A 97,899-nucleotide genomic window follows, 5' to 3' on the forward strand; every position below is an offset into this window, starting at 1 on the left:
CCGCGAATTGACCGACAGCAGCGTGGAACTGGCCGGCAAGGCTGGCATCTCCCTGGGCAACATCACCCAGGCGGTTTCTGGCATTCAGGCCATGAATCAGCAGATTGCCGCTGCTGCGGTGCAACAAAGCTCGGTGGCCGAGGACATCAGCCGCAGTATCCTGAGCGTGCGCGATGTATCCGAACAGACCGCCTCGGCCAGCGAAGAAACCGCAGCGTCCAGCATCGAGCTGGCGCGCCTGGGTAACCAGTTGCAGCAGTTGGTCAGTCACTTCAAAGTGTAAAAAAACGGCGAAAAAAAGCCCCGAACCAGTCGGGGCTTCAGATCATCGGCTTTGCGGTTAGTTTTTATCCGGTCCGCAAGGGCCGCTTGCTCGAGGCAAGCGTGTGAATCAGTGGAACTGTTCTTCTTCGGTGGAGCCGGTCAGCGCGGTCACCGACGAAGTGCCACCCTGGATCACGGTGGTCATGTCGTCGAAGTAGCCGGTGCCCACTTCCTGCTGGTGAGCCACGAAGGTGTAGCCCTTGGCGGCATCGGCGAACTCCTGCTCTTGCAGTTTCACGTAGGCGGTCATGTCGTTGCGGGCGTAGTCATGCGCCAGGTTGAACATGCTGTGCCACATGTTGTGAATGCCGGCCAGGGTGATGAACTGGTGCTTGTAGCCCATGGCGGACAGTTCGCGCTGGAACTTGGCGATGGTCGCGTCGTCCAGGTTTTTCTTCCAGTTGAAGGAAGGCGAGCAGTTGTACGACAGCAGTTGGTCCGGGTATTCCTTCTTGATCGCTTCGGCGAAACGACGGGCTTCGTCCAGGTCCGGCTTGGCGGTTTCGCACCAGATCAGGTCGGCGTACGGCGCGTAGGCCAGGCCACGGGCGATGGCCTGGTCGAGACCGGCGCGCACCTTGTAGAAGCCTTCCTGGGTGCGGGTACCGGTCACGAACGGCTGGTCGTACGGGTCGCAGTCGGAGGTCAGCAGGTCAGCGGCGTTGGCGTCGGTACGGGCCAGGATGATGGTCGGTACACCGGCAACGTCGGCGGCCAGGCGGGCAGCAGTCAGCTTCTGCACGGCTTCCTGGGTTGGAACCAGAACCTTGCCGCCCATGTGGCCGCATTTCTTCACCGAGGCCAGTTGGTCTTCGAAGTGAACGCCGGCGGCGCCTGCTTCGATCATGCTCTTCATCAGTTCGTAGGCGTTCAGGACGCCGCCGAAACCGGCTTCGGCGTCAGCCACGATCGGTGCGAAGTAGTCGATGTAGCCTTCGTCGCCCGGGTTCTTGCCGGCTTTCCACTGGATCTGGTCGGCGCGACGGAACGAGTTGTTGATGCGCTTGACCACGGTTGGAACCGAATCCACCGGGTACAGCGACTGGTCGGGGTACATCGACTCGGCGGAGTTGTTGTCCGCAGCCACTTGCCAGCCCGACAGGTAGATTGCCTGGATGCCCGCCTTGACTTGCTGCACAGCCTGGCCGCCGGTCAGGGCGCCCATGCAGTTGACGAAATCTTTCTCGGGACGGAAGGCTGGCTTGGCGCCCTGGGTGACCAGGTTCCACAGCTTCTCGGCGCCCATTTTCGCAAAGGTGTGCTCAGGTTGAACCGAGCCACGCAGACGGACGACGTCAGCAGCGGAATAATTGCGCTTCACGCCTTTCCAGCGCGGGTTTTCAGCCCAGTCTTTTTCAAGGGCTGCAATTTGCTGTTCGCGTGTCAGTGCCATGGAGATAAACCTCGTCGCATAGGTCTTGGTGGAAAATTCCTGCTCCTGCCGACCGGGGGGTTGGCGTACAGGTCGGTTCAGGCGAGGCGGCGACGGGATGAACGAGGGGCTCGAGGGGAAAGTGAGCAGGTAGGGGCGAACTGCGGGCGCATTCGGGCGTCGTGGGCCTTCAATACGAACTCAGAGTGATGCCGGGTTACCTAGTTACGCTTCCGTCCCTCGGGACAACTTCGTTCCAGTCGCAACCTCGTCAAACACACCTTGTGGGCGGTACAGACACGAATCGGCTCGCAGGGTAGTTGCAAGCGTCGACCCGAAGGCCCTTGCCAGGGCCCCTGATTAGCGGGAGCGAGGCCATCATGCCTTCGGTTTTTTGGCCCGTCAAACGTTTTGTAGTGCTTTTTTTATAGCACTACATCTTTGGTCTAATACGACTCATCAGTCAGTTTTTGGTGCTTCAGTTCAGGGTGTCGACCTTGACCCGCAAAATCATGTCGTCGCGGCCTTGTGTCGAGTAGCTGCGGGTCAGGCCCTGTTTGTCGGCCTGAGTCTGGCGATTCACGCCGGCCAGGGTGATCCATTCGCCGAGGCGTCCGCTGACAGTTGTGTCGGTACTCTGAACGTTCACTACATCGGGACGTTCCTGGCTCATGCGGTCACGGTTGGTACTGATGTTCAGGTGGACGGTGTCGCCGGTGACGCTGGCGGTCACGTAGAAACCCTGGGTGACGTTGCGGTATTCGGTCTGGCTTTGCATCCGGCCATAGTTGTCGGTCTGGCTGCTGGTGAACGGCACGCTCTGGCCCACCTGGATCAGCGCCGGCTGGCCTTCGCTGGCCTGCACCTGCTGTACGCCGCCGTCGCGGCTGGCGGTGCTGCGGTTGATGATGCGGGTCTGGCTGGGGGCGGCACCGTTGATCGAGTAACCCTGATCGCCCTGTAGGTTGTTTTCGTTGGTGTCGACCGTGATCAGCAGGCGCTTGGGCGCGGTGTCCAATAGGGCCAGGAATTGCCGGAGTTCTTCGATCTTGCCGGGCTCGGCGTTGACGATCAGTTGGTTGCCGTAGGCACTGACCTGGCCGTCCTTGCCGATGAAATTCTGCGCCACCGGCAACAGGTCGGCGCTGGTGCGGTAGTTCAGCGGCACGATTTGCGTATCGGCCATGACCGACAGGCTGCAACCGAGCAGCAGGGTGACCAGGAGGGTGCGTAGAGGCATGTCCATTTCTCCGCGAGACAAAGGCTTGATATTGCCAGTTTGTCGGCCCGGGGTGGGGCAAGTTGAATGGTAGACGGCAAAACGCCCCGGCATCGGGGGATGCCAGGGCGTTTTTTGGTAAGGCTTGAGGGCCTCATCGCGAGCAAGCTCGCTCCCACATGGGAGGCAGGCGTACATGAATCATAGGTTCACCGCCGGCCTCCTGTGGGAGCGAGCTTGCTCGCGATGGCCGCGCTGCGGTTTCAGGCCGAATGCCGCACCATGTCCACATGGGGAATCCCGGCTTCCAGGAACTCCTCACTGACCACTGCAAACCCCAACCGCTCGTAGAACGGCGTGGCATGCACCTGGGCGCTGAGCATTTGTTGCTTGAGCCCGCGTTTCTCGGCTTGCGCGATCACCGCGTGCATCAACGCATCGCCCACTTTCAGGCCGCGCCAGTCCTTGAGGACCGAGACACGGCCGATGTGGCCGTCGGTCAGCAGGCGCGCGGTGCCGATGGGGAAATCGCCTTCAAACGCCAGGAAATGCACCGCGCCCTGGTCGTCGGCATCCCATTCCAGCTCGGGCGGGACGGACTGCTCGGCGATGAACACGGTCTCACGAATGCGCCGGATCTCGGCGTTATCCTTTTGCCAGTCTGCGACACGAACGTGAATTTTATTCATCGGCGAACCCCAGGCTGCCTTGCTTGACCAGCTCGCAGACCAGGCTGCGACCGTCTTCGTCGGCCAGCCATGGGCCGAGGTTTTCGCTGTGCAGGGCGTCGGCGGCGCAGATCATCTTCAGCAGTTCGCGCAGCTTGCCCGGCAGGTAACGGCTCTGGCCGCTGGCGAACAGCAGCAGGTCGTCGTCGACTTCCGACCAGGCCAAGCGCGCGCTTGGGTTGCGGATGATCACCGCGCCTTGCTCCAGGCCGGCCAACAGCTCGTCATCTTCCATTTCCGGACCCACCACCAGTTCCGGGTAGCGCGGCTCGGTCATGAACTGGCCGAACCAGGTCAGCAGCAGGCGCTCGTCGCTCATGTGCTCGGCCAGCAGGCCCTTGAGGCGGTCCAGGGCGTCTTGCTGGATCTGGTGCGGGTCGGTCACCGGGCGCGCGTCGGCGTCGGTGTAGCGTTCTTCGTCCGGCAGGAACTGGCTCAGGAAGTCGGTGAAGTGGGTCAGTACTTCAGCGGCGCTTGGCGCACGGAAACCCACCGAGTAGGTCATGCAGTCGTCCACGGCCACGCCGCAGTGCGCCAGGCGCGGCGGCAGGTAGAGCATGTCGCCCGGTTCCAGGATCCACTCGTCGGTGGCTTCGAAGTCGGCGAGGATGCGCAGGTCGGCGTGCTGCAGCAGCGGGCTTTCGGAGTCGCACATCTGGCCGATCTTCCAGTTGCGCTGGCCATGGCCTTGCAGCAGGAACACGTCATAGTTGTCGAAATGCGGACCCACGCTGCCACCGGGGGCGGCGAAGCTGATCATCACATCGTCGATGCGCCAGCTCGGCAGGAAGCGGAAGTTTTCCAGCAGTTCGCTGACTTCCGGTACGAACTGATCGACCGCCTGCACCAGCAGGGTCCACTCGCGCTCCGGCAACTTGCTGAATTCGTCTTCGGCGAACGGGCCGCGACGCATTTCCCAAGGGGTCTGGCCGTGTTCGATCACCAGGCGCGATTCGACTTCTTCTTCCAGGGCCAGGCCGGCCAGTTCGTCGGCGTCGATCGGGCTTTGGAAGTCAGGAATCGCCTGACGGATCAGCAGGGGTTTTTTCTGCCAGTAGTCGCGCAGGAATTCCCGTGCCGTGATGCCGCCCAGGAGTTGCAGAGGAATATCAGGATTCATGTGTAACCTATTGAAAAAATATACTTTTCAGACGCGAATAAAAACGCCCGGCGCGGCCGGGCGTCTCAAAGGTAAAGCCGTGGATCAGATGCGCTTGGCTTGCGCCGCCGCGTTGCCGATGTAGCTGGCCGGCGTGAGCTTCTTCAGCTCTGCCTTGGCCTCGGCAGGCATGTCCAGGCCATCGATGAAAGTCTGCAGCGCTTCAGGGCTGATGCCCTTGCCACGGGTCAGCTCTTTCAGCTTTTCATACGGGTTTTCGATGTTGTAGCGACGCATCACGGTCTGGATCGGCTCGGCCAGGACTTCCCAGCAAGCGTCGAGGTCGGCGGCGATCTTCTGCTCGTTCAGTTCCAGCTTGCTGATGCCCTTGAGGCTGGCTTCGTAGGCAATGACGCTGTGGGCAAAGCCCACGCCCAGGTTGCGCAGCACGGTGGAGTCGGTCAGGTCGCGCTGCCAGCGGGAGATCGGCAGTTTGCTCGCCAGGTGCTGGAACAGCGCGTTGGCGATGCCCAGGTTGCCTTCGGAGTTTTCGAAATCGATCGGGTTGACCTTGTGCGGCATGGTCGAAGAACCGATTTCGCCGGCAATGGTGCGCTGCTTGAAGTAGCCCAGGGAGATGTAGCCCCAGATGTCACGGTCGAAGTCGATCAGGATGGTATTGAAGCGCGCGATCGCATCGAACAGCTCGGCGATGTAGTCGTGCGGTTCGATCTGGGTGGTGTACGGGTTGAAGCTCAGGCCCAGCTCGTCTTCGATGAAGGCGCGGGCATTGGCTTCCCAGTCGATGTCCGGGTAGGCCGACAAGTGGGCGTTGTAGTTGCCCACGGCGCCGTTGATCTTGCCCAGCAGCGGCACGGCGGCCACTTGGGCGATCTGGCGCTCCAGGCGGTAGACCACGTTTGCCAGCTCCTTGCCCAAGGTGGTCGGCGAAGCCGGTTGACCGTGGGTACGCGACAGCATTGGCACGTCGGCGAAGCGGATCGCCAGTTCGCGGATGGCCTGGGCGGTCTGGCGCATCAGGGGCAGCATCACCTCATCGCGGCCTTCGCGCAGCATCAGGGCGTGGGACAGGTTGTTGATGTCCTCGCTGGTGCAGGCAAAGTGGATGAACTCGCTGACATTGGCCAGCTCCGGCAGCTTGGCCGCCTGCTCCTTGAGCAGGTATTCGATGGCCTTGACGTCGTGGTTGGTGGTGCGCTCGATTTCTTTGACGCGCTCGGCGTGCTCCAGCACAAAGTTTTCTGCCAGTGCGTTCAACACTGCGTTGGCTTCGGCGGAAAACGCCGGCACTTCGCCGATGGCAGGGTGGGCGGCCAGGCGCTGGAGCCAGCGCACTTCAACCAGGACGCGGGCACGGATCAGGCCGTACTCGCTGAAAATCGGGCGCAGGGCCTGGGTTTTGCCGGCGTAGCGGCCGTCAACAGGGGAAACCGCAGTGAGCGAAGAAAGCTGCATGGGGTGTTCTCGGACAGTCGGGCAACGAAATGGGGCGCGTATCATACATGAAAACAGGTGCCGGTCCGTCGCCAACTGACCGGCGTACTACGCGTAACAAGCTAAAACTGTTTATTACCTGTGGCGAGGGAGCAAGCGCCTTCGCCACAAAAAGGCAGGTCGAGGCGACTTATTCGTTGCGCATCAACGGGTAAAGCTCTTTCAGCAATTTGCGGCGGCTAATCACCAGTTGCCAGCGATGGCCACCCAACTGCCGCCAAAGTCGTGCCGAGCGAATCCCGGCCAGCAGCAGGGCGCGGATCTTCGAGGCATTGCTTGGCTGTTGCAGGTTGCGCATGTCGCCATGCACCTGGATGCGCTGGCGCAAGGTGCTCAAGGTGTCCTGGTACAGCGAACCGCAGGCCGCGACGACGTTTTCGTGAGCCGGGCCGAAGTGCTCGACCTGGGACTGGATCTGCGGCAGGCGTTTGCCGATGGTCTCCAGCAGGTCGTCGCGCTTGGCTAACTGGCGCTCGAGGCCCAGCATCGACAGGGCATAACGCAGCGGCTCGCGTTGCAAGGCGCTGGGGTCGCGCTCCAGGGCGCCGATCAGCGCACGATAGCCTTCGCGCAGGTTCAGGTCGTCGCCGCCATAGACTTCCAGGGTGTCCTTGGGGTCGCGAACCAGCAGGCTGCCGAGCATGCAGGCCACGCCCGCCTCGGTGGCCTGGCCGGTCTTGGCGATCCTGTCCACCAGCACGGCGGCGAGAAACACGCCACCCAATGCCGTCAGTTGTTCCTGGATTGGGTTCATGCCTGGCTGCTCCAGGGCTCTGCGACTTCGATCACGCCGCCGCCCAGGCAGATGTCGCCGTCGTAGAACACCACGGATTGGCCGGGTGTGACCGCTCGCTGCGGGTCATCGAAGGTGGCGCGATAGCCTGTGGCGGTTTTTTCCAGGGTGCAGGGCTGGTCGCTCTGGCGGTAGCGAACCTTGGCCGTCAGGCGGCGTGGTTCGCCGAGGTCGATCGGGTTGACCCAATAGATCTCGGAGGCGAGCAGGGCGCGGGAAAACAGCCAGGGATGGTCGTTGCCCTGGCCGACGATCAACTCGTTGTGCTCCAGGTCCTTGACCAGCACGTACCACGGCTCTTCCCCGGCATCTTTCAGCCCACCGATGCCCAGGCCCTGGCGCTGGCCGATGGTGTGGTACATCAGGCCATGGTGGCGGCCGATGACTTCGCCTTCGGTCGTCTTGATCTCGCCCGGCTGGGCTGGCAGGTATTGCTTGAGGAAGTCGCTGAAGCGGCGCTCGCCAATGAAGCAGATCCCGGTGGAGTCCTTCTTCTTGGCGGTGGCGAGCTGGTGTTTTTCAGCAATCGCGCGCACTTCGGGCTTTTCCAGTTCGCCTACCGGGAACAGGGTCTTGGCGATCTGCTCGCCGCCGACGGCATGCAGGAAGTAGCTCTGGTCCTTGTTCGGGTCCAGGCCCTTGAGCAGTTCGGTGCGGCCGTCGATGTCGCGGCGGCGCACGTAGTGGCCGGTGGCGATCAGGTCGGCGCCCAGCATCATGGCGTAGTCGAGGAACGCCTTGAACTTGATTTCGCGGTTGCAGAGGATGTCCGGGTTCGGCGTGCGACCGGCCTTGTATTCGGCCAGGAAGTGCTCGAACACGTTGTCCCAGTACTCGGCGGCGAAGTTGGCGGTGTGCAGCTTGATGCCGATCTTGTCGCACACGGCCTGGGCGTCCGCCAAGTCATCCATGGCGGTGCAATATTCGGTTCCGTCGTCTTCTTCCCAGTTCTTCATGAACAGGCCTTCCACCTCGTAACCCTGCTCGATCAGCAGAAGGGCGGAAACGGAAGAGTCCACGCCGCCGGACATGCCGACAATGACGCGCTTCTTGGGTGTGTCGGAAGGGGCTGGATCACGCATAGGGATTCAATGAGTGTCTTGAAAAAGGACGCGATTCTATCAGGCCCGGGCGCGCAAGGCTAAAGAGAAGGACGGATCAGCGTCAGACTGTGGCAATGGCCGGCCAGATAATCGTCGATGCAACGGATGATCAACTCGCTGCGCCAGTGCTCGCGCCGCTCGAGCAATTCGTCGCGGGTCAGCCATTTGGCGCCGAGGATGCCGTCGTCCAATTGATAATCGGGGTGGTGTTGCAAGGCCTTGGCGGCGAAACAGACGCGTTGGTAGGTCACACCGTTGCTGGGGGCGGTGTACAGGTAAATGCCTACCACGCTGGTGGGCTCGACGTCCCAGCCGGTTTCTTCCAGGGTTTCGCGCACGGCGGCCTCGATCAGCGTTTCATCGGGGTCCAGGTGACCGGCGGGCTGGTTGAGCACCGCGCGTCCGCCCTTGGATTCTTCCACCATCAGGAAGCGGCCGTTGTCCTCGACGATGGTGGCGACGGTGATGTGGGGTTGCCAGTCCATGGAGCTTTCCTCAATGTCAAATTTTGAACACGGACCCTGTGGGAGCGAGCTTGCTCGCGAAAGCGCTGGGTCAGTCAATAGAGATGTTGAATGATAAACCGCATTCGCGGGCAAGCCCGCTCCCACATTGGGTTCGTGTTTACATTGGAATTATTTGTCGGAAACACAAACCCCGGCACAAGGCCGGGGTTCGTGATGTTCCCTTACAACCTTACACCAGCGCAGCAATCGCCGCGTTGAAGGTGGCGCTCGGGCGCATGGCCTTGCTGGTCAGCTCGGGGTTGGCGAAGTAGTAACCGCCGATGTCCACGGGCTTGCCTTGCACGGCATTGAGTTCGGCAACGATCTTTTCTTCGTTGTCGGTCAATGTCTTGGCCAGGGAAGCGAACTGGGCCTTGAGGGCCGCGTCGTCATTCTGAGCGGCCAGTGCCTGGGCCCAGAACAGGGTCAGGTAGAAGTGGCTGCCGCGGTTGTCGATGCCGCCGACCTTGCGCGAAGGCGATTTGTTGCGGTCCAGGAACTCACCGGTGGCCTGGTCGAGGGTCTTGGCCAGCACCAGGGCTTTCGGGTTGTTGTAGGTCACGCCCAGGTGTTCGAGGGACGCGGCCAGGGCCAGGAACTCGCCCAGGGAATCCCAGCGCAGGAAGTTCTCTTCGAGCAACTGCTGAACGTGCTTGGGTGCCGAGCCGCCGGCGCCGGTTTCGAACAGGCCACCGCCGTTCATCAGCGGCACGATCGACAGCATCTTGGCGCTGGTGCCCAGTTCCATGATCGGAAACAGGTCGGTCAGGTAGTCACGCAGCACGTTGCCGGTCACCGAGATGGTGTCCTTGCCTTCGCGGGTGCGGCCCAGGGTGAACTTCATCGCGTCGACAGGCGACATGATGCGAATGTCCAGGCCGCTGGTGTCGTGGTCCTTCAGGTAGGTCTGGACTTTCTCGATGACGACGCCGTCGTGGGCGCGCATCGGGTCCAGCCAGAAGATCGCCGGGGTGCTGCTGGCGCGGGAACGGTTGACGGCCAGTTTGACCCAATCCTGGATCGGCGCGTCCTTGGTCTGGCACATGCGGAAGATGTCGCCAGCCTCGACGTTCTGCTCCAGCAAGGTACGACCGGTGCTGTCCGAAACGCGGACCACGCCGTTGGCCTTGATCTGGAAGGTCTTGTCGTGGGAGCCGTACTCTTCGGCTTTCTTGGCCATCAGGCCGACGTTCGGCACGCTGCCCATGGTGGTGGGGTCGAAGGCGCCGTGTTGCTTGCAGTCTTCGATCACCGCCTGGTAGATGGTGGCGTAGCAGCGATCCGGGATCACCGCCTTGGTGTCGTGCAGTTGGCCATCGGTGCCCCACATCTTGCCGGAGTCACGGATCATGGCCGGCATCGAGGCGTCGACGATCACGTCGCTCGGCACGTGCAGGTTGGTGATGCCTTTGTCGGAGTTGACCATCGCCAGGGATGGGCGCGCCGCGTAGACCGCCTGGATGTCGGCTTCGATCTGCGCCTGCTGCTCGGCCGGCAGGGCCTTGATGCGGGCGTACAGGTCGCCGATGCCGTTGTTCAGGTTGAAGCCGATCTGCTCCAGCACTTGTGCGTGCTTGGCCAGGGCGTCTTTATAGAACTCGGCAACGATCTGGCCGAACATGATCGGGTCGGAGACCTTCATCATGGTGGCCTTGAGGTGAACCGACAGCAGCACGCCTTTTTGCTTGGCGTCTTCGATTTCAGCGGCGATGAAGTCGCGCAGGGCGTTTTTGCTCATCACGGCGCAGTCGAGGATCTCACCGGCTTGTACGGTGGTTTTTTCCTTCAGGACAGTGGCAGTGCCGTCCTGGGCGATCAGCTCGATTTTCACACTGCCGGCGGCGTCGATCAGGGCGGCTTTTTCGCTGCCGTAGAAATCGCCGGTGCTCATGTGGGCTACGTGGGACTTGGAGTCCGCGGCCCAGGCGCCCATTTTGTGCGGGTGCTTGCGCGCGTAGTTCTTGACCGACAGCGGTGCGCGGCGGTCGGAGTTGCCTTCGCGCAGGACCGGGTTCACGGCGCTGCCCTTGACCTTGTCGTAACGGGCGCGAGCGTCTTTCTCGGCGTCGGTGGTCACGGTTTCCGGGTAGTCCGGCAGTGCGTACCCCTGGGCTTGCAATTCCTTGATCGCGGCCTGCAGTTGCGGCACCGAGGCGCTGATGTTCGGCAGCTTGATGATGTTGGCTTCAGGCGTAACGGCCAGGTCGCCCAGTTCGGCGAGGTGGTCGGCTACGGCTTTGTCACCCAGTTGCTCGGGGAAGCTGGCCAGGATGCGCCCTGCGAGGGAAATATCGCGGGTTTCCACGGCGATATCGGCCGAAGCGGTAAAGGCTTCGACGATCGGCAGCAGCGAATAGGTGGCGAGGGCAGGCGCTTCGTCGGTGAAGGTATAGATGATCTTCGAGCGGGTGGGCATATTCGGATTAACTCTCTTCTTTGCTAAAGCATGCGCAGAAACTCGAGGGGCGCCGGGTAAGCGCGTTCGTTCAAAGTCATCCGTGAACCGAATGTCGAGGTTTCTTCGCGGTGATGTTGGGTGCATCAGTCGAGCGTCAAGCGGTTGGGCCGCGGTAACGGTCCGGCTTTTAAATTGGCGGAAAGTCCTGTGATAGAGCCGTCAGCCGTCGTGACCCTATGGTCAGCGGCGGCATTATACATAGGTAGCTGGCGATCTGCCGATGGTTCATAGACTTCCGTACACGTCCATTGGTCTAAACGTCGCAGTACCCCTGGGGCGGACTATGCTCATGTTTGGCGCTTTTCCCTTGGTTTTCAGGGTTGTACGCGGCGAAGTGCAACGCTTTGCCGCCGATGGGCCTAACGTAGGGTTTGCGCGCCGATTCAACTGGGGTACGCTCGAACGCAGCCAGATGTTCAATCCAAGCAATGGAGTTCAGCATGGGGTATCAAAAGATTCAGGTTCCAGCCGTCGGTGACAAAATCACCGTCAATGCAGACCATTCTCTTAATGTTCCCGACAACCCGATCATCCCCTTCATCGAAGGCGACGGCATTGGCGTCGATATCAGTCCGGTCATGATCAAGGTTGTGGACGCTGCGGTTCAGAAGGCCTATGGCGGCAAGCGCAAGATTTCCTGGATGGAAGTCTATGCCGGTGAGAAAGCGACACAGGTCTATGACCAGGACACCTGGCTGCCCCAGGAAACCCTGGATGCGGTCAAGGACTACGTGGTTTCCATCAAGGGCCCGCTGACCACGCCGGTCGGTGGCGGTATCCGTTCGTTGAACGTAGCGCTGCGCCAGCAGCTCGACCTGTATGTCTGCCTGCGTCCGGTGCGCTGGTTCGAAGGTGTGCCAAGCCCGGTCAAGAAGCCTGGCGACGTGGACATGACGATCTTCCGCGAGAACTCCGAGGACATCTACGCGGGCATCGAGTGGAAAGCCGGCTCGCCCGAAGCCACCAAGGTCATCAAGTTCCTGAAAGAAGAAATGGGCGTGACCAAGATCCGTTTCGACGAGGATTGCGGCATCGGCGTCAAGCCGGTTTCCAAGCAGGGCACCAAGCGCCTGGCTCGCAAGGCCCTGCAATATGTGGTCGACAACGACCGCGATTCGCTGACCATCGTGCATAAAGGCAACATCATGAAGTTCACCGAAGGTGCCTTCAAGGAATGGGCCTACGAAGTGGCGGCCGAAGAGTTCGGCGCGACCCTGCTCGACGGCGGGCCGTGGATGCAGTTCAAGAACCCGCGGACCGGCAAGAACGTCATCGTCAAGGACGCCATCGCCGATGCGATGTTGCAGCAGATCCTGTTGCGTCCGGCCGAGTATGACGTGATCGCCACCCTGAACCTGAACGGTGACTACCTGTCCGACGCCCTGGCGGCGGAAGTGGGCGGTATCGGTATCGCGCCGGGCGCCAACCTGTCCGACACCGTGGCGATGTTCGAAGCCACCCACGGTACCGCGCCCAAGTATGCCGGCAAGGACCAGGTCAACCCGGGCTCGCTGATTCTGTCGGCGGAAATGATGCTGCGCCACATGGGTTGGACCGAAGCGGCCGACCTGATCATCAAGGGCACGAACGGCGCGATTTCGGCCAAGACCGTGACCTATGACTTCGAACGCCTGATGGAGGGCGCCAAGCTGGTATCGTCCTCGGGCTTCGGTGATGCCCTGATCTCGCACATGTAAGCGAATCGGCGCTCAGCGCGAATGCCCGGTTCGAGTGATCGAACCGGGCATTTTCATTCAGTCGGGGTGGCGACTGCCGGTCAATGGAGCTCGGTGACCCTGACAGTGACATTGACAGGGGCGGGCGCGTCTTCGGCGAGGACAACCTTGATGTTGATCGCGTGCAGGCCCTTGGGTCCCTGGATGACGTTGAATGTCACAGGCTGCCCGGCCTTCAGGGTCTTGTAGCCGTCCATCTCGATCGCCGAAAAATGGGCAAACAGGTCTCCAATATCCTTGCCGTCCGCAAGAATGAAACCGTAACCCTTGGCATTATTGAACCATTTCACCTTACCCTTCATCTTGACGACCGACATAACCCATTTCCCTCTGCAACGCACTCCATCACTGGAGTATCATCCAGTCCATCCGCAGGCTAATCTTGTTAACAGGATAGATTCCACGGACCTTTTTAACCCATGATGGGCTCTATTGGTTGTAACACCGTTTTCCCGATAGTCAAGGTGGCTCCGGTGGTCGTGGTTGAAATCGCCCACAAGCGCCCCCATCACTGTATTCGCCAACTAAACGAACCTTTCTTTCCATGCATGCAGTCAGCCAGATTCGACTAACATTCAATCAGGATCGCCCGGATCTACACGACGACGATTCCGCAGGCATTGCTGTTCAGGAAGCAAAGCCCGCATTACAGGCGCCACCGATGTACAAGGTGGTTTTGTTCAACGATGACTACACACCGATGGATTTCGTCGTCGAAGTGCTCGAGGTGTTTTTTAACCTGAATCGGGAGCTGGCGACCAAGGTCATGCTGGCCGTCCATACAGAGGGGCGGGCAGTATGTGGAGTGTTTACCCGCGACATCGCCGAGACGAAGGCCATGCAGGTCAACCAGTACGCCCGGGAAAGCCAGCATCCGCTACTCTGTGAAATCGAGAAGGACGGTTAACGCCGACCACTTGGGTATGAGGTGAAGCTATGTTAAACCGCGAGCTCGAAGTCACCCTCAATCTTGCCTTCAAGGAGGCTCGTTCGAAGCGTCATGAATTCATGACCGTCGAGCACCTGCTGCTGGCCCTATTGGATAACGAGGCTGCCGCCACCGTTTTGCGTGCCTGCGGCGCGAACCTCGATAAACTCAAGCATGATCTGCAGGAGTTCATCGACTCCACCACGCCATTGATCCCCGTGCATGACGAGGATCGTGAAACCCAGCCAACCCTGGGCTTCCAGCGTGTCCTGCAGCGTGCTGTCTTCCACGTACAGAGCTCGGGCAAGCGTGAAGTCACCGGCGCCAACGTGCTGGTTGCCATCTTCAGCGAGCAGGAAAGCCAGGCGGTGTTCCTGCTCAAGCAGCAGAGCGTTGCGCGTATCGATGTCGTCAACTACATCGCCCATGGCATCTCCAAGGTGCCGGGGCATGGCGATCATTCCGAGGGTGAGCAGGATATGCAGGACGACGAGGGCGGTGAGTCTTCTTCTTCAGGCAACCCATTGGATGCCTATGCCAGCAACCTGAACGAACTGGCGCGCCAGGGCCGGATCGATCCGCTGGTCGGGCGCGAGGCGGAAGTCGAGCGCGTGGCCCAGATCCTGGCCCGGCGGCGCAAGAACAACCCATTGCTGGTGGGCGAGGCAGGCGTGGGCAAGACCGCGATTGCCGAAGGCCTGGCCAAGCGCATCGTCGATAACCAGGTGCCGGACCTGCTGGCCAACAGCGTGGTGTACTCCCTCGACCTGGGTGCCTTGCTGGCCGGCACCAAATACCGCGGCGATTTCGAGAAGCGCTTCAAGGCGTTGCTCGGCGAACTGAAAAAACGTCCGCAGGCAATTCTGTTCATCGACGAAATCCACACCATTATCGGTGCCGGGGCGGCGTCGGGCGGGGTCATGGATGCGTCGAACCTGCTCAAGCCGCTGCTGTCGTCGGGCGATATCCGTTGCATCGGCTCGACCACGTTCCAGGAATTTCGCGGGATCTTCGAAAAAGACCGTGCCCTGGCCCGGCGTTTCCAGAAGGTCGATGTGTCGGAGCCTTCGGTGGAAGACACCATTGGCATCCTGCGCGGCCTGAAGGGTCGTTTCGAGCTGCACCACAACATCGAATACAGCGATGAAGCCTTGCGCGCGGCGGCTGAACTGGCCTCGCGCTACATCAACGACCGGCACATGCCGGACAAGGCCATCGACGTCATCGATGAAGCGGGTGCCTACCAGCGCCTGCAGCCCGTGGAGAAGCGCGTCAAGCGCATCGAAGTGCCTCAGGTCGAGGACATCGTGGCGAAAATCGCGCGTATTCCGCCCAAGCACGTCACCAGTTCCGACAAGGAACTGCTGCGTAACCTGGAGCGTGACCTGAAGCTGACGGTGTTCGGCCAGGATGCGGCCATCGACTCGCTGTCGACCGCCATCAAACTGTCCCGCGCCGGTCTCAAGTCACCGGACAAGCCGGTGGGCTCGTTCCTGTTCGCCGGTCCTACCGGGGTCGGCAAGACCGAGGCGGCGCGGCAGTTGGCCAAGGCGATGGGCATCGAGCTGGTGCGCTTCGACATGTCCGAGTACATGGAGCGCCATACCGTATCGCGTCTGATCGGTGCGCCTCCGGGCTATGTCGGTTTCGACCAGGGCGGCCTGTTGACCGAAGCCATCACCAAGCAACCGCACTGCGTATTGCTGCTCGACGAAATCGAGAAAGCGCATCCGGAAGTCTTCAACCTGCTCCTGCAGGTGATGGACCACGGTACGCTGACCGATAACAACGGGCGCAAGGCGGACTTCCGCAACGTGATCCTCATCATGACCACGAACGCCGGTGCCGAAACCGCAGCTCGCGCTTCGATCGGTTTCACCCATCAGGACCACTCGTCCGATGCGATGGAAGTGATAAAGAAGAGCTTCACGCCTGAATTCCGCAACCGCCTGGACACCATTATCCAGTTCGGTCGCCTCAGTCATGAAGTCATCAAGAGCGTGGTGGACAAGTTCCTTACCGAACTTCAGGCGCAGCTCGAAGACAAGCGTGTGTTGCTGGAGGTTACCGATGCGGCCCGCAGTTGGCTGGCCGAAGGTGGTTACGATGTGACGATGGGCGCGCGGCCGATGGCTCGCTTGATCCAGGACAAGATCAAGCGTCCGCTGGCGGAGGAGATCCTCTTTGGCGAGCTGGCCGAGCATGGCGGTGTGGTTCACATCGACATCAAGGATGGCGAACTGACCTTCGACTTCGAAACCACGGCCGAAATGGCCTGATCGTTGTGACTGCAACAAAGCAAAAGGCGCCGAAAGGCGCCTTTTTGCTGTTACTGGCTGTTGTGGGCATGGCACAAGATTGTGTTTCACCGCTAATCCCTTGTGGGAGCGAGCTTGCTCGCGATAGCGGCGGATCAGCTTGCATCAATGCCGAATGTACCGCCACCATCGCGAGCAAGCTCGCTCCCACAGGGGTGGCTGTGTGTTTCTGAAGATTGGGCAAGTCGCAGGCAAACAAAAACGCCCGGCATCTAGCCGGGCGTCTTGTATTGACTTGTTAGCGAGCGCGGTAAGTGATGCGCCCTTTGCTCAAGTCATAGGGCGTCAGCTCGACGCGCACTTTGTCACCGGTAAGAATACGAATGTAGTTCTTGCGCATCTTGCCGGAGATATGCGCGGTTACGACGTGCCCATTTTCCAACTCCACACGAAACATGGTGTTGGGCAGGGTGTCGACGACAGTGCCTTCCATTTCGAAGCTGTCTTCTTTCGACATGCAGTAAAGCCCTCGGTGTCCAGTGAATGGCCCGGTGCAACTGCGCCAGGCAAAAGCGGCGTGCATTGTGCCCGAAAAAGGGGGTTCAAGCCAAGGGGTTCTAGCTTTTAAGCCAAAGGCTTCTAACTCAGGACGACCCACCGCTGGTTAATCAGCAATTCGATAGGCCGATATTGGGTCTTGTAGTTCATTTTCTTGCAGTTCTTGATCCAGTAGCCCAAGTACACCGCTTCCAGCCCCAGGCGCCGGGCTTCGTTGATTTGCCAGAGAATGGCGAAGCGCCCCAGGCTGCGCCGTTCTTCTTGCGGCTCATAGAAGGTGTAGACCGCTGAAAGGCCGTTGGGCAGCAGGTCCGTGACAGCGATGGCGACCAGTCGCCCCTCCAGCCGGAACTCATAGAAGCGGGAAAACGGCAGGTCACGCACCAGGAAGGTCGAGAACTGATCCCGGCTGGGCGGGTACATGTCGCCATCGGCATGGCGTTGTTCGATGTAGCGTTGGTACAGGTCGAAGTATTCCTCGGTGAACTGCGGCTTGGCCGGGCGGACCTGAAGGTCGGCGTTGCGCTTGAAAATGCGTTTCTGCTGGCGATTGGGTAAAAATTGCGCCACGGGAATGCGCGCCGGGACGCAAGCGTTGCAATGCTGGCAATGGGGCCGATAGAGGTGATCGCCACTACGACGGAAGCCCATTTCCGACAGGTCTGCGTAGACATGCACATCCATGGGCTGGCTAGGGTCGAGGAACAGCGTCGTGGCCTGCTCCTCCGGCAGGTAACTGCAAGAGTGGGGCTGAGTGGCATAGAACTTCAAGCGCGCCAACTCGGTCATGATCGGCCCTCGGAATAAGCTTTGGATTTAATTGTAAGCCAGGAGCGCGAATGTCGCTCAGCAAACCCATGTTGCCTGGTTGGGCAGGTCCAGATGTGCGTTTAGATAGCCCGCAAATTCGCTGCGTGGAATCGACCGAGCGCCCAGGCTGTGCAGGTGTTCGGTGGGCATCTGACAGTCGATCAGCACGAAACCGGCGGCCTTGAGGTGTTGGACCAGGGTGGCGAAGCCGAATTTCGACGCATTGTCGGCCCGGCTGAACATGGACTCGCCAAAAAACAACTGGCCCATGGCCAAGCCATACAGGCCGCCCACCAGCCTCCCCTGATCCCAGACTTCGACCGAATGAGCGAAACCGCGTCGGTGCAGTTCCCGATAAGCGGTTTGCATGGCGTCGGTGATCCAGGTGCCCTCGGCATAGTCTCGCGGCGCCGCGCAGGCCTGGATGACCGCGGCAAAATCCCGATCGAACGTCACTTCATAGCGCTGCTTGCGCAACAGTTTGCCCAAGCTGCGGGATATGTGCAGTTCGTCGGGGAACAACACCGTGCGTGGATCCGGCGACCACCACAGGATCGGTTGCCCCTCGGAAAACCATGGGAAGCAGCCGTGGCGGTAGGCCTGGATCAACCGGTCGGCGGATAGATCGCCACCGGCGGCCAATAATCCGTTGGGATCGCGCATGGCTTTTGCCAGTGGCGGAAATTCGAGGCTGTTGCGTTGTAACCAGGTCAGCATGGGTGTCCGGCTTTGTAGAAGGGGAGGGCGGCAGATGCGGGGCTCGCCCGTCAGCGAGCACCCGCCTGGAAGGTTAACCGTCAAACGGCAGGGATGTCATCGAGATACTTCTCCGCGTCGAGTGCGGCCATGCAGCCGGCGCCGGCGGAGGTAATCGCCTGGCGATAGACATGGTCGGCCACGTCGCCTGCGGCGAATACGCCTTCGATATCGGTCGCGGTGGCGTTGCCTTCGCTGCCGCCGCGCACGAGCAGGTAGCCGTCGCGCATCGTCAACTGGCCCTGGAACAGATCGGTATTGGGTTTATGGCCGATGGCGATGAATACCCCGGCGAGGGACAAGGTGCTGGTTTCGCCGGTCTCGCTGTGCCGCAGGCGCGCGCCGGTCACGCCGCTGGCGTCGCCCAGGACTTCATCCAGGTTCTGGTTCCAGTGCAGCTTGATATTGCCGCTGGTAGCCTTTTCGAAGAGTTTGTCCTGGAGGATTTTCTCGGCGCGCAGCTTGTCACGACGGTGGATCAGGTGCACTTCCCTGGCGATGTTCGACAGGTACAGGGCTTCCTCGACCGCGGTATTGCCGCCGCCGACGACCGCTACCACCTGGTTGCGATAGAAAAAGCCATCGCACGTCGCGCACGCCGAAACCCCTTTGCCGGCGAAGCTTTCTTCCGAGGGCAGCCCCAGGTACTGGGCCGAAGCGCCGGTGGCAATGATCAGCGCATCACAGGTGTAGATGCCGCTGTCGCCGATCAATTCGAAGGGGCGCTGCTGCAACTTGGCGGTGTGGATATGGTCGTAGACGATCTGCGTGTCGAAACGCTCGGCGTGCCGTTGCATGCGCTCCATCAGTACCGGGCCGGTCAGGCCTTCGACATCGCCGGGCCAGTTATCGACTTCCACGGTGGTGGTGAGCTGGCCACCGGCCTGCAGGCCAGTAATGACAACGGGTTTGAGGTTGGCGCGGGCGGCATAGACAGCCGCGCTGTACCCCGCAGGGCCGGAACCCAGAATGATCAGGCGTGAATGCTTCGCTTCGCTCATAAAAACACCTCATAAGCCTTTGTCACAAAAGAGAATGCATGGTCCAATTGGCGCAGACAAACCCGTACAATGCCTGGGTTTTGAACGCGGGGCGGGCTAAAGATCAAAATTTTCGGCCACGCCTGCAGTTTTCTGGATGCACCTCACAGTGGTAAAAGTAGTACCGGTTGTGCACATTCACTTTTTTACCTGCTCGTCATGGGCAGTTTTTTATAGTCATTCATCAGATGGACGCGCCATTGGCGCAGGAAAAGAAGCGTTTTGAAGAAATCCACCGCAGCACCCAAACCAGTCGTTCCGCTCTGGCGCCAGCAACTGCACTACCGGCTCAAGGAAGGTGCATTGATCGCCATCGGCGCCCTGTGCCTGTTCCTGATGATGGCCCTGCTGACCTACGGCAAGGACGATCCGGGCTGGAGCCATAACAGCAAGATCGAGGACGTGCAGAATTTCGGCGGTCCGGCCGGTTCCTACAGCGCCGACATCCTGTTCATGGTGCTGGGCTATTTCGCCTACATTTTCCCGTTGCTGCTGGCGATCAAGGCCTACCAGATCTTCCGCCAGCGCCACGAGCCGTGGCAGTGGAGCGGCTGGCTGTTCTCCTGGCGCCTGATCGGCCTGGTGTTCCTGGTGTTGTCGGGGGCCGCGCTGGCCCATATCCATTTCCATACGCCCACCGGTTTGCCGGCCGGGGCGGGTGGCGCGCTGGGGGAAAGCCTCGGCGACCTGGCCAGGAACGCCCTGAACATCCAGGGCAGTACATTGTTGTTCATCGCCCTGTTCCTGTTTGGCCTGACGGTATTCACCGACCTGTCCTGGTTCAAGGTCATGGACGTCACCGGCAAGATCACCCTCGACCTGATCGAACTGATCCAGGGCGCCGTCAACCGCTGGTGGGCGGCGCGCACCGAGCGCAAGCAGCTGGTGGCGCAATTGCGTGAAGTCGACGACCGCGTCCACGACGTGGTGGCCCCGACGACGCCGGACAAGCGTGAGCAGGCCAAGGTCAAGGAACGCCTGATCGAGCGTGAACAGGCCTTGAGCAAGCACATGTCCGAGCGCGAAAAACAGGTGCCGCCGGTCATCACCATGGCCCCGGCCAAGCCGCCGGAGCAGAGCAAGCGGGTGCAGAAAGAGAAACAGGCGCCGCTGTTCGTCGACAGTGCGGTGGAAGGTACCTTGCCGCCGATCTCGATCCTGGACCCAGCGGAAAAGAAACAGCTCAATTATTCCCCCGAATCCCTGGCGGCCGTCGGCCACCTGCTGGAGATCAAGCTCAAGGAGTTCGGGGTCGAGGTGTCGGTGGATTCGATCCATCCGGGCCCGGTGATTACCCGCTACGAAATCCAGCCGGCCGCCGGCGTGAAGGTCAGCCGCATCGCCAACCTGGCGAAGGATCTGGCGCGTTCCCTGGCCGTGACCAGCGTGCGGGTGGTGGAAGTGATTCCCGGCAAGACCACCGTGGGCATCGAGATTCCCAACGAAGACCGGCAGATCGTGCGTTTCTCCGAGGTGCTGTCGACGCCTGAGTATGACAACCACAAGTCGCCGGTCACCCTGGCCCTGGGCCACGACATCGGCGGCAAGCCGGTCATCACCGACCTGGCGAAGATGCCCCACCTGCTGGTGGCCGGTACCACCGGTTCCGGTAAGTCGGTGGGCGTGAACGCGATGATCCTGTCGATTCTGTTCAAGTCCGGCCCGGAAGACGCCAAGCTGATCATGATCGACCCGAAAATGCTCGAACTGTCGATCTACGAGGGCATTCCGCACTTGCTGTGCCCGGTGGTCACCGACATGAAGGACGCCGCCAACGCCCTGCGCTGGAGCGTCGCCGAGATGGAGCGCCGCTACAAGCTGATGGCGAAGATGGGCGTGCGCAACCTCTCGGGCTTCAACGCCAAGGTCAAGGAGGCCGAAGAGGCCGGGACGCCATTGAGCGACCCGTTGTATCACCGCGAGAGCATCCACGACGAAGCGCCGCTGCTGCACAAGCTGCCGACCATCGTGGTGGTGGTGGACGAATTCGCCGACATGATGATGATCGTCGGCAAGAAGGTCGAAGAACTGATCGCCCGTATCGCCCAGAAGGCCCGTGCGGCCGGTATCCACCTGATCCTCGCCACGCAGCGGCCGTCGGTGGACGTGATCACCGGCCTGATCAAGGCCAACATCCCGACCCGCATGGCGTTCCAGGTATCGAGCAAGATCGACTCGCGGACCATCATCGACCAGGGTGGCGCCGAGCAGTTGCTGGGGCATGGTGACATGCTCTACATGCCGCCGGGCACCAGCCTGCCGATTCGTGTGCACGGTGCGTTCGTTTCCGATGACGAAGTGCACCGCGTGGTGGAAGCCTGGAAGTTGCGTGGCGCCCCTGAATACAACGACGACATCCTCAACGGTGTCGAAGAAGCCGGCAGCGGTTTCGAGGGCAGCAGTGGCGGCGGTGACGACGACGCTGAAACCGATGCGCTCTATGACGAAGCGGTGCAGTTCGTCCTGGAGAGCCGCCGGGCCTCCATTTCCGCCGTCCAGCGCAAGCTGAAGATTGGCTACAACCGCGCCGCCCGCATGATCGAAGCCATGGAAATGGCCGGGGTGGTGACGGCCATGAACACCAACGGTTCGCGCGAAGTGCTGGCGCCGGGCCCGATGCGCGACTAATGACCCGGGCGGCCTGCCAAAGCGCCGCTCGAACCCCCACGACTTCATGAGGACTCCCATGCGCCTGATTCGCATGTTGCTGTTGCCCGTACTGGCCTTGTCTACCTTGTCGGCCCACGCCGGCGAAAAGGACGTGGCTCGCCTGACCCAATTGTTGGAAACATCCAAGACGCTGACCGCGCGCTTTTCCCAACTGACCCTGGATGGCAGCGGCACCCAACTGCAGGAAACCGCCGGTGACATGGCCCTGCAGCGTCCGGGCCTGTTCTACTGGCACACCGATGCGCCGGCCGAGCAACTGATGGTGTCCGATGGCAAGAAAGTCTCGCTGTGGGACCCGGACCTGGAACAGGTGACCATCAAGACCCTCGACCAGCGCCTGACCCAGACGCCGGCCTTGCTGCTGTCGGGTGACATTTCCAAGATCAGCCAGAGCTTCGACATCACCTCCAAGGAAGCCGGTGGGGTGATCGACTTCACCCTCAAGCCCAAGACCAAGGACAGCCTGTTCGATAGCCTGCGCCTGTCGTTCCGTAACGGCCTGGTCAACGACATGCAACTGATCGACAGTGTTGGCCAGCGCACCAATATCCTGTTCACCGGGGTCAAGGCCAACGAGTCGATCGCCGCGTCCAAGTTCAAATTCGACATCCCCAAGGGTGCCGATGTGATCCAGGAATAAGACGCCTACCCTGTGGGAGCGGGCTTGCTCGCGAATGCGGTATCGCATTCAGCATCAGTGTTGACTGACACACCGCATTCGCGAGCAAGCCCGCTCCCACCAGGTGATCTGCATCAGCCCCCAGCGGAGGTTTTGTAAGTAATCATGGACCTGTTTCGAAGCGCCCCGATTGCCCAGCCACTGGCGGCTCGCCTGCGCGCGACCAACCTGGATGAGTACGTCGGCCAGGAACATGTGCTCGCCCGCGGCAAGCCTCTGCGCGAGGCCCTGGAGCAGGGCGCGCTGCACTCGATGATCTTCTGGGGGCCGCCGGGCGTGGGCAAGACCACCCTGGCGCGGCTGCTGGCGGAAGTCTCGGACGCTCACTTTGAAACGGTGTCGGCAGTGCTGGCCGGGGTCAAGGAAATCCGCCAGGCGGTGGAAGTGGCCAAGCAGCAGGCTGGGCAGTACGGCAAGCGCACGATCCTGTTCGTCGACGAAGTGCACCGGTTCAACAAGTCCCAGCAGGACGCATTCCTGCCCTACGTGGAAGACGGCACGCTGATTTTTATCGGTGCCACCACCGAAAACCCTTCGTTCGAACTCAACAACGCGTTGCTCTCGCGGGCACGGGTCTATGTGCTTAAGAGCCTCGACGAGACGGCGATGCGCAAGCTGGTGCATCGGGCGCTGACCGAGGAGCGCGGCCTGGGCAAGCGGCATTTGAGCCTCAGCGATGAAGGCTTCCAGATCCTGTTTTCAGCCGCCGATGGCGATGGCCGGCGCTTGCTCAACCTGCTGGAAAACGCCTCGGACCTGGCCGAAGACGACAGCGAGATTGGCGTCGAGCTGCTGCAAAGCCTGCTGGGCGATACCCGGCGGCGCTTCGATAAGGGCGGCGAAGCGTTCTACGACCAGATTTCGGCGCTGCACAAATCCATTCGCGGTTCCAACCCCGACGCGGCCCTGTACTGGTTTGCGCGCATGATCGACGGCGGTTGCGATCCGCTGTACCTGGCGCGGCGCGTCGTGCGCATGGCCAGCGAAGACATCGGCAATGCCGATCCCCGGGCCCTGAGCCTGTGCCTGGCGGCATGGGACGTGCAGGAGCGCCTCGGCAGCCCAGAAGGTGAACTCGCCGTGGCCCAGGCCATCACGTACCTGGCCTGTGCGCCGAAGAGCAACGCCGTGTACATGGGCTTCAAGGCGGCGATGCGCAGCGCCACCGAGCACGGCTCCCTCGAAGTGCCGCTGCACCTGCGCAACGCGCCGACCAAGCTCATGAAGCAACTGGGCTATGGCGAAGAATACCGTTATGCCCATGACGAGCCGGACGCCTATGCCGCCGGCGAAGATTATTTTCCCGATGAACTCGAACCCCAGCGCTTCTACCAGCCAGTACCGCGGGGCCTTGAACTGAAGATCGGCGAGAAGCTCAACCACCTGGCACAACTGGATCGCCTGAGTCCACGACAGCGGAGAAAATCTTGATCCCCCTGATACTTGCCGTTTCCGCTGGCGGCATCGCCGGCACGTTGTTGCGTTTCGCCACGGGCAACTGGATCAACGCAAATTGGCCCCGGCACTTCTATACCGCGACGCTGGCCGTTAATATCGTGGGCTGTCTGCTGATCGGCGTTCTATACGGTCTGTTTTTGATTCGCCCGGAAGTGCCCATCGAGGTGCGGGCCGGGCTGATGGTTGGCTTTCTCGGCGGCCTGACGACTTTTTCATCCTTTTCACTGGATACGGTGCGCCTGCTGGAAAGCGGGCAGGTGCCGCTGGCCCTGGGCTATGCGGCCATCAGCGTATTCGGCGGGCTGCTCGCCACCTGGGCCGGCCTGTCCTTGACCAAACTTTGATAACGAGAGACCGACATGCTCGATTCCAAACTGTTACGTAGCAACCTCCAGGACGTAGCGGACCGCCTGGCTTCCCGTGGCTTTGCCCTGGACGTCGCGCGCATCGAAGCGCTGGAAGAACAGCGCAAGACCGTCCAGACCCGCACCGAGGCCCTGCAGGCTGAACGTAACGCGCGCTCCAAGTCCATCGGCCAGGCCAAGCAGCGTGGCGAAGACATCGCGCCGCTGATGGCCGATGTCGAGCGCATGGCGGGTGAATTGAGCGCGGGCAAGGTCGAGTTGGACGCGATCCAGACCGAGTTGGATTCGATCCTGCTGGGCATCCCGAACCTGCCGCACGAATCGGTGCCGGTCGGTGAAGACGAAGACGGCAACGTCGAAGTGCGCCGTTGGGGCACGCCGACATCCTTCGATTTCCCAGTGCAGGACCACGTGGCCCTGGGCGAGAAATTCGGCTGGCTGGACTTCGAAACCGCCGCCAAGCTGTCGGGCGCCCGTTTCGCCTTGCTGCGCGGGCCGATCGCGCGTCTGCATCGGGCCCTGGCGCAGTTCATGATCAACCTGCACGTCACCGAACACGGCTACGAAGAAGCCTACACCCCGTACCTGGTCCAGGCCCCGGCGCTGCAGGGCACCGGTCAGTTGCCGAAGTTCGAGGAAGACCTGTTCAAGATCAGCCGCGATGGCGAGGCCGACTTGTACCTGATCCCGACCGCCGAAGTGTCGCTGACCAACATCGTGGCCGGCGAGATCGTCGACGCCAAGCAACTGCCGATCAAATTCGTCGCCCACACGCCGTGCTTCCGCAGTGAAGCCGGGGCGTCGGGCCGTGATACCCGCGGCATGATCCGCCAGCACCAGTTCGACAAGGTCGAGATGGTCCAGATTGTCGAGCCGTCGAAATCCATGGAAGCGCTGGAGAGCCTGACCGCCAACGCCGAGAAGGTCCTGCAACTGCTGGAACTGCCGTATCGCACCCTGGCGCTGTGCACCGGCGATATGGGCTTCAGCGCGGTCAAGACCTACGACCTGGAAGTCTGGATTCCGAGCCAGGACAAATACCGCGAGATTTCGTCGTGCTCCAACTGCGGCGACTTCCAGGCCCGCCGCATGCAAGCGCGTTTCCGCAACCCGGAAACCGGCAAGCCGGAACTGGTCCATACCCTCAATGGCTCCGGTCTGGCGGTGGGGCGTACCCTGGTGGCGGTGCTGGAGAATTACCAGCAGGCCGACGGTTCGATCCGTGTGCCCGAGGTATTGAAACCTTACATGGGCGGCATCGAGGTCATCGGCTAAATGGACTATTTGCCACTGTTCCACAACCTGCGCGGCAGCCGCGTGCTGGTGGTCGGCGGCGGGGAGATTGCCTTGCGCAAGTCCCGCCTGCTGGCCGATGCCGGCGCGTTGCTGCGGGTGGTCGCACCCGACATCGAACCACAGTTGCGGGATCTGGTCAGTGGCAGCGGCGGCGAGTGTGTCCAGCGCGGTTACCTTGAGTCGGATCTGGACGGTTGCGGGCTGATCATTGCCGCCACCGACGACGAACCGCTCAATGCCCAGGTCTCGGCCGACGCCCATAAGCGTTGCGTGCCGGTCAACGTGGTGGACGCGCCGGCCCTGTGCAGCGTGATCTTCCCGGCGATCGTCGACCGCTCGCCCTTGGTGATCGCGGTGTCCAGTGGCGGCGACGCGCCGGTGTTGGCGCGACTGATCCGGGCCAAGCTGGAAACCTGGATTCCCTCGACCTATGGGCAGTTGGCCGGGCTGGCGGCGCGTTTTCGCAATCCGGTCAAGCAACTGTTTCCCGATGTCCAGCAGCGCCGGGCGTTCTGGGAAGAAGTGTTCCAAGGCCCTATCGCCGACCGCCAACTGGCCGGGCAGGGGGGTGAAGCCGAGCGCTTGCTGCGGGAAAAGATCGACGGCCAGGCGCCGAACGCGCCGGGCGAAGTCTATCTGGTGGGGGCCGGGCCGGGTGATCCGGACCTGTTGACCTTCCGCGCCTTGCGTTTGATGCAGCAGGCGGATGTGGTGCTGTACGACCGCCTGGTGGCGCCGGCGATCCTCGAACTGTGCCGGCGCGACGCCGAGCGCATCTACGTTGGCAAGCGCCGCGCCGAACACGCCGTGCCCCAGGACCAGATCAACCAGCAATTGGTCGACCTGGCCCGCCAGGGCAAGCGCGTGGTGCGGTTGAAGGGCGGTGATCCATTCATCTTCGGCCGTGGTGGCGAGGAGATCGAAGAGCTGGCGGCCCATGGCATCCCGTTCCAGGTCGTCCCGGGCATCACCGCCGCCAGTGGTTGTGCGGCCTACGCCGGGATCCCGCTGACCCACCGCGACTACGCCCAATCGGTGCGTTTCATCACCGGCCATCTCAAGGACGGCACCAGCGACTTGCCATGGGCCGACCTGGTGTCGCCGGCGCAGACGCTGGTGTTCTACATGGGCTTGGTCGGCCTGCCGATGATCTGCGACGAGTTGATCAAGCACGGTCGCGCGGCGGATACGCCGGCGGCGTTGATCCAGCAGGGCACCACGTCGAACCAGCGGGTCTTTACCGGTACTTTGGCGGACTTGCCACGGCTGGTGGCCGAGCATGAGGTGCATGCGCCGACGCTGGTGATCGTTGGGGAAGTGGTGCAGTTGCGCGAGAAACTGGCCTGGTTTGAAGGGGCTCAGGGGCAGGTCTAGAGACCGCGTCGCCCCGATCGCGAGCAAGCTCGCTCCCACAGGGATATTTGGCACATCGAAGATCCAGTGTGGGAGCGAGCTTGCTCGCGATGAGGCCCTCGAATACAGCGAAAGTCCAGAATCAGTCCCCAGCTCCGCGCCAAATCCCTTTCCCCCTCAACCTTTCCCGGTCATGGGCAACCGTGAAGTCCTGCTTCGGCCCCTTGGGCACGATCCCGTTGGGGTTGATGGTCTTGTGGCTGCCGTAGTAATGGCCCTGGATATGGGTGAAGTCCACGGTTTCGGCAATGCCCGGCCACTGGTACAGCTCTCGCAGCCAGTTCGACAGGTTTGGATAATCGGCGATGCGCCGCAGATTGCATTTGAAGTGACCGAAATACACCGCGTCGAAACGGATGATCGTGGTGAACAGGCGGATATCCGCCTCGGTCAGGTATTCGCCAGCCAAGTAGCGTTTGGTCGCAAGCAGGGTCTCCAGCCGGTCCAGCTCGGCGAATAAACCGTCGAACGCTTCTTCGTAGGCCGCTTGGGTGGTGGCGAATCCGGCGCGATACACGCCGTTGTTGACCGCCGGGTAGATCCGCTCGTTCAAGGCATCGATATCGCGGCGCAGGTGCTCGGGATACAGGTCCAGGTCGTTGCCCGTCAAACCATCGAAGGCACTGTTGAACATGCGGATGATTTCCGCCGATTCGTTGTTGACGATGCGCTGCTGGCGTTTGTCCCACAGCACTGGCACGGTGACGCGGCCGGTGTAGTCCGGCGTGTCGGCGGTGTAGCGCTGATGCAGGAATTGCAGAGAGTCGAGTTTGTCGCCTGTGGACCCGTGGGCCTTCTCGAAGGTCCAGCCGTTTTCCAGCATCAGGTAGCTGACCACCGAGACATCGATCAGCGCCTCCAGGCCCTTGAGCTTGCGCACGATCAGCGTGCGGTGGGCCCAGGGGCAGGCCAGGGAGACATACAAATGGTAGCGCCCGGCCTCGGCGGCAAAGCCGCTCTCGCCCGAGGGGCCGGCGCTGCCATCGGCGGTCACCCAATGACGGCGCTGCGCCTGTTCGCGCTGGAAGGTGCCGTCCTTGCTTTCATACCACTGGTCCTGCCAGCGGCCCTCGACCAACAAACCCATCTGGATATCCTCGCTCAATCATCATTGGAGACGAGTCTATTCCCATAGGTTCGAACTAAAAGCGCAAAGGTTGGGCGTTAATGATCGGTTAGATCGAACGATCCCGCGCGTCCCAGTACTGCCGGGCTTTATCGAACGCTTCTTCGCGAGCCAGGCCCAGGCCGCGCAAGGCCAGTGCCATGGTGGCGATCAGCGCCAGTTGCGGGTAGCTGTCCTCGACGTCACCACGCCAGATCGCCTTCAAATGCTCGGGGTCGAGGCTCTCCGGTTTGACATGGCGCTGCTCGGCCAGGCGCGGCCATTCTTCGTCCCAACTGGCGCCGCCGGTGGTGCCGTACAGGTGGCTGTCGGCGTCCGGGTTGATCTCGATTTCGCCGCCGTCGCCCTTGATCACGATGGCGGTGTCACCGAGCAAGCCGCTGGCATCGCGATGCACGGCCTGGTAGCCCGGATGGAAGATGCTTTGCAGGCCACAGCGGGCGGCCAGTGGGTTGAGAATCCGGGCCAGGGAATGGATCGGCGAGCGCAGGCCCAAGGTGTTGCGCAGGTCGATCATCCGCTGCATTTGCGGCGCCCAGTCCACCAGCGGCATGAAGGCCAGGCCGCCGTGGTCCAGCGCGCTGCCGACCTGTTGCCAATCCCGGCACAGCGGGATCTGCAGCAAGCCCAGCAATTGTTCGGTGTAGAGGCGACCGGCCGTGTGAGCGCCGCCGCCGTGCATGAAAATTCGCACACCGTTCTGCCCCAGGCACTTGGCCGCCAGCAGGTACCACGGCAAATGGCGCTTCTTGCCGGCGTAGGTCGGCCAGTCGAGGTCCACCGTCAACGCCGGGACCACCAGGCGTTCACGCAGGGCTTCGGTGAAGCCGGCCATTTCCTCGGCGCTTTCTTCCTTGTGCCGCAGCAGCATCAGGAAGGCGCCGAGCTGGGTCTCTTCGACCTTTTCATCGAGCACCATGCCCATGGCCTCGCGGGCTTCTTCGCGGGTCAGGTTGCGGGCGCCGCGCTTGCCTTTGCCAAGGATGCGCACGAACTGGGCGAACGGGTGTTCGGCCGGGGTCTCAAGGGTCAGTGCAGGAAAATCGGTCATAAGCAATTCGTCGGTTTGGGCAGGCCCGCCAGCTTGGCGGCGAGTTTGGCGGGAGTGCCTTTGAACAATCGGTTCAGGTGCAGGCTGTTGCCTTTGTCCGCCCCCAGTTTCAGTGCCGTGTACTTGATCAGCGGCCGGGTTGCGGGGGAGAGCTGGAATTCGTCGTAGAAACCCCGTAGCAGTTCAAGGATTTCCCAGTGTTCGGGACTCAACTCGATGTCCTCGGCGCTGGCCAGGGCCGTGGCGACTTCGGCCGACCAGTCGTCCAGGTCGGCCAGGTAGCCGTCCTTGTCCAGCGCGATGGCGCGATCGCCCACGTTCAGCGTGTTCATAGCCAGGTGTTGACCTTGTCGTGCTCGATCGATAGCTCGACGAAGCCTGAGTAGTTGATGGCTTCGGCCCAGTCTGGTGTGTCCAGGGCGCGGGCCTGAAGGTCTTCGGCGAGCACGAACAGCTTCACGCCGGCGGCCTGCAGCCGTTCGAACGGTGGGCTGCCCGGTTGCAACGCGTATGTCGCGTCGCCGCACAGCAGCAGCGCATCCTGATTGCCCAGCACTCGCAGGCAACTGGCGAGGCGGTTATCGCCGAAGGGCGAATGAGACAACACATGCAAAGTCGACATCAGAGGGTGATCACCTGGTCGTAACGGTCGATGAGCGCAGCGATGTCCGGCGCGCTCAGTACTTTCACCTCGCCCAGCGCCAGGGCAGCGCTGGCAACGCCGCGTTCGGCGGCACTGTCGGCGCAGAGGAACAGGTCTTCGACGCCGAACATCGGCAACGCCTGCAGGTTGGCGCTCAGGTCTTTTTGCTGGACCGCCTTGGCGTTTTGGCCGGCGGTGAGCTGGAACACGCCGTCATCGAGAAACAGCAGGCCGATGGGCAGGTCGAACGCGCCGCCGGCCAGGACGATGTCCAGGGCTTCACGGGCGCCGGGGCCGGACCAGGGGGCCTGGCGGCTGATCAGCAATAAAGACTTGGCCATCACGCGCCTCCAAAACAGATCAAGCGGTCGGCGTCCTGGATCGCATCGTGCAACTGGCCCAGGCCGGACAAGGCCCAGGGCGCTTCGACACTGGCCGCCGCACGCTGGTAGCGCTGGGCTTCTTCCTCGTTCAACACGCCACGACGCAGCGCCGCCGCGATGCAGACCACGCCGTCGAGCCGGTTGTCGCTGACGAATGCGCGCCACTGCTGGGGCAGGTCCTGTTCGTCCTGGGGCGTGACGACACTGGCGCAGGCGTTATAGACGCCGTCCTGATAGAAAAACAGCCGCACGATCTCATGTCCACCTGCCAGCGCCGCCTGGGCAAACAGCAAGGCACGGCGCGAGGAGGGCGCATGGGCGGCGGAAAACAGTGCAATGGCGAACTTCATGACAGACCCGATCAGCAAAACTGCGGCCATGATAAAGCTTTATGGGCGGTGCGGCGATTGCCAGGAGATTCAACACAAGGGCATGCTTTGAATACTTTGTGGCGAGGGGATTTATCTTGTGGCGAGGGGATTTATCCCCGTTGGGGCGCGTAGCGGCCCCTCTTTCAGCCACCGTGGCCTGTCTGATACACCGCGTTGACGGGTCGAGGGGCTGCTTTGCAGCCCAACGGGGATAAATCCCCTCGCCACAGGTGGTCTGCCATGTCCCCGGTCCAAACAGTGGTACTCAATCCATACGAGCTACTGCTTGAGCCCATGCAACTCGCAATACTCCGCCCACGCCATCCCCGCCATCTCCGCCACTTCCCTGTGCACGTCCAGACGCTGGGCCTGGTACTCCTCGGGCGAGGCGGCGGTCAGTTGCAAAGTCAGTTCCCAGGCAAACAGGCCCAGGCGCTCGGCCTCGGCTTCGAACGCTTCGTGCAAGCGTTCGGCGCGGTACTGCTCGGTGGTCTCGCCCTTGGCCTGGGCCAGCAGCGGGTTGAGGTGGTCCAGTTCGTGGCGCAGTTCGGGGCGCTCGTCGAGAAACTTTGCCAGGGCCCGTTCGTGTTGCTGTTCGGTTGCCGCCATGGTCACTCCTTGGGAGACGAAGACTGCTTCTTGCTGGCCTTGGCCGCAGCCGCCAGGCATTCGAGGGCGAATTGTTCGGTGTAGGTCATCTGGATCGGTGTGGTTTCGCCCTTGACGGTGCGTTCGCCGTCGAGGATGTAGCGAATCCGCTTGTCGGTGACGCCGATGCGCTTGGCGATCCACGAAGGTGTCTTGCCGATCTGGCTGATCAGTTTGTCGGCATATTCCGGGGTGGGCTTGTAGAACTCGGCGTTGGGGGTCATGGGTGTTCCGCGTGACTGGTGGCGATGGCGCGACAGATTGCGTGAATCGGTGCTCGCTGTCGCGGGTAAATTTCAGTAAAGCAGCACGATGGCTCGGGCCGCAGTGCTACAGTCCGTTTTTTTCGATGAGTGAACGCAATGCGAATGTTGACGGTGGCCCTGGCCGCCATTTTGCTGGTCGGCTGCGCGGGTTCGGCGATGAACGAGGCGCGGACCCAGGCCCCTTACAAGACCCTGACCTCGGACAAGCCGGAACAGGTCGTGGCCCAGTGCGTGCAGTTTTCCTGGCAGGACGAAGCGGTATTCGGTGTCGATGCCGGCGCCTACCTGCAACCGGGCAAGAAAGGTGGCTCTACGGTCTACACCCGCTCCGCCGAATCGTTTGTCGATCTGCACGCCGGAGCGACGGGCACCGAGTTAAGTTATTACGCCAAGCATGACGACTTTGTGGCCAAGCGCCGGTTGGCGGCGTTGGCGACTTGTTTGTAAGCAGCTGGCACTAACGCCCCGGATCCTATGTGGGAGCGAGCTTGCTCGCGATAGCGGCGGGTCAGACGACAGAAATGTTGACTGTTAAATGGCTATCGCGAGCAAGCTCGCTCCCACAGGGGTTGTGCTTCAGGTGTCCAGGCGCTTCTGGAAGAAGAAGCGCTGGTGGCCCGGCGGGTAGTCGTCGATCTGGCCGCACTCGGTGAAACCGTGTCTGCGGTAGAACGCCGGGGCCTGGAAGTCGAAGGTGTCCAGCCAGATGCCCACGCAGTTTTTCTCCCGGGCCAGTGCTTCGGCCATCTGCATCAGAGTCGAGCCGGTGCTCTGGCCTCGGGCCTGTTCCGGCACCACTAGCAGCTCGATATACAGCCAGCGAAAGAACACTCGGCCGTAGAGCCCACCGACAATTTCACCCTGTTCGTCCCGCACCAGCCAGGCCACCAGTTCAGGTGCACTGCCACCGGTCTTGGCGGTGTTATAGGCGCGTAGCGGGGCGAGGATGGCTTGGCGCTCTTCGTCGGTGGGCGAGTCCGTGCGTTCGATTCGTAGCGTCATCGGCGATGTCCCTATTCAGTCAAGATCAAGCGCAGGAGCCTATCCCAAAGGCTGTCGTGACGTCACCCGGTCGGCGGGGAAACAGGCGCATTACGCAAACCAGGCCATACTGCCTAATGCTTTTGAAGCGATCCCTATCCCTGAAAACAAGAAGAGACCGACTCATGAAGTTCGAATCCTTGGCCCGGACCCTCATCGCTACGTCATTGACCCTCGGTTGTTTATCGACGTACGCCGCTTCCCAGGCGCCGGTGGCGGCCGAGAACGGTATGGTGGTCACCGCCCAGCACCTGGCGACCCATGTCGGCGTCGACGTGCTCAAGAACGGCGGCAATGCCGTGGATGCGGCGGTGGCGGTGGGGTATGCCCTGGCGGTGGTGTATCCGGCGGCGGGCAACTTGGGCGGGGGTGGTTTCATGACCCTGCAATTGGCCGACGGTCGCAAGACGTTCCTGGATTTCCGCGAAAAGGCCCCCCTGGCCGCCACCGCCAACATGTACCTGGACAAAGACGGCAACGTCGTGCCCGAACTCAGTACCCGCGGCCACCTGGCGGTAGGCGTGCCCGGCACCGTTTCCGGCATGGAGCTGGCGTTGAGCAAGTACGGCAGCAAACCGCGGGCGGAATTGATCGCCCCGGCCATCAAGTTCGCCGAGGAAGGCTTCGCCCTGGAGCAGGGTGATGTCGATCTGCTGGAAACCGCCACCGATGTATTCAAGAAGGACATGCGCGACTCCGGTGCGATCTTCCTGCACAACGGCGAGCCCATGCAGGTCGGCCAGAAGCTGGTGCAAAAAGACCTCGCCAAGACCCTGCGGGAAATCTCCGCCAAGGGCGCCGACGGTTTCTACAAGGGCTGGGTCGCCGATGCCCTGGTCACCTCCAGCCAGGCCAACAAAGGCATCATCACCCAGGCCGACCTGGACAAGTACAAGACCCGCGAGCTCGCTCCGGTGGAGTGTGACTACCGTGGCTACCACATCATCTCGGCGCCGCCGCCCAGTTCCGGCGGGGTGGTGCTGTGCCAGATCATGAACATCCTCGACGGCTATCCGATGAAGGAGCTGGGGTTCCATTCGGCCCAGGGCATGCACTATCAGATCGAAGCCATGCGCCACGCCTACGTGGACCGCAACAGCTACCTGGGTGATCCGGACTTCGTGAAGAACCCCATCGACCATCTGCTGGACAAGACCTACGCCGCCAAGCTGCGGGCCGCGATCGAGCCGCAAAAAGCCGGCGACTCGCAGAAAATCAAGCCCGGCGTGGCGCCCCATGAGGGCAGCAACACCACCCATTACTCCATTGTCGACAAGTGGGGCAACGCCGTTTCGGTCACCTACACCTTGAACGACTGGTTCGGCGCGGGCGTCATGGCGAGCAAGACCGGGGTGATCCTCAACGATGAGATGGACGACTTCACCGCCAAGGTCGGCGTGCCCAACATGTATGGCCTGGTGCAGGGCGAGGCCAACGCCATCGCGCCGGGCAAGGCACCGCTGTCATCCATGAGCCCGACTATCGTCACCAAGGACGGCAAGACGGTCATGGTGGTGGGCACCCCGGGCGGCAGCCGGATCATCACCGCGACGCTGCTGACCATCCTCAACGTGATCGACTACGGCATGAACCTCCAGGAGGCGGTCGATGCGCCGCGTTTCCACCAGCAATGGATGCCGGAGGAAACCAACCTGGAGACGTTCGCGGCCAGCCCCGATACCCAGAAGCTGCTGGAGAGCTGGGGACACAAATTTGCCGGCCCGCAAGACCCCAACCACATCGCCGCGATCCTGGTCGGCGCGCCGTCATTGGGCGGCAAGCCGGTGGGCAAGAACCGCTTCTATGGCGCCAACGACCCCCGTCGCAACACCGGGTTGTCGCTGGGTTATTGAGGGGGAGCGCGGCTGCGACACTGTTTGAAGAGGGAAGGCCATGAACACCGCATTGCTGATTATCGATGCCCACTCCACGGTGGACAACGGCAGCATGGCGGCCGAGCAGATCATCGCCAACCACAACAACCGGCTGGGGCGGCTGAGCAGTGCGGTGTCACGGATTGATGTCATGCCGGCTGCTGAAATCCGCCTGTAGCCGATATCACTGTTTGGACTGGAGCAGGGCAGACCTAAGGTTTGGGCGCTGGACTTATCAATACCCCGTAGGAGCTGCCGAAGGCTGCGATCTTTTGATCTTGACCTGTTGAACGTTCGCTCGCGTCTCAATCGTCTGAGGAAAGACCGCAGCCTCGCTTCGCTCGACAGCTCCTACAATCAAGCGGGGATAAATCCCCTCGCCACAATGGGGTGAGTCTGTTCAATTCACCGTTCCAGCCACAGGCACCTTGGCTCGCTCAATGTGTAGTTATAGGTTGTCGTATAATGGTGAGGTTTTTACCTTCTGAAGTGCAAGAGATAAGGTCCGCAGGCCTGTACGCTCTGTTGCATGTGGACGGTCACCTTGCAAGATCCGCACATTTGTCCAGTGCTTTGCTGTACAACAATCTTGCCGCTGTGTCGTTTACAGCCTTGCCCTTCTTGCGGAACACCTCATGCGCCTGGCTGATTTCATTCTCGACAATATCGAGCCGATTCTTCAGGCGTGGGAAGACTTCGCCAAAACCATCACCCCCGCGTCCATTGGCATGGATGCCCTTGCCCTGCGCGACCATGCCGAACAGATGCTGCGCACCATCGCCGCTGACCTGCGTACCTCGCAAACGCGCAAGGAGGCGATTGCCAAATCCCATGGGGAGGCGCCGGCGACCGATATCGAAACCGCCGCCGAAACCCATGCGGTCATCCGCCAGTCCTCGGGTTTTACCGTGGAGCAAATGGTCTCCGAATACCGGGCCCTGCGCACCAGCGTGCTCATGCTCTGGATGCCGCACACGCAGTTGGACCACAAGCAGGTCATGGACGATCTGATTCGATTCAACGAGGCCGTGGACCAGGCCTTGGCCGAGTCTGTCGTCAGCTACTCCGGGGCGGTGGATGCGTCGCGCAACATCTTTCTCGGGATTCTCGGACACGACCTGCGCAGCCCCTTGGGTGCGATCCTGCTGAGTTCCGAAGTGCTGCTGCGGGCGGGGGACCTGCCCGCCAAAGCCACCAAGATCACTTCGCGCATCTACACCAGCGTCAAGCGGGCCAACAAAATCGTCGGCGATCTGCTGGATTTCACCCGTACCCAACTCGGCTCGGGCATTCCGGTGCAGCGCTTCAACGGCGATCTGGTGGCTGCCTGTGAAGGCATGGTGGAGGAGGCTCGGGCCTATCATCCGGAACGCGAAATCCTTTTTGAAACGACCAGCGCCCTGGAGGGGCTGTTTGATCCGGCCCGCATGGAGCAGGTCTTCGCCAACCTGATTGGCAATGCCGTGCAGCATGGCACCGAGGGCACGCCCATTATCGTTTCGTTGAGCGCCGAAGAGGATGTGGCAGTGATCGCGATCAACAACCAGGGCAAGCCTATCGAGAAAGATGCCATTGCCAGAATCTTCAACCCGATGGTTCGAAATCTGCGTGAAACGCAGTACGGTTCCACGGCCGGGCTCGGGCTGGGCCTGCACATCGCTTCAGCGATCGTATCGGCCCATAAGGGCACCATCGACGTGCATTCCAAGGTGCGAGTCGGAACGACTTTTACCGTTCGCATACCGCTGCACCCGAACTGATCGTTTGTCCGGTTGAGCAAGTTCGTGATCTTGTACGATGTCTTATCACAGAGTAAAACTGTCGTCCCGTCCAATAATAATTAACGGAGACGCACGATGGATGTTTCGCAATCTGCAACCGCCGCCGATCAGGGCCGCCGGGTGTTCCTGAAAAAATCCCTGGTGGTCTCGGCGGCCGCCACCACCCTTGGCAACCTGCCCGGGCTCGCCCAGGCCGAGCCCTTGAGCCAGCGTTACCCAGACCCGCTGATCAATATCCTTGACCCCAGCTTCATGGACTTGCGCATCTTCAACGCCAGCGTGGAGAAGCTCGCCACCGGCCTGCGTTGGGCAGAGGGGCCCGTGTGGGTCGGTGACGGGCGTTACCTGCTGGTCAGTGACATTCCCAACAACCGCATCGTGCGCTGGGATGAAATCACCGGCGGGCTGTCGGTGTACCGAGAAAATGCCAATTTCTCCAATGGCATGTGCCGCGATCGCCAGGGGCGGCTGCTGGTGTGCGAAGGCTCCACCACCTCCAGCGAAGGCCGGCGCATCACCCGCACCGAGCACAACGGCACCCTCACCGTGCTGGCGGACGGTTTCGAGGGCAAGCCTTTCAACTCGCCCAACGACATCGTCTGCAAGCGGGACGGTTCGGTCTGGTTCACCGACCCGCCGTTCCAGACCGGCAACAACTACGAGGGGCACAAAGTCACGCCCGTCCAGCCCCACGCGGTGTACCGCATCGACGGCGAAACCGGCAAGGTCAGCCGGGTGATCGACGACCTGGCGGGGCCGAACGGGTTGTGTTTTTCCCCGGACGAAAAAATCCTCTATGTGGTCGAAGGCCGGGCCAAGCCCAACCGCTTGATCTGGGCCATCGCCGTCAAGGACGACGGCACCCTGGGCGAGCGGCGCAAGCACATCGAAGGCTTGGATTACGCGGCGATCGATGGGATCAAGTGCGATGAAAGCGGCAACCTCTGGTGCGGCTGGGGCGGCAATGGCGACCCCAAGGCCGACCTGGAAAAACTCGACGGCGTAAGGGTGTTCAACCCCGAAGGCAAGGCCATCGGGCACATCTCCCTGCCGGAGCGTTGCCCCAACGTCTGCTTCGGCGGCCGGGAAGGCAATCGGTTGTTCATGGCCGGTAGCCATTCGTTGTATTCACTGTTCGTGAATACTCGAGGGGCGACGTTTGCCTGATGCAACAACTGATCTTCAGCCTGTTGACCATTGTGGCGAGGGGATTTATCCCCGCGCCACAGGTTCCTTGTCATGCCAAAGGAGCCGTACTGCCCCGCACCGTCAATACAAACGGCAACACCACATGCCGTTCGGCAATCGGCTTTTTCTCGATAAGGGCAATCAGCATCTGCACCGCTTTTTGCCCAAACATCTCGGCAGGCTGCGAAATGGTCGTCAGGGGTGGGTCGCAGTAGGCGGCGAACGGGATGTCGTCAAAGCCCACCAGGGAAATATCCTCGGGCACTCGCAGGCCCATTCGCTTGATGCACCTGAGGGCGCCGATGGCCATTTCGTCGTTTTCACAGAACAGCGCACTGGGGCGATCGGCCAACGCCAGCATCGCCCCGGCACCGTCGTCACCGGCCTTCAAGGTGAAGTCGCCATGGCAGATCAGGCTGGGGTCGACGGCGATGCCGGCCTGGTGCAGGGCATCCTGGTAGCCGGCCACGCGGTCCAGGGTCAGGGGGCTGCTGCGTGGTCCCTTGATGATGCCGATGCGGCGATGGCCGAGGCCGATCAGGTGTTCGGTCATGGCCTGGGCGGCGGCTCGGTTGTCGAGGCTGATGGTCGGGTAGGGGGCACCTTTGACCACTTCGCAGGCGTTGACCAGCGGCAGGCTGTCGGTGCCAGTGGGCATCGATTCGAAAGGATCGCTGGCACGCAACTGGATCACCCCGTCGGCCTGGTGGGCGTAGACCAGGGCGGCGAACTCCCGCTCGATCTGCGCCCGACCCTGGGTGTCGCACAACAGCAATCGATAACCCGCCGCCTGCGCTGCCTGTTGCGCGCCACTGATGACCCGGGCGAAAAACGTGTTGGCGATGGCCGGCACCAGGATCACCAGGTTGCCGGTCCGGCGGGAGCGAAACTGCACCGCCATCAGGTTGGGCCGATAGCCGGCCTGTTCCACTGCCGCGTTGACCTTGTCCCGTGTTTCGGGGAGTACCCGCTCGGGCGATTTCAGGGTTCTGGACACCGTGGCCACCGAAACACCCGCCAGCCGGGCCACCTCACGAATGTTGGACAAAATCACCTCGGGAACAGGGGGTACGGTGGCGGAGCTTACCGCAGGTTGAGCGTCTCACAAATATTCCAGGGTGAACCCTGTGGGTTTGACACGCGGGGAAACTGAGCCTAGATTTTCGCCATGATGTAACCGGTTACATCAGCATCCTGACGGGAAGAGAATCGCGATGAATCCTGTAGCACCGAAAATAAGAATGGGCTTCGTCGGCGGTGGAGAGGGCGCTTTCATCGGCCAGGCTCACCGTCAGGCCGCGGGCCTGGACGGCGGTTTCGAACTGGTGTGCGGCGCGTTCAGCCGCGACCCGCACAACACTCGGCAGACGGGTACGGCCCTGGGCCTGGCCGCGTCCCGTTGTTATCACGACTGGCAGCAAATGCTCGACACCGAAGCGCTGCTGCCGCTCGATCAGCGCATGGAGTTGCTGGTCATCGTCACCCCCAATCATCTTCATGCGCCCATCGCCAGCGAGGCCTTGAAAGCCGGTTTCCATGTGTTCAGCGAGAAGCCCGCCGCGCTGGACCTCAAGCAATTGCTGGCCCTGCGCGAGGTGCTGCACGGCAGCCGCTGTCTCTATGGCCTGGCCCACACCTATCTGGGCTATCCCATGGTGTGGCAGGCCCGGGACATGGTGCGCTCGGGCGTGATCGGCCACGTGCGCAAAGTACTGGTCGAATACCCGCAGGGCTGGCTCAGCCAGGATGTCGCCGCCCAAGGCAATAAGCAGGCCGAGTGGCGCGACGATCCCGGCCAGTCCGGCCTGGGCGGTTGCATCGGCGACATTGGTACCCATGCGTTTTCCCTGGCCGAGTTCGTCGCGGACCAACCGATCCAGCAGCTATGCGCGGCGTTGGGCACCCACGTCCCGGGGCGGCAACTGGATGACGATGCGGCGATGCTGTTCAAGATGGCCGGTGGCGCCAGCGGTGTGCTGATCGCAAGCCAGGTCTGCACCGGCGAAGAGAACCCGCTGAAGATTCGCGTCTATGGCGACAAGGGCGCCTTGGAGTGGCGCCAGGAAGAACCGGCGAGCCTGATCCATCGTGCCTTCGACCAGCCGTTGCGCATCCTGCGTAGCGGCGTCGGCCAGCCGTGGCTGTGCGAGGCGGCCACGCGGCGCATGCGTCTGCCGGCCGGGCATCCCGAGGGCTATCTGGAAGCCATGGCCAACCTCTACGGTGATTTCGCCCACGCCATTCGCAGCCATGTCGAAGGCCCTGACGCTCCAGGCGTACCCGGCATCGAGACCGGCTTGCGTGGCATGGCGTTCATCGAGGCCGCCATCCTCAATCACCGTGGCGACGCGAAATGGACCGCCGTGCAAACCGGAGCATCCCTGTTGTGAGTACCCTCGACAAGACACCGAGCGGCCTGCGCGGCCCGGGCATTTTCCTGGCGCAGTTCATGTCCGCCGAAGCCCCGTTCGACACCTTGGCCAACATTGCCCAGTGGGCCGCTTCACAAGGCTACAAGGCCATTCAACTGCCGACATCGGGCACGCAATACATTGACCTGGCCCGGGCCGCCGAGAGCCAGGCCTATTGCGATGAACTCAAGGCCACCTGTGCCCAGGCCGGTGTCGAGATCAGCGAATTATCGACGCACCTGCAAGGCCAGTTGGTGGCGGTGCACCCGGCGTTCGACGCGCTGTTCGATGACTTCGCCCCGGCCCATTTGCGCGGCCAGCCCCAGGCGCGGACCGAGTGGGCAATCGAGCAGCTCAAGTTGGCCGCCCGCGCCAGCCAGCGGCTGGGTCTCAAGGCCCATGCGACGTTTTCCGGCGCGCTGCTATGGCCGTATCTTTACCCCTGGCCGCAGCGGCCGACGGGCCTGGTGGAGCAGGGTTTCGCCGAACTGGCCCGGCGCTGGTTGCCGATTCTCGATGGCTTCGACGCGGCGGGGGTGGACCTGTGTTACGAAATCCACCCCGGCGAAGACCTCCACGACGGTGCCTCGTTCGAACGTTTCCTGGAGGCGGTCGATCATCACCCGCGGGCGGCGATTCTTTACGACCCCAGTCATCTGCTGCTGCAACAGATGGACTACCTGGGCTTCATCGACCGTTACCACGCACGGATCCGCATGTTCCACGTAAAGGACGCCGAGTTCCGCCCCGATGCCCGTTCGGGGGTGTACGGCGGTTACCAGGGCTGGGTCGATCGTCCCGGGCGGTTCCGTTCGTTGGGCGATGGCCAGATCGATTTCAAATCGATCTTCAGCAAGCTGACCCAATACGATTTCAGCGGTTGGGCGGTCCTGGAATGGGAATGTTGCCTGAAGGATTCACAACAGGGCGCCGCAGAAGGGGCGGCGTTCATCCAGCGCCACATGATCAGCAAGACCGGCAAGGCGTTCGACGATTTCGCCAGCGTCACGGCGGATGAGGACTCCAATCGGCGGTTGTTGGGCCTGTTGAGGTAACCGGCCCCACCCAAAACCCTGTGGCGAGGAAATCCATGGTGGGAGCAAGGCTTGCCCCCACAGAGGGATTCTCCCTCACAAAAGCGGTGCGGTTTTTTTTCACAAGAACAACAATAAAACGGTGACGCTCATGACCACGATGAATGCACGCCTCAGCGTGATGATGTTCCTGCAGTTCTTTATCTGGGGTGGCTGGTTCGTCACCCTCGGCACCTTCCTCTCCAGCACCCTGGGCGCCAGCGGTGGGCAGATCGGCATGGCGTTCTCCACGCAATCGTGGGGAGCGATCATTGCGCCGTTCGTCATTGGCCTGATCGCCGACCGCTTCTTCAACGCCGAACGGATCCTGGCGGTGTTGCACCTGCTCGGCGCGGTGTTGCTGTACCAGCTGTATTCGGCGGCGGATTTCAGCGTGTTCTACCCGTACGTGCTGGTGTACATGGTGGTCTATATGCCGACGCTGGCCCTGGTCAATTCCGTGGCCTTCCGGCAGATGCGCGATCCGGCGCTGGAGTTCTCTCGCATCCGGGTGTGGGGCACCCTTGGCTGGATCGTCGCGGGCGTGGTGATCAGCTTCGTGTTCGCTTGGGATTCGCGCGAAGCGATCTCGGCAGGCGGCTTGCGCAATACGTTCCTGATGGCGGCCATCGCGTCCCTGGTCCTGGGGCTCTACAGCTTCACGCTACCGGCCACGGCGCCGCTCAAGGAACAGGCCAGCGCGGGTGGCGTCAAGCAACTGCTGGGGCTGGACGCGTTGGGTCTGTTGAAGGACCGCGGCTACCTGGTGTTCTTCATCGCCTCGATCCTGATCTGCATTCCGTTGGCGTTCTATTACCAGAATGCCAACCCGTTCCTGGCCGAAACCGGGATGACCAACCCAACGGCGAAGATGGCCATCGGGCAGGTCTCGGAAGTGTTATTCATGCTGCTGTTGCCGCTGTTCATCCAACGCTTCGGCATCAAGCTGGCACTGTTGGTGGGCATGTTGGCGTGGGCGTTGCGCTACGTGTTGTTCGCCTACGGCAATAACGGCGACCTGGCGTTCATGCTGTTCACCGGCATTGCCTTGCACGGCATCTGCTACGACTTCTTTTTTGTCTCGGGGCAGATCTACACCGACGCCAAGGCACCGGAGCGCTTTCGCAGCTCGGCCCAGGGCCTGATTACCCTGGCGACCTATGGCGTTGGGATGCTGATCGGCTTCTGGGTGGCGGGGCAGGTGACCGATCACTTTGTCGTGGCGGGCGGTCATGACTGGCAGAGCATCTGGCTGTTCCCGGCCGGTTTCGCGCTGCTGGTGTTGGTCTGCTTCCTGTTTACCTTCCGTGGCCAACAGGCGCTCGTTGCGCCGTCAAAAGCTTGAAGCAGGGCTGGGCGTCAGTCATTTGTGACTGACGTCCAGCTTGGTGTAGGTCACTTTCCCGCCTTCGTTGGAATAACCCTTGTTGTCCAAGGTGTAGACACCGGCCTTGAAATAGAAGTCATAGCCGTACCAGGACGGGTCCAACTTCACCTGTTTACCCGTGCTGCCGATCAGCACCGAGAGCTTGCCTTGCTTGTCCATTTGCAGCGAATAGGAGAAGGCTTTGTTCAGCGGCACGTTTGGTACGGTGTAGATCACCGGGCTCTTCTTGTCCTTGGGCTTGACCCGGTATTCCACGTCGATATTGCCGGTGCCCTTGGCGTAGCGGTACACCAGTTTCAACAACGGCGTGGGGGCGTCCTTGGCGTGGATCTGCGCCACCACCACCCGGCCTTCGGAAGGCACCTGGTTCACCGCCAGGGTGCCCTTGAGGGTATTGGTGCCGCTGTTATAGCGCCAGTTGCGCAGCTTGCCGTCCTTGCCGGTTTCCCGCAGCTCGGAGCGCGGGTACTCGCTTTTACCGGTATGGGAACCGGTGACCGGCGCCCAGAAGACGATCCGCTGGCCGTTATTGTCGAAATACTTGTTTTTCAGGGTCGGCATGGCTTTGGTCGCCACGACCTGCGCCGGCGTTTGTACGGGCAGGGTAATGTTCCAGACAGTCAGGTCAATCATGATAAAACCCTCCAACGGGACCGGCCGTTACCTGGCGGCCGTCAAGACAGAAACTGCCTTCCGTGGCGCAGTTTTCATGTTATCGACGGGGGGCTGTTTCGCTGGAGGCGCACCTGACGGATGGCTCTGCGATGAGCCTTTCAGGCACTGAATTGGGCGGATTATCGTGTGTCAATTTGTTGCTGATCGGTTAAAGTGCGCGCCGCCCGAGAGACGGATCCCGGGCGTCTTCCCATGGAGCATCAAATGAACCAAATCAGCAAAGTTGTCGCCTGCGCACTGTTTGGCCTGGCCCTGGCGGGTTGCACCGGCACCCCGATGAAAACCCAGCAATACGACAGCAGCCAATACACCGTTGTCGGCCACAGTGAAGCCAAGGCCACCGGCCTGCTGCTGTTCGGCGTGATCCCGATCCGCCAGAACAACCGTTTCGTGCGCGCCCAGACCGCGGCGATCAAGGCCAAGGGCGGCGACGCCATGATCAACACCCAAGTCCAGGAAAACTGGTTCTGGGCCTGGGTCCTGACCGGCTACACCACCTCGGTGTCCGGTGATGTGGTCAAGCTGAAAAGCGTTCAGTAACACCGTTGTTTTGATCGTTCCCACGCTCCGCGTGGGAATGCCGCCCGGGACGCTCCGCGTTCCGTTAAGCGTGACGCAGAGCGTCAGTGGATGCGTTCCCACGCGGGAGCGTGGGAACGATCAATCATGCCCGATCCTCTGTCACTGTCCTCCCACCACCATATGCGTGAACGGCGCCACATACGCCTGCAACGTCACCAGCCCGCCCACCAGAATCGCCAGCACCACCGAGTGGAAAAACACGTAGCGCAGGATTTCGCCTTCGTGACCGTACCAACGGGTCGCGGTGGAGGCGACCACGATCGACTGGGCGTCGACCATCTTGCCCATCACTCCACCGGAACTGTTGGCGGCGGCCATCAACACCGGGCTGATGCCCAATTGCTCGGACGTGACCCGTTGCAAGCCGCCAAACAACACGTTGGAGGCCGTGTCCGAGCCGGTCAGCGCCACGCCGAGCCAGCCCAGCAGGGTGCCGAACATGGGGTAGAAAATGCCCGTGGCGGCGAAGGCCAGGCCCATGGTCGCGTCCAGGCCCGAATACCGCGTGAGGAACCCCAGGGCCAACATCGCCACGATGGTGATCAGCGAGTAGCGCACCACCCAGAGCGTTCGCAGGTAGTGGTGCAGCAGTTGTGGAATGGAATAGCCCATCAGCAAGCCACCGAGAATCGCGGCCAGGAAAATGCCGCTGCCCGTGGCGGTGAACCAGTTGAACTTGTAGACCGCTTCCTCGGTTTTAGGCTGGGGCACCACGGGCGGGACTTTTTCGATCTGCTGGTGAATGGTGCCGAAGGTCACCAGGGGCGAGAAGATCGGATTGGCCTCGCGTATCGGCTTGCCTTGGGGGTCAAGCTTGGCTGATTGGGTCTGTGGGTCCAGCGCCGGACGGGTGTCGAACAGGTTCTTGAAGCTCTGGGTGCCCCAGGCGAACACGAACACCGTGAGGATGATCCACGGCATCCAGGCCCGTCCCACGGCGGGGCGGGCGTCGTTGGAAAACGCCGCGCTGGCGACGGGTTTCTCATCCTCGCTGACATCGATCTTCGAGTTGTCGACCCGCCCGGACAGCGCGGCGGAGGTGTGCACCGTGGCCGGTTTCCAGACCTTCAGGAAACCGGTGAGGCAGGCCATGGAAATCAGCGCGGCGATGACGTCCACCAGCATCGGCCCGTGGTAGTTCGACACCAGGAACTGCGGGATGGCGAAGCTGACACCGGCCACCAGGATCGCCGGCCAGACTTCCAGCATCTTGCGCCAGCCGGCGAAGGCCCAGATCAACCAGAACGGCACCAGCACCGAGAAAAACGGCAACTGCCGACCGACCATCATCGACAGCTCCATTTCATCCAGCCCGGTGACTTTGGCCAAGGTGATGATGGGCGTGCCCAGGGCGCCGAAGGCCACGGGCGCGGTGTTGGCGATCAGCGCCAGACCCGAGGCGGCCAGGGGGGAGAACCCCAGCCCGATCAGGATCGCGCCGGTCACCGCCACCGGCGTGCCGAAGCCCGCCGCGCCCTCGAAAAACGCGCCGAAGCAAAAGGCGATCAACAGCAGTTGCAGACGCCGGTCGTCGGTGATGCGCGCGAGGGAGTCCTGCAGGACCTTGAACGAACCGTTCTCAGTGGTCAGCCGGTGCAGGAAAATGATGTTGAGCACGATCCAGCCGATGGGCAGCAGGCCGTTGGCCGCGCCATACAGCGCCGCAGACCCGGCCATGCCCGCGGGCATGCCGAAGGCGAAAATCGCGATCAGCAAGGCCGAGGCCAGGGCTAGCAAGGCCGCCAGGTGTGCCTTGACATGAAAGAACGCCAGGGACGCCAACATCACCACCACCGGAACCGCCGCCAGGAGCGTGGACAGCACCGCATTACCGAAGGGATCGTAGACTTGTTGCCAGACCATGTTCCACCTCTGCTTTTTATTGTTGGAAGTGCAGGCCCCAAGGGGGATTGGCAGAAAAGTATAGGCGGGGATCGGAGAAGGGGATTGGGACCTTATGGCTCTGGTTATTAAGTGTGGGAGCGAGCTTGCTCGCGATAGCGGTGGGTCAGTTGCGTGGTGATTGGCTGAAGCACCGCTATCGCGAGCAAGCTCGCTCCCACATTTTTTGCCTGTGTTCCTGCTCAGGGGGATGCGCTATGTCGACGGGTGTGCTTCGACATTGTCCAGCGCGCGGTTCGCCAGCAATCCGCTGGGTTAACCAAGCACCTGTGGCTAGCGCGGATCAGCGCTCACCTTCCTCCAGGCGAAGCCCGAGGCTCAAGTCATCGCAGCTTTGCGACCAGGCGACCAGCCAGTCGGGCATGGCGGGCGATTGTTCGGCCAGGCCCAGTTCGCGGATGAACTCAGCCGGTGCAATCGTGCCTTTGGCCGAACGGAACAGGCCGCGCATGATCACCACCCCGACCACACGTCCCTGGCTGATGAAACGGTGCTCCATGAACGTCCATTTTTCGTCCCAGCCGAGCAGGCGGGTGTGCACCTCGAACGCCTCGAACAGTTTCAATTCCCGCCTGAACTTGCCCCAGACATCCCCCACGATCGGCACCGCCCGGTTTCGCAGCGCCACCTTGTAGGCGCCGCTGCGCAGCACGTAATCCATGCGTCCCACATCGGCCAACGTGAAGTAGCGTCCGTTGGTGACGTGGCGATTGAGGTCCAGGTCCAGCGGCCATACCCGCATGCGCACCACCGTGGTGCCCAAGGGCGCTACGGGCTTGCGCCAGGGGCGGCGGAACAGCATCAGCAACAGTCGGAACCAGAGATTCATAAGTAGGCCGTGAAAAGGGAAAGCGGCGCACTCTAGACCCCATGCCGGGAGCGGGCTAGGTGCGAAAATGACGATTTGCGTGGCAATCGCGCATTTGGGGCATGCCCGAGAGGCTTTTGTGGCAGGGAGCAAGCACCCTTGCCACAAAAAAGCGGTGCAGCGCTACAAACGTGCGATGTGCTCGTTCAGCCCTTCGCCGCCATCGCCGTCACTTCCACTTTCATGCCTTCAACCGCCAGCGCCGCCACACCCACCGCCGCACGAACCGGCCAAGGCTTGGCGAAGAAGCGTTTGTAGACCTCGTTGAACGCGGCGCGGTCAGCCATGTCGGTCAGGTAGATGGTCAGGTGCAGGACCCGGTCCATGGAACTGCCTGCTCCTTCCAGGGCCTTCTTGAGGGCTTGCAGTGTGCATTCACTCTGCCGGGTGATGTCGCCTAGTTCCAGGCTGCCGTCGGCGTGGGTGGGGATTTGTGTGGAAACCAGCAGGCCGCCGAAACCGGCGACGTCGGAGGAAATGGCGTCCGCATCCGGATCTGGAATAAACGTGATGTCTGGGTTGCTCATGCAAAGCCTCATGCTGGAAAAGAAAAAGAACCGCCGCAGTTTACCGTCCCTTGCTGCGTCGTTTCTGCATTCCTTTATCCGCATGCTCCCAGCCCATCGTTTTGCACCAGCGCCTGGATGTCGGCCTCCAGCGTCGTGGTGCCTTACAGGGTCGCGTCGGCCACGTCGAAGCCACTGTCGAGGCTGACGGCGCTCATGCGCCCATAGGACTGCGCCGCCGCGGAACCCCGAATCAAAGTCCGCCCTGGGCCGGCCGTTGGGCTGTCAGCGCCGGTTCAAGGGCCGGTTGCGCGCCGTTCAGGCGGGCGGCCAATTGTTGTGCCTGCTCCCATCCCAGCTCGGGCTCCAGCCAATCGAGTGCATCTTCGGCGCTGAAGGCCAGTACTCGCTGCTGCTGGTTGGCGATGTCGCCATACGTCACCAGGGCCAGGCCGTCACAGCCAAACGGCGTCTCGCTGGCCTGGGCCAGGGCGGCCAGGAAGATCGGGGTCGACTGCCGGGTAGTCGTGTAGATGAGGCGTTGCGCCTGGGAGGGCGAGGCGGGGGCTTGCGCCTCATACCAGCCTTCGACGGCGACCAGTACGCGGCCTTCGTGCTTGATGGAATCGAAGACTTTGGAGCGCATGACCAGATGCAAGGGCAGGTGCGTCAGCGGCGGCATCGTTCCCACCGACCAGATCGGCGACCAGCCCCAGCGAACCTTGATGCACTCCAAGTGCCCGCGGCGACGGCGAATGGCGCTGACCTGCATGTTTGGCTTGATCAGGCTGTGCCGCTCCTGGGCCTTGGGCGGCGTCGTTACGTATAGGTCCAAGGGTGTCACGCGGGTACCGAAACGGCTGCCGTGGGTGTCTCGCTGGGCGAAATACGCCAGGGAGTCCTTTGAGGAGCCGTGTTGAACAAGACCGTCACACATAACGAAAACTCCCGGCAGTGAACCGCAAAGAAGCCTTGAGATACCCGCTGTTCAAGCCGTGACGTCGAAGCGCGTCAGCGTGGCTTTCAGCGGTGTCATGTAGGTCCGAGCCGTGGCGAATGGCTTGGTTCGAAAATCCTCACGGCGGGGAGACGAGCGGACGATGAGGGACCACCATCGCGAGCAAGCTCGCTCCCACAACGGATGTGTGGAGGGTCGGGATTTTCAGGTACACAGTCGACCGCCTGTGGGAGCGAGCTTGCTCGCGATAGCGGTGTATCAGCTTGCGGAGGTGTTGGCTGTGCCGACACCATCGCGAGCAAGCTCGTTCCCATACCGTTGCGCATTGATGAAGTCCACGAACGCTCGCAACGGCGAGGGCAGGTAGCGGCGACCAGGGTAGTAGAGGAAGGGCCCGGTGAAGCGTTGCCACCAGGGTTCGAGCACTGGTTCGAGGACACCGCTGTCCAGGTACGGTCGCAGCCAGTCTTCGAACAGGTAGACGATGCCCAGACCGTCTACAGCGGCTTGCACCGACAGGTCCACCGCACCGCCAATGCGCGTGATCAACGGGCCGCTCGGGTCGACGCTAATGGTTTCGCCGTCACGCTCATACTCCCACAACGGCATGGCGCCGCTGGGGAACTTGCCCCGCAGGCACGCGTGTTCCAGCAGGTCCCTGGGATGCTCCGGCCTGCCCCGGGCATCGAGGTACGCCGGTGCGGCGGCCGTGGCGAAGCGCTGGAAGCGGGGGCCGATGGGGATGGCGATCATGTCCTGCTCAAGGCGTTCGTCGTAACGAATGCCCGCGTCACAGCCGGCCGCGAGCATGTCGACGAAGCTTTCTTCGGTGACCACTTCCAGGCGGATGTCGGGATAGCTTTTCAGGAACGGCGTGATGATCGCCGGTAACACCAGCCGGGCCGCGCTGACTGGAACGTTCAGCCTGAGGGTGCCCGAAGGACGGTCGCGAAAGTCGTTGACCACGTCCATCGCCGCCTCGACCTCGCCCAGGGCTGGGACGATGCGTTCCATCAACCGGGCGCCGGCCTCGGTCGGTACCACGCTGCGGGTGGTGCGGTTGAGCAGGCGTACGCCGAGCCGGCTTTCCATTCGGCGTACGGCATCGCTGAGGCTCGACGCAGACTTGCCGCTCAGCCGCGCGCCTTCACGAAAGCCCTTCGCATTGACCACGGCCACAAAGGCCAGCAAGTCTTGAATGTCCGTCGCCATTGTTCTCTCCACCGTACAACCCGTGCTGATTGCACCTGATTATCAAGGGAATGGTCAACGCCTATAGTCGGCCCACTCACATTGATCCGAGGGCGACGAGATGAACATTGCAGGCAAGGCAGGCAGCTTTTTACTGGGCGACCGCACGGTCAATCGCATGGGCTATGGCGCGATGCAGTTGGCGGGGCCCCAGGTCTTCGGGCCGCCCAAAGACCCGGCGACCGCCATCGCCGTGCTGCGCGAAGCCTTGGCGAGCGGGGTCAACCACATCGACACCGCCGATTTCTACGGGCCCCATGTCACCAACCAACTGATCCGCGAAGCGCTGCACCCTTATGCCCAGGACCTGGTCATCGTGACCAAGGTCGGTGCCGTGCGCGGTGCCGATGCGTCCTGGAACCCGGCCCACAGCCCCGCCGAGCTGACCCGGGCGGTCCACGACAATCTGCGCAACCTGGGGGTGGAGGTCCTGGATGTGGTCAACCTGCGGGTATGGGGCGATATGCATTCGCCCACGGAAGACTCCATCGAAGAATCGTTCACGACACTGGCGCAGCTGCAGAGCCAGGGCCTTATCCGTCACCTGGGCCTGAGCAACGTCACGGCCACGCAGGTCAAACAGGCCCAGGGCATTGCCAAGGTGGTCTGCGTGCAGAACCACTACAACCTGACCCATCGCGACGACGAACACCTCATCGCCGACCTGGGCCGGCAGGGCATCGCCTACGTGCCGTTCTTCCCCCTGGGCGGCTTCACACCGTTGCAGTCGCAAACCCTTTCCAGCGTGGCGGCGCGCTTGCAGGCGTCACCGCTGTGCGTGGCCCTGGCGTGGTTGCTGCAACGTGCGCCGAACCTGCTGCTGATTCCCGGCACATCGTCCCTGGCGCACCTGCGGGAAAACCTTTCAGCGAGTGAGCTGAAGATCCCAGCGCCGATGATTGCCGAGCTGGACGCGTTGGTTTAGTGGCCTGAAAAACCCGCGTCTCGCCAGCAACGGCGCTGACCGGGCTGACGCCAGCGGGATATCGGCGCAAGTTCGGGCGTGTATGACGCCGGTCAATCCGGCGTCTTGTCGGTTTCGTTGCGATGGTGTTCCGGCCAGTTGTCGACGGGGTGGGCACGGTCTTCGTTGAACATCTCCGTGAGCAGCGCATTGGCGCGTCGGTAGGCGTCGTGGCGGAACTTGAGGTCGTCTTCCGGCTGGGCGACGATCTCCTCCAGCATCTTGAGGTTCAGCCGCCGGAACTGATCCGCCCGTTCACGCGCTTCGTAAGCCCCGACCCCCATGTGCTCCAGCGCACTGCGACCCAATGCCAGCGCACTCTCGAAGGTTTCCCGTTCGGCTGCCTCCACGCCCATCTGCCGCAGGGTGATGAGGTGGCCCATGTCCCGCGCCCGCACGATCAGTTGCAACGCGGGGAAGTGCTCCTGGGCCAGCCGGGTCAGCGTCAGGTTGTCTTCCTGGTTGTCGATCGCGTTGATCAATACCACCGCTTGGGCCGCGCCGGCCGCATGCAGCAGATCGAGGCGCGTGGCATCGCCATAAAAGACTTTCACCCCGAACTTGCGCAGCGTCTCGATGTTGTCAGGGTCGTGATCCAGTACCACCACCTCGACGCCGCAGGACATCAGCAGGCGTCCGGCGATCTGCCCGAAGCGGCCGAACCCGGCGATGATCACCCGTGGGTTCTGTTGGTCGACGAGGTCGGATTCGCGTTTGTTTTTCCGGGTGACGGACTCGAAGCGATCCAGCAGCAGGATCAGCAAGGGCGTCAGGCACATGGACAAGGCCACCGCCAGGGTCAGGCTCTTGCCCCATTGATCGGTCAAGATGCCGGCCACGGTCGCCGCGCCAAAGACCACGAAGGCGAACTCGCTGCCCTGGCCCAGCAACACCGCCTGCCAGGAGCGCTGGCCGGCGGGGACGTTGAGGAAGTGGCCCGCCATCTTGATCACCAGCAGCTTGATCAGGATGAAACCCAGGGTCAGGGTGATGACTTTCAGCGGTGCGTTGACCAGGGTGCCGAAATCGATCGACATGCCGACGCCGATGAAAAACAGACCCAACAGCAAGCCCTTGAACGGCTCGATGTCGCTCTCCAGGGCATGTCGGTATTCGGAGCTGGCGAGCAGCACCCCGGCGAGGAACGCGCCCATGGCCATCGACAGGCCGGCTTCCTCCAGCAGAAAGCCGAAGCCGAACACCAGAAAAAGCGCGACGGCACTGAAAATCTCCCGCAAGCCTGAGCGTGCGGCGAAGCGCAGCAGCGGTCGCGTCACGTAGCGCCCCAACAGCACGACGATGGCGATGGCGGCGACGATTTTGCCAATCGATAGCAACAGCGCGGTGCCCGAAGGTGTGTCGCCGTGGGCCGACAATAACGGGATCATCGCCACCAGGGGAATCGCCGCGATGTCCTGGAACAGCAGCACGGCAAAACTGCTGCGCCCGACCGCGGTGGCGGTCAGGTTGCGTTCGCTCATGGCCTGCATGGCGATGGCCGTGGAAGACAGGCTCAGGGTCAGGCCGACCAGCAACGCTGCCGTCCAATTCAGGCCCAAGGCCGTGCAGAACAAGCCAATGGCAGCGCCACAGGCGAGCATCTGCAGGGCACCGCCACCAAACACCATCCGGCGCAGGGCCCAGAGTCGCTTGGGGTCGAGCTCGAGGCCGATGATGAACAGCATCAGCACCACGCCGATTTCAGCGAACTCCAGGATGGCCTTGACGTCGGTAATCAGCTTCAGCCCCCACGGGCCGATGATGCATCCGGCCAGCAGATAACCCAACACCGGGCCCAGGCCAAATCGCACGGCAATCGGTACGATCAGCGTCGCCGAGGCCAGGTAGATGAGCATTTCAATCAGGCTGTGAGTTTCCACTTCAATCTTCCTTCCAGGCGGCCAGGCGAGCGGCATAGTGTTCGATTTGGGCGTGCTGGGCATCCGCTTCGGCGGCATAGGCGCCATGCACGACGACCGGCTCCAGCCAGCGCATGCCGCAATAGATGGCCGTGGCCTGGAGGGGTTGGGCCAGCGCGGCAAAACCCGGGTAGTCGCCGATCTGGAAATGCGCCTGATCGCCGCCGGTGGTCACGGCCCACAGCAGGGGCTTGTCCTTGAGAACCGTGGTGCCTTTGCCATAGGCCCAGCCGTGGGTGAAGACTTTATCGATCCACAGTTTCAGCAAGGGCGGGGAGCTGTACCAGTACATCGGGTGCTGGAGGACGACAAGCTCTGCTTGTTCCACCGCGCGCTGCTCCGCCTCGACGTCGATATCGAAGTTGGGGTAAAGCGCATAGAGCGAACGTATGACCACGTCCGGGTTGCTCGATGCTCGCTTGAGCATCTGCTGGTTGACCCGCGATTGGTCGGGGTAGGGGTGCGCGTAAATGATAAGAATCATCGGTGAATTCCTTGGTTTGGCTCCGTCGATTCTTGTCTGTCGTGGGCGCGAACGATGGCACCGGGTCGAGCGATACAAACAAGAGCGCCTTCCCGGGGCAGGGGACAGGCCGGAAAAGCCGGACATCCTACCGAGGAAGGCGCCGATTGTTTAGCGCGGATCGACACATCGGGGCCTTCAGCCAAGCGGCAGCGAGACCCTGGCCTCCAATCCGCCACCCTTGCGATTGCGCAGGGTCAGCGTCCCGCCATGCTCCAGCACCGTCGCCCGGGCCGCCGACAGGCCGAGCCCGACGCCGCCGGTGTGCTTGTTGCGAGAACCTTCGATGCGAAAGAACGGCGTGAAGACTTGCTCAAGGTATTGGGCGGCGATGCCCGGCCCTCGGTCCAGGATGCGAATGTCCACGCGGTGGGCGTCGGCTTCGAGTCGAACCGTCGGCTCGCCGCCATATTTGATCGCATTGTCGATCAGGTTGACCAAGGCGCGCTTGATGCCGATGGGCCGACCGACATACACCAAGCGCTGGGTGCCTTCGAACCCAACTTCGATGCCGGCGTCCTTGAGATCATCGACGAGGGTGTGCAGCAGCTCGGCCAGGTCGAATGCGGTGGCATGTTCAAGCCGGGCATCGTCGCGAAAGAACTCCAGGGCCGAGTTGACCATCGCCTGCATTTCGTCCACGTCCCTGAACAAGCGCGATTGCTGCTCGGCATCCTCGATGAACTCCCCGCGCAGGCGCATGCGGGTCAGCGGCGCGCGCAAGTCATGGGAGATGGCGGCGAGCATCTGGGTGCGGTCCTGCAGGAAGTGCTTGAGCTGGGCCTGCATGGCATTGAACGCGAGGATCGCCTGGCGGATTTCGTGGGGGCCGATGACCGGAATCGGTGGCGCCTGGTGATCGACGCCAAAGCGTCGGGCGCCTTCGGCGAAGCGTTCCAGCGGTGCGGCCAGGTGCCGGGTGGCGATCAGCGCGACGATCAAGGTCGAGAGCAGGATCAGCGCGATGATGATCCCGTTGCGCGCCCATTCGCTCAGCCCCCAACTGCGCGACGGCACGGAGAAGATCACCCACGAATGGTCGGTCAGCTCGATGATCACCGCGTAGCGCGCATCCGGTTGGTCGGCCGGCCAGTCGCCCGGTTCGTAGGCCTCGATCCTGGCGTCCGGCCGGCCCAATTGCTGGCGCAGGAGCACCGAACCCTCACTGAACTCCGGGTCGTCGATCACCGGCAAGCGCGCCTCTTCATGCCGCTGCAACCAGTGCGCGTCGAACGCCTGGTCGCTGGCGGCCGCGGCAATCGCGGGGCGTTGTGCGGGGGCGACGGAGTCGATGATGCGGGTGATGGCGGCGGCCCTTTCCATCAGGCCGGTTTCCATCAGGGGAGGGCGCGCCCAGGCACCGGCCAGCAGGCTGAACAGTGCGTTGAGGGCCAGCAAGGTCAGCATGGCGATCATGGTGGTCAGGGCGATCCAGCGCGCCACCGTGTCCCGTGGACATTGAGCGCCCGAGCGCGAGGGTTTCATCGTTTCACCACGTGAGGGCTGAAGAGGTAGCCGCTGTTGCGCACGGTGCGGATCATCGATGCACCCGTAATGTCGGTCTCCAATTTACGCCGCAGGCGGCTGACCTGGACGTCGATGCTGCGGTCGAACGCCTCGAAGGTTTCGCCGCGGGCCAGGTCCAGCAATTGTTGGCGAGTCAGCACCCGGCGCGGGTGTTCGGCAAACACCAGCAGCAGTTCGAACTCGCCGGTGGACAGCGGGATCATGACCTTGTCCGGTGAGCGCAGCTCGCGACGGGTGACGTCCAGTTGCCAGTTTTCGAACTCCAGGATGGGCCGGGAGGCGTCGCTCGACGCGGCCCTGGCTTCACCGGTGCGTCGCAGCACGGCACGCACCCGGGCCAACAACTCCCGCGCATCGAAGGGCTTAGTCAGGTAATCGTCCGCCCCCAGTTCCAGGCCGACGACGCGATCACTCAACTCGCCCATGGCGGTGAGCATGATGATGCCGACCGTGTGCTCGGCCCGCAGCCGCTGGCACAGTACCAGCCCGTTGTCGCCCGGCAACATGACGTCGAGGATGATCAGGTCCGGCACCCGGCGCTCCACCGCCTGCCACAGGGCGTTGCCGTCGGCGGCCACATCCACGCTGTAGCCATGTTGTTCGAGGAACTTGCGCAAGAGGGCGAGGACTTCGAGGTCATCGTCCACCAGTAATAAATGGCTCACGGTGGGCACGCAGGGTAATGAATACAGGAGGGGATACTAGGGTCAATCCACGGCCCGCGTCATATATTTCAACCCGGTAATAAAGTTGCCGGTGGGCAATATTCCGGAAATCTGCGGGCAAGAAAACGGCGGCAGGATGGCCTTGATGTCGGTCAGTTAAACCACCCACCAACACCGAACCCTGTGGCGAGGGAGCTTGCTCCCGCTGGGTCGCGAAGCGGCCCCAAAAAAGCGGTGAGCGCTTCGCACTCAAGCGGGAGCAAGCTCCCTCGCCACAGGGGCGGTGTTTGGTTTACGACCGGCCCAGGCAGCATCCCATTCCTCGCCGAGATCACCCTGTATGCCGATCGCCAAGCCCGCTCCGTTGTTCGTTCGATCCACCGTCGTGGTTGTATTGGCGGCACTCGCCAGCGGTTGCTCCAGTACGCCCGCTGCAACGCCGGGCTCGTGTGAAAGCGCGACCTACGCCGTTTACGATCCCGCAGAACCGGTCAACCGTGGCATATTCGCGTTCAACCGAACCCTGGATGACTATGCGCTGGCCCCGGTGGCCCGTGGTTATCGCAAGCTGCCGGAGATGTTCCAGGCCGGCGTCCACAACTTCGTGGCGAACTTCGGCGAACCCAAGGTGTTCATCAACGACCTGCTGCAAGGCAATGGCCAACGCTCGGTCAACACACTGGGCCGTTTCGTGATCAACACCACCGCAGGCATCGTCGGGCTGATCGACGTGTCGGGCAAGCTGGGCATCGAGCGCCACAAGGCCGATTTCGGCCAGACCTTCGGCGTCTGGAACCTCGCCCCCGGGCCCACCGTGGAACTGCCGCTGCTGGGCAGCGCCAACCTGAGGGACGCGACGGGCGAAGTGCTGAGTTTTGCCGTCGATCCGTTCGGCGACAACAGCAGCACCGTCGACACCCTGGGCACCATCAACACCGTCGGCGGCGTTGTCGATGGCCGTGCCGAGGCATTGCCACTGACCGACGCGTTGCAGGCCGAACCGGATTACTACGCGGCGCTTCGTGATGCCACGGCGCAGCGGCGTGCCGAATTTGTCGCGCAGGGCAAGTTGGGAGCGGTGGTGGAGGACAACCCGCAGTGCCAGGATGGAGCCGCCGCCGATGAATAACCAGGCGTTGGTCTTGCATCGGCGAATGCGCTCGCTCGAGCCGGATGTATTGCACTGTCGTGAAGTTGAATTGCGCTTGGCCGAGGATGGTCGCCATGTGCTGCTCAACCGTTACGTCGAGTTGTATCGCCATGACCACGTCAGTTGGTGCGCCATCCAGCAGCATCGGGTGCCGTTGGCGAAGATGGTGCGCTGGTTGGTCGATAACGGCGAGCAGGTGAAGGATTAGTGGCAATTTGCTCTTGAATACAGCGGTACATCGGGGTCGGATACCATGAAACATTTTTACATAATTACGCATGAATAATGGTTGTACGACGTCGTATCTAAATGTTCGACTGTGGCCGTTTCTCACAAAAAAAATAAACGGAGATTCCATCCATGACGAGCATCCCTTCCGCTGAAGGCAAGGCTGCGGCGCCCGTGCAAGGCCGTTTCGTGCGTCTGCTCAAGCTTCTCGGTCCCGGCATCATCGCCGTCCTTTCCTGGCTGGGCGCCGGCGACCTGATCACCTCATCCGTGGCCGGAGCGAACTACGGCTACGCCATGATGTGGGTGCTGGCGGTCTCTCTGCTGCTGCGCTACCTGATCGTCAACATCATCGCGCGCTTCCAGCTCTGCAATAACCAGGGCATGACCATCCTGCAAGGCTATGCCCAGCTCAATCCGTTTTTCGCCTGGTTCCTGCTGGTGTATGCGCTGCTCATGGGGCACCTGATGAATGCCTACATGATCAAGGGGGCTGGCGAAGCCCTGGCCATGTTGCTCAAGGTCGACTATCCACTGCTGTGTTCGGTGGCGGTGGTCTTGGCGGTGTGGATGCTCGTCGGGCGCAATATCTATTCGATGATCGAAGGCGTGATGAAAGGCCTGCTGGCGATCATGACGCTGGCGTTCCTGGCCCTGGCGGTGATGTCCGGCCCGGATGTCGCGGGCATCGTCAAAGGCACCATCGGCTTCAGCATTCCGCCCGACGAAGGCGTGCACGGCGCGCTGCTGGTGGCCGTCTCGGTGATCGGTGCGGTGGCCGGTTCCATCGCCAACTTCGTCCATCCGTATGTCATGCGCCAGAAGGGCTGGGTGGGGCCTGAACACAAGCGTATCCAGCGTAACGACCTGCTGTTTGCGGTGTTTGTCGGGATCATCATCAACCTGGCGATCTGGATCGTCGGTGCGGAAATCCTGCGACCCAACGGCATTGAGGTCAAAACCCTGGGCGATCTGGGCAAGGCCCTGGAAATGTTCTTCGGCTCGATCGGTTGGTACGTGTTCTTTGTCGGCGTGTTCGCCACGCTGTTCGCCAGCATCTGCGGCAAGACCACGGCGTTTCCGATGCTGATCACCGATGCCTTCCAGCACGTGCGGCCCAAGCGCCGGGAGCGTTACGGCAAGGAGTTCCACCATGATCCGATGCACAAATGGTTCATGCTGTTCGTTCTCGTGACGCCGCTGATCTGGTCGCTCCCCGGCATGCCGGACTTCGTCACGCTGACCATTGGCGTCAACGCGCTGAACATCATCGGCTTGCCGGTGATTTCCCTGGGCCTGCTGATCATGTCCAACCAGAAGTCCCTGCTGGGCAAGGAATATCGCAACAACCTGTTCGAGAACATCGCGCTGATGTTTGCCACGGGCCTGGCGTTGTGGGTCGCGTTCCAGCTGGCGGTCGATCTGTTTACCTGAGATGCGGTCATCTGCAACTTTCGGGGGCTGCTAGACTTTATCGTCCAGTCCCTTTTGGAGAAGCGGAATGAACAATAAAAACAGGATCTGCCTCTGGTACGACGGCGATGCCCAGGAAGCGGCGCAGTTTTACGCCAAAACGTTTCCCGACAGTGCGGTGAATGCCGTCCATCAGGCCCCGGGCGATTATCCGTCGGGCAAGGAGGGGGATGTGATCACGGTGGATTTCACAGTGATAGGCATCCCTTGCATCGGCCTCAACGGCGGCCCGGTGTTCAAGCACAGCGAGGCCTTTTCATTCCAGATTGCAACCGAAGACCAGGCCGAAACGGACCGCTTGTGGAACGCGATCATCGACAACGGCGGCCAGGCCAGCGCGTGTGGCTGGTGCAAGGACAAGTGGGGCTTGTCGTGGCAGATCAGCCCGCGTGTGTTGCTCGAAGCGGTCGCCAGTCCTGACAAGGCCATCGCCAAGCGTGCCTTCGAGGCCATGATGACGATGACCAAGATCGACATCGCGGCGATCGAAGCGGCGGTGAAAGGCTAGCCGGCGCAGCACTTCCATTTCCTTGTGGGAGCTCGCTCGTGATGGCGGCGGCACAGCCAACAGTGATGCAAGCTGACCCACCGCCATCGCGAGCAAGCTCGCTCCCACACTTGATCGTCGGTGGCTTCGATTTTTCGGCCTGTCCAAATCCCCTGTGGGAGCGAGCTCGCTCGCGATGGCGCCGACACATTCAGCTCAGTTCATCACTGGGTGGCCTCAGGCAACCTGGCAATCACCTTGATCTCGAACTGAAAACCATACAACCACGTCACGCCCACCGCCGTCAGTGTCGGATGGGGCGCGCTGCCCCAGAATTCAGGCACAACGCTCCAGATCCGTTCGAAGGTCGACTCGGGATCGACCATGAACACCGTCACATCCACCACATCGTCAAAGCTGCAGTCGGCCGCGGCGAGGATCGCCTTCAGGTTGTTGAACGCCAGCCGCACCTGAGCTTCCAGGTCGGGTTCCGGCGAACCGTCGGCGGTGCTGCCGACTTGCCCCGACACGAACAGGAAACCATTGGAGCGAATCGCGGGTGAATAGCGATTGCGCTCATACAGTGCCTGGCGTCCGGGCGGGAAAACTACATCGCGCTGTGTCATGAAATACCTCCATCCAAGAGTGGGTTCCAAACGATGAACTCACTCTAGGGGCTTGTGTCCGGGCGATAAACGAGCAACCTTGGCGATCACTGTTTGTAAACTCCAAACAATCGGATCGATACCCGGGGCAGAAATGGACCGTTTTGATGCAATGCAGGCGTTCGTGCGAGTCGTGGAGGCGGGCAGCTTCACCAAGGCGGCGGAAACCCTGCACATGAGCAAGACCACCGTGACCCAATTGGTGCAGCAGCTCGAAGCACGGTTGCGGGTCAAGTTGCTCAACCGCACCACGCGCAAGGTCAATGTCACCGCCGACGGTGCCCTTTATTACGAACGGGTGATCCGTTTGCTGGCCGACATGGACGACGCCGAGACCAGCGTCTCCAGTGCCCAGGCGCTACCCCGCGGGCGCCTGCGGGTGGACGTGCCAAGCCCGCTGGCAGTCATGATCCTGGTACCGGCCTTGCCGGCGTTCTATGAGCGCTATCCGGACATCCAGATCGACATGGGCGTCAGTGATCGCATCGTCGACATGATCGATGAACGTGTCGATTGCGTGGTGCGCGGCGGTGAGCTGATGGATCAGTCGCTGGTGGCCCGGCGCGTCGGCGATCTTGCCCTCGGGGTCTTCGCCGCCCCGAGTTACCTGGCACGGTTCGGTCGGCCCGCGCATCCGCGCGAACTGGAAGATTCGCACCATCGCACCGTGGGTTTCCTGTGGGCGCGCACCGGTAAATCCCTGCCTTACGCCATGCGCCGTGGCAGTGAGCTGCTTCACGTCAAAGGGCGCTACGCCCTGGCCATCGACGACGGCAACGCCTACCTCGCCGCCGGTCTGGCGGGGCTGGGGGTACTCTGGTTGCCGGCGTACATGTCCCGGCATCACCAGGCACAAGGCGAGTTGGTGCCGCTGTTCGAAGACTGGCACCTCGACCCGATGCCGCTCTACGTAGCTTACCCGCCGAATCGCCACGTCAATGCCAAGCTGAGGGTGTTCATCGATTGGGTGGTGGAGCTGATGGCGCAGCATGCGCCTATCATTGATCGACCGGTTTCGTGAAATTGTCTGTCCAGTTGTAGAGGAGATGCACAATGGACCGATTCGGCGTTTCCGCTCACCCGAGGCTATTCGCATGATCGTGAGGGTACGGGGCGGTCTGAGGAATAGATGCAATGTGTTCTACCGTCATCGCGAGCAAGCTCGCTCCCACCGTTGATCTTGGGTGTACGCCAATTCCGCATTCACAACCGACCCCTGTGGGAGCGAGCTTGCTCGCGATGACGGCAGCCCATTCAACACCCATGCAAGCAGGCCCGCCGCTTTCGCGAGCAGGCCCCTCACAACCGATCCAGGTTTTATTCCTTGAGGAATGTCAGCAGATCCTGGTTCAGTCGGTCCTTGTGCGTCTCGGTCAAGCCGTGCGGTGCGCCAGGGTAGACGATCAGTCGGGCGCCTTTGATCAGCGCCGCCGAGGCCCGGCCTGCAGCGTCGATGGGTACGATCTGATCGTCATCGCCATGGATGACCAGGGTCGGCACGTCGAATTTCTTCAGGTCGTCGCGGAAGTCCGTCGCCGAGAACGCCGCAATCGAGTCATAGGTATTCTTGCTGCCACCCTGCATGCCCTGCATCCAGAACGATTGGATCAGCCCCTGGGATGGTTTGGCACCCTTGCGGTTGTAGCCGTAGAACGGGCCCGAGGCGATGTCCAGGTACAGCTGCGAACGGTTCTCCAGGGACGCCTTGCGCAGGCCGTCGAACACCTCGATAGGCAAGCCGCCGGGGTTGGTGTCTGTCTTGAGCATCAACGGTGGCACCGAAGAAACCAGCACGGCTTTCTTCACCCGACCGGTACCGTGGCGACCGATGTAACGCGCCACTTCACCACCCCCCGTCGAGAAACCCACCAGCGTCACGTTCTTGAGGTCCAGCGCTTCAATCACCGCCGCCAGGTCGTCGGCGTAGTGGTCCATGTCGTTGCCTTCCCAAGGCTGGCTGGAGCGACCATGGCCGCGACGGTCGTGAGCAATCACCCGATAGCCTTTCGAGGCGAGGAACATCATCTGGCCTTCCCAACTGTCGGAGTCCAGCGGCCAACCGTGGCTGAAGGTCACGACCTGGCCGTCACGCGGGCCCCAGTCCTTGTAATACAGCTGTACGCCATCCTTGGTGGTGATGTAGCTGGCTGACTGGACCACGCTGCCGACCGCAGACACGCTTGCAGCGGTCTGGACTGGCGACGCGGCCTCGGCGTTGAGGGTGGCCAATGTCAGGGTCGCGACAGCCAGGGTGCGGTTGAAGGTGTTCATCGTGTCTCTCTCCATTAAGGTCGTTTGATCTGCGGCGATCGTCATCGATCGCGTTGGTGGGCAGATTAAAGAGAGAGGCCGGTGACGAGAACGGCATGGGCATCGATAACAACTATAGGAAAAACCGATAGCTGCGTTTCGCTTCGGTTGCCGTGATCATTCGTAGCGGGGGAGCTTGCGCCCTCGCCACAACGTACTGTTCAAGCGCCCTGAAGTCGCCCTCAGCCAAAAGAGGGCATCGGCCCCAACGAATCAAAGATCCACACGACCACCCCTTCGACGCCGCCATGGGCGGTGATGATGCGTTGAAACGACAGGGGATCGATAGGATTCATGTGGGCTGCGTCGCCGGGAGGAGGGCGAAAGGGGAGCGTCGCGTATCCGGTTCGCGCTGATCCTACACCGTTGCTAAGGGTCGGAATGTGGACTGCGTCAACTGTCAGGCAAGTGTTTGGGTCTATGCTTACCTTGCCTTCTTGAATCAGGCCCACCCATGCACGAACACCGAACGGTCCACAGGGAGTACGCGTGAGGCATTCGATATCGGCTGCAGCGCTGCTTTGCCTCTTGCTCGGCACGGATGTCAGGGCCGAGCAGTATCAGATCGTCACCGAAGAATGGGCACCGTACAACTATCAGGAAAACAACCGGCTCACCGGCATGACCACCGAGATCGTCCGGGCCATCATGGTGCTGACCGGCGATGATTTCGAGGTGTTGCTGCAACCCAGCATGCGTGCCACCCAAATACTCAAGCACCGCCCCAAGACCATCATGTACTCCCTGTTTCGCACGCCGGAGCGCGAGTCGTTGTTCAAATGGGTCGGGCCTATCGTGGAAGAGTCCATTCACCCCTATCAACTGGCCAAGGCGCCGCCGGTGAATTCCCTGGAACAACTGCTGCACGCCCCGCAGATCACCACGCGACATGCCGGCCTGGTGCCGACGATGCTGTTGTCCCTGGGCTTTAACAACCTGGACAAAAGTGCCACCGAAAGCAAGCAGCTCTATCGCATGCTGCTTGCCGGACGCACCGACATCATCGCCGGCGATACCGATGCGGGCGTGGCCTACTACAGCCGCCAGTTGAACATCGCGCCGGGCACGCTGCGGAAAATTCCTATCGAGCTTTATCGCTCGTCGTTGTATATCGCATTCAGCTTGGACTCTGAAGACGAAGTGGTCGCGGCATGGACCAAGGCTTTGGAGCAGTTGCGGCGCTCAGGGGAGCTGGAGCGGATTCGGCGGCGGTATGAAGAGCAGGTCGGGCCATAAGAGCGCACTCAGACGATCAGCACGATCTTACCCTGGAGACCGCCGCGTGAAGCTCGCCGATGCGCAGCCGAGGCTTCGGCCAGCGGATAGGTGCTGTCTAGGGTGATATCAGGACGCTATACGGCTTCAGCCAGCCTGGCGCAATTGCTCGAGACTGATTGCGTCGATAGCAGAGTAGAGGGTCGTCCAAGAACCTTTCTTCGTCTCGTAAAGTGGCAACCAGACTGAGCCGTGTCTATTGTTTTTGGCGACAGATAGCTATCGGAGGCATGGACATGGGTCAGAGCACTTCACCCGCCGCTTCGGCTGTGGGGAACACGGGCATGGTAGCCACAACCTTATGGGGCTCGGACAAGATCGGCGGCATCACGGTCGATCCGGACGGTGCTATCTGGCTTGGCGCTTATAGCCGCCTGGGGCTGGGCGGCGAAGAGGATTCAGGCTTCACCGGCAGTCTGGTCCGGTTCAATGCCGACGGCAGCCTGGACCGCAACTTCAGTGGCGACGGTAAATCCCTCCTGCCTGTTTCGCTCGATATCGAGGACGGCGGTAATGCCGCGGTGCAGCCGGGAGGGGGCTACCTGGTGGCGCAATACGTGAAAGTAGGCGACGCCTGGGTGTCGGGCGTAAGTCGTACCTTGGCCGACGGCCGCCTCGATACGAGTTTCGGCAATGGCGGTACCGCGACCGTGCCGTTCTACTGGAATGAGTCTCTAGGCCAGCAAGCCTCGTTCTCTGTGCAACGCGACGGCAGCTTTTTCGCAAGCGCTGCGTATCCCTCCGGGGAAATCTATATCGCCCGCTTCGACGCGACGGGGACCCTGGTCTCGTCTTTCGCAGAGGGAGGGATCCTGCACCTGCCAGCATCCGTCGGCATTCAACCCAGCGGCACGATCGACGTTTCCCTGCAGGGAGACGGGAAGGTACTGGTCACGGGGCGGGATGCCCTGACCCGTCTCAACCAGGATGGTAGCCTGGATAGCAGCTTTGCCAACGGCGGCAGCCTGGCCCTGGATGTTCACGCAGACGCCCTCGTGCTCCAGGATGACGGCAAAATCCTGCTGGCGGGCGCCTCGGGCGGTGTGGCGACCGTCATGCGCCTCAACGCCGACGGCTCGCTTGACACTGGGTTCGGTAATCAGGGGCAGGTGAGTTGGGGCTCGCAAAACGCTCCTTTCGCAGTAGCCGACATGGTCGTGCTGGCTGATGGCAAGCTGTTGATTGGCGGAAGCCAGGGTACAAGGGCGGACGGTTATCTGGCCGCCTTGGTTCAGTTGAACCCCGACGGTAGCCTGGATCACAGCTTTGGCAATCCCGATGACGGCTATTACCACCTTGACGGTAGCCCCCATGATGACTTCTTGCTGGGTACCGCCTCGTTCGACGATGCCATTGTTGGCGGGGCCGGTAACGATCTGCTCGATGGCCAACAAGGTCGCGACCTGCTGACGGGCGGTGCCGGTGCCGATACGTTCCGTTACCCGTCAGTCGCAGACAGCTACCGAACCGCAACCGCGGCCCATAGCGATCGAATCACCGACTTCGACCCCAGCACCGATACGATCGATCTCTCGTCCCTGGGCTTGCTCGGGCTGGGCAATGGACATGACGGAACGCTGGCGATACGAGTCAATGAAAGCGGGACGCGGACCTACCTCAAGAGTTTCGATGCCAACGCGGATGGGGAACGCTTCGAAGTGGTCTTCGACGGTGACTTGAGCCAAACGCTGAATGAAACCAACATCCTGTTTCAGCAAGCCAGGTTAACGGGCACCGAAGAAGCCGATCGTTTACAGGGCAACGCTCGAAGCGAAATCATCGAAGGGTTCGCGGGCGATGATCGCCTTTATGGCGCGCTGGGGAATGATGTATTGGTTGGCGCAGAGGGCCGGGACCTGTTGGTGGGTGGCGGTAATAACGATGTGTTCCGCTTCGACGCACTGAGCGACAGCTACCGTACCGCCACCGAAAACCACACTGATCGCCTGCTTGACTATACCGCGGGTGAGGACACGATCGACTTGTCCGCCTTGGGCTTTACCCGGCTGGGAAATGGTTACAACGGCACGTTGGACGTGGTTGTCAATGAAGCCAAGAACCTGACTTACTTGAAGAGCTACGAAGCCGACGCCAATGGGGCTCGATTCGAGTTGAGCCTGGCAGGGGATCACTCCGGTTACCGTAACCTGGACATCATCTTCGCCGAGCCCCCGGCAGAGGACGTCTTTCAATTGATCGGAGTGGCTGACCTTTGGGTGTAAAAACGCCAAATATCAGCCCTCGCTGCTCCGGGCTTGTGGCACGCCGAGAGCGACGACTACTTCGTCTATGAAGCGCCTGACCTTTGCCGAGGGACGACGGTCGGCTGGATATATCAGATTCACGGGGTAGGTAGGTCCTTCGAAGTCTTCGAAGAGTACGACCAGCTCCCCACGTTGCACGTAGGGCGCAAGCACGTCCTCTACACAGAGCGTGATGCCGAAATCCGACAACGCTGCGTTTACCTTGGCCAGGGTGTTATTGACTTTCAGTCGGCTCGCAATGGGGATCGAAAATGTCTGCCTGTCTTTCGTAAACCGCCAAAGCTTGTCCGTCATTCGATCAGAAAACAGATAGCCCAGACAGTCATGGTCCACGAGTTGCTGGGGGTGGAGCGGGGTCCCTTTGCGCGACAGGTAACCTGGAGATGCGCAGGCGAACATCTTGAAAGGTTTCAAACCGCGTTGTACCAACGCTGCACTGTCGGCTAATCGCGGTTTTCCTAGCCGGAAAACCACTTCGTATCCTTCCTCCACGATATTCACAAACCTGTCTGTCAATTCCAATTCAATTTCGGTTTCTGGATAGCGCGTCAGATACTGGGTAAGGAACGGGATTAATCGATGGGAGCCATAATTATAAGGTGCGCTGATCCTTATCTTTCCGCGCGGTGTTGAGTTCCCTGCAAGTGCCAGCGCTTCGGCGTCCTCGACGTCGCTCAGGATGGCCTTGCAGCGCAGATAATATTCTTTTCCCAAGGCGGTCAGGCTTTGTCGGCGAGTGGTTCGGGTGATCAGTTTGAGACCCAGCTGCGATTCCAGATTGCCGACCTGTTTGGCAATCTGTTGCGGGGTGACGCCCAATACAGCCGCCGCTGCCGAAAAGGAACTTGATTCGGCGGCGGCAACGAAAGCCGCCATGCTTTTCAGCTTATCCATATCTACAACCTTTGGTTGTCAATGTTGCTCTGTATCGAACGTTTATCTTGGAAATCTTCCTGCTTAACATGCCTTAGGTCAATCAAAGGTAGCGCCTTGCGCTTATAGGTCGGGAGAGCTGGAATGGTGAACATATCGCATGAAACGACAGAGGCCGCGGAGCGTCGACTGTTACGCGTGACTGCCCAGGCGCGCGTCCGGTTCTTTACCGGCACGTATGCGTTTTTAGAATTTCCGTTGTCATCTTTTCCAGACGCAGTACGTCCTGACGCGCTGGCGCTCGTTCGGGATGACAACGTATGGAGTCAACTGGTCCCTTGCGATGCCGTCGACCAGGAGCTGTTCGGTGTCTTCCGCTTTCATTTTCCAGAGGGTGCAGACAACAGTGGGTTTGTAGGGTGGTTGGCGACTCGACTCAAACAGCGCTTTGGAACGGGTGTTTTCGTCACTTGCGGCCAACATCGAGATGACGGGGGAATATTTGATTATTGGGGCGTCCCGGCCACGTTGGCCTCGGATGTCTTCAGGGAGATCCAGGCTCTGGTTGATGGGCCCTTGATCGTTGCATCGCAACGAGACCTCAGGCCCTGAGTATCAGACATCACGCCGGGCAAGGAATGGCTTCAGTGCGGCCAATACTTGCGCTGGAGTGTCTTCTGGCTGCAAATGCCCACCGCCAGTGGAGGTACCACTGACGTCGGTTGCCCAACGTCGCCAGATATCGGCGGGCGTAGGTCGGCCTTTCGTGTGTTCTGCGTCGGGCCATAGAACCAGCACTGGGCAGTGTATTTTCCGACCCGCTGCGAAGTCAGCGGCGTCTTGCGCCAGGTCTTCATCCATCGCAGCTCGATAGTCTTCAAGTATGGCGTGACGCACCGAGGGTTTTCGGAATGCTGCCCTATAGGCCTCCATTGCCGTCGCCTCAATAACGTCTCGCCCCTCTGTCATTTGCGCCAAAGCAGCATTGATGAAAGCATCCGGGTCCGCTGCAAGTAAGCGTTCCGGCAGATCGGCCTTTTGAGCAAATAAAAACCAGTGGAAAGCCTTGGTGGCGGCGCGGAAGTCCATGGAGGCCATCGCGTCCAGAGTGGGCACCACGGTAAGGGAGGCGAAGGCGTTGACTGAGTCGGGATGGTCCAGCACCAGGCGATACCCAGCCCGTGCTCCCCGATCATGGCCAACCACTGCGAATCGCCTGTAGCCCAGCGCATCCATAAGGGCTACCAGCGCATCACCGACACGTCGCTTTGTCCATCTTGGGGTCGTCTCCAGAGGCTGACTCGAGCCATACCCCGGAAGGTCCGGGATAATCACCGTATGATTCTTCGCTAACTCAGGTGCAATCCGCCTCCAAGCGATATGAGTCTGCGGGTAGCCGTGAAGGAGCAGAACTGGCAGGCCTTCGCCACCAATGGCTCCAGCGAATTGCACGCCACCGGCCATTACCTCGAGAGGCCGGAATCCAGGAAAGAACGGTGCAGATGTTGTGCCCGTAAGATTAGTCATCAGTCACCTCGCTATACCCTTTGTCGCGGTGCTAGCCGACGCCATGAACTTCGCCAGATCTTGATTGAATCGTGGCGCTTCTTCCAGGAATGGGGCATGACCCGAGTTTTCATAAATTTTCGTTTGAATGTGAGCATTCAGCTGTTTGGCACGGGCGATGCTGGGTTGGACTTGGACGAGCTCATCCTTTGCGCCATACAGCATCAGGACAGGTATGCGCGCTTTCGGCAAACCCTCTGCGATAGAGACAGTCATTGAAGGGGTGGCGCGGGTCATCGTCCAGGAAGCCATGGAGGCATTGGATAACAGCAATTCGAATGTCGATCCATCTGGCTGGGTGTGGAAGCAGAGTGCAAGGAAAGTCCGTACAGCGTTCAAGTGGGTCTTCAGATCGTCAGACGCCAGGCCGCTATACACATCGGGATGGGCAGTAATCAGCGCAGCGTTGAGTTCGATTACACCGTCGACATACATGACGCCACCGAGGTCAGCGTCACCATAGGCGGCAAGGTAGTTGGATATGACCACGCCGCCCAACGACCAGCCGACCAATACCGGATGGTCGCTGCCCGTAGCCTTGATCACCGCTGCCAAGTCATCGGCATACCGGCGCCCGTCGGTGTATGCATCCGCGTTTGTGGGCATATCGGAAAGACCATGGCCGCGCAGGTCATAGGTGACCATCCGGTAGCGTTGCAGCTCGGGGCTACTCGTCTGCCTCTCCCAATTGAGTCGACTCCCGAGCAAGCCATGAATGAAGATAATGGTGGGGCCGTCGGGGTTTCCTGACTCTTGTACCGCGAGCTTGACCCCATCCGGTGCCGTCACTGTGTAGCGCTTGTCTGCCGCCATGCTCGTTGACGAGAGGCCAGCTAACAAAACGACAAGCCAGGCGCCACGTAATAGCCGGGTGAGGAGAGGGTGATTCATGGGATTGCTTCCAGACTCAAGGTTGATGAGGAGAGTCTAGAGAGCGGGTTCAGGACGGTCTATGATCCAGGGTGCGGACATGTTGATCATTCGTCCAGACTCCAAGGTTCCCTCTATGCAAACCAATTCCAGTGAGCTGATCAGCGAATTGCTAATGGGCATGCGCCTTTTCGGCGTTCAATTTCGCAGAATGGAAATTCCCAAGCCCTTGGGGGTTGGCTTCAGCAACGAAATAGGACGAGCACAATTTCATTTCGTCGGACGTGGGCCCGTCTGGCTGCGCAGCCCCGGCGCAGATCTGTATAGGCTCGATACCGGGGATGCAGTGCTCATCCCCCGTGGAGGGTCCCATGGGGTGTTGTCCACCGAAGACACGCTTGTTGCAGATGTAAAGCCGTTTGCCTTGGACGCTGTCATCGAGGTTAAACGCCGCGAGCAGGGCACTTGCGATGAGATGAGCGCGCAGGACGATGCGGTTATCTTCAGTTGCTGCATGGAACTGGAGCTTGGCGGGATGCAGCCTCTTGTTTCTGCGATGCCGGAGGTTCTGCTGGTGAGCACGCTCCTGGACAGATCACCCGAAATCCGTCCCATGCTTGAGGCAATGGAGCGGGAATCGCTCACATTACAACCTGGGCACATGGGCATTTTGGCGCGCCTGGCCGAAGTGGTCGCCGCGCTCATCGTACGAAGTTGGGTGGCAGGCGGATGCGATAGTGCCACCGGATGGTTAAGCGCGTTAAGGGATCCCCGACTGAGCAGGGCTATCGTCATGATGCACAAGCATCCCGGTAAACATTGGACAGTGGCGATGCTTGCGAACGAAGCCAATCAGTCTCGATCGGTGTTTGCGCAGCGCTTTCTTCTGGCGACAGGCGTTTCTCCACTTCGATACCTGACAGATTTGAGAATGCGTTTGGCTTTTCTAAGTTTGAGCCGAGAGCATCAACCTGTCGAAACCGTCGCCAGCCAATTGGGGTACGGCTCATTGGCCGCCTTTAGCCGGGCTTTCAAACGTTCGGTGGGCTTGTCTCCCAGTGCTGTGCGGGCCGCGAACACCCCGGCTGAGCAGACAACGGGCACAATTGCAGGTTGATCTTCATGGACCCGCGGGCAGTCAAGGTGCCCTCGGCATGGCGGTCCCGCTTTGCCTCCCTGGCTGACGCTATCTTCCAGTTGGGGGCGTCGTTCCTTTTTTGACTGAAAGAGGTCCGTTCTCCAACGCCTCGACACCCTGGGCCGCGAGGACGAGATCCGCTGCCCGCTCGCCAATGACCACACAAGGCGCCATGGTGTTGCCGACGGTGATTCGCGGCATGATCGAGGCATCCGCGATCCGCAATTTCTCGATGCCATACACGCGCAGCTGATGGTCGACCACAGACATTTCATCTCGGCCCATTTTCGCGGTGCAGGACGGGTGCCAATAGGATACGGCGGAATTGCGGATGAACTGCTCCATGGCGCGGTGCGCTTTCGGCCCGGGCACCACCTCGCGCTTTACCAAGTGGTTGAAGGTTTCGCTGTTCCCGAGTGCCCTGCAGAGGTCGATCGATGCAAATGCCGCCGCTATGTCCTCGGGCGCGCTCAGCGAGTTCGGCTCGATGAGTGGCGCATCCGACGGCCCGGCGCCCGATAGACGCAGGCGCCCTCGACTGACAGGCCTGGCCAGCCCTGCGAACATCGTCCAACCCTGTTGCGGTGGCTGGATACCCACTTCAGCAGGAGAGGGCACCGCAAATTCAAGCTGACAATGCAGCAGGTCCGGGGCGTCCAGGCGACTGTCGCTTTTCCAGTACAACGTGGTTTCACAACCGCCGCCACCAACCGCCTGGGGTTGCAGGTACTCCCAGGTACAGCCAAAGGCAATATGATCCTGAAGATTCTGACCCACACCGGGAAGGTGACTGATCGGGACGATGCCATGGGTGCGCAGTTCACCCTCCGGGCCGATGCCTGACTGCATGAGCACCTTGGGCGTGTTCACCGCGCCCATGGACAAGACGACTTCGGCCTCGGCAAAGAAGCGGTGCCGTTGCCCTTCGATGATCACTTCCACACCGACCGCCCTGGTGCCGCTAAGCAGGACACGGGCCACCAGCGCGCCGGTGAGGACGGTCAGGTTCGGTTGGTGCAGCCGTGGCCGGACATAGGAATCGTAAACGGATTCGCGCCTGCCCTGGTTGATGCGTAGATCGGTGATCGCGGCCCCGCCGGGGCCTTCCATCATCGCTCCGTTGGGACTGTCATATCGGGGGATACCCAAACGACTGGCCGCTTCCAGGGTTGCCCAGGCGAGGGGTTGAGGCGAAGCCGGCTGCTCGACATGCACGGGGCCGCCTGAACCACGCCGTGCGGCATCCGGGCTACCGTGCCAGTTCTCGATCCTGCGGTAGTAATCCAGTACCGAATCGTATCCCCAGGCGCAGTCGCCGGACTCGGCGGCGAAGTGATCCCAGTCCGATCGATGCCCGCGTGCCCAGACCATCACGTTGATGCTGGAGCCACCTCCGAGTCCCTTGCCCATGTTCAAGGGAAGACGACGCCCGTTGAGGTGGGGATCGGGTTGTCCTGCGAATGCCCAATCGCGCTCTGAACCGAGGTTCAGCGGCCATTGCGCCGGCTCTGTAACTTCAGGGCCGGAATATTCGTTGCCTGCTTCAATCAACAACACGCGTGTGTTGTCCTGTTGGGCAAGGCGGGCCGCGACCACGCAGCCCGCCGTACCCGCACCACACACGATGAAGTCGTAGTTCCGATCACGCCGATGATTCATGCGTCCGTCCATATCGATGCAGTGGTTGGGTCCAAGGTTATCAGGGGGGCCGCGTCGCAGCGATCACTGCTCGCCGACGCTTTTCACGGCCTCGAGAATCACCTTGGCCACTTCGGCCGGCTGCGACTGCTGGGGCACATGGCTGGCGTGCACCTGCGCCAGGGTGGCGCCGATACGCTTGGCGGCGGAACGCTGGACATCGGGATGGATCATCCGGTCCTCGGTGGCGAGCAGATACCAGGACGGTTTGGTCTTCCAGGCAGAGACGCTCGTTTTGTCCTCGAACGCGGATGCCTTGATAGGGCCTTGCGTCGCGGTCATCACGGCGGTTTGCGCCGCTGGAAGATCCTGGGCGAAGTCCTTGGCCATGCCTTCAGGGGTCAAGTAGAGGAAACCGTTGCCGTCAGCCTTGATCTGACTGATGCCCGGGGGCGTGGGCGCGCCTTTGCCTTGTTCGCCGCTGGTTTGACCGGCATCGGGGGCGAAAGCGGCGACGTACACCAGGGCGCGGACTTTCTTGTCGTTGCCGGCCTGGGTAATCACGGTGCCGCCCCAGGAATGACCGACCAGTACGACCGGCCCCGTCTGATTGTTCAGCGTTCTTTGCGTTGCAGCGACATCGTCGGCAAGCGAGGTGAGCGGGTTTTGCACGACCGAAACGGCAACCCCCTTGGCCTGCAGAAGCGGCACGACCTTGGCCCAATCGGAGCCGTCGGCGAATGCGCCGTGTACGATGACTACCGAAGGCGTTGTATCTTGGGCCTGGCTGATACCTGCGGCCAATGTGCTTGCAAGGGCGAAGGCGAGGGTGACGGCTTTTGATCTGAATGTTTTCATGGGATGAACTCCTGTGTGGGAGCTCAATTCTGCTGACTGGTCTGATTCGTGGGCATCGGTCATTTATCCGACCCCAAGGCATTTTCATGGAGAGCGCGTTGCAACTGGACATCTCATTGAGCGCAGCGCTGCAGGCGATCGGTCAGGTCGGGGACCTCAGCATGGGCCAGCCACTCGGGCATTCCCGACGGGTGGCCGCATTGGCGCGCAGGCTGGCGCAGGCCTCACACGGCGATGGCGAGCACCTGAAGGTAGCGGAACAGGTCGCCTTGCTGCGCTGGTCCGGCTGCACCGCCAACGCCGAAGGGTTTGCGGATCTGCTCGGCGATGACGTCGATGGCCGCCGTGCGATGCTCGACCTGACCCTGAGCAAAGAGGCTATGAACGCGGTGCATCAGGCGACCCCGCTGGCCGTCGTGCACTGCGAGGTCTCTGGCCAAGTCGCGAAAACCCTCGAACTGGGGGCCGCTGTCGAGGCAGGCTTGTGCCGCGTATTCGAAACCTACGACGGGACTGGCCGGCCGCTGGGCTTGACCCATGAGCACATTCCGGAGGTCGCCTATCAGGTGGTGCTTGCAGGTGATCTGGATATTCTCAGTCGAGCACATGGCTTGGACGCGGCGCTGCGCTGGATCCACGACCAGTCGGATCGGCGCTATCCCGCTGCCCTTGCGTCGTTGCTCAGGGATAACGCCAGGGCGTGGCTGGCAGACCTGGAAGGCTCCTCCCAAACCCCGACCCATGAGGACACCGAACGCTCCGTCTCGCTGACCTTGGTTGGGGACGTGATTGACTTGAAGCTACCCTGGCTGGCGGGGCATTCGCGGCGGGTGGCGCATGTCGCCATGGAGGCTGCACGCTTGTGGGGGCTAGATGAACCCACCCTGACAGCGCTCGGAAAGGCGGCGCTCGTCTACGGTCTGGGCCGGGCAGCCGTTTCCAACCAACTCTGGAACACCGCCGGGGCGCTTCCTTATGGCGCCGCGGAGCGGGTGCACCTGGTTCCCTACTGGACGCAACAGGCGCTCAGGCCTATCAGTGAACTGGCCGTGCCTGCGGAAATTGCCTCCCATGCCTACGAACGGCTCAACGGCAGTGGCTACTTTCGAGGCGTGATGGGGGATGCCCTGTGTGCCGAGCATCGGCTGTTCGCCACTTCCGTAGCCTGGGTCGCACTCAGGGAAGCCAGGCCATGGAGGGCGGCCCACGGTGAATCCGAGGCGGCCCAGCTGCTGGAGCAGGATGCCGCCAGTGGTCTGTTCGACAAGACTGTATGCGAAGCGGTTATCGCCGCTGCACGTGGCGAGCGTCTGACTCATCAGCCGAAGGGTTCGTTACTCACCGCACGGGAGTGTCATGTACTCCTGGAAATCAGCCGTGGCGCCAGTAACAAGCAGGTGGCGCGACTGCTGGACATCAGTCCGAGCACCGTTCGCACACACATGGAGAGCATATTTCGCAAATTGGAATGCTCGACCCGAGCTGCCGCGACCCTGAAGGCACTGACGCTGGGCTTGATCTCCTGATGCCAAGGCGCGGCAGGTTGAACATTCGAAGCTCGGCAACAGGAGGTCTGGCAGGCCTTCTCCTTTGACGGTCAACCTCGTACGGGGGAGGGCCGCGACCCGCGTGTGTTTGTTTTTGGTGTGATTGAAAGTCATTATCATTTGATATATTCTCGCGATTCCTCCTCGCTTGAGTCGCTTGCGTGTCCAGGCCATCCGATCCTCATTCCGCCGACGGCCAGTTCGAGAGCCATTCGAGCGAGCTGCTGCGCTTCCTCACGCGGCAGGTGAAGTGCGCAGAGCTGGCGGCCGACCTGCGCCAGGAGACTTGGCTGCGCTTTCGTCGGTGCGAGTCCGGGAAGGAGATCGGCAATCTTCGTGCGTTCCTCTATCGCATCGCGCGCAACCTGATCATCGACTACCGCCGTCAGCAAAAATCGCGCCCCGTCGAGGAGGAGATATCCATCGAATTGGTCAGTGCCCAGCCGGGTCCGGAGCGAGCGGCAAGCGACGCCCAGCGCCTGGAGCGACTGCAGGGCGTGGTCCAGGGTTTGCCACCGCATCAGCGTCAGGCGTTGTTGTGGAATCGCCTGGACGGGCTGACCCAGCGTGAGATCGGCGAGCGCCTGGGTGTCTCGGAAAGCATGGCCGGACGCTATATCCTGAAGGCCCTCGAACACTGCCAAAAGCAGATGGACCCGCAGCCGTGACTCATCCTTCGCTTCTCGACCAGGCCCGGCAATGGCAGGTGCTGCTGCATTCTGGCCGCGCCACCGCTGCCGATCGCGCTGCCGCGCAGGCCTGGCGCCAGGCGGCGCCCGAGCACGAGCAGGCGTTGCGTGAGGTGGAAGGGCTGTGGTCGTTGCTCGGCCAGATAGAACGTCCGGCCGAGCAGCCTCAGGTGCGCGTGCTGCGTCGTCGTCGACTGTGGGCGGCTCCGCTGGCCTGCGCCGCGATGCTGTTGCTCGCCCTGTGGCTACCGCGGGGCACCTGGATTGGCCTGTATGCCGACATCAGCACCCAGCCGGGGGAGGTGCGCGAGGTGCGTCTGGCCGATGGTTCGCTGTTGACCCTTAACGGCGATTCGGCGCTGGACTGGCAGTTTGTCGACGGTCGCCGCGAGGTCAGGTTGTACCGCGGCGAGGCTGATTTCCAGGTTGCCCATGACCCGGCCCGACCGTTCATTGTCAGGGCCGGCGAGGCGCGCATTCGCGTCACCGGCACGCGCTTCGATGTGCGTCTGGAGGAGGGCGGTGTCGACCTCGCGGTAAGCGAGGGCCGCGTGCTGGCCTCCAGCGAGGGGCGCGAACCGCTGCCGGTGGTCGGCGGGCAGCAGGTGCAGTGGCGCGGCGCGGCGCTGCAGGCGCCGCAGGCATTGGATGCGCGCCAGCGCTTGGGCTGGCAGCGCGGCAAGCTGGTCTTCCGCGACCGACCGCTGGAGCAAGTGTTCGCCGAGCTTGAGCGCAGCCAGTCTGCGCGGGTGCTGTTTGTCGACGAAGCCGCTCGCCGGCTACAGGTGACCGGCGTGTTCGCCCTTGACGACCCACAGGCGGTGTTGAGTGCTGTGGAAACCACCTTGCCTGTGCGTCTGGTGCGCCTGCCGGGGTTGATCCTGGTCACATCGCGCCGCTGAGACCCGCGCCTGTCCCTCAAAAAAAGAAAATATTTAGGCGGCGATGGTTCAGAAATCATCTCCGCCTTCGTCTTCCGTTCCTGCAAATGCGACTTCTTCGTATTGATAGCCAAGGACATCAGCATGCGGTCGACCTCCTTCCTCGCGGCGCTAGCCGTTCTTCCCCTGGCCATGGCCGCCGCACAGGCGCAAGCCGTCCAGCTCGACGTGCCTGCCCAGCGGCTCGACGCGGCGCTCACCGATTTCGCCGAGCAGGCCGATGTGCGGCTGCTCTACGACGCTGGTCTGACCCGTGGCAGCGCCATGGTGCCGGCGCTCAAGGGCGACTATTCGGTGGTCGACGGCCTGCAGCGGTTGTTGGAGGGCAGCGGCCTGACCTTCCAGACCGGCAACGACGGCACCATCACCCTGGTGCGACTGCCCGAGCAGGGCGTGTTGGAGCTGGGCCCGACCACCATCAGCGGGCTCGCCGAAGGCCGTGCCGACCTGCCAGCCGAGTACGCCGGTGGGGAGGCGGCGCGGGGTGCCCGCATCGGCGTACTGGGCAATCAGGACATGCAAGATGTGCCCTTCGCCTTCTCCAGCTACACCTCCGAACTGATTGAGAAGCGCCAGGCGCAGACCCTGGCCGATGTGCTGGCCAGCGATCCGGGCGTGCGTCAGTCGTTCGGCTTCGGCAACTTCTCCCAGGTGTTCGTCGTGCGCGGGTTCCAGCTGTTCAGCGACGACATTGCCTTCAACGGGCTGTACGGCATTCTGCCGCGCCAGATCATCTCCACCGAGTCGGTCGAGCGGGTCGAGGTGTTCAAGGGGGCCAACGCCTTTGTCAATGGCGTGTCGCCGTCGGGCAGCGGTGTCGGCGGGGCGATCAACGTGGTCTCCAAGCGTGCCGAAGACACCCCCACGCGCAGCGCCACCCTGGACTACGCCAGCGACAGCCGAGTGGGCGGGCACCTCGACCTGGGCCAGCGCTTCGGCGAGGACAACCGCTTCGGCGTGCGGGTGAACCTGGCCCAGCGCGAGGGCGAGACCGCGGTGGACGATGAGCACTCGCGCTTCAGCCTGGCCACCCTCGGTCTGGACTACCGCGGTGACCGTCTGCGCCTGTCCGCGGACCTCGGTTACCAGAAGCAACGGGTCAATGAGGGGCGCTCGGTGGTCTACCTCACCACGACGGGACCTACCAGCACACTCAACGGCAAGACGCCGTCGGCACCCGACTCCGACCACAACTACGCGCAACCCTGGAGTTGGTCGCAGCTCGAAGACACCTATGGCATGTTCAGCGCCGAGTACGACCTGTCGCCCACCTGGACCGCCTACCTGAGCGCAGGCGGCAAATACACGCGGGAGAACGGTGTCTACGCCTCCAACTACGTCTACGGCGCGAATGGCGACGCCCGTATCGGCCGCCTCTATTCGCCGCTGGATCAGGAAACCCTGAGCGCCGTCACCGGGCTGCGCGGCGAACTCGCCACCGGGCCGGTCAGCCACAGCATCAACCTGGCCGCCAACGGCATTTGGCAGGAGAAGCGCAACGCGTTCGAGACCACCGCGGCGGGCAGTCGCGGCTTCGGCAATCTGTATCAGGGCCAGCCCGTCGCCGAGCCGCCGGCCACCAGCGTCTCCGGCGATATCCACGACCCGGACACCACCGCCAAGGTGCAGAACCGTAGCCTGGCGGTGTCCGACACCCTGGGCGTGCTCGACGACCGCGTGCTGCTCACCCTGGGCGTGCGCCGCCAGTCCATCGGTGCCGACGCCTGGAACGCGGCCAGCGGTGCCCGCACCTCCAACTATCAGGAAAGCATCACCACGCCGGCCTATGGCCTGGTGATCAAGCCCACCGAGTACCTGTCGCTCTATGCCAACCGCGTCGAGTCTCTGCAACAGGGCCCGACTGCGCCGGCCGCCGCGCTCAACAACGGCGAGATGTTCGCACCCTATCGCTCCAAGCAGACCGAGGTGGGTGCCAAGCTCGATTGGGGTACCTTCGGCGGCAGCCTCAGCCTGTTCCGCATCGAGCAGCCCCAGGGCGTGCTCGGCGGCGATGGCTACTACCGAGTGGATGCCGAGCAGCGCAATCGCGGCGTGGAACTGAGCCTGTTCGGCGAGCCCCTGGACGGCCTGCGCCTGTTGAGCGGCGCCACCTGGACCAAAGCCGAACTTAGCGGCACCACCGGCGGTCGCGACGATGGCAACCAGGCAGTGGGTGTGCCGAAATTCCAGTTCAATCTGGGCGCCGATTGGGATGTGCCCGGCTTGCCCGGGGTGAGCCTGAACGGCCTGCTACTGCGCACCGGCGGCCAGTTCGTTGACAGCGCCAACGACTACAGCATCCCCGCCTGGACCCGCGTCGACCTGGGCGCGCGCTATCGGACGAAAATGGAGGGCCGCGCGCTGACCTTCAACGCGATGCTGGAGAACGTCGCCGACGAGAGCTACTGGGCCTCGGCCAACGGTGGTTATTTGACTCAAGGTGCACCGCGTACGCTGAAGGTGTCGGCTACTGTTGATTTCTGAGGTCGCTCACGATAGAGAGGCGCCGTCGCAAGCTGTGTGATCACGCGAAGTCGGTTTCGCCAAGCGCTCTGAGAGGCTGCATTTGCGGCCTCCGTCGTTATTGATTTGATTGGAGTCTTGCGCGCTAGTCAGGGATCGGCCAATAGCGGTCATCAAACGTCTACAAAAGAAAATGAACACTGTTTCATCACAATTTCGCCCGCATCTTGAGCTGATTTGGAATGAGTGAGGCTGAAACGGAAAGAATCAAAGCTTGCATCAATGACACCAGGACTCGCATTTACAGATCAGATAGACGCTGATGCAAGAAGTCTATAAATCGCTGTGTCTTGGCCGGAAGTAATCGAGTTTCGGTGACTGCATAAACAGGTACCGGCGTTGCTTTCCAGTCTGGCAAAATTCTACGAAGTCGCCCAGCAGCAACGTCTTCTACCACGACGCGCTCCGCGAGCATTGCGATCCCCATGTCCAAAGTGGCCAGACGCTGAGTCATTGCTACGCTGTTTACCGTAAGACTGCTATCAACAGAAATTTGAGCTGTTTCGCCCTCATGTTGCAATGTCCATGAACTTTCGCTTGGTGCACGCATACGGAGGCACTTATGTCCCTTTAGCTCATCAGGATGACTCGGCTCTCCGGCAATTTCCAGATACTTAGGCGACGCATAGAGGTATCGTGGCAGAGAAGCAAGCCGCCTCGCGATCAGATTTGAATTCGCTGGATATCCCATTCGGATGGCAACATCTAGGGGCTCACTGACCAAATCGGCTAGCCTTGACGTTAAATCGAATTCGAAAGTTATTCCTGGATAAAGCAAAGAAAACTCTGCAATCAGCGGGGCTAAAAAAACTATCGCAAAACCTTCCGGTACTGACGCGCGCAACACGCCTCTTGGCTGAGCGAGCATATCGCCCAACTGCTCATGCACCAGCCGCGCCTCTTCCACGATGCGCCTACTGCGCTCGTAATACAGTTGTCCTGCCTCCGTCGGTTCGACCTTGCGTGTGGTGCGATGCAATAGCCGTAACCCTATCGCTTTCTCCAATGCACCAATACGCCTGGACAAAGTCGAGTTGGGTATGCCCAAGGCGTCGGCCGCTCCCCGAAAGCCCTTAGCTTTCACCACTTCGACAAACAGTGCCATGTCATCAAGATGGCTCATACCTTTGCTCCAATAATGGATCAGTGAATTCCGTAGACACCTATTTATCCCAAAAGAGAGCGGGGTCATCATGAGTTATAGCAATTCCTAGGAACTAGCCATGAGCCAAGATTCGTCCTCCGATACAAACTATCTTCTCAACCGCCGACGGCAGGACTTGGACGACGAGCTCGATACGCTGGCCTTTGCGCAAGCAAAACCTGTTGTTTCTCCGGTAATTTGCCGCCTGCGTCCGATGAACTTGAGCAGCCATTTTCGCGCCTATTCGTTGCGCGGTGATGGACCCCGTGGCGAACCTATTGACCCGATTCTGGGGGTTGATCATGCGTGGATCAGCGCGCCTCAGTTTCCGGCCCATCCGCATGCAGGTTTTTCCGCAGTGTCCTATCTCTTCCTCGATTCGGAAACCGGCATCGACAATCGTGACTCACTGGGTAATCACAACATAATCCAGCCAGGAGGTCTGCATTGGACCGCCGCCGGCCGCGGGGTAGTGCACGAAGAATTCCCTGTTGAGAAAGGGAAAACTGTCCACACACTGCAGATCTTTGTGAACCTCTCCGAGGAACGGCAGCAAAATGCGCCATTTGCATTGAGCTTAGGACCGTCGGATGTCCCGGTGGTAGATGGTTCTGGCACCAAGGTGCGAGTACCGCTCGGAACCTTCGGTGGGGCTAAGTCTCCCCTGGAGACCCCGACCGAACTGACTCTCCTTGATATTGCTCTTGAGGACGGAGCTGAACTCTGCGTGCCGATCATCCCCGGCAACACGGCTTTCGTGATGCCGATCCACGGGACATTGGCGGTAAATGGACAAATTTTCGAGCGCGATAAGTTCGCTGTGCCAGCGTTCCCTGAGCAGCAGACTGTACATGAAGTCATTCTTTCGGCACCGGAAGGTAATGCAAAAGCGGTGCTTTTCAGTGGATCGCCATTACGCCAACCGGTCTATTGGCAAGGGCCGATGGCAATGGCTTCGACCGCCGCTCTGGCATCCGCGATAGCCGCCTACCAGCACGGCGAATTCGGCACATTGGATTCCCCCATCATGACGACAAATTACCTCTGATTTAGACGGATTTCCCCCCAAATTTATCGAGCCACACAAGGAGTACATCATGACTTTCCAACGACTCACCGGCGACAGCTCGGCCTTGCTCCTAATTGACCACCAAGTCGGGACTATGAGCTGGGTAGCGTCTACGACCTTCGATGAAATGAAGAAGAACGCAATCATTCTTGCCAAGGCTGCCAAAATCCTAAAAATACCGACGGTGCTTACTTCGAGCATGGAAGACGCTGCCCAGGGCCCTTTACTGAGCGAATTTGAAGACATCTTGCCCAATGAATTTGCCGCTCGCATCCAGCGCACAGGCATCGTCAATGCCATGGATGACGAAGCGTTCGCTGCTGCCGTCAAAGCGACAGGTCGCACGAAGTTCATCCTGGCTGGGGTCACAAACGATGTCTGCACGGTGTATCCGGCGCTGAGTCTGGTTGGGCAAGGCTTTGAGGTACAGGTGGTCGCAGATGCTGGCGGGTCGCCCACCAAAATCGCGGACGACATAGCGCTGCGCCGCATGGAGCGCGCCGGCGTGGTCCTGACAAGCACTAATCAGCTTATTGCTGAATTGGCGGTCAGTTGGAGCACCCCTGAAGGTGGCCAATTGGTTCAGGCATTGAACATCGGTTGAGCGCTTCCCTCCTAGCCAACGTCGGGCTGTTGATCTGCGAGGGGTCGCAACCGTAGGGAGATGGCATTGTTTGAGCCCCCTTCGGAATGCTCAAAAGATGTATGGGCGCGACGCATTTCCTCACTCACGAGCTGGTCGAAGTCTGCGCTGGGACGAGCCTTAACGTGCTCGCTTACAACGTAAGCGAGTCATGAAAATCGTTGGTGTCGAAGATTTGAGGCTCCGCTCACTATGCAGGGTATCTGGCATGGCGTGGACTGATCGGGGGACCGCCTGCAGCAACCCGTTGCCTGGGCCTCGAATGGTGGCCTACGGATAGATTTCGTCGATGAATATCGACTGGTTGCAGTCACGCTCCGCGGACGTGACGGCTCAATCGAACCTGGTCGCCGACAAATCACATTCGCCTGGTGCGATGCCCATCTGTCATCGCCAATGACCGGTCGAGGCTTCCTCACGACCGTGGAGGATGCAGCGCTGGTGGCCAGTTTACTTGCCGAAAAAGACGCCTGACGAGTAGATGAGCGCCGTGTTCGCGGCTTATGAAACGACTCGATTGCCTTCATACGGCTTGGTACCCATTCGAAGCAGCTTAGCGCCGAGTAACTTCGAGTAGCGTCACTTATTTAACTGCCAAGTGCCAGCCGTATATTGATGGCGTGGCGGAGAGTATCCATGGCGTATTCCGATCTTTTGCCGATCCGCTTCGCACTATTTGTTTCCAGTCTCGGCGCCGTTGCAGGCACTACCTTCTCTGTGATGTCGATCCTCACCATCGGCGATGTTGGTGGTGGGTTGTCAGTGAGCAGCGATGACGCTGCATGGTTGAACACGCTATACAACGTGGGCGCGATCTGCGGTTTGCCCATCGTTATGACGATGGCAGCATCATTGGGCAGAGGTCGAGCGATGTTGCTCGCCGGGCTGTTCTACACCCTCAGTTCGATCGCCGTTGCCGTTTCCCCCTTCTACGAATGGGCCTTGGTTGCACGCTTCATTCATGGCTTCTTCGGGGGAATGCTCCCTGTGCTAATGATGCAACTTGTCATGACCAGCCTGTTTCCTGGGCGCGGTCAGCTCGAAGGCATGACCCTGTTTGCGCTTGCCACGTCCATCGGTTCGGGTATAGCGGCTTTCATCGGTGGCTATCTGCTTACCGAATCCGGCTGGCGAGGCCTGTTCTGGATACAAGCAGTGGTCGGTGGCATTTATACCTTGCTGGCATCCAAAGTACTGCCAGATGAGCGCGGCGACCTCGAGTACCTCAGCAGCAAGGACTGGCCGAGCTATGCCTTTCTAGCCGCCGGACTAAGTGGCCTTATGGTCGTGATGGCAGAAGGTGAGCGTCGGTTCTGGCTGGAAACATGGTGGATTCCTGCCCTATTACTCAGCAGCCTGGTTGGCCTTGCTTACGGTGCACACTCATTGTGGATCGCACAGCGTCCGCTGTTGGTCCTGAAGATCTTCAGAAAACCGACCTTCGCCTGGGCGATCATTCTGTCGTTCATCTTCCGCTTTGGCACGCTGCTTACAGTCTGGATTGCCCCACAATATCTGGCTCGTATGCGCGGCTTCAAAGCGCAGCAGACAGGAGAACTGTTGCTGGTGATGGTGCCCGGTACGGTACTGGGTTTCGTGCTGGCATATTGGCTCGTCAGGCGCATGGACGCCCGCGTAGCGCTTTGCATTGGCTTGTTGACGTTTGCCTGGGCCGCTGCACTATGCGGTGACCTGGCCCCCGACTGGGCTCTCGATGAGTTTCGCACCCCCATTGCGCTGGTCGGCTTCGGCCAGGCGTTTGTTCAGGTGGCTTTGCTTCGATACGCTGTGTTTGGGGTCGGCAAGGAGGAAGGGACGACGTGCGGCCTTATCTTCAACCTGGCCAGAATGTATGCCCTTTTAGGTGGACTCGGAGGCCTTTGGCATCTGGTCACAGAACGCGAGAAATACCACTACGCGCGTATAGCTGAAGCGCTTGGTAGCACCGATCCCCTGACGACCCAGCGTATCGCTGAAAGCCAGTCACTCTATACACGGTTTGTCACCGATGGCGCTGCTACCCACGGCACCGCGTTGAGCAAGCTGTCCGACAGCGCAATGAATCAGGCTTATACATTGGCTTATGGCGACGCTTTTCTAGTAACCACGCTGGTGATGCTCGTGGGCGCCATCCTGGTATGGGCTTTGCCCACGCTCCCTTTTGCGACACCCCAGGCTGCTCTTCCCGTTCAACCCGCCAAGCCCGAGACCACCCGATGAATGCAATTCCAGAAAATGAACAGAAGCCTGCTACGCGTTGGGCCAGTGGTCGCAGAATACTAATTGCAGCGGTGGTTGCTAATGTGTGCTTTGTCACCGTGGCGTTTTCGTATGCGCAATGGCACAAGACAGTTGACTTCGAGCGTACCGATAACGCCTACATCAAGGGCAATCTAACCTACGTTTCACCTAAGGTCAGTGGTTACGTGACTGCCGTCGAAACGGAAAACAACCGCCAAGTCGTGCCGGGAGATGTCCTGATCCGTATAGATCCGTCGGACTATCAGGTAGCAGTCCAAACGGCAGCGGCCTCCGTTGCGCAACAAAATGCAACTCTGATGCAACTGGATCAAGAACAACGGCTGCAACAAGCTCAGATCAAGGTTTCAGAAGCCGGCGTGATATCTGCTCAAGCTTCCTTAAGCGAAACGTCAGCGGACTTTAATCGAGCACAAGCGTTGGTCGATAAAGGAGCAATCAGCCGGAAGGTATACGATCAGTCCAAGGCCGCCTGGACACGTGCGCGTGCGGCCTTGGCGCAAAACCAGTCTCAGGTCGTTTATGCCCAACAACAAATGGAAGTACTGCGTGCTGAGCGAACCGTCATCGACGCTCAGCTTGATTCCGCACAAGCGACGCTGCAACGGGCTAACAATGATCTGTCCTGGACACAGATCAAAGCGCCGCGTGAGGGGCTTGTGGCTGCGCGTAATGTTCGCTTGGGCGAATATGTAACCGCGGGTACCAGACTTATGGCGATTACACCGACCAATGATTTGTGGATCGAGGCTAACCTACGAGAAACCCAACTGGCGCGGATGCGCCAGGGTGATCGCGTACAAGTCAAAGTGGATGCCGTGCCAGATCACACGTACTGCGGATATGTGGAGAGCATTTCTGGAGCGAGTGGATCTGAGTTCGCTGTAATACCACCGGACAACGCCTCAGGAAACTTCACCAAGATCGTGCGTCGCTTCCCGATCCGTATCTTGCTGGATGCAGAGCAACCAGGTTTGGAACGGTTGGGGGTGGGTATGTCAGTTGAACCCCGCATTGCTCTGGGGTCAAGCAACGATGGAGAAGCGCGGTTCGGGCTGCTCTCGCGGATCTTTCTAGGCTCTTTTACTTGTAATCGTAAACAGCCCAAGCCTGCTGATTGATCAACATGCACCCTTCATCAAGCAGGATGGAGAGTGCGTGTATTCCGATTAACTTCTGCAGATTGGGGTGGGGACAGGTCAAGGCCGCCGATCATGGAACGCACTGAACCGCTGCGTCTTCGCCCCGTATTACTTCAACGCAAGGCATAGCTGAAGGCTATGCTTGAAGCTCAGTTCGCGAGGCAAGCAGTCGGCTAACAGAGCTGATTGCGTCATGAGCATCCGTATCAGGTTGTGCGTCAGCAGGTAAATCCATAACTCTTTGACGGCCATATCCGGCGTCTTGCAGCTCAGTGCTTCAAGCCCCAGCGTATTCTTGAGGTTACGCAGATCCAACTCCACATGCCATCGATCCTTGAACTGGGATTTGAGGGAAACTTTTGGCACTTGCTGCGGGCAACTCAAGGAAAACAGGACAGACTTATGCTGGGGCACCTTCGGCGGCAGCCTCAGCCTGTTCCGCATTGAGCAGCCCCAGGGCGTGCTCGGCGGCGATGGCTACTACCGAGTGGATGCCGAGCAGCGCAATCGCGGCGTGGAGCTGAGCCTGTTCGGCGAGCCCTTCGACGGCCTGCTACTGCGCACCGGCGGCCAGTTCGTTGACAGCGCCAACGACTACAGCATCCCCGCCTGGACCCGCGTCGACCTGGGCGCGCGTTATCGGACGAAAATGGAAGGCCGCGCGCTGACCTTCAACGCGATGCTGGAAAACGTCGCCGACGAGAGCTACTGGGCCTCGGCCAACGGTGGTTATTTGACTCAAGGTGCACCGCGTACGCTGAAGGTGTCGGCTACTGTTGATTTCTGAGGTTGCTCACGATTGAAAGAGGCGCCTTCGCAAGTTGCGTGATTATGCTAAAGGCGGCTTTGCCAGGCGCTCTGAGAGGCTGCATTTGCGGCCTCTGTAGTTATTGTGTAAGCGTTCAACCAAGTCACCGAGTGTGATTCCGCCAGATCAACTGATATGCAAGTTGTTTGCTCGATATCGTTTGCCCCATCGGCTTCCTCTTGTCACCGCTAGGTTGGAGCCACATGATTGCGCTTCAAGGCTGGTCATTCAGCGGGATCTGCTCTGTGAGGTGAGCCATTGGATGGACTGGCTGAATTTATTTTCCAAGCAATTTGCTTCCCTATCGGCTGGCCTTTGATGAAAGCTCTTACCCTGGGGAAATACCCCGCTAAAGGCTCCTGGTTCTCAGTAAGCCCTTCAGCCCAATGGACGTCTGCGATTGGGCTAGCCGTTTTGGTCATTGCGATGATGGCAGCGTTGAAGCAGTTCGTGCTTGCTTAGCGAATGGCTAAGTCACAAAAATGAGGCAGATCACGATTATGGAACGGGTCGATCAAAGGTGAATTCAAAATCGTGGTCTGTCCCCAGCTTCACCCAGCTTCACAGCATCTCGATCCGTGCCCGCGCCGGTAAATCCCGCGAAGAATTGGCGGGGCAGGCGCGCGATGCGGTGAAGGTGATCTGCGGTTGAACGGGCTTGAGGACATCCTCACGGAAGGCTTGTCCGTGGTGTTCTGCGGGATCAATCCGGGGTTATTGGCGGCAGAGCAGGGGCATCACTTTGCCGGACGCAGTAACCGCTTCTGGCGCACGTTGCACCAGGCCGGCTTCACTCCCCACGAAGTGCGCCCGCAAGACGACCGCTCGATCCTGCAATTTCACTGCGGCCTGACCGCTGTGGTCGAACGGCCGACGGCGAGTGCGGATCAACTGTCTGCCGAGGAATTCACCGCAGCCGCCGCCAGCTTCGAACGCAAGATCGCCCGTTACGCGCCGCGCTTCGTGGCGTTTCTCGGCAAGGCTGCGTATGCCGGGTTATCCGGCAAGAAGTCGATTGAATGGGGATTGCAAAAGGAGACGCTCGGGGGCGCTAAGGTATGGATCCTGCCCAACCCCAGCGGTCGCAATCTGGCGTTCAATCAAGCGCAACTGGTGACGGCGTATCAGCAGCTTCAGCAGGCGTCGAGCGCAATCACGTAAGCGCTGATCATGTCCGCCATGCCCTCGGCGCGGACAAGGCAATGGCAGAAAGCCCTAGGCCTCATTATTTTCAACATTGGCTGTGGTGCATTCCCTCAGGACTTCGATGAATGCCTGCAACCCAGAGGGGATATGGCGATGTCCCGGGTAATATAAAAACAATCCTGGAATTGGCGGGCACCAGTCTTCCAGAACCTTCACAAGTCGCCCGTCAGCCAAAGATCGCGAGGCTACGCGCTCTGGCACGTAGGCGATGCCGAGTCCGGAAATGGCGGCGTCAGCCATGATTTCCGGGTTATCGAGGGTCAGCTGTCCTTTGGGATCGATGACCAATGACTGCCCATGCTTTTCAAACTCCCATCGATAAGGCTTACCACTTGGCATTCGGATGCCGATGCACGGATGTCGAAGCAGATCATCTGGGGTCAATGGGTATGAATGAGTCTTGAGGTAGTCCGGGGACGCGACGGTTATAAACCGGATATCCGGGCCTATCGGGACGGCGATCATGTCTTGAGGTATTGACTCACCCAAGCGGATGCCCGCGTCGAAGCCGTCGGCAACGACATCAACCAGGCGACCATCGGTGACAAGATCGACCGACATCTGCGGGAAACGTTGCAGGAATGTCGGCAGGGCACACTCCATCAAAACGCGGGCAGCCTGATCGCTTGCATTGATGCGCAGGGTGCCGCTTGGAAGATCCCGATACTGATTAACTTCATCTACAGCAGCGCAAACTCTCGCAACACCGGGCTCAACCGGCTCAGTAGGCGTTCCCCTGCCGCCGTCGGAGCGACGCTGCGTGTTGTGCGATTGAGCAAACGAATCCCGAGCCTTGCCTCGAGGGTTCTCATCAAATGGCTCAGCGTGGACGCGGACAAACCCAGCTCATCCGCTGCTTTGCGGAAGCTTCGGTGACCAACGATCAGCGCCAGCGCACGTACATCGGTGAGTGACAGAGGGAATTCATTCATGGTTATTTTTCACCAGGTCATCCTCATTCTACTCGATAGTAGCAGCAGTCCAAGGCGCGTAGCGTTAAACCCTCGCAAGCCTGTCCGGCTCGCTCTGAGGAGAACATACCGATGAATAAAACCTGGTTAGTCACTGGCAGCTCGTCCGGCATTGGCTTGGCGGTAGTTGAGCAATTGCTGGAACGAGGGGATCGCGTGGCGGCTACGTTGCGTGAACCTCAAGCACTCAGTCACTTGAAGGAACGCTACGGCGAACGGCTGTGGACAGCGGCACTGGATGTGAACGATACATCCGCCATTCGGAATGTCGTTAGCCGTGCATTCACTGAACTAGAACGTATTGATGTCGTGGTCAGCAGCGCAGGGTACGCATTATTCGGCGCCGCCGAGGAATGCAGTGACGAACAAATCGATCAGCAATTGCAAACTAACCTGGTCGGCTCAATCCAGTTGATTCGCGCTTGCCTGCCTTTTCTCCGTCGGCAAGGGGGCGGTCGAATTCTGCAAGTATCGTCGGAGGGCGGCCAACTGGCTTATCCCAACTTCAGCCTTTACCACGCCAGCAAATGGGGCATCGAGGGTTTTGTCGAATCAGTCGCGCAGGAGGTTGCACCCTTTGGCATTCAGTTCACCCTTGTAGAGCCAGGCCCGACTCGTACGAACTTTGCCGCGGCCTTGGTCAGGCCTCCGGTGATGGCGGAATACGAACAGACGCCTGCCGGCGAGGTGCGTAGAGCGATCGCCAGTGGCGCTTTCCCCCTGACAGGCGATCCGCAGAAAATGGCCAAGGCCATGCTGGGGATCGCCGAAGCCGAACCGGCGCCAAAACGTTTGCTGTTAGGCAGTGGTGCTTATGGACGTGTCCACGCAGCGCTGAGCCAGCGAGTGGCTGAGCTGGAGCAGTACAAGGGAATTGCAATGAGTACTGAGATCGAGTGAGTTCCGTCCAGGAAAAAGGGGGTGGATATATTTTTCTGATAATAAATTTATCCCACTTTTCGGCTTTTTCGCACCTGCCGGATTTGATTGATTAATGAGGCGTGACCCAAGTGGACGCCGCTCTGGCACCTGGGTTAGCTTCCGTATCCGTTCATATTTTTGGGCTCCGCAACCATGACTGATCGTCAGATCATTGTTCCAGATGGCATGAGATTGCTCTTCGAGCATGCTGGTTATGCACCAGCTGTAAAGGTGGGAAAAACTCTTTACTGTGCTGGTCAAGTAGGCCGGACGCCGGACTTAACAGTTATCGAAGACCCCGAGCAGCAGTTTCTGGCAGCATGGGAAAATCTTCGGCTCGTCTTGGAAGCCGGTGGCTGCGAATTTGAAGATGTCGTCGAAATGACCACTTATCACGTCGATATGCACCGCCATATGCCAACTTTCAGGCGCGTGAAAGATCAAGTCTTTCCCAGGGGCACTTGTGCATGGACATGCATAGGTGTCGGTGAACTGGCTCGCCCTGGCCTTCTCGTGGAGATCAAATGCGTCGCCGTAGAGCGATAATTTTTTTCTAATAGGCACCTGGATATACACATCTTGGATGGGTGTTCCATCCATGCTGCGTGACGAAGCGTTTAGCCCAGTGGTAAATGGCAATCTGCTTTAAATCGCCGTTATAGATGGCAGCTCCGGCTTAAAGAAATCGATGAAAGCGCGCAAGGGCGCCGGCATGTGTGCCCGGTTGGGGTAGTAGAGGTAAAACCCGCCAAACGGTCTGCACCACGCATCGAGCATCCGCACCAGTTCACCACTTTGCAGGTGGGCTGCCACGTAACTCTCGGGGACGAATGCCAGCCCCGCTCCTTGCAACGCCGCCGCCAGCAACATGTCGGTGTCGTTCGCCATCATCACGCTGACCACATCGACATCGACTTCCCCTCCAGGTCCTGTGAAACGCCAGCGATACAAAGCGCCCGTGTCGCTCCAGCGGTACGTCAGGCAGGCGTGGCCGCGCAGGTCGTCCGGCGTCGCGGGCATGGCCCGCGTGGCGAGATATGCCGGCGCGCCAACCACGGCCATGCGCAAATCGGGTGTCATCCTGATTGCCACCATATCCTGATGGACTAGGTCGCCGGACCGGATGCCCGCATCGAATCCCCGCGCGATCACGTCCGTGATGCTGTCATCGATGACCAGTTCGATCCGCACATCCGGATAGGCCAGAAAGAACGCCGCCAGGCGCGGGATGATCAGCAAGTGAGCCGCAATCCGAGGCAGGTTGATCCGCACCAAACCCTTCGGAGTGTTCTGCGATGCCGTGACAGCACGCACTGCCTCATCCATTTCGGCCATCACAAAACGCAGGCGCTCGACCAGGGCAAGGCCAGCTTCGGTTGGCGCCACACTACGCGTCGTGCGGTTGAGCAGGCGTGCGCCCAGACGCTGCTCAAGACCGGCAATGGTATGGCTGATTGCCGATGGCGACACGCCGAGTTTATCCGCGGCTCGACGGAAACTGCGCTCCGTTGCAACGGCGACGAACGCCGAGAGTTCGGCAAATTCTGCTCCCTTCATATTCATGCGCTCTGCTCAACAACACATCCCGATTATAGGGTATTAATCACAGCAATCGACGCTGCCAGACTGAGGGTCTTCTTCAGAGGAATGGTTATGACAAACACGATGCAGCGCTGGGAAATCGATGCAATTGGTGAACGGCTGACGATGCGTGCCGTACCCGTACCGGTTCCGCAAGCCGGCGAGGTACTGGTCAAAGTGCGCGCTGTCGCGTTGAATTACCGCGACAAAATGGTTGTTGAGAGTGGTCGCGGTCTGCCACTTGGCTTCCCGTTCACCCCCTGTTCAGACCTTGCGGGTGAAGTGATCGCGCTTGGGCCTGGTGCCACTCGGTTCAGCACGGGTGCGCGCGTCATCTCGGTATTCACTCCGGATTGGATCGATGGTCTGCGTCCAGGCAATGCGCGTACGCCTGCCTACCGCACCCTGGGCGGCTACTACCCAGGTGTGTTGGCCGAATATGTCGTGATGCCTGAAGCATGGCTGGTTCTGGCGCCGGCAACGCTGAACCATTCCGAGGCCGCCACCCTCCCGGTCGCAGGCCTGACCGCTTGGTTCGCCCTGGTGGAACGTGCCCGTGTACGCGCCGGCGATACGGTGCTCATTACCAGCACCGGTGGAGTTGCTTTGTTCGGCCTGCAAATCGCCAAGGCCCATGGCGCCACCGTCATTGTCTCGGGCCGTGCCGACAACGAAGCACGCGCCCGCGCGCTCGGCGCCGACCATTATGTGGACCGCCAGCGCGATGACTGGGTAGAAGCCGTGTATAGCATGACCGCAGATCGCGGTGCGGACCATATCCTGGAAGTGGTGGGCGGCAACCATCTCGGCAAGTCGGTTCAGGTGGCTGCCGTGGGGGCGCACATCTGCCAGATCGGCGCACTCGACGGCTTCGACCTCAGCGCACCGGCCATGCCGCTGATGCTCAAGGACGTTACTGTCCATGGGATCGGCACCGGTAGCCGGCACGCCCTGGAAAATCTGATACGCGCCGTCGACCAGATCGGTTTGAAGCCTGTCATAGATGTTCGTTACACCATGGTCGACGTCCTGTCCGCCTTCGATCACTTGGGGCGTGGGGCGTTCGGCAAAATCGTCATCGACATGGCGTGACGAATCATCAGCCTATGCGCTGGCCCCTCCGTCCACGGTCAGGGTGATGCGAGTCACCCGGTCTGCGGCAGGGCTTGTAAGTCACTCGACTCAGGCTACGGCCAACATAGAACTCAATACACTCTGGCGAGCCGGCTCTTCGGACGGCGTCCCCAGCAGAACACTGCATCGCGAGCGCAACCAACGCTCGCCCGCATCATTGTGGGCAGCCCCTCTCCAGACCATCGATAGCTCTTGCTGAGGCAGCGAAAGGGGCACCGCTTCCGCTCTCATGCCACAGGTGCCAGACATTGCTTGGGCTACGTAATCCGGCACGATGACAATCATTTCACTGCCTGCAAGTAACATGGGCAAGGCGCTGAACTGAGGCACCGCAAGAACGACCTTGCGTTGACGCCCAATCAAGTGGAGGGCGCGGTCGGCATCCTCAATGACATTACCCATGGATGACACAACGGCATGGGGCCGACGGCAGAACTCGTCCAGGTCCAGTTCACCGAGCTTAGAGTCAGCCCGTAGCAACATCGGGTGAATCGAGCGTAAACCTTTACACCGAGTATTGGCTGGCAATTGCAACGTATGGCTGATACCAAGGGAAATCTCCCCGGAGGCGAGCAGTTGTGGTAATTGCCATTGATCGGCGCGGCGAACCACAAGCCTTATATTCGGTGCTTCAATGCGCATACGGCGCAGCAAACAGGGCAACAAGACGTATTCGACGTCATCGGGAAGGCCGATATGAAAGGTGGCTTCACTGGTCGTGGGGTCGAACGCCTGACACTGACTCAGCGCGGCAGCGATGCTGTCGAGCGCGGGCGTCAGATTGGAAAATATCTCCTGGGCGCGCGAGGTAGGTTCCATCACTCGCCCCGTGCGAATGAACAAGGGATCATCGAACAGGTGTCGTAAACGCCCCAGGGCAGCGCTGATGGTCGATTGACTCAGGAGCAGTTTCTCGCCGACACGACTGACATTTCGTTCGTACATCATCGTTTCGAAGACAACCAGCAGATGGATGTCGGCGCGACGCAGATCATTCCTGTTCATCATGTTAAGCACCTACGAGTTGTACATTCGCAACTGTCGAACCGCTCTTCTCCCGCCAGCAAGCAGCGAAGTTATTGTTGCCAAGTGACACGACATGAATATCGGCGGTGTAGCTACGAATGCATGGCTCTTTCTTGATCCCGAACCAGCTGTACCGGTGTCGGGTATCAATCTTCATGGGGGGCTCCTACCTTGTCTGTTGCAGATTGTCGGCGAGGGTTCAGCCCTTCGATCGAGGTCGTTAATCTGCCCCTACCGTAAAGGGGGCTGCGTTCATTGATGTCTTCACGGTCCACGAACCGGACTGTCGGAACGAACTGGCAGACGCATAGGTATCTTCCATGAACTGGAAGTCAGTCATCTTTCCGTCACGAACCTTGGCATGGATGGAAAACGGTGATGTAAACACCTGGTCGACCGCTACGGAGCGGTAGGTGAACTTACCGAAAATCGCGACATCCTCGCCGGAGGCGATTTTGGTAGAGATGGTGAAGTCTTCGATCTTCCAGTAATCCGAGACTTGCATGAATAACGAGCTGAAGGCTTTCGGGCCTTTGTTGGTGCCTGTCCAAGGCAGGATTTTTTTGAGTTCTGGGTTATCGAAGTTGAGGGAAACGTAGGTTGCGTCTGGAGCCGCCAGCCTCTGTGCAGCTGCTTCAACTTTATCGGGCGCAGTATTGGCCAGGAATTCCATGACAACCGAGAGAGAAGCAGCGGACTGCGCTTCGTTAGTCGACTGTGCCGCCACAGGGGTGGCAGTTAAAATAGACGCGGTAAGCGTAATAGCCGCAGCGAGCGACTTGATTTGGGAAATTGTGATCATAAGCTTTCTCTGTTCTTAACCACCGTTGGCGGTTCGTGGAAACCAAACACGCGCCGTAAGTACTGGTATGTACACGGCGACTGGGAGTCAGTACCTGAGCAAAGCCTATGCCACCGGCGTGATATCTATATAAAGCTTATATTTTTCAAAAGGATAAGTTTGTTGATGATGCCACCTAGACCGAATCCAGCGTTTAGCGGAGGGCGCTGCATTGATCATTTAGTAAAACGATTGTAATGAGTGTGGATTTGATCAATGCCGCTGAGGCGCTTGTGGCGGGCAGGCCATAATTGACAGGGTCCCGCCCGGGAAGGCGGCTAATAGAAGTCAGTCGGCGCCACCGTCGTCGAGGATGCCGCTTTTCTTCAGGCGATAAGCCAAAGTGCCATTCGGGACAGATATATTAATTAGCACCAGCTGGCGGCCAGCAATACCGATTGCAATGGGTTCACAACCTGTTCCTCTTGAGATGGGTTGGCGGGCGACCGTGGCAGTCACCCGCTGGGTGGTCAGATTTGCGCCTGGCCGCCGTCAACAAACAGCTCGATACCGTTGACGAAGCTGGCGTCATCCGAGGCCAGGAACAACGCGGCGCTGGCAATTTCATCCGCTTCACCGACACGCCCCATGGGGATCAGCGACGCCATGTAGTCGAGCAAGCCCTGCTGCTGAGCGGCATCGGGACCGGCCAACTCCACCAGGCCAGGAGTGCGGGTGGCGCCGGGGCTAATGGTGTTGATACGCACCTGGCGGTCTTTCAAATCCAGAATCCAGTTGCGTGCAAAGGAGCGCACGGCGGCCTTGGACGCGGCGTACACACTAAAGGCGGCGGTGCCCGAGCTGCCCGCCGTGGAGCCGGTGAGAATCACCGAGGCTTTTTGGGCCAGCAGCGGCAGCGCTTTTTGCACGGTGAACAGCACGCCTTTTACGTTGCGATTGAAGGTGTCGTCGTACTGCTGTTCCGTGATGTCACCGAGTGGCAGCATGGAGCCGCCACCTGCATTGGCGAACAGCACATCGATTCGGCCGTGGGTCGCGCCAATCTGGCGATACAACGCGTCCAATTGATCGAGGTTGGCTGAGTCCACCCGCACGCCGGTGGCGTTGCCAACAGCGGCGACAGCGGTGTCCAGTTCGGCTTGGCGACGGCCCGTGATATAGACGTGGGCGCCTTCCTGAGCGAAGCGTTTGGCAGTGGCCAGACCGATGCCTGTACTGCCGCCGGTAACCAATGCAATTTTGCCTTCGAGTTTGTTAGCCATGGTGTTTCTCCCGATTCGATTGAGTGAGTTGCGGTGTGGGAGAAGCTTATCGACGGGGCAAAACTTTCAAAATAGAATTGTCTGAAACCTATCGTTGCAGAAATGAAATGAGCAAGCTTCCAGATTTCGAAGGGTTGGCGATGTTTGCCAAGGTGGCCGAAGAAGGGTCGTTCGCTGGCGCGGCGCGGGTCATGAGCGTGTCGGTGCCAACGGTATCGCGGGCGGTCGCGCGCCTGGAGGAACGCCTGGGCGGGCGCTTGTTCAACCGCACTTCGCGGCAACTGGCACTCACCGAATTCGGCGCGAGCATGGCGGCCAAGGCGGGGGAGATTTATCGGCAGGCTGAAGAAGTGGAAAGTGAGGCTCAGGAGTTATCGGTCCAGCCCCGCGGCCAAGTACGCCTTGCGATCCCCATGTCATTTGGCCTGCGTTGGGTGGCACCGCTGATGCCGCAGTTGATCCGGCAGTATCCCGAGCTGTCGATTGACCTGCACCTTTCAGACGCCTCGGTAGACCTGATCGCCGAGGGCTTTGACGCGGCGTTACGCATTGCCGTATTGCCGGACTCCTCGCTGGTTGCGCGGCGTCTCTGCGCTGTCACCCAATACCTGGTCGCCTCACCGGCTTATCTAGATGCCCATGGCCACCCTGGCCATCCCCGCGAACTGGCGGCCCGCACGTGCCTGAGTTATGCCTACCGAGCCCGCAGCCAAGTATGGCGGTTCACCCATAAGGACGGCACCGAAGAAGACGTGGTGCCCAGCGGCCCGTTAAGAGTGACCAACTCGGATGCGTTATTGCCGGTGTTGCTTGAAGGCCTGGCCATCGCCGAACTGCCGGAGTTTATTGCCAGCGAATACTTGGCAGATGGGCGCTTGGTCGTGGTGCTACCGGAATGGAGCATGGCCCGTGGTGGCCTGTACTTCGTCACCCCCTCGGCCCGCACACGGCCGGTAAAAATCAAAGCGCTGTCGGACTTCTTCGCCGAGCATTTAAGCGAGCCCGTATGGCGATGGCCGTCATGAGACGATGCGGGCAGCTCTTTCAATTATGAAATGATGACTTTCATTAACTGCTATTTTTGAAACCGAGTGGATCCCTTAACGTGGTTTGGTCGGCACAACACAGCGTGCCATCCAATTATTCGTTTCGGGAGAAAGTCGTCATGAAAAATGCCGTGGAATTACTTCAACAGTACTTGGATGCCATCCAGACGCCATTCTTGGCAGCGGCCCTGTTCGCCGAGGACGGCGTGCTGGAGCTGCCCTACCTGGAGTCGCTCGGCATTCCACTGCGTGAAGGGGCCTGCAGCGATCGAGGGTTTTATCGGCTCATTGCTCGGTAAAGTGCCGGATTTCAAATTCCACAATGTGCGCTTTTTGATCGACACCCCCGATCAAGTGTTTGCCGAATACAGCGTAGAGGCCCTGGTGCCTGCCACAGGGCGCATCTACCGGCAGATGTACGCAGGCCGCCTAGTGGCCAAAGACGGCAAAATTCAGCTGCTGCGCGAATCCCTGGATACCGTGGCCGCTGCCAAGGCGTTCGCGCCGGTTGAGGCGGCGTAAGGCTATTGAATCGCGACACTAAAACTCGTGGCTGGAATCGCTTCTACTGAAAGCCAAATGTCCTTGTGGGAAAGGCTTTAGCCTCGATCCTTTCGTTCTTGGCTGGGTGGCGGAGACTGTCTGCTTCTGGCCCAGCCTGTGTGAAAACACCGCCAAAGAACGGGACAGACTTATTTTTTTGATAATAAATCTGTTCCCTTTTTTCGCACTGGGGGGAGGCATTCTGGGTGCCTATTCCGGCCTGCTATCAGGCTCCTCGGCAGCAATTCACTGGAGATTCATCGCCAGGAATCTCTCGACATCGTCGATCATGCCCTTCACGTCTCCGCTGGTAAATTTATCTGCGTCCCCGTGAGCGGCGGCGTTACGGATACCGGCCATTGCGGTGATGCGCTTCTGCTGGAGCAGGTTGTAAACGCCAGCTCTCGCCAGGTCCGCATTCATCTTGTCGAGCTTTGCATGGCCAATCTCGTTCTCTGTGCAAAGGTTACGAATAGTAGTTTCCAGCACCACCCCAGCAATCACCGCCGCAGCCGACGAATATCCCGCTGATAGCAGCTCGCTGGCCTGCTCGAGCTCGCTTCCGAATACTTCCGCCTGCACCAGATTACGGACGGTATTGAGGTAGCCGCCCTCGTAGTCTTCTTTGGCGGCTAAAAAAACCGCTTTAACGCGACCAAGCTCTTCGAAGTTATTCGAGAACGAGACAGGTTTTTCCGCTTCGATGAACGCAGCCATATGGTGAGATTTTTCACCGCACACATTGCCCAGAAGAGATTTTGCCTTCACCTCCCACCCGAGAAGGGAATTGGAGTCGATGTAAGGATATGACCCACTTAACTCGCTGTGTCTCATCGTTTTTGTGGCCTCAAGGGCCAAGATCTGTGTCTCAAGCTCAGCAAATCGCCTCTCGAACAACTTAGCCATTTCGAACTCCTTCTCTAGGTCTGGGACATCCCGCTCTGATAGTCACCAAGGGGTGCGACGTTAACAATAGTCACCACCAATGTGAGTAGGCATGGTCCTATTTGAGCGCACCGCCTCGGCAATTTTGTACAGATCAATACAGGAACCTTCTAGGTCTCAATCGGCTGAATACCAATGTCCTATTGAGCCCTATTTAGCTTTGATGCACGTAGAAACTCTAGCGCTTCCAAAAAGACATCTGATAGCTCTTGTCTAGATATCACCTCGCTCTCATTTAACTGCCAAGCAATGCCGCGCTTGAGGTCCAAGCCGGGATAGGCAACGTGATTGTCAGTCGCTTTGTGCCTGCCTGCGGCTTCAAATTTAGCCAGGGGTACCCGCAATCTGGCGAAGCGGTCGCGCGCCAGGTTAACTCGTGCCCCAACATCAGGAGGGTCGTCGCTCTGTCCCTCCCTTATGCGTTGAGCCAGGGTTCGCAAGATTTCGTATGCCCCCAGCACCCACAGGTAAGACTGAGTTCTGTGGTGCTGAATCGAGTCGAAGTCAAAAATTGAGTTCAACTGCGCAGAGTCGGCTTGGACAATTCTCGCATCAGCTGCACAGAGCTGTGCATCCAGCTGTCCCATATCCTGCATCAAGCTCACTAGGTGCTCTTCAAACCTTGCTAAGCCAATCGACACTTTCAACCACCGTTCGAAGCGCTCTTCCATGGATCTACTTTTCGTTTGATTTTATGAAAAATGGACGGATTTATTTGCTTGAAATAGTTCCGCTCCCTATTGGGCATGTTGAGGTAAAAAGCCAGTCATGTAAGGCAGGGGTTTTACAGGTTACTTACCTTTTTTGTGCTTGTGTACGTCTAGATCGGGATGTTTGGGTTTGTTCTCGGGAGTAACACTACGACGTTGGTCTGTTTTGCCAGTCGAGTCAGCTATCGGTTTTGGTCCAGGTTTGATACTCATGTGGATATCTCCTTAAAATTGATATTTATATGCCTTTGCAAACCAACACCGTAGTTATCCGATCAGCACGGCACATGATCACTGGCACACCTGACACTGTAGCTTGCATTTCTTCTGCTAGTGATAATTCTTATCAACCTTCATACTTGTTTCTTTCCTCCCGGCAGGCATACCTGCCCAGCTACTTCTTGGATAATCGCTATCCCGCGCTCTGACTGGTCAATTTCAGGTTGGCCTCGTCATACTCGAGGTTGGGTTGGCCGCTCTCTGGGATAGTCTGTCCGCTTGCGAGCATAATGCGTGCTGCAAGAGGGCTCTTAAGTCGATCTCCTCTGTACCTAAGCCCAAGGATCGCCGCCAGCTCTCTGATTTGATGAAAAATGTGACACGACCTGCATGGTGCCTCAATGGCTGAAGGTCCTCATCGATTTTCCATCCTCAACTTAGATTTAGTGAAAAATCACGGTATTGATACTAACGACCAGAAAAAAGGGACGATTTATTTTTTCTTATAATACATCTGTCTCCTTTTCGTTTGATTTTTCTGATAATAAATCCCCTTTTCACGCTTCATTTATCGATAAGTAGCCGTAAGATTACCTGCTTTGGTGTACACCCCTGTCTTCTTCGCAAATACCTTGGCTTCTTCCGGATCTTCAGAAAGGAATTGAGCCAACTGCAGCATTCGTTCAGCTGCGTCAGAATGGGAGTTGTACATCTGTTTTGATGATGCAGCGGCTTCCCCTCGGGGAGTCTTCGGTTTGGCGGCAGCAGATAGTTTTTTAGCTGTTGTCACTTTGGCCGGGGCTTTTGGCTTAGCTGCGAGAGCTTTCGCAGGCTCGGCGGTCTGGGCGACTGCAGCCTTAGATTTTTTGGCCATTTATAGTCTCCTGCGACACACCAATGCTTGGCCGTTGTGGGTTGTTCTCTGTCGTTCATGATCATGGATAGAAAAAACGGGCGTTCTCAGACGCCCGTAATTGGGAGTGTCAGAAATTTTGTGTTCGGGCATAACATGAGTAAGAGGTGCATGTATGCCAACCAAAAAGAAACCCCTGCGTGACCTGCCCAAAATCCCCAAAGAGCTGCTTGAGCAGTTTGGTGAGGGGCTGATGACAGCGGAAGCCATCGAGGACGCCTCGGCAGCGTTCAAGAAGGCCCTGATTGAACGAGCCTTGACCGCTGAACTCGGCCACCACTTGGGCTATCCCCCGGGCGCGCAGCGCCCGGAGGATGAAACTAATCAGCGCAATGGCAAGAGTGGAAAAACCGTTTTGACCGGAGATGGTCCGCTGCGGCTGGATATCCCACG

General features: G+C 60.4%; 98 protein-coding genes and 3 pseudogenes (1 of these 101 cut by a window edge). 47 read left to right on the top strand and 54 right to left on the bottom strand.

Going from position 1 to position 97,899, the window contains the following annotated elements; genetic code table 11:
- Nucleotides 1-283, top strand: partial view of a methyl-accepting chemotaxis protein gene (locus BM321_RS31260; protein ID WP_371856616.1) — the end only. Its footprint begins 422 nt before the window's first position; the window shows 283 of its 705 coding nt (coding positions 423-705); its start codon lies off the left edge, out of view; the stop codon is at nucleotides 281-283.
- A 108-nt stretch (nucleotides 284-391) separates the two neighbouring features.
- Here BM321_RS31260 and aceA read toward each other — a convergent pair whose 3' ends face one another.
- The 9 genes from aceA to BM321_RS09895 form a co-directional block, all read right to left on the bottom strand.
- Nucleotides 392-1,717 (bottom strand): isocitrate lyase, encoded by a 1,326-nt coding sequence (gene aceA / locus BM321_RS09855; protein ID WP_014337679.1) that lies wholly within the window; start codon nucleotides 1,715-1,717, stop codon nucleotides 392-394.
- Nucleotides 1,718-2,174: 457 nt separating this feature from the next.
- Complete coding sequence (locus BM321_RS09860; protein ID WP_092442359.1) at nucleotides 2,175-2,936, bottom strand: secretin N-terminal domain-containing protein; 762 nt, start codon at nucleotides 2,934-2,936, stop codon at nucleotides 2,175-2,177.
- A 242-nt stretch (nucleotides 2,937-3,178) separates the two neighbouring features.
- Nucleotides 3,179-3,604, bottom strand: coding sequence for a GNAT family N-acetyltransferase (locus BM321_RS09865; RefSeq protein WP_092326731.1), 426 nt, complete (start codon nucleotides 3,602-3,604; stop codon nucleotides 3,179-3,181).
- Nucleotides 3,597-4,763 (bottom strand): ribosomal protein uL16 3-hydroxylase, encoded by a 1,167-nt coding sequence (locus BM321_RS09870; protein ID WP_092442360.1) that lies wholly within the window; start codon nucleotides 4,761-4,763, stop codon nucleotides 3,597-3,599. The genes BM321_RS09865 and BM321_RS09870 overlap by 8 nt, the downstream gene beginning before the upstream one ends.
- A gap of 84 nt (nucleotides 4,764-4,847) precedes the next feature.
- Nucleotides 4,848-6,218 (bottom strand): adenylosuccinate lyase, encoded by a 1,371-nt coding sequence (gene purB / locus BM321_RS09875; protein ID WP_053123194.1) that lies wholly within the window; start codon nucleotides 6,216-6,218, stop codon nucleotides 4,848-4,850.
- Nucleotides 6,219-6,387: 169 nt separating this feature from the next.
- Nucleotides 6,388-7,011, bottom strand: coding sequence for a high frequency lysogenization protein HflD (gene hflD / locus BM321_RS09880; protein ID WP_060741554.1), 624 nt, complete (start codon nucleotides 7,009-7,011; stop codon nucleotides 6,388-6,390).
- Entirely contained in the window at nucleotides 7,008-8,132 is a 1,125-nt protein-coding gene (gene mnmA / locus BM321_RS09885; protein WP_072406814.1) for a tRNA 2-thiouridine(34) synthase MnmA, read from the bottom strand. Before mnmA ends, hflD begins: the two co-directional genes overlap by 4 nt.
- Before the next feature lie 59 nt (nucleotides 8,133-8,191).
- Entirely contained in the window at nucleotides 8,192-8,638 is a 447-nt protein-coding gene (locus BM321_RS09890; RefSeq protein ID WP_092442361.1) for an NUDIX hydrolase, read from the bottom strand.
- 211 nt (nucleotides 8,639-8,849) lie between these two features.
- Nucleotides 8,850-11,075 carry an NADP-dependent isocitrate dehydrogenase gene (locus BM321_RS09895; protein WP_092442362.1) on the bottom strand — a complete coding sequence of 742 codons (2,226 nt, stop codon included), beginning with the start codon at nucleotides 11,073-11,075 and terminating at the stop codon, nucleotides 8,850-8,852.
- A 482-nt stretch (nucleotides 11,076-11,557) separates the two neighbouring features.
- Here BM321_RS09895 and icd point away from each other — a divergent pair, with 482 nt between their 5' ends.
- On the top strand, nucleotides 11,558-12,814 hold the full coding sequence (gene icd / locus BM321_RS09905; protein ID WP_060741560.1) for an NADP-dependent isocitrate dehydrogenase: 1,257 nt from the start codon (nucleotides 11,558-11,560) through the stop codon (nucleotides 12,812-12,814).
- Between the two features lie 80 nt (nucleotides 12,815-12,894).
- On the opposite strand, the gene BM321_RS09910 is transcribed toward icd, so the two are convergent.
- Nucleotides 12,895-13,170, bottom strand: a complete 276-nt coding sequence (locus BM321_RS09910) for a cold shock domain-containing protein (RefSeq protein ID WP_092442363.1) — start codon at nucleotides 13,168-13,170, stop codon at nucleotides 12,895-12,897.
- 227 nt (nucleotides 13,171-13,397) lie between these two features.
- On the opposite strand from BM321_RS09910, the gene clpS reads away from it, so the two are divergent.
- Nucleotides 13,398-13,760 (top strand): ATP-dependent Clp protease adapter ClpS, encoded by a 363-nt coding sequence (gene clpS, locus BM321_RS09915; RefSeq protein WP_003180089.1) that lies wholly within the window; start codon nucleotides 13,398-13,400, stop codon nucleotides 13,758-13,760.
- 29 nt (nucleotides 13,761-13,789) lie between these two features.
- On the top strand, nucleotides 13,790-16,060 hold the full coding sequence (gene clpA, locus BM321_RS09920; RefSeq protein ID WP_072406802.1) for an ATP-dependent Clp protease ATP-binding subunit ClpA: 2,271 nt from the start codon (nucleotides 13,790-13,792) through the stop codon (nucleotides 16,058-16,060).
- 277 nt (nucleotides 16,061-16,337) lie between these two features.
- On the opposite strand, the gene infA is transcribed toward clpA, so the two are convergent.
- The 4 genes from infA to trxB form a co-directional block, all read right to left on the bottom strand.
- Nucleotides 16,338-16,556 carry a translation initiation factor IF-1 gene (gene infA / locus BM321_RS09930; protein WP_002553999.1) on the bottom strand — a complete coding sequence of 73 codons (219 nt, stop codon included), beginning with the start codon at nucleotides 16,554-16,556 and terminating at the stop codon, nucleotides 16,338-16,340.
- Between the two features lie 122 nt (nucleotides 16,557-16,678).
- Nucleotides 16,679-17,386 carry an arginyltransferase gene (locus BM321_RS09935; RefSeq protein WP_092167139.1) on the bottom strand — a complete coding sequence of 236 codons (708 nt, stop codon included), beginning with the start codon at nucleotides 17,384-17,386 and terminating at the stop codon, nucleotides 16,679-16,681.
- Nucleotides 17,387-17,443: 57 nt separating this feature from the next.
- Nucleotides 17,444-18,124, bottom strand: coding sequence for a leucyl/phenylalanyl-tRNA--protein transferase (gene aat, locus BM321_RS09940; protein WP_092442365.1), 681 nt, complete (start codon nucleotides 18,122-18,124; stop codon nucleotides 17,444-17,446).
- Nucleotides 18,125-18,204: 80 nt separating this feature from the next.
- Complete coding sequence (trxB, locus tag BM321_RS09945; protein WP_092442366.1) at nucleotides 18,205-19,164, bottom strand: thioredoxin-disulfide reductase; 960 nt, start codon at nucleotides 19,162-19,164, stop codon at nucleotides 18,205-18,207.
- A 261-nt stretch (nucleotides 19,165-19,425) separates the two neighbouring features.
- Here trxB and BM321_RS09950 point away from each other — a divergent pair, with 261 nt between their 5' ends.
- The 6 genes from BM321_RS09950 (at nucleotide 19,426) to cysG (ending at nucleotide 27,045) form a co-directional block, all read left to right on the top strand.
- Nucleotides 19,426-21,831, top strand: a complete 2,406-nt coding sequence (locus BM321_RS09950) for a DNA translocase FtsK (protein WP_092442367.1) — start codon at nucleotides 19,426-19,428, stop codon at nucleotides 21,829-21,831.
- A gap of 58 nt (nucleotides 21,832-21,889) precedes the next feature.
- Nucleotides 21,890-22,513, top strand: a complete 624-nt coding sequence (gene lolA, locus BM321_RS09955) for an outer membrane lipoprotein periplasmic chaperone LolA (protein WP_092328216.1) — start codon at nucleotides 21,890-21,892, stop codon at nucleotides 22,511-22,513.
- Nucleotides 22,514-22,657: 144 nt separating this feature from the next.
- Nucleotides 22,658-23,983 (top strand): replication-associated recombination protein A, encoded by a 1,326-nt coding sequence (locus tag BM321_RS09960; protein ID WP_092442368.1) that lies wholly within the window; start codon nucleotides 22,658-22,660, stop codon nucleotides 23,981-23,983.
- Nucleotides 23,980-24,354, top strand: a complete 375-nt coding sequence (gene crcB / locus BM321_RS09965) for a fluoride efflux transporter CrcB (RefSeq protein WP_092442369.1) — start codon at nucleotides 23,980-23,982, stop codon at nucleotides 24,352-24,354. Before BM321_RS09960 ends, crcB begins: the two co-directional genes overlap by 4 nt.
- A gap of 15 nt (nucleotides 24,355-24,369) precedes the next feature.
- Nucleotides 24,370-25,650 (top strand): serine--tRNA ligase, encoded by a 1,281-nt coding sequence (gene serS, locus BM321_RS09970; protein WP_092442370.1) that lies wholly within the window; start codon nucleotides 24,370-24,372, stop codon nucleotides 25,648-25,650.
- Nucleotides 25,651-27,045 (top strand): siroheme synthase CysG, encoded by a 1,395-nt coding sequence (gene cysG, locus BM321_RS09975; RefSeq protein ID WP_092442371.1) that lies wholly within the window; start codon nucleotides 25,651-25,653, stop codon nucleotides 27,043-27,045.
- 121 nt (nucleotides 27,046-27,166) lie between these two features.
- On the opposite strand, the gene BM321_RS09980 is transcribed toward cysG, so the two are convergent.
- The 8 genes from BM321_RS09980 to BM321_RS10015 all read right to left on the bottom strand — a co-directional run bounded on the left by BM321_RS09980 (nucleotide 27,167) and on the right by BM321_RS10015 (nucleotide 31,530).
- On the bottom strand, nucleotides 27,167-28,171 hold the full coding sequence (locus BM321_RS09980; protein ID WP_092442372.1) for a glutathione S-transferase family protein: 1,005 nt from the start codon (nucleotides 28,169-28,171) through the stop codon (nucleotides 27,167-27,169).
- A gap of 88 nt (nucleotides 28,172-28,259) precedes the next feature.
- Entirely contained in the window at nucleotides 28,260-29,261 is a 1,002-nt protein-coding gene (locus tag BM321_RS09985; RefSeq protein WP_092442373.1) for a glycosyl transferase family protein, read from the bottom strand.
- Nucleotides 29,258-29,593: a TusE/DsrC/DsvC family sulfur relay protein gene (locus BM321_RS09990; RefSeq protein ID WP_060741569.1), complete on the bottom strand. Its 336-nt coding sequence runs from the start codon at nucleotides 29,591-29,593 to the stop codon at nucleotides 29,258-29,260. Before BM321_RS09990 ends, BM321_RS09985 begins: the two co-directional genes overlap by 4 nt.
- Entirely contained in the window at nucleotides 29,590-29,883 is a 294-nt protein-coding gene (gene tusB / locus BM321_RS09995) for a sulfurtransferase complex subunit TusB (RefSeq protein ID WP_092196930.1), read from the bottom strand. The genes BM321_RS09990 and tusB overlap by 4 nt, the downstream gene beginning before the upstream one ends.
- Nucleotides 29,883-30,245 (bottom strand): sulfurtransferase complex subunit TusC, encoded by a 363-nt coding sequence (tusC, locus tag BM321_RS10000; RefSeq protein WP_060741571.1) that lies wholly within the window; start codon nucleotides 30,243-30,245, stop codon nucleotides 29,883-29,885. The genes tusB and tusC overlap by 1 nt, the downstream gene beginning before the upstream one ends.
- Nucleotides 30,245-30,637 carry a sulfurtransferase complex subunit TusD gene (gene tusD / locus BM321_RS10005; protein WP_060743167.1) on the bottom strand — a complete coding sequence of 131 codons (393 nt, stop codon included), beginning with the start codon at nucleotides 30,635-30,637 and terminating at the stop codon, nucleotides 30,245-30,247. The genes tusC and tusD overlap by 1 nt, the downstream gene beginning before the upstream one ends.
- Before the next feature lie 300 nt (nucleotides 30,638-30,937).
- Nucleotides 30,938-31,267: a DUF6388 family protein gene (locus BM321_RS10010; RefSeq protein ID WP_092442374.1), complete on the bottom strand. Its 330-nt coding sequence runs from the start codon at nucleotides 31,265-31,267 to the stop codon at nucleotides 30,938-30,940.
- A 2-nt stretch (nucleotides 31,268-31,269) separates the two neighbouring features.
- Complete coding sequence (locus BM321_RS10015; protein ID WP_092442375.1) at nucleotides 31,270-31,530, bottom strand: hypothetical protein; 261 nt, start codon at nucleotides 31,528-31,530, stop codon at nucleotides 31,270-31,272.
- Between the two features lie 138 nt (nucleotides 31,531-31,668).
- Between BM321_RS10015 and BM321_RS10020 the strand changes: the two genes are divergently transcribed.
- Nucleotides 31,669-32,019 carry a hypothetical protein gene (locus tag BM321_RS10020; protein ID WP_092442376.1) on the top strand — a complete coding sequence of 117 codons (351 nt, stop codon included), beginning with the start codon at nucleotides 31,669-31,671 and terminating at the stop codon, nucleotides 32,017-32,019.
- Between the two features lie 129 nt (nucleotides 32,020-32,148).
- On the opposite strand, the gene BM321_RS10025 is transcribed toward BM321_RS10020, so the two are convergent.
- Nucleotides 32,149-32,574: a GNAT family N-acetyltransferase gene (locus BM321_RS10025; protein WP_092442377.1), complete on the bottom strand. Its 426-nt coding sequence runs from the start codon at nucleotides 32,572-32,574 to the stop codon at nucleotides 32,149-32,151.
- A gap of 164 nt (nucleotides 32,575-32,738) precedes the next feature.
- Here BM321_RS10025 and ggt point away from each other — a divergent pair, with 164 nt between their 5' ends.
- The 4 genes and pseudogenes from ggt (at nucleotide 32,739) to BM321_RS10045 (ending at nucleotide 37,435) form a co-directional block, all read left to right on the top strand.
- Complete coding sequence (gene ggt, locus BM321_RS10030) at nucleotides 32,739-34,466, top strand: gamma-glutamyltransferase (RefSeq protein WP_092442378.1); 1,728 nt, start codon at nucleotides 32,739-32,741, stop codon at nucleotides 34,464-34,466.
- A 52-nt stretch (nucleotides 34,467-34,518) separates the two neighbouring features.
- Nucleotides 34,519-34,665: pseudogene (locus tag BM321_RS10035) on the top strand (cysteine hydrolase); the annotation flags it as partial.
- A gap of 457 nt (nucleotides 34,666-35,122) precedes the next feature.
- Nucleotides 35,123-36,247: a sensor histidine kinase gene (locus BM321_RS10040; protein ID WP_092442379.1), complete on the top strand. Its 1,125-nt coding sequence runs from the start codon at nucleotides 35,123-35,125 to the stop codon at nucleotides 36,245-36,247.
- A 96-nt stretch (nucleotides 36,248-36,343) separates the two neighbouring features.
- Nucleotides 36,344-37,435 carry an SMP-30/gluconolactonase/LRE family protein gene (locus tag BM321_RS10045; protein WP_092442380.1) on the top strand — a complete coding sequence of 364 codons (1,092 nt, stop codon included), beginning with the start codon at nucleotides 36,344-36,346 and terminating at the stop codon, nucleotides 37,433-37,435.
- Between the two features lie 70 nt (nucleotides 37,436-37,505).
- Here the strand turns inward: BM321_RS10045 and BM321_RS10050 are convergent, their stop codons facing one another.
- Nucleotides 37,506-38,504 carry a LacI family DNA-binding transcriptional regulator gene (locus BM321_RS10050; RefSeq protein WP_092442381.1) on the bottom strand — a complete coding sequence of 333 codons (999 nt, stop codon included), beginning with the start codon at nucleotides 38,502-38,504 and terminating at the stop codon, nucleotides 37,506-37,508.
- A 166-nt stretch (nucleotides 38,505-38,670) separates the two neighbouring features.
- On the opposite strand from BM321_RS10050, the gene BM321_RS10055 reads away from it, so the two are divergent.
- From BM321_RS10055 to BM321_RS10065, 3 genes are all read left to right on the top strand, one after another.
- Nucleotides 38,671-39,846: a Gfo/Idh/MocA family protein gene (locus BM321_RS10055; RefSeq protein WP_092442382.1), complete on the top strand. Its 1,176-nt coding sequence runs from the start codon at nucleotides 38,671-38,673 to the stop codon at nucleotides 39,844-39,846.
- Nucleotides 39,810-40,922: a sugar phosphate isomerase/epimerase family protein gene (locus tag BM321_RS10060; protein ID WP_092442383.1), complete on the top strand. Its 1,113-nt coding sequence runs from the start codon at nucleotides 39,810-39,812 to the stop codon at nucleotides 40,920-40,922. The genes BM321_RS10055 and BM321_RS10060 overlap by 37 nt, the downstream gene beginning before the upstream one ends.
- Before the next feature lie 130 nt (nucleotides 40,923-41,052).
- Complete coding sequence (locus BM321_RS10065; RefSeq protein WP_092328188.1) at nucleotides 41,053-42,285, top strand: nucleoside permease; 1,233 nt, start codon at nucleotides 41,053-41,055, stop codon at nucleotides 42,283-42,285.
- An 18-nt stretch (nucleotides 42,286-42,303) separates the two neighbouring features.
- Here the strand turns inward: BM321_RS10065 and BM321_RS10070 are convergent, their stop codons facing one another.
- Nucleotides 42,304-42,960: a polysaccharide lyase family 7 protein gene (locus tag BM321_RS10070; protein WP_092328187.1), complete on the bottom strand. Its 657-nt coding sequence runs from the start codon at nucleotides 42,958-42,960 to the stop codon at nucleotides 42,304-42,306.
- A gap of 246 nt (nucleotides 42,961-43,206) precedes the next feature.
- On the opposite strand from BM321_RS10070, the gene BM321_RS10075 reads away from it, so the two are divergent.
- On the top strand, nucleotides 43,207-43,542 hold the full coding sequence (locus BM321_RS10075) for a hypothetical protein (protein WP_063320519.1): 336 nt from the start codon (nucleotides 43,207-43,209) through the stop codon (nucleotides 43,540-43,542).
- Between the two features lie 141 nt (nucleotides 43,543-43,683).
- Here the strand turns inward: BM321_RS10075 and BM321_RS10080 are convergent, their stop codons facing one another.
- The 5 genes from BM321_RS10080 to BM321_RS10100 form a co-directional block, all read right to left on the bottom strand.
- Nucleotides 43,684-45,447 carry an L-lactate permease gene (locus tag BM321_RS10080; RefSeq protein ID WP_092442384.1) on the bottom strand — a complete coding sequence of 588 codons (1,764 nt, stop codon included), beginning with the start codon at nucleotides 45,445-45,447 and terminating at the stop codon, nucleotides 43,684-43,686.
- 322 nt (nucleotides 45,448-45,769) lie between these two features.
- Nucleotides 45,770-46,315 carry a thioesterase family protein gene (locus tag BM321_RS10085; protein WP_092442385.1) on the bottom strand — a complete coding sequence of 182 codons (546 nt, stop codon included), beginning with the start codon at nucleotides 46,313-46,315 and terminating at the stop codon, nucleotides 45,770-45,772.
- A gap of 185 nt (nucleotides 46,316-46,500) precedes the next feature.
- The gene (locus BM321_RS10090; RefSeq protein WP_092196880.1) at nucleotides 46,501-46,881 is read right to left on the bottom strand and encodes a RidA family protein; all 381 of its coding nucleotides are present in this window, start codon (nucleotides 46,879-46,881) and stop codon (nucleotides 46,501-46,503) included.
- Between the two features lie 232 nt (nucleotides 46,882-47,113).
- Nucleotides 47,114-47,797 carry an SOS response-associated peptidase family protein gene (locus tag BM321_RS10095; protein WP_092442386.1) on the bottom strand — a complete coding sequence of 228 codons (684 nt, stop codon included), beginning with the start codon at nucleotides 47,795-47,797 and terminating at the stop codon, nucleotides 47,114-47,116.
- Nucleotides 47,798-48,076: 279 nt separating this feature from the next.
- A complete protein-coding gene (locus BM321_RS10100; protein WP_092442387.1) occupies nucleotides 48,077-49,030 on the bottom strand; it encodes a LysR family transcriptional regulator in 954 nt (317 codons plus the stop codon).
- 100 nt (nucleotides 49,031-49,130) lie between these two features.
- Here BM321_RS10100 and BM321_RS10105 point away from each other — a divergent pair, with 100 nt between their 5' ends.
- Nucleotides 49,131-49,994 carry an aldo/keto reductase family oxidoreductase gene (locus BM321_RS10105; protein WP_092442388.1) on the top strand — a complete coding sequence of 288 codons (864 nt, stop codon included), beginning with the start codon at nucleotides 49,131-49,133 and terminating at the stop codon, nucleotides 49,992-49,994.
- Nucleotides 49,995-50,086: 92 nt separating this feature from the next.
- Here BM321_RS10105 and kefC read toward each other — a convergent pair whose 3' ends face one another.
- The 4 genes from kefC to BM321_RS10125 form a co-directional block, all read right to left on the bottom strand.
- Complete coding sequence (kefC, locus tag BM321_RS10110; protein WP_092442389.1) at nucleotides 50,087-51,913, bottom strand: glutathione-regulated potassium-efflux system protein KefC; 1,827 nt, start codon at nucleotides 51,911-51,913, stop codon at nucleotides 50,087-50,089.
- 1 nt (nucleotide 51,914) lies between these two features.
- A complete protein-coding gene (gene kefF / locus BM321_RS10115) occupies nucleotides 51,915-52,436 on the bottom strand; it encodes a glutathione-regulated potassium-efflux system oxidoreductase KefF (protein ID WP_092442390.1) in 522 nt (173 codons plus the stop codon).
- 177 nt (nucleotides 52,437-52,613) lie between these two features.
- A complete protein-coding gene (locus BM321_RS10120; RefSeq protein WP_092442391.1) occupies nucleotides 52,614-53,960 on the bottom strand; it encodes a sensor histidine kinase in 1,347 nt (448 codons plus the stop codon).
- The gene (locus tag BM321_RS10125) at nucleotides 53,957-54,667 is read right to left on the bottom strand and encodes a response regulator (RefSeq protein WP_092197771.1); all 711 of its coding nucleotides are present in this window, start codon (nucleotides 54,665-54,667) and stop codon (nucleotides 53,957-53,959) included. Before BM321_RS10125 ends, BM321_RS10120 begins: the two co-directional genes overlap by 4 nt.
- A 340-nt stretch (nucleotides 54,668-55,007) precedes the next feature.
- Here BM321_RS10125 and BM321_RS10130 point away from each other — a divergent pair, with 340 nt between their 5' ends.
- The 4 genes from BM321_RS10130 to BM321_RS10145 all read left to right on the top strand — a co-directional run bounded on the left by BM321_RS10130 (nucleotide 55,008) and on the right by BM321_RS10145 (nucleotide 58,026).
- Entirely contained in the window at nucleotides 55,008-55,796 is a 789-nt protein-coding gene (locus BM321_RS10130; protein ID WP_092442392.1) for an MlaA family lipoprotein, read from the top strand.
- On the top strand, nucleotides 55,789-56,025 hold the full coding sequence (locus tag BM321_RS10135) for a hypothetical protein (protein ID WP_092442393.1): 237 nt from the start codon (nucleotides 55,789-55,791) through the stop codon (nucleotides 56,023-56,025). Before BM321_RS10130 ends, BM321_RS10135 begins: the two co-directional genes overlap by 8 nt.
- A gap of 152 nt (nucleotides 56,026-56,177) precedes the next feature.
- A complete protein-coding gene (locus BM321_RS10140) occupies nucleotides 56,178-57,479 on the top strand; it encodes an Nramp family divalent metal transporter (RefSeq protein WP_092442394.1) in 1,302 nt (433 codons plus the stop codon).
- 67 nt (nucleotides 57,480-57,546) lie between these two features.
- The gene (locus tag BM321_RS10145; RefSeq protein WP_092442395.1) at nucleotides 57,547-58,026 is read left to right on the top strand and encodes a VOC family protein; all 480 of its coding nucleotides are present in this window, start codon (nucleotides 57,547-57,549) and stop codon (nucleotides 58,024-58,026) included.
- A gap of 203 nt (nucleotides 58,027-58,229) precedes the next feature.
- Here the strand turns inward: BM321_RS10145 and BM321_RS10150 are convergent, their stop codons facing one another.
- The gene (locus tag BM321_RS10150; RefSeq protein WP_092442396.1) at nucleotides 58,230-58,631 is read right to left on the bottom strand and encodes a RidA family protein; all 402 of its coding nucleotides are present in this window, start codon (nucleotides 58,629-58,631) and stop codon (nucleotides 58,230-58,232) included.
- A 133-nt stretch (nucleotides 58,632-58,764) separates the two neighbouring features.
- On the opposite strand from BM321_RS10150, the gene BM321_RS10155 reads away from it, so the two are divergent.
- A complete protein-coding gene (locus BM321_RS10155) occupies nucleotides 58,765-59,691 on the top strand; it encodes a LysR family transcriptional regulator (RefSeq protein ID WP_092442397.1) in 927 nt (308 codons plus the stop codon).
- A 296-nt stretch (nucleotides 59,692-59,987) separates the two neighbouring features.
- On the opposite strand, the gene BM321_RS10160 is transcribed toward BM321_RS10155, so the two are convergent.
- Nucleotides 59,988-60,941: an alpha/beta fold hydrolase gene (locus tag BM321_RS10160; RefSeq protein WP_092442398.1), complete on the bottom strand. Its 954-nt coding sequence runs from the start codon at nucleotides 60,939-60,941 to the stop codon at nucleotides 59,988-59,990.
- Between the two features lie 528 nt (nucleotides 60,942-61,469).
- On the opposite strand from BM321_RS10160, the gene BM321_RS10165 reads away from it, so the two are divergent.
- Nucleotides 61,470-62,216, top strand: a complete 747-nt coding sequence (locus BM321_RS10165; protein WP_092442399.1) for a substrate-binding periplasmic protein — start codon at nucleotides 61,470-61,472, stop codon at nucleotides 62,214-62,216.
- A gap of 8 nt (nucleotides 62,217-62,224) precedes the next feature.
- Here the strand turns inward: BM321_RS10165 and BM321_RS30830 are convergent, their stop codons facing one another.
- On the bottom strand, nucleotides 62,225-62,323 hold the full coding sequence (locus BM321_RS30830; RefSeq protein ID WP_256573405.1) for a zinc-binding dehydrogenase: 99 nt from the start codon (nucleotides 62,321-62,323) through the stop codon (nucleotides 62,225-62,227).
- A 216-nt stretch (nucleotides 62,324-62,539) separates the two neighbouring features.
- Between BM321_RS30830 and BM321_RS10170 the strand changes: the two genes are divergently transcribed.
- On the top strand, nucleotides 62,540-64,477 hold the full coding sequence (locus BM321_RS10170) for a M10 family metallopeptidase C-terminal domain-containing protein (RefSeq protein ID WP_256573400.1): 1,938 nt from the start codon (nucleotides 62,540-62,542) through the stop codon (nucleotides 64,475-64,477).
- Between the two features lie 12 nt (nucleotides 64,478-64,489).
- On the opposite strand, the gene BM321_RS10175 is transcribed toward BM321_RS10170, so the two are convergent.
- Nucleotides 64,490-65,413 (bottom strand): LysR family transcriptional regulator, encoded by a 924-nt coding sequence (locus BM321_RS10175; protein ID WP_092442401.1) that lies wholly within the window; start codon nucleotides 65,411-65,413, stop codon nucleotides 64,490-64,492.
- Between the two features lie 123 nt (nucleotides 65,414-65,536).
- On the opposite strand from BM321_RS10175, the gene BM321_RS10180 reads away from it, so the two are divergent.
- Nucleotides 65,537-66,004 carry a DUF6196 family protein gene (locus BM321_RS10180; protein ID WP_092442402.1) on the top strand — a complete coding sequence of 156 codons (468 nt, stop codon included), beginning with the start codon at nucleotides 65,537-65,539 and terminating at the stop codon, nucleotides 66,002-66,004.
- Nucleotides 66,005-66,007: 3 nt separating this feature from the next.
- Here the strand turns inward: BM321_RS10180 and BM321_RS10185 are convergent, their stop codons facing one another.
- Nucleotides 66,008-66,919 (bottom strand): alpha/beta fold hydrolase, encoded by a 912-nt coding sequence (locus BM321_RS10185; protein ID WP_092442403.1) that lies wholly within the window; start codon nucleotides 66,917-66,919, stop codon nucleotides 66,008-66,010.
- 3 nt (nucleotides 66,920-66,922) lie between these two features.
- Nucleotides 66,923-67,849, bottom strand: a complete 927-nt coding sequence (locus tag BM321_RS10190; RefSeq protein ID WP_092442404.1) for an alpha/beta fold hydrolase — start codon at nucleotides 67,847-67,849, stop codon at nucleotides 66,923-66,925.
- Between the two features lie 115 nt (nucleotides 67,850-67,964).
- On the opposite strand from BM321_RS10190, the gene BM321_RS10195 reads away from it, so the two are divergent.
- Nucleotides 67,965-68,945, top strand: a complete 981-nt coding sequence (locus tag BM321_RS10195; protein ID WP_092442426.1) for an AraC family transcriptional regulator — start codon at nucleotides 67,965-67,967, stop codon at nucleotides 68,943-68,945.
- 69 nt (nucleotides 68,946-69,014) lie between these two features.
- Here the strand turns inward: BM321_RS10195 and BM321_RS10200 are convergent, their stop codons facing one another.
- On the bottom strand, nucleotides 69,015-70,625 hold the full coding sequence (locus tag BM321_RS10200) for a GMC family oxidoreductase (RefSeq protein WP_256573401.1): 1,611 nt from the start codon (nucleotides 70,623-70,625) through the stop codon (nucleotides 69,015-69,017).
- A 63-nt stretch (nucleotides 70,626-70,688) separates the two neighbouring features.
- The gene (locus BM321_RS10205) at nucleotides 70,689-71,462 is read right to left on the bottom strand and encodes an alpha/beta hydrolase (RefSeq protein WP_092442405.1); all 774 of its coding nucleotides are present in this window, start codon (nucleotides 71,460-71,462) and stop codon (nucleotides 70,689-70,691) included.
- An 86-nt stretch (nucleotides 71,463-71,548) separates the two neighbouring features.
- On the opposite strand from BM321_RS10205, the gene BM321_RS10210 reads away from it, so the two are divergent.
- The 4 genes from BM321_RS10210 to BM321_RS10225 all read left to right on the top strand — a co-directional run bounded on the left by BM321_RS10210 (nucleotide 71,549) and on the right by BM321_RS10225 (nucleotide 77,123).
- Nucleotides 71,549-72,988, top strand: coding sequence for an HD domain-containing phosphohydrolase (locus BM321_RS10210; RefSeq protein ID WP_092442406.1), 1,440 nt, complete (start codon nucleotides 71,549-71,551; stop codon nucleotides 72,986-72,988).
- A gap of 182 nt (nucleotides 72,989-73,170) precedes the next feature.
- Entirely contained in the window at nucleotides 73,171-73,677 is a 507-nt protein-coding gene (locus BM321_RS10215; protein ID WP_092442407.1) for an RNA polymerase sigma factor, read from the top strand.
- The gene (locus BM321_RS10220; protein ID WP_092442408.1) at nucleotides 73,674-74,600 is read left to right on the top strand and encodes a FecR family protein; all 927 of its coding nucleotides are present in this window, start codon (nucleotides 73,674-73,676) and stop codon (nucleotides 74,598-74,600) included. The genes BM321_RS10215 and BM321_RS10220 overlap by 4 nt, the downstream gene beginning before the upstream one ends.
- A gap of 123 nt (nucleotides 74,601-74,723) precedes the next feature.
- On the top strand, nucleotides 74,724-77,123 hold the full coding sequence (locus BM321_RS10225; RefSeq protein ID WP_092442409.1) for a TonB-dependent receptor: 2,400 nt from the start codon (nucleotides 74,724-74,726) through the stop codon (nucleotides 77,121-77,123).
- A 280-nt stretch (nucleotides 77,124-77,403) separates the two neighbouring features.
- On the opposite strand, the gene BM321_RS10230 is transcribed toward BM321_RS10225, so the two are convergent.
- A complete protein-coding gene (locus tag BM321_RS10230) occupies nucleotides 77,404-78,285 on the bottom strand; it encodes a LysR family transcriptional regulator (protein WP_092442410.1) in 882 nt (293 codons plus the stop codon).
- Between the two features lie 235 nt (nucleotides 78,286-78,520).
- Between BM321_RS10230 and BM321_RS10235 the strand changes: the two genes are divergently transcribed.
- The 4 genes from BM321_RS10235 (at nucleotide 78,521) to BM321_RS10255 (ending at nucleotide 83,398) form a co-directional block, all read left to right on the top strand.
- A complete protein-coding gene (locus BM321_RS10235) occupies nucleotides 78,521-79,354 on the top strand; it encodes a pirin family protein (protein ID WP_092442427.1) in 834 nt (277 codons plus the stop codon).
- Nucleotides 79,355-79,403: 49 nt separating this feature from the next.
- Nucleotides 79,404-79,979 (top strand): isochorismatase family protein, encoded by a 576-nt coding sequence (locus BM321_RS10240; protein WP_072458370.1) that lies wholly within the window; start codon nucleotides 79,404-79,406, stop codon nucleotides 79,977-79,979.
- Between the two features lie 675 nt (nucleotides 79,980-80,654).
- Nucleotides 80,655-82,238 carry an MFS transporter gene (locus BM321_RS10250; RefSeq protein ID WP_175534911.1) on the top strand — a complete coding sequence of 528 codons (1,584 nt, stop codon included), beginning with the start codon at nucleotides 80,655-80,657 and terminating at the stop codon, nucleotides 82,236-82,238.
- Nucleotides 82,235-83,398, top strand: a complete 1,164-nt coding sequence (locus BM321_RS10255) for an HlyD family secretion protein (RefSeq protein ID WP_175534912.1) — start codon at nucleotides 82,235-82,237, stop codon at nucleotides 83,396-83,398. The genes BM321_RS10250 and BM321_RS10255 overlap by 4 nt, the downstream gene beginning before the upstream one ends.
- Before the next feature lie 132 nt (nucleotides 83,399-83,530).
- Here the strand turns inward: BM321_RS10255 and BM321_RS10260 are convergent.
- Nucleotides 83,531-83,803 (bottom strand): annotated as a pseudogene (locus BM321_RS10260) (transposase); the annotation flags it as partial.
- On the opposite strand from BM321_RS10260, the gene BM321_RS10265 reads away from it, so the two are divergent.
- From BM321_RS10265 to mug, 3 genes and pseudogenes are all read left to right on the top strand, one after another.
- Complete coding sequence (locus tag BM321_RS10265; RefSeq protein ID WP_371856617.1) at nucleotides 83,766-84,206, top strand: TonB-dependent receptor; 441 nt, start codon at nucleotides 83,766-83,768, stop codon at nucleotides 84,204-84,206. The pseudogene BM321_RS10260 and the gene BM321_RS10265 overlap by 38 nt on opposite strands.
- A 577-nt stretch (nucleotides 84,207-84,783) precedes the next feature.
- Nucleotides 84,784-84,879, top strand: a pseudogene (locus BM321_RS31265) (TetR/AcrR family transcriptional regulator); the annotation flags it as partial.
- The gene (mug, locus tag BM321_RS10275; protein ID WP_092442415.1) at nucleotides 84,876-85,388 is read left to right on the top strand and encodes a G/U mismatch-specific DNA glycosylase; all 513 of its coding nucleotides are present in this window, start codon (nucleotides 84,876-84,878) and stop codon (nucleotides 85,386-85,388) included. The pseudogene BM321_RS31265 and the gene mug, both read left to right, overlap by 4 nt.
- A 54-nt stretch (nucleotides 85,389-85,442) precedes the next feature.
- Here mug and BM321_RS31270 read toward each other — a convergent pair whose 3' ends face one another.
- Both BM321_RS31270 and BM321_RS31275 read right to left on the bottom strand, forming a co-directional pair.
- Nucleotides 85,443-86,036, bottom strand: a complete 594-nt coding sequence (locus BM321_RS31270; RefSeq protein WP_371856613.1) for a LysR substrate-binding domain-containing protein — start codon at nucleotides 86,034-86,036, stop codon at nucleotides 85,443-85,445.
- Nucleotides 86,037-86,113: 77 nt separating this feature from the next.
- Entirely contained in the window at nucleotides 86,114-86,365 is a 252-nt protein-coding gene (locus BM321_RS31275) for a helix-turn-helix domain-containing protein (protein ID WP_371856614.1), read from the bottom strand.
- 111 nt (nucleotides 86,366-86,476) lie between these two features.
- Between BM321_RS31275 and BM321_RS10285 the strand changes: the two genes are divergently transcribed.
- Together BM321_RS10285 and BM321_RS10290 are read left to right on the top strand one after the other, a co-directional pair.
- Nucleotides 86,477-87,304 (top strand): SDR family oxidoreductase, encoded by an 828-nt coding sequence (locus BM321_RS10285; protein ID WP_092442416.1) that lies wholly within the window; start codon nucleotides 86,477-86,479, stop codon nucleotides 87,302-87,304.
- A gap of 174 nt (nucleotides 87,305-87,478) precedes the next feature.
- Nucleotides 87,479-87,871: a RidA family protein gene (locus tag BM321_RS10290; protein WP_092442417.1), complete on the top strand. Its 393-nt coding sequence runs from the start codon at nucleotides 87,479-87,481 to the stop codon at nucleotides 87,869-87,871.
- Between the two features lie 99 nt (nucleotides 87,872-87,970).
- On the opposite strand, the gene BM321_RS10295 is transcribed toward BM321_RS10290, so the two are convergent.
- Complete coding sequence (locus tag BM321_RS10295) at nucleotides 87,971-88,888, bottom strand: LysR family transcriptional regulator (protein WP_218190448.1); 918 nt, start codon at nucleotides 88,886-88,888, stop codon at nucleotides 87,971-87,973.
- A 90-nt stretch (nucleotides 88,889-88,978) separates the two neighbouring features.
- Between BM321_RS10295 and BM321_RS10300 the strand changes: the two genes are divergently transcribed.
- Nucleotides 88,979-89,998 (top strand): zinc-dependent alcohol dehydrogenase family protein, encoded by a 1,020-nt coding sequence (locus tag BM321_RS10300; RefSeq protein ID WP_092442418.1) that lies wholly within the window; start codon nucleotides 88,979-88,981, stop codon nucleotides 89,996-89,998.
- A gap of 90 nt (nucleotides 89,999-90,088) precedes the next feature.
- Here the strand turns inward: BM321_RS10300 and BM321_RS10305 are convergent, their stop codons facing one another.
- The 4 genes from BM321_RS10305 to BM321_RS10315 all read right to left on the bottom strand — a co-directional run bounded on the left by BM321_RS10305 (nucleotide 90,089) and on the right by BM321_RS10315 (nucleotide 93,130).
- Nucleotides 90,089-91,048, bottom strand: coding sequence for a LysR family transcriptional regulator (locus BM321_RS10305; protein ID WP_092442419.1), 960 nt, complete (start codon nucleotides 91,046-91,048; stop codon nucleotides 90,089-90,091).
- 1 nt (nucleotide 91,049) lies between these two features.
- Nucleotides 91,050-91,223, bottom strand: a complete 174-nt coding sequence (locus tag BM321_RS30500) for a hypothetical protein (protein ID WP_175534913.1) — start codon at nucleotides 91,221-91,223, stop codon at nucleotides 91,050-91,052.
- 63 nt (nucleotides 91,224-91,286) lie between these two features.
- Nucleotides 91,287-91,868: a nuclear transport factor 2 family protein gene (locus BM321_RS10310; RefSeq protein ID WP_256573402.1), complete on the bottom strand. Its 582-nt coding sequence runs from the start codon at nucleotides 91,866-91,868 to the stop codon at nucleotides 91,287-91,289.
- 509 nt (nucleotides 91,869-92,377) lie between these two features.
- Nucleotides 92,378-93,130 carry an SDR family NAD(P)-dependent oxidoreductase gene (locus BM321_RS10315; protein ID WP_092442420.1) on the bottom strand — a complete coding sequence of 251 codons (753 nt, stop codon included), beginning with the start codon at nucleotides 93,128-93,130 and terminating at the stop codon, nucleotides 92,378-92,380.
- 107 nt (nucleotides 93,131-93,237) lie between these two features.
- Here BM321_RS10315 and BM321_RS10320 point away from each other — a divergent pair, with 107 nt between their 5' ends.
- The 3 genes from BM321_RS10320 to BM321_RS30845 all read left to right on the top strand — a co-directional run bounded on the left by BM321_RS10320 (nucleotide 93,238) and on the right by BM321_RS30845 (nucleotide 94,698).
- Nucleotides 93,238-94,155, top strand: a complete 918-nt coding sequence (locus BM321_RS10320) for a LysR family transcriptional regulator (protein ID WP_092442421.1) — start codon at nucleotides 93,238-93,240, stop codon at nucleotides 94,153-94,155.
- A 140-nt stretch (nucleotides 94,156-94,295) separates the two neighbouring features.
- Nucleotides 94,296-94,475 carry a nuclear transport factor 2 family protein gene (locus tag BM321_RS30840; protein ID WP_256573403.1) on the top strand — a complete coding sequence of 60 codons (180 nt, stop codon included), beginning with the start codon at nucleotides 94,296-94,298 and terminating at the stop codon, nucleotides 94,473-94,475.
- Entirely contained in the window at nucleotides 94,465-94,698 is a 234-nt protein-coding gene (locus BM321_RS30845; protein ID WP_256573404.1) for a nuclear transport factor 2 family protein, read from the top strand. The genes BM321_RS30840 and BM321_RS30845 overlap by 11 nt, the downstream gene beginning before the upstream one ends.
- Nucleotides 94,699-94,965: 267 nt before the next feature.
- Here BM321_RS30845 and BM321_RS10330 read toward each other — a convergent pair whose 3' ends face one another.
- The 3 genes from BM321_RS10330 to BM321_RS10340 form a co-directional block, all read right to left on the bottom strand.
- Entirely contained in the window at nucleotides 94,966-95,625 is a 660-nt protein-coding gene (locus BM321_RS10330; RefSeq protein ID WP_092442422.1) for a DUF4145 domain-containing protein, read from the bottom strand.
- A gap of 179 nt (nucleotides 95,626-95,804) precedes the next feature.
- Nucleotides 95,805-96,335 carry a hypothetical protein gene (locus BM321_RS10335; protein WP_092442423.1) on the bottom strand — a complete coding sequence of 177 codons (531 nt, stop codon included), beginning with the start codon at nucleotides 96,333-96,335 and terminating at the stop codon, nucleotides 95,805-95,807.
- A gap of 826 nt (nucleotides 96,336-97,161) precedes the next feature.
- Nucleotides 97,162-97,467 carry a hypothetical protein gene (locus tag BM321_RS10340; RefSeq protein WP_092442424.1) on the bottom strand — a complete coding sequence of 102 codons (306 nt, stop codon included), beginning with the start codon at nucleotides 97,465-97,467 and terminating at the stop codon, nucleotides 97,162-97,164.
- A 154-nt stretch (nucleotides 97,468-97,621) separates the two neighbouring features.
- On the opposite strand from BM321_RS10340, the gene BM321_RS10345 reads away from it, so the two are divergent.
- The coding region (locus BM321_RS10345; protein WP_139230571.1) for a transposase at nucleotides 97,622-97,899 on the top strand (278 nt) is incomplete at its 3' end.

This window comes from Pseudomonas sp. NFIX10 (genome assembly GCF_900111955.1).
Taxonomy (GTDB): Bacteria; Pseudomonadota; Gammaproteobacteria; order Pseudomonadales; family Pseudomonadaceae; genus Aquipseudomonas; species Aquipseudomonas fluorescens_AA.

Excerpts from the sequence above, each read along its gene's own strand:
- trxB (WP_092442366.1), bottom strand. The coding sequence starts at position 19,164 with ATGAGCGAAGCGAAGCATTCACGCCTGATCATTCTGGGTTCCGGCCCT.
- cysG (WP_092442371.1), top strand. The coding sequence starts at position 25,651 with ATGGACTATTTGCCACTGTTCCACAACCTGCGCGGCAGCCGCGTGCTG.
- ggt (WP_092442378.1), top strand. The coding sequence starts at position 32,739 with ATGAAGTTCGAATCCTTGGCCCGGACCCTCATCGCTACGTCATTGACC.
- BM321_RS09935 (WP_092167139.1), bottom strand. The coding sequence starts at position 17,386 with ATGACCGAGTTGGCGCGCTTGAAGTTCTATGCCACTCAGCCCCACTCT.
- icd (WP_060741560.1), top strand. The coding sequence starts at position 11,558 with ATGGGGTATCAAAAGATTCAGGTTCCAGCCGTCGGTGACAAAATCACC.
- BM321_RS10185 (WP_092442403.1), bottom strand. The coding sequence starts at position 66,919 with ATGACTAATCTTACGGGCACAACATCTGCACCGTTCTTTCCTGGATTC.
- BM321_RS10145 (WP_092442395.1), top strand. The coding sequence starts at position 57,547 with ATGAACAATAAAAACAGGATCTGCCTCTGGTACGACGGCGATGCCCAG.
- BM321_RS10315 (WP_092442420.1), bottom strand. The coding sequence starts at position 93,130 with ATGGCTAACAAACTCGAAGGCAAAATTGCATTGGTTACCGGCGGCAGT.
- BM321_RS10295 (WP_218190448.1), bottom strand. The coding sequence starts at position 88,888 with ATGAATATGAAGGGAGCAGAATTTGCCGAACTCTCGGCGTTCGTCGCC.
- hflD (WP_060741554.1), bottom strand. The coding sequence starts at position 7,011 with ATGAACCCAATCCAGGAACAACTGACGGCATTGGGTGGCGTGTTTCTC.
- BM321_RS10010 (WP_092442374.1), bottom strand. The coding sequence starts at position 31,267 with ATGGCGGCAACCGAACAGCAACACGAACGGGCCCTGGCAAAGTTTCTC.
- BM321_RS09865 (WP_092326731.1), bottom strand. The coding sequence starts at position 3,604 with ATGAATAAAATTCACGTTCGTGTCGCAGACTGGCAAAAGGATAACGCC.
- BM321_RS10075 (WP_063320519.1), top strand. The coding sequence starts at position 43,207 with ATGAACCAAATCAGCAAAGTTGTCGCCTGCGCACTGTTTGGCCTGGCC.
- BM321_RS10285 (WP_092442416.1), top strand. The coding sequence starts at position 86,477 with ATGAATAAAACCTGGTTAGTCACTGGCAGCTCGTCCGGCATTGGCTTG.
- tusD (WP_060743167.1), bottom strand. The coding sequence starts at position 30,637 with ATGAAGTTCGCCATTGCACTGTTTTCCGCCGCCCATGCGCCCTCCTCG.
- BM321_RS10330 (WP_092442422.1), bottom strand. The coding sequence starts at position 95,625 with ATGGCTAAGTTGTTCGAGAGGCGATTTGCTGAGCTTGAGACACAGATC.
- BM321_RS10070 (WP_092328187.1), bottom strand. The coding sequence starts at position 42,960 with ATGATTGACCTGACTGTCTGGAACATTACCCTGCCCGTACAAACGCCG.
- BM321_RS10310 (WP_256573402.1), bottom strand. The coding sequence starts at position 91,868 with ATGATCACAATTTCCCAAATCAAGTCGCTCGCTGCGGCTATTACGCTT.
- BM321_RS10025 (WP_092442377.1), bottom strand. The coding sequence starts at position 32,574 with ATGACGCTACGAATCGAACGCACGGACTCGCCCACCGACGAAGAGCGC.
- BM321_RS10140 (WP_092442394.1), top strand. The coding sequence starts at position 56,178 with ATGACGAGCATCCCTTCCGCTGAAGGCAAGGCTGCGGCGCCCGTGCAA.
- BM321_RS10195 (WP_092442426.1), top strand. The coding sequence starts at position 67,965 with ATGCAAACCAATTCCAGTGAGCTGATCAGCGAATTGCTAATGGGCATG.
- BM321_RS10230 (WP_092442410.1), bottom strand. The coding sequence starts at position 78,285 with ATGAGCCATCTTGATGACATGGCACTGTTTGTCGAAGTGGTGAAAGCT.
- BM321_RS10080 (WP_092442384.1), bottom strand. The coding sequence starts at position 45,447 with ATGGTCTGGCAACAAGTCTACGATCCCTTCGGTAATGCGGTGCTGTCC.
- BM321_RS09985 (WP_092442373.1), bottom strand. The coding sequence starts at position 29,261 with ATGACCGATTTTCCTGCACTGACCCTTGAGACCCCGGCCGAACACCCG.
- BM321_RS30840 (WP_256573403.1), top strand. The coding sequence starts at position 94,296 with ATGAAAAATGCCGTGGAATTACTTCAACAGTACTTGGATGCCATCCAG.
- BM321_RS09910 (WP_092442363.1), bottom strand. The coding sequence starts at position 13,170 with ATGTCGGTCGTCAAGATGAAGGGTAAGGTGAAATGGTTCAATAATGCC.
- BM321_RS09895 (WP_092442362.1), bottom strand. The coding sequence starts at position 11,075 with ATGCCCACCCGCTCGAAGATCATCTATACCTTCACCGACGAAGCGCCT.
- BM321_RS10095 (WP_092442386.1), bottom strand. The coding sequence starts at position 47,797 with ATGTGTGACGGTCTTGTTCAACACGGCTCCTCAAAGGACTCCCTGGCG.
- BM321_RS10190 (WP_092442404.1), bottom strand. The coding sequence starts at position 67,849 with ATGAATCACCCTCTCCTCACCCGGCTATTACGTGGCGCCTGGCTTGTC.
- BM321_RS10060 (WP_092442383.1), top strand. The coding sequence starts at position 39,810 with ATGGACCGCCGTGCAAACCGGAGCATCCCTGTTGTGAGTACCCTCGAC.
- BM321_RS10065 (WP_092328188.1), top strand. The coding sequence starts at position 41,053 with ATGACCACGATGAATGCACGCCTCAGCGTGATGATGTTCCTGCAGTTC.
- BM321_RS10015 (WP_092442375.1), bottom strand. The coding sequence starts at position 31,530 with ATGACCCCCAACGCCGAGTTCTACAAGCCCACCCCGGAATATGCCGAC.
- clpS (WP_003180089.1), top strand. The coding sequence starts at position 13,398 with ATGCATGCAGTCAGCCAGATTCGACTAACATTCAATCAGGATCGCCCG.
- BM321_RS10105 (WP_092442388.1), top strand. The coding sequence starts at position 49,131 with ATGAACATTGCAGGCAAGGCAGGCAGCTTTTTACTGGGCGACCGCACG.
- mnmA (WP_072406814.1), bottom strand. The coding sequence starts at position 8,132 with ATGCGTGATCCAGCCCCTTCCGACACACCCAAGAAGCGCGTCATTGTC.
- BM321_RS09890 (WP_092442361.1), bottom strand. The coding sequence starts at position 8,638 with ATGGACTGGCAACCCCACATCACCGTCGCCACCATCGTCGAGGACAAC.
- lolA (WP_092328216.1), top strand. The coding sequence starts at position 21,890 with ATGCGCCTGATTCGCATGTTGCTGTTGCCCGTACTGGCCTTGTCTACC.
- BM321_RS10300 (WP_092442418.1), top strand. The coding sequence starts at position 88,979 with ATGACAAACACGATGCAGCGCTGGGAAATCGATGCAATTGGTGAACGG.
- aceA (WP_014337679.1), bottom strand. The coding sequence starts at position 1,717 with ATGGCACTGACACGCGAACAGCAAATTGCAGCCCTTGAAAAAGACTGG.
- BM321_RS09990 (WP_060741569.1), bottom strand. The coding sequence starts at position 29,593 with ATGAACACGCTGAACGTGGGCGATCGCGCCATCGCGCTGGACAAGGAC.
- BM321_RS10305 (WP_092442419.1), bottom strand. The coding sequence starts at position 91,048 with ATGATGAACAGGAATGATCTGCGTCGCGCCGACATCCATCTGCTGGTT.
- kefF (WP_092442390.1), bottom strand. The coding sequence starts at position 52,436 with ATGATTCTTATCATTTACGCGCACCCCTACCCCGACCAATCGCGGGTC.
- BM321_RS10210 (WP_092442406.1), top strand. The coding sequence starts at position 71,549 with ATGGAGAGCGCGTTGCAACTGGACATCTCATTGAGCGCAGCGCTGCAG.
- BM321_RS10340 (WP_092442424.1), bottom strand. The coding sequence starts at position 97,467 with ATGGCCAAAAAATCTAAGGCTGCAGTCGCCCAGACCGCCGAGCCTGCG.
- BM321_RS10120 (WP_092442391.1), bottom strand. The coding sequence starts at position 53,960 with ATGAAACCCTCGCGCTCGGGCGCTCAATGTCCACGGGACACGGTGGCG.
- BM321_RS10055 (WP_092442382.1), top strand. The coding sequence starts at position 38,671 with ATGAATCCTGTAGCACCGAAAATAAGAATGGGCTTCGTCGGCGGTGGA.
- BM321_RS10205 (WP_092442405.1), bottom strand. The coding sequence starts at position 71,462 with ATGAAAACATTCAGATCAAAAGCCGTCACCCTCGCCTTCGCCCTTGCA.
- BM321_RS31275 (WP_371856614.1), bottom strand. The coding sequence starts at position 86,365 with ATGAATGAATTCCCTCTGTCACTCACCGATGTACGTGCGCTGGCGCTG.
- BM321_RS10020 (WP_092442376.1), top strand. The coding sequence starts at position 31,669 with ATGCGAATGTTGACGGTGGCCCTGGCCGCCATTTTGCTGGTCGGCTGC.
- BM321_RS09860 (WP_092442359.1), bottom strand. The coding sequence starts at position 2,936 with ATGCCTCTACGCACCCTCCTGGTCACCCTGCTGCTCGGTTGCAGCCTG.
- BM321_RS10180 (WP_092442402.1), top strand. The coding sequence starts at position 65,537 with ATGGTGAACATATCGCATGAAACGACAGAGGCCGCGGAGCGTCGACTG.
- BM321_RS10235 (WP_092442427.1), top strand. The coding sequence starts at position 78,521 with ATGAACTTGAGCAGCCATTTTCGCGCCTATTCGTTGCGCGGTGATGGA.
- purB (WP_053123194.1), bottom strand. The coding sequence starts at position 6,218 with ATGCAGCTTTCTTCGCTCACTGCGGTTTCCCCTGTTGACGGCCGCTAC.
- BM321_RS10160 (WP_092442398.1), bottom strand. The coding sequence starts at position 60,941 with ATGAACACCTTCAACCGCACCCTGGCTGTCGCGACCCTGACATTGGCC.
- BM321_RS10155 (WP_092442397.1), top strand. The coding sequence starts at position 58,765 with ATGGACCGTTTTGATGCAATGCAGGCGTTCGTGCGAGTCGTGGAGGCG.
- BM321_RS09980 (WP_092442372.1), bottom strand. The coding sequence starts at position 28,171 with ATGGGTTTGTTGGTCGAGGGCCGCTGGCAGGACCAGTGGTATGAAAGC.
- BM321_RS10045 (WP_092442380.1), top strand. The coding sequence starts at position 36,344 with ATGGATGTTTCGCAATCTGCAACCGCCGCCGATCAGGGCCGCCGGGTG.
- BM321_RS09870 (WP_092442360.1), bottom strand. The coding sequence starts at position 4,763 with ATGAATCCTGATATTCCTCTGCAACTCCTGGGCGGCATCACGGCACGG.
- infA (WP_002553999.1), bottom strand. The coding sequence starts at position 16,556 with ATGTCGAAAGAAGACAGCTTCGAAATGGAAGGCACTGTCGTCGACACC.
- BM321_RS10240 (WP_072458370.1), top strand. The coding sequence starts at position 79,404 with ATGACTTTCCAACGACTCACCGGCGACAGCTCGGCCTTGCTCCTAATT.
- BM321_RS10040 (WP_092442379.1), top strand. The coding sequence starts at position 35,123 with ATGCGCCTGGCTGATTTCATTCTCGACAATATCGAGCCGATTCTTCAG.
- BM321_RS10090 (WP_092196880.1), bottom strand. The coding sequence starts at position 46,881 with ATGAGCAACCCAGACATCACGTTTATTCCAGATCCGGATGCGGACGCC.
- BM321_RS10200 (WP_256573401.1), bottom strand. The coding sequence starts at position 70,625 with ATGAATCATCGGCGTGATCGGAACTACGACTTCATCGTGTGTGGTGCG.
- BM321_RS10100 (WP_092442387.1), bottom strand. The coding sequence starts at position 49,030 with ATGGCGACGGACATTCAAGACTTGCTGGCCTTTGTGGCCGTGGTCAAT.
- BM321_RS10335 (WP_092442423.1), bottom strand. The coding sequence starts at position 96,335 with ATGGAAGAGCGCTTCGAACGGTGGTTGAAAGTGTCGATTGGCTTAGCA.
- BM321_RS10175 (WP_092442401.1), bottom strand. The coding sequence starts at position 65,413 with ATGGATAAGCTGAAAAGCATGGCGGCTTTCGTTGCCGCCGCCGAATCA.
- aat (WP_092442365.1), bottom strand. The coding sequence starts at position 18,124 with ATGCTGACCTGGTTACAACGCAACAGCCTCGAATTTCCGCCACTGGCA.
- BM321_RS10130 (WP_092442392.1), top strand. The coding sequence starts at position 55,008 with ATGCCGATCGCCAAGCCCGCTCCGTTGTTCGTTCGATCCACCGTCGTG.
- clpA (WP_072406802.1), top strand. The coding sequence starts at position 13,790 with ATGTTAAACCGCGAGCTCGAAGTCACCCTCAATCTTGCCTTCAAGGAG.
- tusC (WP_060741571.1), bottom strand. The coding sequence starts at position 30,245 with ATGGCCAAGTCTTTATTGCTGATCAGCCGCCAGGCCCCCTGGTCCGGC.
- BM321_RS10255 (WP_175534912.1), top strand. The coding sequence starts at position 82,235 with ATGAATGCAATTCCAGAAAATGAACAGAAGCCTGCTACGCGTTGGGCC.
- BM321_RS10320 (WP_092442421.1), top strand. The coding sequence starts at position 93,238 with ATGAGCAAGCTTCCAGATTTCGAAGGGTTGGCGATGTTTGCCAAGGTG.
- BM321_RS10085 (WP_092442385.1), bottom strand. The coding sequence starts at position 46,315 with ATGAATCTCTGGTTCCGACTGTTGCTGATGCTGTTCCGCCGCCCCTGG.
- BM321_RS10250 (WP_175534911.1), top strand. The coding sequence starts at position 80,655 with ATGGCGTATTCCGATCTTTTGCCGATCCGCTTCGCACTATTTGTTTCC.
- BM321_RS10150 (WP_092442396.1), bottom strand. The coding sequence starts at position 58,631 with ATGACACAGCGCGATGTAGTTTTCCCGCCCGGACGCCAGGCACTGTAT.
- serS (WP_092442370.1), top strand. The coding sequence starts at position 24,370 with ATGCTCGATTCCAAACTGTTACGTAGCAACCTCCAGGACGTAGCGGAC.
- BM321_RS09960 (WP_092442368.1), top strand. The coding sequence starts at position 22,658 with ATGGACCTGTTTCGAAGCGCCCCGATTGCCCAGCCACTGGCGGCTCGC.
- BM321_RS10170 (WP_256573400.1), top strand. The coding sequence starts at position 62,540 with ATGGTAGCCACAACCTTATGGGGCTCGGACAAGATCGGCGGCATCACG.
- BM321_RS10135 (WP_092442393.1), top strand. The coding sequence starts at position 55,789 with ATGAATAACCAGGCGTTGGTCTTGCATCGGCGAATGCGCTCGCTCGAG.
- tusB (WP_092196930.1), bottom strand. The coding sequence starts at position 29,883 with ATGTCGACTTTGCATGTGTTGTCTCATTCGCCCTTCGGCGATAACCGC.
- BM321_RS30500 (WP_175534913.1), bottom strand. The coding sequence starts at position 91,223 with ATGAAGATTGATACCCGACACCGGTACAGCTGGTTCGGGATCAAGAAA.
- BM321_RS10225 (WP_092442409.1), top strand. The coding sequence starts at position 74,724 with ATGCGGTCGACCTCCTTCCTCGCGGCGCTAGCCGTTCTTCCCCTGGCC.
- BM321_RS31270 (WP_371856613.1), bottom strand. The coding sequence starts at position 86,036 with ATGGAGTGTGCCCTGCCGACATTCCTGCAACGTTTCCCGCAGATGTCG.
- BM321_RS10290 (WP_092442417.1), top strand. The coding sequence starts at position 87,479 with ATGACTGATCGTCAGATCATTGTTCCAGATGGCATGAGATTGCTCTTC.